Genomic DNA, 115,343 nt, shown 5'->3' on the forward strand with positions numbered 1-115,343 from the left:
TCGTCCTCGGTGAGCCGCACGGCCGGGGTGGTGCGGTCGTCCGGCACCCAGTAGACGCGGCTGTCGCCGACCCAGCCGACGATCAGCAGGCCGTCGGCGACGACGGAGCCGACGATGGTGCAGGCCGGAGAGTTGCGGTGCGGGTCGTGCTCGGCGCCGTCCTGGCCGGGCTCCTCCGCGAGGGAGTTGACGGCCTCGGCGGCGGCGACGATCGCCTCGTGCATGGCCTGCTGCGGGTGGATGCCGCGGGGCAGCGCGGCGAGCAGCGCGGCGCCGGCCGCCTGCGCGGCGGCGGCGGAGGCCTCGTCGGGGCGGGTCGCCGAGGAGACGCCGTCGCAGACGATCGCGAGGGAGGCGGGGGAGCCGTCGGGGAGGGTGGTCGCCGAGACGGCGAACGCGTCCTCGTTGCGGTGGTGGCGCAGTCCCCGGTCGCTGACGGCGGCGACGGTGCCGAGCTCCTGCTCCATGTGGTCCCGCTCGCGCGGCTGCGCGTGCCCGCAGTTCTCGCAGTAGCCGTCGGTGTCCACCCGCCCGGCCCGGCAGGCCACGCACAGGGCGGCGGCAGCCGGTGCCTGGGCCGGGGCCGGGGCCTGAGGCGGTTCCTGGTCCGGTGCCTGGGCAGGCGCCTGGGGCGGATCCACCTGGACCGCCGTACGAGGGTCGGGGGCGGCGAGCTCGAAGTCGCCCCCGGACGCCGGCGCCGGTGTCGATGCAGGTGGGGACACGGGCGGGCCGTCCGTACGGACCGCCATCGTGGGCAGGTCACGGCCGCCGGAGTCGGTGCCCGGCAGGTCGCCCGGGTGCTGGGTCGCCGTCGAGAGCGAACCGGCCTCCCGGGGCGGGGCGGCCGGCCAGACCACGGGCGCGACGATCGCCACGGTCGGGCGGTCCGGCTCCGTCTCGGCCGCCGGGACGGCCGACAGGTCGTGGCCGCACGCCCCGCAGAACCGGTCACCCGAGTCCAGCGGCTCCGCGCAGCCCGGGCAGGCGGCGAGTCCGTGCGACGGCTTCGGCTCAGGCTTCGGCTTCTGGGACATCCTCACACCCACGTCCGGGGGCGGAAGCGGTTGGCCCGCTCCACCAGTTCGATCCTCTCCTCGCCCCGCTGGGCGAGCCGGGCCAGCACCCGGTACGAGCGTTCGAGGCCGAAGCGCAGTCCGCGCTCGTCCAGTTCACTTCCGAGCAGCAGCGTGCCGCCGCCCGGTGCCGCACCGGGACTCCCGGAGAGTACCCAGTCGAGGGCCGTCCCGAGGACCTCCGTCGACAACTGCTCCCGGCGCACCGCGTCGAGACCGAAGCCCTGGAGCGCGGAGACCTGCGCCGCGGCGGCCGTCAGTTCGGCGCCGAGCGGCTCGTGCGCCGGGCGCCGCCGCAGCCGCGCCCGTACGGCCGCGACCCGGGCCGCCGTGTAGTGGATCGAGGCCTCGGGCACGGACTCCAGGGTCTTCACGGCTCCGGCGCGGTCGCCCGCCGCGAGCTGCACCCGGGCGAGGCCGAAGGCCGCGCTGACGAAGCTCGGGTCGGTCGCCCACACCAGGCGGTAGTACTCGGCGGCGTTGTCCAGTTGGCCGAGCACCTCGGCGCAGATCCCGAGGGCCAGCTTCGGCGACGGCTCCCCGGGGAAGGCGTCGTAGACCGCGTCGAAGGCGAGCGCCGCGTGCTCGTGGTCCCCGGTCACCAGGGAGGTCACACCCCGGTACCAGACCACCCGCCAGTCGTCCGGGTCCCGCTCCTCCAGCGAGGCGAGGGTCCGTACGGCGGTGGGCGCGTCGCTCAGCTCCAGGTGGGCCCGGAGGGTGCGCAGCCGCAGCTCGGTGGAGGGCGCGGGAGCGGCCTGGAGCGCGCCGAGCAGCTCGGCGGGGGCGGCGGCCGCCAGTCCGGCGAGGAATCCGGCGTTGGGGTCGCCCGAGTCGACGCGCGGCACGGGCAGCGCGAGCGCGGTGGCGGGTGCGTCGAGCGCGGCGAGCAGCCACCCGAGCCCGGGCGCCCTGGGGCCGGCCGCGACGGGAGCCGCCCCAGGCCCGGACGGAGCCAGGGCCGACTGGCTCCCGCCCTGAGTCCCGGCCCGCTTTCCGCCCCGCCTCCCGGCGCCCTTCCGGGCCCCGAGCAGCGACACGTCCTCCGTCAGCTCGGCGAACAGCGCCGTGTCCGTGACCCGGACCTCCGTGCCGAACAGCGTCGAAAGGGCGGGACGCGGACGCCCCGACTGGAGCGCCACCACCTCCCGCAGGACGCCGGTCAGCTGCTCCGCCATCTCCTGCGCGGACGAGAACCGCCGCGCCGGGTCCGGGTCCGTGGCGCGGACCAGGAAGCGGTAGAACGACTCGTACGTCCGGAAGACCGTGATGTGCTCCGGATCGGGCAGCGAGTCCACGAACACGTTCGTGTAGCCCTGGAAGTCGAACGTCATCACGGCCAGCGTCCGCGCCACCGTGTACAGGTCGCTGGCGACCGACGGGCCGACCTCGGCCACCTCCGGGGCCTGGTAGCCGACCGTGCCGTAGATCGCCGACTCGTCGTCGTCCATCCGCCGGACCGCGCCCATGTCGATGAGCTTCAGCTGGTCCTCGGTCTGGATGGCGTTGTCGACCTTGAAGTCGCAGTACAGCAGGTTCCGGCTGTGCAGATGACCGAGCGCCTCCAGGGCCTCGATCCCGTACGCGCAGGCCTGCTCCACGGGCAGCGGGTCGCGCCGGCCGTCCGGGGTGCGCCGGTCGTTGGCGATCTCCTTGAGCGACTTGCCGCCGACGTACTCCATGACGATGTAGCCGTCCAGGGAGCCGGTGCGCTGGTCGAGGTGCTCGACGAAGTTGTAGATCCGGACGATGTTGGAGTGCTCGATCTCGGCGAGGAAGCGGCGCTCCGAGATGGCCGCGGCCATCGCGTCCTGGTCGCCGGTGTCCAGCAGGCCCTTCAGCACCACCCAGCGGTCGGAGACCGCCCGGTCGACGGCGAGGTAGACCCAGCCGAGTCCGCCGTGGGCGAGGCAGCCCGCGACCTCGTACTGGCCGTGGACGATGTCCCCGCCGCGCAGCTTCGGCACGAAGGAGTACGGGTGCCCGCACTTGGTGCAGAAGCCCTCCGTACGCCCCGGCCGGTCACCGCGCGAACGGCCCACCGGGGCGCCGCAGTCGGAGCGGGAGCAGAAACGCTTCCGCTCGGGGACTTCCGGGTTCTCCATCACCGCGCCCCGCGGGTCGGGACGCGGCACCTCCGGGATCGTCACCAGGCCCGCGCCCAGCCGGTTCCGGGCGGACTGCCCGGTCGACGTGCCCGAGCTGCGCACCGACACCGAACGGCCCCCGGACGTCCCGGAGACCGAACGCGAGAGACGGCCGGAGACCGAACGGCGAGACGTCGACGAGCGAGACGAGCGGGACGAGGCACGCGAGGACGCCCGCGAACTCCGCGAGGAGCTCGAATCGGTCCCGCCGATGCCACCCGTTCCCGTACCCGTACCCGTTCCCGTTCCCGTGTTCTTGCCGGGTACGGCGATGCCGGTCGGCGTCGAACCGATCAGCCCGCCGGGTGCGACGACCGGGGCGAGCCCGCAGGTGTCGCAGTACAGCTCGCCGCCTCCCATGTCCTCGTACGAGCCCTCGCACGAGGGACGCTGACAGCTCCCCACACCCGTCTCCCCGCTCACCACTGTCGTCCTCCGGCATCTCTCGGGCCGGACAGTACGTCCGCCGCGGCCTGCTGGTAGCGCAGCACGGCCTGTTCCGCGACCCGCAGGTCGCAGGGCGCGCTCCACAGCATCCGGCGTGCCGTGTCGTACCGCTCGATGAGCAGCGGGTCCTCCGCCGCTCCCAGCCGTGCCACCTTCGCCTTGTACGCGTCGAGCCGGCCGCGCAGCTCCGCCCGGACCGCGAGCGGCGCCGTGACCGCGGTCAGCGACTCCCGCGCCCGCATCAACTCGTCCTCCGCCTCCCGCTCCAGGGACTCCAGGAGCGGGGACAGCCGGTGCCACTGCTGGTGCCGTCGGTACTCGGAGGCGGCAGCGAGCCGCTCCTGGAGCGCCGTCGGCGGCCCGCTGACGGCCGGCACCTCGGAGGCGGCGATCTTCGCGAGGACCTCGCCGCGCGCGGACCGCGCCTCGGTGAGCGTCCGGTCCGCGCGGGACAGCACGTCCCGCAGGCGCAGCAGCCGGTCCTCGGAGTCCTGCCGGACCGCGAGGACCGCCTCGATCTCGCGCCGGATGTCCTCCAGGGCCAGCGCCGCCCGGTCGTACCGCGCGGTGTCGGGCCGCCCTCCGCCGGGCGCCGAACTGCCCGCGGCGGGACGCCAGAAGGCGAGCGGATCGGTCACGACCTGCGAGCGCAGCGCGGTCAGCTCGGCCGTGATGTCCTCCAGCTCGTCGCCGGCCGGGTGCTCACCGGGCCGCACGCCGACCGAGTGCGCGAGCGAGCGCGTCCGGCCGAGCTCCGCGGCGAGGAGGTCTATCCGGGCCGGCAGCGCCGACCAGACGGCGTCGGCGGTGACGACCAGGTCGAGCGAGGAGGCGTACAGCTCGTTCATCCGGCGGACGAGCCCTTCGAGCGTGAACCGCTCGGAGAGCAGGCCCTGTTCTCCCGCCCCGCCCGCGACGAGGACGCTCTCGCCGCGCAGCCGGTCGGTCAGCTCCACGAGCTCGTCCCGGCCGGGCCAGCGGCGCCGCGTCCGGACCTCACGGGCGTCGCGCAGGGCGCCCGTGTACACGTCGAAGCAGGTCCAGAGCAGGGAGATGGTCCGCTCGGCGGCGGCCCAGCGGTCCCGGGTCGTGCCGGTCAGCTCCGCCCCTTCGAGCAGTCTGCGGCCCGCGTGGTCCTGGAGGGCGAGGAGCGAGTCCTCGATCGCCTTGTGCTCGGCGCCGAGCCGCGCCAGCGCACGGTCCACCTCGTCCCGGTCCATCACCGGCCCAGGAGGTCCCGTGACGCCCATCGATCACCTCTTCCGCCGCGTGTACAGGGGCTGCTTGCCGGGGCTGCCGGCCGGGTCACTTGTACCGGGGGACGGGCGGCCCGGGTATCCCGGGCAGGTCCGCCTCGAGCCAGCGCTCGTACGCCTGCTTCCAGGGGCCCTTCCGGTAGTCCACGAGGACCTTGTTGACCCGGCGGACCAGGTCGTCGTTCCCGAGCTTGGCGGCCACCCCGTAGTACTCCGTGGTGAACGGTCTGCCCTTGAGCTCGACCGCCGGGTCCTGGGCGGCCTGGCCGGCCGCGAGGGCGTTGTCCGTGACGACCGCGTCGACCTCGCCGAGCTGGAGCCGGGCCAGACAGTCCAGCTGGTTGGGGACGGTCAGCAGGTCCTTGTCGTCCTTGGTGGCGTCGGCCTCGTCCTTGAAGACCGCGCCGAAGGACTTCTCCTCCAGCGCCTCGTAGGCCGTCGACCCCTCGGCGGTGCAGACGCGCTTGCCGCGCAGCGAGGAGTCGTAGCCGGTGATGGTCTTCGCGAGCTTGGGCGCGAGGACCTGCTGTCCGGCCTGGAAGTAGGCGGTGGAGAAGGCGACCTGCTGGATCCGCTTGCAGTTGATCGTCATCGTGCGCACGACGAGGTCGACCTTGCCGCTGTCCAGCGCGGCGATCCGCTGGTTCGTCGGGATAGCCCGGAAGATCACGGCGTTCTCGTCGCCGAGGACGTCCCGCGCGATGGCCCGGGCCAGATCGATGTCGAACCCCTCCAGCGTGCGGGTCTCCGGGTTCCGGTAGCCCCAGCGGTAGCTGGACTGGTCGACGCCGACGACGAGCTTGCCCCGCTCCTTGATCGCCTGGATCGAGGGGCCGTCCGCCCCGTCGGGCCGGAGCGAGGCGTCCGGGTTCACGCAGGTGTCGGCCTTCGCCTGGACGCCGACCTGCACGCCGGTGCCCACCCCCGGGCCGGAACCGGCCGTCCCGGGCGCGCCCTCGGCGCCGGTCCCGTCGTGTGCCAGCGGCAGCAGTGTGAGCGAGGCGGTGAGCCCGCAGGCCACGGCCATGGCGGCGACCCCGCCCCAGCCCCGCAGTCGCCCCGCGGCCCGCCGCACCAGCGGGTCCGTGCCGTTCGGCATCCCGCCCCCTCTCACCGGTACTCCGACAGTCTGCGGTTGATGCCGAGCACGGCGCCCGCCGCTCCCAGGATCCCGAGCGCGGCCGCGCCCAGCGGCAGCGCCGCCAGCGCGTCCCTGGCGTCCGCGGCGGCGCGGGTGAACTCGGCCTGCTCGTGGGCGAGGGCCCGCTCCAGGGCCGCGTCGACCTGGTCGAAGGACTGGCCCGTCGTCTCCTTGGGGCCGACGATCAGCCCGAGCGCGGCGTCGAAGTTGCCGGCCTCGTCCTCGGCGCGGGCGGCCTTGTGGCGCTTCTGCCAGTCGCCCGTACGCTGCGCCGCCTCGTTCACCGGGTCGCGCCCGGCGTCGTCGTCGGCGAGCTCCAGCGCCGAGGCGAGCGCGGTCGTCAGGGCGGTCATGCTCGCCGTGTAGTCCGCCTCGTACTTGTCGTTCTTCCCGTCCTCGGTGAGGACGGCGCCCCGGGCGACCACCGCGAGGTTCTCGTTGGCGCGGGCCGTGAGCGAGCTGATCCGGGCCTGGTTGAGCAGCAGGAGGGACTCCTGCCCGTGGGCCCGGGCGGAGCTCAGCTCGGCCCGCGCGACCGTGTGCGCGGCGAGGAGCCAGACCAGCACGGCCAGCGAGGCGGCGGTGGCGGCGAGGAGACCCTGGTTGAACACCCGGTGGGTGCGGGTGTAGTTGCGGCGCTGCGCCCAGGCCAGCACGGCGAGGGTGAGCAGGCCGAGGGCGAGCGACAGGAAGGGCCAGGTGCGGGCGGAGTCGTCGTCCTCGTGGAGCCGCCGGGTCTCCGCCGCGTACAGCCGCTCGGCGGCGGGCAGCAGCTCGCTGGTCATCTGCTGGTTCGCGTACCGCAGATAGGCCCCGCCGAGCGGCAGGCCCTGCCGGTTGGCGGCCCGGGCGCGCTCGATCAGGCCCGTGTAGCGCGGCAGCTGTTCGTTGAGCGTGGCGATCTCGCGGGCCGACTCGCTCGCACCCTCGGTGTTCGCCGCGGCCTTGACCAACAGCCGGGCCGCGGTGGCGATGTCCTTGTCGTACCGCTTGCGGGACTCCTCGGGCTCCAGGGTGCCCGCGAGGAAGCCGCTGGCGGCGGTCGAGTCCGCGTCGGCGAGGGAGCGGTAGACGGCGGCGGCGTCGGCGCTCAGCGGCTGGCTGCGGCTGACCACGTCGTCGGCGGCGGAGCCCCGGTCGGCGACTTCGAGGGCGGTGACGGCCCCGAACGCGACGACGAGCAGCGCGAGTACGGCCCCGAGGATCCGGAGCCGGCCGGGCTCGGTCGTCGCGGCCTCGCGGAGCCGCTCCCGGCCCACGGCCCAGGCCCCGCGTCCCGCGGGCGGGCCCCCGGCGGGCGCGGCCGACGGCTGCGCCGGCACCGTGCCCGGGCGCGCCGGTGCGGGTGCCGTGCCCTGCGCCGTCGCCGAGGCGGCGGGCGCGTTCGGCGGGTGTGTCACGTGACCTCCCCCTGGGTCGCTGACGTCGGTCCGCGTCGCGGATGTCGGGCCGTCCGGCCAGCAGTATGGCCGCAGGGGCCCGACCGCACACCGGGATTGACTCGATCTTGTTCCTATCGTGCCCCATGCCCCCGGCACATCCGCAGGCGAACCCCCTCACCTTGAATACGTCTCCCGGCGGGGATCGGTTCCGTATCGGGTGTCGCTCGAACAGGTGAACATGCGTGCGGGGCGTCTCTTCCGTACGAAGAAACGCCCCGGGTCCACGCCCGCACCCTCACACCCCGTAGTGCTCCCGCAGCCGGGTCGCCGCCGCCGGAGCCGCCGCCACCGCGTCCAGGGCGAGGAGCCCGGCCCCGAGGACCGGCGGCGCGGTGACGAAGCCGATCGTCGCCTTGGGCGCCCGGGCGCCGAGGAGTTCGGCGATCCGGTCCTCCAACTGCGGGTGGCGCGCGGCGAGGACGCTGCCGCCCAGCATCACCGGAGCCTCCTCGTCGAGCAGTCCGAGCCGCCCGAGCGCCACCGTCGACAGGGTGACGACCTCCTCGGCCAGCCGGTGCACCAGCGCCAGCGCGACCGGGTCGCCCGCCGCACTCACCCGGAACAGCACGGGCGTCAGCTCGTGCCGCCGCGCGAACGGGATCCGGCCCAGGTGCACGGCCTCGATCAGCTCGTACATCGTCTCCAGGCCGAAGTGCGCGGGCAGCGCGCGCGCCAGCTCGGTCGGCTCGCCGCGCCCGTCCTCGGCGCGCGCCGCGAACCAGAGTGCCTCGTCGGCCATGCCGGCGCCGCCGCCCCAGTCCCCGGAGATCTTCCCGATCGCGGGGAACCGCGCGGTCCGCCCGTCCGGGGCCATCCCGACGCAGTTGATCCCGGCCCCGCACACCACCGCCACGCCCCGCGGCTCGTCCAGACCGGCGCGCAGTATGGCGAAGGTGTCGTTGCGCACCCGTACCGAGAGGCTCCAGCCCCGCGCCACCAGCGCGGCGTGCAGCCCGTCCTCCTCGACGGGCAGGTCCGCGTTGGCGAGACAGGCCGCGACGTGCGCGAACCCGGCCGGAGCACCGGTGCCCCCGGCCGCTTCCCAGGCCCGGCCGACGATCTCCGCGAGCGCGTCGACCGCCGTCTCCACCCCCACCAGCGGGGGCTGGAAGCCGCCGCCGCGCGCCGCGCCGAGGACCGTACCGTCCTCGGCGACGACGGCGACGTCGGTCTTGCTGTTGCCGGCGTCGACGGCCAGCAGTGTTCCGGTCAGGCCCACGCGAGGTGCTCCCGGTTGTGCGCGATCAGGCGGTCCGTCAGGCCCTCGGCGTACGCGTACTGCCCGACCAGCGGGTGCGCGAGCAGCGCCTTGAACACCCGGTCGCGGCCACCGCGCAGCGCCGCCTCCAGGGCCAGGTCCTCGTAGGCCGTGACGTTCGCGATCAGCCCGGCGTACAGCGGGTCCACCGGCGCGACCGGCAGCGGCACCGCGCCGTCCTTGCCCACCGCGGCCTGCGTCTCGATCACGGCGTCGTCCGGCAGGAACGGCAGCGTGCCCTTGTTGTACGTGTTCACCACCTGGTACGGCGAGCCGCCGCCGCCCAGCAGGGACGCGGCCAGGTCCACGGCCGCCTCCGAGTAGAAGGCGCCGCCGCGCTTGCCGAGCAGCGCCGGCTTCTCGTCGAGCGCCGGGTCCCCGTACATCTCCAGGAGTTCCTTCTCCATCGCCGCGACCTCGGCGGCCCGCGAGGGCTTCGTGCCGAGCTCCCGCACCACCTCGTCGTGCGCGTAGAAGTACCGCAGGTAGTACGAGGGGACGACGCCGAGCCGGTCCATGACCGGGCGCGGCAGGTGCAGTTCCCCGGCGAGCGCGTCGCCGTGCTCGGCGAGCAGCCGCGGAAGGACGTTCTCGCCGTCCGGCCCGCCGAGCCGTACGCCCGTCTCCCAGGTCAGGTGGTTGAGCCCGACGTGGTCGAGGTGGATCGAGGACGGGGCCACGTCGAGGAGCTTCGCGAACTTCCGCTGGAAGCCGATGGCCACGTTGCACAGGCCGACGGCCTTGTGCCCGGCCTGGAGCAGCGCGCGCGTGACGATGCCGACGGGGTTGGTGAAGTCGATGATCCAGGCGTCCGGGTTGGTGCGCCGGACGCGCTCGGCGATGTCCAGGACGATCGGGACGGTGCGCAGCGCCTTGGCGAGGCCGCCGGCGCCGGTGGTCTCCTGGCCGACGCAGCCGCACTCCAGCGGCCAGGTCTCGTCCTGGTTCCGGGCGGCCTGGCCGCCGACGCGGAGCTGGAGCAGGACCGCGTCGGCGCCCTCGACCCCGGCGTCCAGGTCGGAGGTGGTGACGATCTTCCCGGGGTGGCCCTGCTTGGCGAAGATGCGCCGGGCGAGCCCGCCGACGAGTTCGAGCCGCTCGGCGGCCGGGTCGACGAGGACGAGTTCGGTGATGGGCAGGGTGTCGCGCAGCCGCGCGAATCCGTCGATCAGTTCGGGGGTGTAGGTGGAGCCGCCCCCCACGACAGCGAGCTTCATGATGTGATTCAGCCCTTCACTCCGGTCAGTGTGACTCCCTCGACGAACGCCCTCTGGGCGAAGAAGAAGACGAGGATCACAGGGGCCATGACCAGGACGGTCGCGGCCATGGTCAGATTCCAGTCGGTGTGGTGCGCGCCCTTGAAGGACTCCAGGCCGTAACTGAGCGTCCAGGCCCCCGGGTTCTCGGAGGCGTAGATCTGCGGCCCGAAGTAGTCGTTCCAGCAGTAGAAGAACTGGAACAGGGCGACGGCGGCGATGCCGGGCTTGGCCATCGGCAGCACGACGCGTATCAGGGTGCGGAATTCGCCGCAGCCGTCGATCCTCGCGGCCTCGATGTACTCGTTCGGGATCGTCAGCAGGAACTGGCGCAGCAGGAAGATGGCGAAGGCGTCGCCGAAGGCCATCGGGATGATCAGCGGCCACAGCGTGCCGGAGAGGTCCATCTGCTTGGCCCAGAACAGGTACATGGGGATGATCACGACCTGCGGCGGCAGCATCATCATCGAGATGACGAGCAGCAGCGACAGGTGCCGGCCGCGGAAGCGGAACTTGGCGAGCGCGTACGCCACGGGGACCGAGGACACCACGACGAGGACGGTGCCGAGGCCCGCGTAGAGCAGGGAGTTCTTCCACCAGGTGAGGAAGCCCTCCGTCTCGAAGATCTTGACGTAGTTGTCCCAGTGCCAGGAGTTCGGCGTCAGGTCCCGGGTGAGCGCCTGCTGGTCGCTCATCAGGGAGGTCAGGAAGACGAAGACGAACGGCAGGACGAAGAACAGGGCCGCGGCGAGGCCGAGCGAGTGCACGGCGATCCAGTGCAGCAGCGCCTTGCGGCGGGCGGTCTTCTCGGCGGGACTCGCCTTCGCGGGGCGGTCGGGACGGCTGGGGCGGTCGGAGCTGTCCGAGCCATCGGGGCGGTCGGAGAGGGTCGCGGTCGTCATGGTTCAGTCACCCGAGCCGATCAGGCCGCCGCGCCGGCGCATGAGGAGCGCGGTGAAGGCCATGGAGAGGGCGAAGAGTACGAGTGCCACCACGCACGCCGCGCCGTAGTTGAACTGGCTGAAGCCGAGGCTGTAGACGAGCTGCGGGAGCGTGAGCGTGGAGTCGTCCGGGTAGCCGGGCTGGAAGGTCGCGCCGGAGCCGCCCATCACCCCCGAGGCGACCTTGGAGGCCACGATCGGCTGGGTGTAGTACTGCATCGCGCCGATGATCCCGGTGACGACCGCGAAGAGCACGATCGGCGAGATGTTCGGCAGGGTGATGTAGCGGAACCGCTGCCACGGCGACGCGCCGTCCAGCTCGGCCGCCTCGTACTGCTCCTTCGGTACGTCGAGCAGCGCGGCCATGAAGATGACCATGAGGTCGCCGACGCCCCACACGGCGAGGACGGTCAGGGCCGGCTTGGCCCAGTCGGCGTCGTTGAACCAGGAGGGGGCGGGGATGCCGATCGCCTCCAGGAGCGAGTTGACCGGCCCGGTCCCGGGGTTGAGCAGGAAGACGAAGGCCAGGGTGGCGGCCACCGGCGGGGCCAGGTACGGCAGGTAGAAGAGGGTGCGGAAGATCCCCGCACCCGTCTTGATCTTGGTGATGAGCATGCCGATGCCGAGGCCGAAGAGCACCCGGCAGGAGACCATCACGACGGCCAGCCAGAGGGTGTTCTGCATCGCCGGCCAGAACTTCGGCATGTCGGAGAAGACGTACGTCCAGTTCTCCACGCCCCGCCAGGTCGGCGGGTTGAGGCCGTCGTACCGCATGAACGAGAAGTACAGCGTGGAGAGGAGCGGATAGGCGAAGAAGAAGCCGAATCCGATCAGCCAGGGCGACATGAACAGGGCGGTGCGCAGCGCGTTGCGCCGGCGCTTCGACCGCAGGGTGTTCCGTCCCCCCGGGGCGGCGGCGGCCGGGGCCGCCGCCTCCTTCGCGGGCAGGGTGTCCGTGCTCATGGGCGTGTCGTCCCGGCCGTCACTTGGCCGCGGCGATGTCGCGGTCGATCTGGGCCGCGGTGTCGGCGAGGCCCTTCTTCAGGTCGGTGACCTGGCCCTTCTCGTACTTGTGGGCGAGGTCGGAGAGGGTCTCCTGGTAGCTGGGGCCGTTCACCGCGCCGGTCATGGTGGAGGACTCGGGGTGCTGGGCGATGTCCAGGAAGACCTTGAAGCGGTCGTCGAGCTTCAGGTTCGGGGACTTCAGGGCGTCCAGGGTGGAGGGGACGTTGCCGATGCCGTTGGCGAAGCTCACGACCGCGTCGGTGTCCGTGGTCATGTACTTGACCAGCTCCCAGGCCGCGTTCTGCTTCTTGCTCTGCGGCGCGATGCCCATGATCGTGCCGGACAGGTAGCCCTTGCCGTACTCGGCCAGCTCGTCGTCGGCGACGGGCATCGGCGCGACGCCGACCTCGAAGTCCACCTTGGCGTTCTTGACGAAGTTCAGCCGCCACTCGCCGTCCAGCTGCATGGCGACCTGGCCGGTGTGGAAGGGGTGCTTGGCGCCCCACTCGTCACCGAAGGTGGTGCGGTACTTGTCGAGCTTCTGGAAGCCGCCCAGGGCGTCCACCAGCGACTTCTGGTACGTCATCATCTCGGCGAACGCCGGGTCCTTGGCGACGTTCGACTTGCCGTCCTTGTCGAAGTACGTGTGGTCCCACTGCGACATGTAGTGCTCGACGACGGTCTCGTAGCCGAGGTAGTTCGGCATGAAGCCGAGCCGCTCGTACGAGTCGCCCTTGGGCTTGGTGAGCTTCTTGGCGACCTCGGTGAACTCGGACCAGGTCTTCGGCGCTTCCTTGATGCCGGCCTTCTCGAAGGCGTCCTTGTTGTAGTAGAGGCCGTACGCGTCGGAGAGCAGCGGCAGGGAGCAGCGCTTGCCCTCGAACTGGGTGTAATCCTGGAGGACCTTCGGGAAGAGCTTGTCGAGGTCCAGCTTGTCCTTCTCGATGAAGGGCTTGAGGTCCGCGAGCGCGCCCGAGGAGCAGAACTTGCCGACGTTGGAGGTCGTGAAGGAGGAGACGACGTCCGGCCCGTTCGAGCCGCCCGCGCGCAGCGCCTGGCCCAGCTTGTCGTCGTTGATGCCGCCGACGACCTTCACCTTGATGTTCGGGTGGGCCTTCTCGAAGCGGGCGATGTTGTCCTCGATCGCCTTGACCTCGGAGGGCGCCGCCCAGCCGTGCCAGAAGGTGATCGTGGTCTTGGCGTTCGGGTCGTCGGCCGCCTTGTTCTCGGCGGAGCCGGTACAGGCGGAGGCGAGGAGGGCGATCGAGGCGGTGGCGGCGAGCGCGAGGGCTGCGCTGCGCGGGCGTGCGGGCATGACGGTGTCTCCCTGTGGCGAGGGCTGTGGAGGTCTGCGGAGTTCTTACGGGGGTAGGGCCGGGGCGGGTTCGGTGGGTCAGCGCGAGGTGTCGAAGACCTCGTCGCGGGTGGTGGCGAGGGCGCTTTCGAGGGCGCCGCGCAGCACCGGACGCCGGGGTACGGCGGTGAGGACGAGCCGCGGACGGGAGGCCGCGAGCTCGGCGAGCTCGGACTGGACGCGGGCGCGGAGGGGTTCGCCGCCGGCGACGAGGACGTCACCGGAGAGCACGATCAGTTCCGGGTCGAGGACGGCGACGAGCGAGGCCAGACCGATGGCGACGCGCTCGGCGTACCGGTCGAGCAGCTCCGCGTACCGGGGGTCGTCCTCGTGGATCTCGGCGGCCCGGGACAGCAGGCCGCTCGCCACCGGTACGTACGGCTGGTCGGGGGTGTCGATCCCCGCGGCGCGGGCGATCCGGGGGACGGACTGGACGCCGGCGAGCTCCTGGTAGCCGCCGGAGTTGGCCTTGGCGACCTGCCGGACCAGCGGGGTGCCGGGGACGGGCAGGAAGCCGAGCTCGCCGGCGCCGCCGGTGAAGCCGCGGTGCAGGCGCCCGCCGAGGACGAGGGCGGCTCCCATGCCCGCCTCGTTCCACAGCAGGGCGAAGTCGGTGTGGCCGCGGGCGGCGCCCACGCGCTGTTCGGCGATGGCGACGAGGTTGACGTCGTTCTCGTACTCGAAGGGCATGGGCAGGGCGGCGGCCAGCTCCTCCAGGAGGGTGGGGGAGTGCCAGCCGGGCAGGTGGGAGGCGTACCGCAGCCGTCCGGTGGCCGGGTCGAAGGCGCCGGGGGTGCCGATGACGAGGCGCCGGACCTCGCCGGGGGCGATCCCGGCGGCCTTGACGGCCCCGTCGAGGGCGTCGGTGACCTGGTGGACGACGCCGGTGGCGGTGCGGCCGGGGGTGCGGAGCTCGTACTCGCCGACGATCTCGCCGGTGATGTCGGCGACGGCGGCGTGGATGCGGTGCTGGTTGACGTCGAGCCCGGCGGCGTACGCGGCCCGCGCGTTCACCGAGTACAGCTGGGCGTTCGGTCCTGGCCGGCCTTCGGTGGTGCCGGTGGCGACGACGAGGCCGGCGGCTTCGAGCCGGCCGAGCAGCTGGGAGGCGGTCGGCTTGGACAGGCCGGTGAGCTTGCCGATCCGGGTCCGCGAGAGCGGGCCGTGCTCCAGGAGCAGGTCCAGTGCGGCGCGGTCGTTCATGGCTCGCAGCACGCGCGGTGTGCCGGGGGTTCCCGGGGTCGTACCGGCCATGAGGGTGCACCTGCCCTTCGGAGCTGATCGGTTCCGGCCATTCTGCTGCCTGCCGGGGGCCGCTTCGTTCGTCACACTGTTAGGAAAGTTTCCTATTCGGTGGGAGGAAAATAAGGCGAGCGTCACCGGGGCGTCAATACCCGGGAACGACAGACGCCCCCGAAGGCAACCGAAGCGTTACCTGCGGGGGCGTCCGCCCCGATCCGTTCCTGCGCGCCGCTACTTGGTGAGGTCCGTCTTCGGCAGCGGGGTCGCCGCCGCCGACTGCGGCGAGGTCGCCGAGGAGAAGGCCGAAGGGGCCGCCATGCCGGCCGTCGGATCGGCCGCGGACTCCTCGGCCTGGGCCGGAACTCCGCCCACGATCCGGATGCCGGCCTCGTCGAGGCCCCGCTTGATGCGCCAGCGCAGCTCGCGCTCCACGCCCAGCGCCTTGCCCGGCATCGTCTTCGCCGAGACCCGCACGGTCATCGAGTCGAGCAGCACCTCGTTCAGACCGAGCACCTCGACCGGGCCCCACAGGCGCTCGTTCCACGGCTCCTCCTTGGCCATGGACTCCGCCGCCTCGGTGATCACCGACCGCACCCGCTCCAGGTCCTCCGTCGGCCGGACGGTCACGTCCACGCCCGCCGTCGCCCAGCCCTGGCTGAGGTTGCCTATCCGCTTGATCTCGCCGTTGCGCACGTACCAGATCTCGCCGTCCACCCCGCGCAGCTTGGTGACCCGCAGGCCCACCTCGACGACCTCGCCGGAGGCCACGCCCGCGTCGACCGAGTCACCGACGCCGTACTGGTCCTCCAGGATCATGAAGACGCCGGACAGGAAGTCCGTCACCAGGTTCCGCGCGCCGAAGCCGATCGCCACACCGGCCACACCGGCCGAGGCGAGCAGCGGCGCCAGGTCGATCTTGAAGGCGCCGAGGATCATCAGCCCCGCCGTGCCCAGGATCAGGAACGACGCCACCGAGCGCAGCACCGAGCCGATCGCCTCCGAGCGCTGCCGCCGCCGCTCGGTGTTGACGAGGAGGCCGCCGAGGGCCGTCCCCTCCACGGCCTGCGCCGAACGGTTCATCCGGTCGATCAGCTTCGTCAGGGCGCGGCGGACGGCCATCCGCAGCAGGAGCGCGACGACCAGGATCAGCAGGATGCGCAGCCCGGTGTTCAGCCAGGTGGACCAGTTCTCCTCCACCCAGCTCGCCGCGTTCGTGGCCCTCTCCGCCGCCTCGTCCAGGGTCACCGGAATGGGCTCGGGTTCGGTGGCAGCCGCTAGGGCGGACCAGGACACGGGGCAACCTCCAGGCATCGCGTACGCAGTCCATCCACACTAACGGGGCATCGGACGTGCTCTTGTTGCCGTGTTCGAGGGAGAGACGGACCTCACCTGGGCAAGTACTCGGAGAGATGCCTATGTGGTCGAGAACACCCCGGGCCCGTCATCCCGATTCCGGTACGTGGTGGCGTTCCGACCAGGCATGAGGAGAGACTGAGAGCAGTTCGTCCCGGCGCGAGCCACGCGCCGCCGGCGCCATTGGAGGCATCCGTGCCGCATGTCCTGGTCCTCAACGCGTCGTACGAGCCGCTCGGCGTCGTACCGCTCCGTCGCGCACTCGTCCTCGTACTGGAGAACAAGGCTCTCTGCCTCGAGGAGTCCGGCGCCTTCCTGCACAGCGAGACCCAAGTCCTCCCCGCTCCCAGCGTGGTGCGACTGAAGCGCTTCGTGCGGGTCCCCTACCGGGGGCCCGTTCCCTTGACCCGCAGGGCCCTCTTCGCCCGCGACGGCGGGCGCTGCGTGTACTGCGGGGGTGTCGCGACCAGCGTCGACCACGTCGTCCCGCGCAGCAGAGGCGGCACGCACGCCTGGGAGAACGTGGTGGCGGCCTGCCGCCGCTGCAACCACGTCAAGGCCGACCGGCACCTGCGCGAGATCGGCTGGCGGCTGCGGCACCAACCGGCCCCGCCGACCGGTCTGGCCTGGCGGATCATCGGGACCGGACACCGGGACCCCCGCTGGCTGCCCTACCTCCAGCCGTACGGTGCCGAGGACGTGATGGCCCGGATCGACTCCGTCGCGGACGCCCCGGTGAGGGCGCTGACGACGGGTTGAACCGGGCCTTTCGCGTACCCGGGGCTTTCGCCTACGGGGGACGGGGCACCCCTCAGGGGGTGTCCCGTCCCGCGGGCTGCTCCGGTTGTTCCGGCCCTTCCGGCTGTTCCGGCTTCTCCGGATTCTGCGGCTGTGTCGGCTCCTGCGGTTGCTCCGGCTTCGTCGGCTTCTTCGGCGGGTCCTGCGGGGCCACCGCATAGGTCTCCACCGACCAGAGCGAGTAGCCGTACGGGGTCGCCCGGGTCTCCCCCTGCACCCGCAGGAAGCGCGTGTCCGCCGCGTCCATCCGGACCGACTCCCGGCCGCCCCGCCCGTCCGAGACGGTCGCCGCCGTGCGCCAGACGCGGCCGTCGGCCGAGACCTGGACGCGGTAGCGGGAGGCGTACGCGTCCTGCCAGTGCAGCACCACCCGGCCTATCCGCGCGGGCTCGGCCAGCTCCAGCTGCCACCAGGCGCCGTCCTCCGCCGGGGAGGACCAGCGGGTCGCCGCGTCGCCGTCCACCGCCGAGGAGGCGGGGAAGTCCGGGGTCTCGTCGCCCGAGGAGGAGGCGGTTGCGGCGCGGGCCAGGTCCGGGCCCGCCGTGCGCGGGAAGGCCCGCACGGTCAGGACCCGCTCCTCGCCCGCGAACGACACCGGCACCCGGTACGAACCGGCCGGCACGTCCGCGCCCACCGACACCTCCAGGGGGACGGTCGTCCGCGCGCCCCGCTCCACCACGGCCTGCTTCGGGAGCCGGACCGCGATCCCCTTCGGGGCCTTCGCCGTCATCGGCGCGCGCACCTCGCCCGCGCGCAGCCCCGTCAGCTCGACGTCCACCCGCCGCGCGGGGCCGCCGATCTCCGCGTCCGTCTCCGTGCGGGCCAGTTCGATCCCGGCGCGCGGCCCGTCCGCGAACCACGGCACCAGCGAGCGCACCTCGGGCGCCGGTCCGTCGCCGCTCCAGACGACCCGCAGCGCGTCCGCGCGCAGGCCCTTCAGGTCGGTCTGCGTCCAGCCGGAGGGAGACAGCGGGCCGAGCACCCGCCAGCCCTCCCCGGGGACGTACGCCTCCACGCGCGCGTCCGTGCGCGTGCGTGCATCCGGGTCCGTGCCCGGGTCCGTGCCCGGGTCCGTGTTCGTGCCCGCGGCTGTGCCGGTACGCGCGGTCATCACCGTCAGGGCCTCCACGGGCCGCGCCCGGTCGAGCCGCACGGTGTACGAGTCGGGGGCGCGGTCGGCCTGCCGCGCCGGGGTCCGGTCGGCGCCGGTCCAGGCCGCCGACTCCGTCACCGCGCGGGTGAGGAACGGGTCGAGGACCCCCGCACCGACCGTCACCCGGCTCGCCTTCAGGGCCTCCCGGAGCGGTTCGAGGCGCAGCTGCGCCTGCCAGGCCGCCGCACCGTCGCCGCGCGCCTGGGCGAGCAGCATGTCGACCGCCGTCTCGCCCGCCAGGCCGTACCGCGAGAGCTGCTCCAGCCAGGGCCCCGTCTCGTCGTCCAGGGCGCCGTCGGCGGTCGCGGCGAGCCGCTCGGGGGCCCGGCGCATCACGGTGAACGCGGCCCGCAGTTCGCGCGCCGCGCTCTCCTCCGTACGGGCGCCGGTGCTCGTACGAGAGGCCCAGAAGGCGGCCATGAGCGGCTTCAGGTACGCCGATTCGCCCTTCGGGTCGAGGATCGAGGAGGCGTCGTTCCCGGCGAGCGCCCGCAGCGCCTCGCGGGCGGCCGGGTCCGGTCCTGCGAGGTCGTCGACGGCGGCGCGCCAGGACTCCTGCGGCCGGTAGCCCTTCGGGTTCCAGGCGTAGTCGGCGGCGGTGAAGAGCGGGACGCGGGAGGCGGCGGGCTGCTCCATGGCGTGGGCGAGGAAGGCGGCGGAACCGGCGGCCACGGCCGGGTCCCGGCCCGTGGAGGGGCCGAGGAAGAGCCGGTCCTGCGCGTAGTCGTTGACCGGGTAGTTGTCCATGGTGACCAGCGGGTGGCCCAGCGCCTCGCGGGCCCCGGCCAGTTCGCCGCCGGTGATCGTGCGCGGGACGACCCCGACGCCCGTCCACGCGACCCGCACGTCCGTGTCGAGGGCCCCGGCGAGCTCCGTGCGGTAGTCGGTCGCACCGTCCTGGTAGTACTCCGTCGGCAGCACCGTCAGCGGCTCGCCGTCCGGGTGCCGGTCGGCGAGGTGACGGGCGACGGCGTTCGCCACGCGCGCGTGGGCGGCGGCCGCGCCCTCGGCGTCCCGCCCGAAGGCGTCGGCGTCCTTCGAGCAGTGCCATTCGCCGTACCCGGCGTCCGGGAACTGGAGCTGGAAGGAGCGCACCCCGAGCTCCCACATCGCGTCGATCTTCCGCGTCAGGGCCGCCACGTCGGCGCCGGAGGCCAGGCACATGGACTGGGCGGGCGCCACGGCCCAGCCGAGCGTCACGTGGTTGGCCCGGGCCCGCTCGGCGAGCGCGCGGAACTCCTTCTGCTGCGCCGCCGGGTAGGGCTCGCGCCACTGCGCCTGGCGGTACGGGTCGTCGCCGGGCGCGTACAGATAGCGGTTCTGCTTGGTGCGGCCGAGGAAGTCGACCTGGGCGAGGCGCTGCTCCAGGCTCCACGGGCTGCCGTAGAAGCCCTCGGTGAGGCCCCGCTCGGCCGTGCCCGGCCAGTCGCGCACGACGACCCCGGGGAGCTCCCCGCCGGCGCCGAGGAGCTGACGCAGCGTCTGGACGGCGTGGAAGAGGCCGTCCTCGCCGACGCCGTCCAGGACGACGGTGTCCCGCCCCTGGAAGCGGCCCGTCGCGAGCCGGTAGCCGCCGCGCGGCAGATCGAGCCGCTCGGGCACGCGCAGGGCGCCCATCGCCTCCTCGGCGGCCTCGCCGGAGGGCCCCGCGACCCGGAGGACCGGGCCCCGGCCGGGGAGGCCGGTGTGGACGGTCCGCACCCCGGCGGCCGTCAGCAGGTCCCGCAGGGCGGTGAGGGCGTACGGATCGGCGTCGGCGTCCGCGAGCAGCGTGACCTCGGCCCCGAGGCGTACGGAGGGCCCGCGACCGGTCAGCGACTGCGGCCGGGGCCAGACGGCGGGAGTCCCGGTCGTGGTGGCGCCGCCGGTGGCATCACCGGTCGCGGAGGGCGCGGTCGGTGCGGGGGCCTTCGGCGCGGGTGCGGGGGCTTTCGGGGACGCGGCGGGGGCGTCGGCCGAGGGAGGGAGGGGGGCCGCGTGCACCGCGCCCGGGGCCGCGCCCCCGAGGAGTCCGCCGATGACGGCGGCGGCGACCGCCGTCGCCGTGCGCTTCCTGCGCGCGAGATGCACGGGAACTCCCTTCGACCCGGTCGGCGTCCCTGCCGGTCGGTCACGAGTGGGTCACGAGCCCACCACCCGTCGCACGGAGGTGTCAATGCAGGTGGCCGATGTGTCGGCTTTGCCCGGCGAGCCGTCACGGAGATGACGCCACTTCGCCACTTTCCGCCGGTAAAACGAGGTGCGGTGGGTAGGGCTTCATCTGTTACCCCCAGCTCCACCTGTCGAGACGAAACCGGGAGACCCCCGTGACCACGACCGCCCGCCACCTCGGACGGATAGCCATTCCCGAGCAGTCGGCAGGTCCCGGCGCGCCGCCCACCAGCGCGCCGCCGACCGACATGCCGCCGACCGACTCGCTGTCGACCGGCTCCCCGCTGACCAGCGAGCCGCCGCTCCCCGACACCACGCCCCTCACCAGCGAGCCGCCCCTGACCGAGGCGGCGCCCCTCACCAGCGAACCCACCGTCCGCGGCAGCGCGGGCGGCACGGAGTCCCCCGGAGTGTGAAGTGACCCTGGCCCGTCTCGCCGCCCGTCACGGCGTCGCCACCGAGTACAGCCCCTCCGCGGGCGTCACCGTCTCCGTGTCCGACGCCGCCGTGGTCGCCGTCCTCGGCGCCCTGGGCGTGGACGCGACCACGCCGGAGGCGGTCGCCGCCGCCCTCGACGCGGCGGAACGGGCCGAGCGGGACCGTCTGTTGCCCCCCACCCTGGTCCGGCGGCGGGGCGAGCCCGTGCGCCCGCCGGAGGACCTGCCGCCCGACACCCGGCTGCGGGTCACCACCGAGGAGGGCGAGGTCCTCACCGGCCGGGACTGGGAGCGGCTGCCCCTCGGCGTCCACACGGTCGAGGCGCAGGCCCCCGACGGGCGCGCCGCCACCGGCACCCTGATCGTGAGCCCCGCGCGCGTGCCCGGGCCCGAGCGGCGTACGTACGGGCTGCTCGTCCAGCTCTACTCGCTGCTCTCCGGCCGTTCCTGGGGCATGGGCGACCTCGGGGACCTGCGGGAGCTCGCCACCTGGGCGGGCCGGACGTACGGCGCCGGGTTCGTCCAGGTCAACCCGCTGCACGCGGGCGTGCCCGGGGCGCCGAGCGACCCCTCCCCGTACCGCCCCTCCTCGCGCCGCTTCCCGGACCCGGTCCATCTGCGGATCGAGTCCGTGCCCGAGTACGCGTACGTGGACCCCGGCCGCCGCGAGGAGCTGGACCGGATCCTCGCCGAGGCGGCCGAACTGCGTGAACGGGTCCTCGGCAAGGGCGCCCTGATCGACCGTGACGCGGTGTGGGACGTCAAGCGGCGGGCCCTGGAGCTCGTGGTCGGGAGCGTGGAGCTCGGGCCCGGGCGGCGCGCCGACTACCACGACTTCCTCGCCGAGCGGGGCCGCGCCCTGGAGGACCACGCCACCTACCAGGCCCTCGCCGAGCGGCACGGGCCCCACTGGCGCGGCTGGCCCGAGGAGCTGCGCGAGCCGCGTGCGGCGGAGCGCGCCGTGCGCGCCGACCCCGCCCTCGCCGCCCGGGTCGACTTCCACTGCCGGCTGGCCTGGCTGACGGACCGGCAGCTGGCCGAGGCCGCCGAGGCGGCCCGCGCGGCCGGGATGGAGGTCGGGATCGTCCACGACCTGGCCGTCGGCGTCCACCCGGAGGGCTCGGACGCCTGGGCCCAGCAGGAGGCCTTCGCGGCCGGCATGTCGGTCGGCGCCCCGCCGGACGCCTTCAACGCCCGCGGCCAGGACTGGGGCCTGCCGCCCTGGCGGCCCGACGCCCTCGCCGCCGCGGGCTACGCCCCGTACCGCGGCCTCCTCCGGGAACTCCTGCGCCACGCGGGCGCCCTGCGCATCGACCACGTGATGGGCCTGTTCCGGCTCTGGTGGGTGCCGGAGGGCAGCGAGCCCACCGGAGGGACGTACGTCCGGTACGACGCCGAGGCGATGCTCGCCGTCCTCGCCCTGGAGGCGCACCGCGCGGGGGCCCTCGTCATCGGCGAGGACCTCGGCACGGTCGAGCCGGGCGTACGCGAGGAGCTGTCCCGGCGCGGGGTGTTCGGGACCTCCGTGCTCTGGTTCGAGCGGGACTGGGCGGGCACCGGCCGTCCGGTGCCGGCGGGGGAGTGGCGCGCGGAGTGCGTGGCCACCGCCACCACCCACGACCTGCCCCCGACGGCCGCCCGGCTCTCCGGCGACCACGTCGCCCTGCGGCACCGGCTCGGGCTCGTCGACGGCGACCCGGAGCGCGACCGGGCGGCGGACGCGGCCGAGACCGGCGAATGGCTGGGCCTGTTCCAGCGGCTCGGGCTGCTCCCGGAGGGGCCGGGGGCCGAGGAGGCCGAGATCCTGGCCGTCCACCGGTTCCTGCTGAGCACCCCGGCCCGGATGGTGGGGGTGTGGCTGCCGGACGCGGTGGGCGACCGCCGGCCGCAGAACCTGCCGGGCACGTGGGACGAGTACCCCAACTGGCGGCTGCCGGTCGCGGGTCCGGACGGCCAGCCGCTCACCCTGGAGCGCCTCACGGCCTCGCCCCGCGCCCACGCGCTGTTCCGCGAACTGCACGCCCGTACGGAGCGGGGAAGAGGGTCCGGAAACGCCCGTACGGACCCGGGGGAGAGGGCTCGGTGACGCCCCGTACGGGACCCCGGGAGGAAGGCGCGGTGACGCCCGCACGGACCCCGGGAACGCCCGTACGGTACCCCCGGGCGCGCGGTCCGTTTAGGTGTTCGCTACGTTTGCACCGTGGACAAGAAGAACGCCCTGCGCGCCGGCGCCGTCGCGGCCGGTACGACGCTGATGATGCTGCTCATGTCGTCCCCCGCGCTCGCGCTGACCCGCGACGACGGTGACGACCCGGCCCCCAAGCTGGAGGTCGTCGAGACCCTCGGCCTGTTCGTGGTCACCCCGCTGGTGCTGTTCCTGGTCATCTGCGGCCTGGTGATGGTGCTCGACAAGTCCAAGAAGGCCTGACCCGCCACTCCGTCTCTCCGAGGGCGCCGCACGGTACCGACGTACCGTGCGGCGCCCTCGCGTGCGTCCGGGCCCGGCCCGCGCCTCACACGGTGGCCGCGAGCAGCTTCCGGAGCAGTCCGGCCAGCTGCTCCGACTCCTCCTCGGTGAGCGCCGCTTCGAGGGCCGCCCGCTGCTGTCCGAGCCCGGCCCCGACGGCCTGGTCCACCAGCTCCTTGCCGTGCTCGGTGAGCGTCACCCGCAGCCCGCGCCGGTCGTGCGGGTCGGGGCTGCGGGTGAGCAGCCCGGCCTTCTCCAGCTTGTCCAGCCGGCCGGTCATCCCGCCGGTGGTGATCATCAGCGTGGCGGTCAGCTCGCGCGGTGAGAGCGTGTACGGCTCCCCGGACCGGCGCAGGGTCGCGAGCACGTCGAACTCCCCGAGCGCCATGCCGTAGGGCGCGTACGCCTTGTCCACCCTGCCGCGCATGGCGTTGGCCAGCCGGTAGATCCGCCCGAAGACGGCCATCGGCGCGGTGTCCAGGTCGGGGCGGACGGCCGCCCACTGGTCGGTGATGGCGTCGACGGCGTCGTGGGCGGGGCTCTGCGTGTCCATGGATCCAGTGTTCCCTTCTCTCCTCCTTGATGGCAACCAAGCCACTTGCAAGTAAGTAGCTTAGTGGTAAGTTAATTACCGCCAAGCCAGCCCGGCTCCGCAGCAAGGTCCGCAGCAAGGGGGAAACCGTCATGTCCCGCAAGGCCGCCGTCGTCGCCCTGACCGCCCTCGCCCCGATCTCCTGGGGCTCCACCTACTTCGTCACCACCGAGTTCCTGCCGCCCGACCGGCCCCTCTTCACCGGCCTGATGCGCGCCCTGCCCGCCGGACTCCTGCTCCTGGCGCTCACCCGCAAGCTCCCGCAGGGCGCCTGGTGGTGGAAGTCCGCCGTCCTCGGAGCCCTCAACATCGGCGCCTTCTTCCCGCTCCTCTTCCTCGCGGCCTACCGACTCCCGGGCGGCGTCGCCGCCGTCGTCGGCTCCGTCGGCCCGCTCTTCGTCGTCGGCCTCGCCGCGCTCTTCCTGGGCGACAGGCCCACGCCGAAGACGCTGATCACCGCCGTCGCCGCCGCCTTCGGCGTCAGTCTCGTGGTCCTCAAGGCCGGGGCCGCGCTCGACCTCGTCGGCGTGATCGCCGGACTGCTCTCCTCCCTCTCGATGTCGGCGGGCGTCGTCTTCACCAAGCGCTGGGGCCGCCCCGAGGGCGTCGGCGCCCTCGCGCTCACCGGCTGGCAGCTCACCGCGGGCGGCCTGATCATCCTGCCGATCGCCTTCCTGATCGAGGGCGCCCCGCCGGCCCTGACCGGCACCAACCTGGCCGGCTACGCCTACCTCGCCTTCGGCAACACCGCGATCTCCTACTTCCTCTGGTTCCGCGGCATCGAGCGGCTCAGCGCCTCCTCGGCCACCCTCCTCGGGCCCCTCTCGCCGATCACCGCGGCGATCATCGGCTGGGCGGCGCTCGGTCAGGCGCTCGGCCCGGTGCAGGTGGTCGGCATGGTCATCGCCTTCGGCGCGACCCTGGCCGGGCAGATGGGGCCCCGTACCCCGAAGGGCGGGAAGAAGACCGAATCGTTCAGCTCAGCTGAAAAGAACGGTCAGGAAGTTTCGATGGACCTGGAGGTTTCGGGGGTGCGACGGTAAGCGGCATGACCCTGATCGCAGCCCGCCACCCGACCACCACCTCAGCCGCCACCACCGCCCCCGACACTCCCGCCCCAGCCGCCACCACCGCCCCCGACAGCCCCGCCCCAGTCACCACCACCGCAGCCACCGAGAGGCCGGCGCCCGCGAGGAAGCTCGCGCGGGGCGCCGGCCTCGGCGTGCTCCTCGCCCTGCTCGCCACCGTCGTCTGGTCCGGCAGCTTCGTCGCCACCCGCGACATGGCCGACACCGTCCCGCCCGTCCAGGCCGTCTTCTGGCGCTGGATCATCGCGCTGATCGCCGTCGCCCCCTTCGCCGCCCGCCCGTTCCTGCGCCAGTGGCGGACGATCCGCCGTCACCTCGGCTTCGTCGCCCTCGCCTCCCTGTTCGGCGTCGCCCTCTACAACACCCTCGTGCACCAGGCCGGACTGACCACCTCCGCCTCCAACATGGGCATGATCATGGCCGCCTCGCCGGTGATCATGGCGGTCTACGCCCGGCTCGGCGGCGAACGCCTCGGCGCCCGCCGCGTCCTCGGCATGCTGGCCGCCGCCCTCGGCGTGCTCCTGCTCGTCGGAAAGGGCTCGCTCGCCGTCGACCTCGCCGCCGGCGACCTGTGGATGTTCGCCGCGGCCCTGTCCTTCGCCACGTACAGCGCCCTGCTCAAGCGCAAGCCCGCCGAGATCGACGGACTCGCCTTCCTCTTCACCACCTTCCTGCTCGGCGCCCTGATGCTCGCCCCCGCGTACGCCGTGTCCCTCGCCGTCCAGGGCGGGTTCACCGTCGGCGTCGCGACCGTCGGCCCCCTGCTGTACGTCGGCGTCTTCTCCTCCGCCGTCGCCTTCTTCGCCTGGAACAAGGCGATCGCCCTCGTCGGCGCGGCCCGCGCGGGCGTCGTCTACTACCTCCAGCCCGTCTGCGTCGCCCTCCTGTCGTACGCGCTCCTCGGCGAACGCCTCGGCGCCCTCGGGGCCGCCTGCATGGCGCTCATCCTCGGCGGCGTGGCGCTGGCCGCCGCCACCGGGGCGCGAAAGGCCGGATAGGTTGCGCCCCATGACCGAGTGGGACATCAAGAAGCTCCAGATCCTCCGCACCCTCCGTGACCGCGGCACCGTCACCGCGACCGCCGAGGCCCTGCTCATGACCCCCTCGGCCGTGTCGCAGCAACTCACCAACCTCGCCAAACAGCTCGGGGTGCGGCTCCTGGAGGCCCAGGGCCGCCGGGTCCGGCTCACCGACGCCGCCCATCTGGTGCTGCGGCACGCGGAAGTGGTCTTCGCCCAGCTGGAGCGCGCCGACGCCGAACTCGACGGGTACCTGCGGGGCGAGGCGGGGCAACTGCGGGTGGCGGCCTTCTCGACGGCCGTGCCCGCGCTCGTCGTCCCCGCCGTCCGGCAGCTGCGCACCGCCCACCCCGGGCTCGACCTCCGCGTCCGGGAGGCCGAGGCGGCGGAGGCGTACGAGCTGCTGACCGCGGGCGAGGTCGACCTGGCGCTCTCGCTCGCCGCCCACGCGCCCTCGGTCCGCGACCCCAAGTTCAGCCGGGTGCCGCTCCTCGCCGACCCCCTCGACGTCGCCCTGCCCGCCGGGCACCCGCTCGCCGACGCGCCCGGCCTCCGCCTCGCCGACCTCGCCGCCGAGCCGTGGATCTTCGGCGGCTCCGGCCCCTGGTCCGAGATCACCACCGCCGCCTGCGAGGCCGCCGGCTTCGTCCCCGAACAGGCCCACAGCGCCTCCGGCTGGACCACGATCCTCGCCATGGTCGAGGCCGGGATGGGGATCGCGCTCGTGCCCCGGATGGCCTCCGCCGAGTGCCGGAGCGGTGCCGGGGTCGTCATGCGCGTCCTCTCCGCCGACCAGCCGCGCCGCCACGTCGTCGCGGCGGTACGGCGCGGCGCGGAGGACGGCCCGGCGACGGCCCGGGTGCTCGCCGCGCTCCGGCAGGCCGCCGCGGCCCGCGAAACCGTTCAGCAGAACTGAACGACACCATCGAAAACATTCGATGGACCGTGGAGAACGGGCGCGGGAGAGTCGGGTCATGAGCAGCTTCGACGCGAACGACGCGAACGCCGAGACCACGGACCCGCACGCCAACGACGCCGCCCCGTACTCCGGCGGCGACCCGTACGCCGACTACCGCTCCGGTGACTTCCCCTTCACCGAGCTCGTCGACCTCGCCGACCGCCGTCTCGGCGCCGGGGTCGTGGCCGCCAACGACGAGTTCTTCGCCGAGCGCGAGAACCTCCTCGTCCGCGAGCGGGCCGTCTTCGACCCGGAGCACTTCGGCCACAAGGGCAAGATCATGGACGGCTGGGAGACCCGCCGCCGCCGCGGCGCCGACGCCGACCACGTCTTCCCCGCCCCCGAGGACCACGACTGGGCGATCGTCCGCCTCGGCGCCCCCGGCGTGATCCGCGGCATCGTCGTCGACACCGCCCACTTCCGCGGCAACTACCCGCAGAAGGTCTCGATCCAGGCCACCGCCGTCGAGGGCACCCCGAGCCCCGCCGAGCTCGCCGACGCGAAGTGGGAGGAGCTCGTCCCGCCGACCCCCGTGCGCGGCCACGCCGCCAACGGCTTCGCGATCGACGCCGAGCGCCGCTACACCCACCTGCGCCTCTGCCAGCACCCCGACGGCGGCATCGCCCGCCTCCGCGTCCACGGCGAGGTCGTGCCCGACCCCGAGTGGCTGGACCTCCTCGGCACCCTCGACCTGATCTCCGTACTCAACGGAGGCTCGTACGAGGACGCCTCGGACAAGTTCTACTCCTCGCCGACCCAGATCATCCTGCCCGGCACCTCCCGCAAGATGGACGACGGCTGGGAGAACCGCCGCCGCCGGGTCCGCGGCACCAACGACTGGGTCCGCTTCCGGCTCGCCGCCCAGGGCGCCGTCCGCGCCGTCGAGATCGACACCGCCTACCTCAAGGGCAACTCGGCCGGCTGGATCGCCCTCCAGGGCCGCAACGGCGAGACGGGCGAGTGGTTCGAGATCATCCCCCGGACCCGCCTCCAGCCCGACACCCTGCACCGCTTCAAGCTCCCGGCGCAGGCCGTCGTCACCCACGTCCGCCTCGACGCCTTCCCCGACGGCGGCGTCGCCCGGATGCGGCTCCACGGCACGCTGACGGAGCAGGGCGCGGCCGACCTGCGCGCCCGGTACGCGGCACTCGGCGGCTGACCCGCGGGTCCCCTCCAGAGCTTCCGCCCGGCGGCGCGGCCGCGCGCCGACGCCCGCCCGCCGGGCGGATTCCAGACGCGGCGAAGGGGCACCTCCGTGGGGGAGGGTGCCCCTTCGTCGTCGCTCCGCACGCCTGCGAAGATCATCCGGCTGTGCGCGACCGTCGAGCACCTGGGGGACCCATGAAACGATTCCGATCGACAGCGAGCAGGGGCGCGGCCCGGCTCGCGGCCGCGCTCGCCCTCGCGGCGGCACTGCTCTCCGGACTCACCGCCCCGGCCTTCGCCGAGGACGTCGTCGACCCGGCCACCGCGCCGCCGGTGCGCACGATCACGTACAACGTCTGCGGCGGGTGGGAGGAGTGCCAGAGCGACCTCGACCTGCCCACCTGGACCGCCGAACTCCGCGACCAGACCCTGGCCTGGGACACGGACGCCCTCATGCTCCAGGAGCTGTGCTTCGGCCAGTGGGCCGCCCTGCGCGACGCCCTCCCCGGCTACAGCGCCGTGTGGACGTCCGCCAGGACGTACTCGGGCTGCGACAAGTGGTCCACCGACAACCGGTTGGGCCTCGGCATCTTCGTCAAGGCTCCCGCCGTGGAGCGGTACGCGGCGGGCCTCACGGTCCCGGCCGGCCAGTCACCGCGCTCGGTCCTCTGCGCCCGGGGCCCCGTCGACGGGCGCACCACCCTGGTGTGCAACACCCACCTCGCCCAGTACATCGAGCCGGACAACGGCTCCTCGCAGGTGATGGCACGCATCGACACCTGGGCCGCCGGAGTCCCGGTGATCCTGGGCACCGACCTCAACGCGGGCACGGAGCCGGGGTACGACCCCGCTCTGAACCCGATACGCCAGGGCACGCCCGGCACCGGCCCCTTCGCCGAGGCCGACGAGAACGACCGGGACTTCTTCACCGAGGAGTGCGCCACGAGCGGCGCCGGCTCCTGCCACTCCGGCGAACCCACCGTCGCGAGCGGCAAGAAGTTCGACCACGTCTTCCTCAGCGCCCGCGACTTCCACACCGTGCGGGCCGACGCGTTCACACCCGAGTCGCCCGGAACGAAGCCCCTCTCCGACCACAAGCTGCTCCGCGCCGCCGCCCACCCGGAGACCCGTCCCGGCTCCGGCGTCGACACCGATCTGACCGGCGACGGCCGTCCCGACCTCCTCGCGGTCAAGGACGACGGCAATCTGCGGCTCTACCCCGGCACGGGCCAGGGCACCTTCGGCACGCCGCGGCTCATCGGCACCGGCGGCTGGGCCGGCGCCGTCGTCAGCCACCGCGGCGACTGGACCGGCGACGGCCGTCCCGACGTACTCGCCCGCATCGGCGCCGACCTGTGGGTCTACCCCAACACCGGCAGCGGCGAGCTCGGCCCGCGCCTCGCCATGGGCGGCCGGCCCACCGGCTGGACCGGGATCACCACGCTCGCGGCGGGCGACATCGACGGCGACGGCCTGCCCGACGTCCTCGCCCGCAGCGTCACCGGCCTGTGGCTGCACCGCGGTGGCGCGCCCACGGCGGGACAGCCCGCCTTCGCCCCCAGGGCCGCCCTCTCGATCGGGGACAAGGAGTGGGCCGGGTACGACGTGCTGACGCCCGGCGACACCGACGGTGACGGACGGGCCGACGTGTGGGCCCGGGACCGCGCGACCGGGGCCGTCAAGCAGTACCGCAGCCAGGGAACCCAGCACCTCGGCACCGACCCGACCACCCTCGACGGCGCCCCGGCGGCCGTCGCCGACCGCCGCCTCCTGCTGTCGGCCGGCGACGCGAACGGCGACGGCGCCCCCGACCTGTGGTCCACCCGCACCGCGGGCACCGCCGAGAACCTGGAGTTCCTGCCGGGCACGCCCACCGGCTTCGGCCAGGCCGTGACCATCGGCACCGGTGGCTGGCAGTGGATCGACTCCCTGGGCTGAGCCCACCGAGCACACAGGAAGGGCCCCCGGACCGACATCGGTCCGGGGGCCCTTCCTCACCTCACCACCGCCGTCAGACGGCGGCCGCCGCGTCCGCCGCCTGCGCCTTCAGCGCACGCTCGACACCCGCGCGGCACTCCGTCACCAGACGCCGCAGCGCCGGGGCCGGGTCGTGCTCCGCGATCCAGGCGTCCGTCGCGTCCAGCGTCGCCTGCGACACCTGGAGCGTCGGGTAGAGGCCCACCACGATCTGCTGGATCATCTCGTGGCTGCGGGTCTCCGAGACGCCCTTGATCGACGCGAAGTACTTCGCCGTGTACGGGGCGAGCAGCTCGCGCTGGTCGGACTGGACGAAGCCGGCGATGACCGACTCCTGCACGGCGTTGGCCAGCTTGTCGTCCTCGACGACCGACGCCCACGCCTCGGCCTTCGCGGCCTCCGTCGGACGCGCCGCGCGCGCGGTCGCCGCGTGCCGCTCGCCCGCCGCCGTACGGTCGCGCTCCAGCTCGGCGGCGATCTCCGCCTCGTCGAAGCGGCCGGTGGCCGCGAGCCGCTGCACGAACGCCCAGCGCAGCTCGGTGTCGACGGCCAGGCCCTCGATCACCACGGAGCCGTCGAGCAGCCCCGCGAGCACGTCGAGCTCGGCGTCCGTACGGGCGGTCGCCGCGAAGGCCCGCGCCCACGCCAGCTGGTGGTCGCTGCCGCCCTCGGCGGCGCGCAACTGCTCCTGGGCGAAGGCGCCCCAGCGCGCCAGGCCCTCGGCCCGCCACGCCGGCGCCGCGTACAGCTCGAGGGCGGCCTTGACCTGGCCCTGGAGCGACTGGACCACGCCGATGTCGGACTCCTTGGCGACACCCGAGAGCACGAGCTCCAGGTAGTCGCGGGTGGCCAGCTCGCCGTCGCGGGTCATGTCCCAGGCGGAGGCCCAGCACAGGGCGCGCGGCAGCGAGTCGGCGAAGTCGCCGAGGTGCGCGGTGACGTTGGTGAGGGACACCTCGTCGAGGCGGACCTTCGCGTACGACAGGTCGTCGTCGTTGAGGAGGACGACCGCCGGGCGGACCTTGCCCACCAGCTGCGGCACGGCGGTCAGCCCGGCCGCCTCGATGTCGAGCTCCAGACGCTCGGTGCGGACCAGCTTGCCGCTCGCGTCGAGGTCGTAGAAGCCGATGGCGATCCGGTGCGGACGCAGGACGGCCTGGCCCTTGGCGCCTGCGGGCAGCGCCGGGGCCTCCTGCTTGACGGCGAAGGCGGTGATGGCGCCGTTCTCGTCGGTCTCGATCTCCGGGCGCAGGATGTTGATGCCGGCCGTCTCCAGCCACGCCTTCGACCAGGTCTTGAGGTCACGGCCGGAGGTCTCCTCCAGCGCGCCGAGCAGGTCGGAGAGGCGCGTGTTCCCGAAGGCGTGCGCCTGGAAGTAGGCCTGCACGCCCTTGAAGAACTCGTCCTGGCCGACGTAGGCGACGAGCTGCTTCAGGACGCTCGCGCCCTTGGCGTACGTGATCCCGTCGAAGTTGACGAGCACGTCCTCCAGGTCGTTGATCTCCGCCATGATCGGGTGGGTCGACGGGAGCTGGTCCTGGCGGTAGGCCCAGGTCTTCTCCGCGTTGGCGAAGGTCGTCCAGGCGTTGGGCCAGCGGGTGCCCGCCACGGATGCCTGGCAGGCGACCGAGGTGTACGTCGCGAACGACTCGTTCAGCCAGAGGTCGTTCCACCACTCCATGGTCACGAGGTCGCCGAACCACATGTGGGCGAGCTCGTGCAGGATCGTCTCGGCACGGCGCTCGTACGCCGCGTCCGTCACCTTCGAGCGGAAGACGTACTGGTCGCGGATGGTCACCGCGCCCGCGTTCTCCATCGCGCCCGCGTTGAACTCCGGCACGAAGAGCTGGTCGTACTTCGCGAACGGGTAGTCGTACGCGAACTTCTCCTGGAACCAGTCGAAGCCCTGGCGCGTGACGTCGAAGATGTGGTCGGCGTCGAGGAACTCGGCGAGCGACGGACGGCAGTAGATGCCGAGCGGGACGCTCTGCCCGTCCTTCTCGTACGAGGAGTGCACCGAGTGGTACGGGCCGACGATCAGCGCCGTGATGTACGTGGAGATGCGGGGGGTGGGCTCGAAGACCCAGATGTCGTCCTTCGGCGTCTCCGGCGTCGGAGAGTTGGAGATCACCGTCCAGCCGGTCGGCGCCTTCACGGTGAACTGGAAGGTCGCCTTGAGGTCGGGCTGCTCGAACGAGGCGAAGACGCGACGCGCGTCCGGCACCTCGAACTGGGTGTACAGATAGGCCTGGTCGTCGACCGGGTCGACGAAGCGGTGCAGGCCCTCACCGGTGTTGGTGTACGCGCAGTCGGCGACGACCTTGAGCTCGTTGCGGCCGGCCGACAGGTGGCGCAGGGCGATCCGGGAGTCCCGGAAGACGGCGCCGACCTCCAGCGCGTGTCCGTTGAGCACGACCTCGTGGACGGCGGGGGCGACGAGGTCGATGAAGGTCTCGGCGCCGTCCTCGGCGGAATCGAAGTGGACGGTGGTGACGGACCGGTAGGTGCCGCCCTCCTGCGCACCGGTGAGGTCGAGTTCGACCTCGTACGCGTCCACGGTCAGCAGCGCCGCCCGCTGCTTGGCCTCTTCACGGGTCAGGTTTGTGCCAGGCACCCGGTCAACTCCTCGGTTTCGTGACGTTTGGCCCATCCTTCCACGGGGTGGCTCAGCGGCGCACGGCACATTTCCACGGCCCGTCTCCGCTGATCCGCAACAGCCCGGGCCCCGGCACGGGAACGCTCACCCGCACGTCGCCCGCCGCGTTGACCAGCAGCTCCTGCTCCTCGTCGTCGTAGAGCGGGTCCTGCGGCGGAGTGTGCCGGTGCACGGTGAAGCGGGACGCGCCGCGGTGCAGGAAGTCGAGGACCCCGGGCGGCCCGTCGTAGACGACCAGATCGTGCGCGTGCCCCTCGACGTGGCTGTCGAAGCGGCGCGCGTGGGAGAGGGGCAGCACCCGCAGCGTCCAGGGGGCGTCGGCGTCCACCCGCAGCGCCAGCGGCCGGGCCCGCGGGACGAGGGCGACCGTACGGGCGCGGACGTCGTCCTCGTACGCCGCGAGCAGGTAGTCCTCGGCGCGGCCGTGCGCGTCGCAGGTCTCGATGGTGGTGGAGAGCGAGTGGTACGACTCGATCTCCAGGAGCACCCAGCGGCCCGACGGCAGCCCCGGGCCGCAGCGCACGGTCTCCTTGCCGCGCCCCTGGTAGGTGACGGGCCGGAAGTCCCCGCCGTACGACTCGACCGACGGCACGGGCAGGGACACGGGTAGCGGCAGGGGGCGCGGGACGGGCGGGGCGGCGGCGGGCGCCGGCGCGGGCCGCGGCGGTACGTAGCCGGGGCCCGGGATCGGGGGCGGCGGGGGTTCGACCACGATGCCGAAGTCCGTCGCGAGCCCGGCGAGCCCGGAACCGTACCCCTGGCCGGTCGCGCGGAAGCGCCAGCCGCCGGCCTGCCGCCGGAACTCCCCGCAGACGAAGGCGGTCTCCGTCGTCGCGCCCTCCATCGGGCAGTACGCCACGGAGGTCCCGGCCGCGTCCGTGACCCGCACGTCGAGCCCGGGGACCCGCCCGAAGGCGCCCCCGTCGACGGAGGCCGCGATCACGAGCCGCCCCACGTCGGGCTCCACCCGCGCGAGGTCCAGCCAGAGCCAGTCCGCGGCCGGGCTGCCGGGCACCCCGGGCGCCGACTTCCCCAGGTGCCGCACCGCCCCCGACGGATGCGCGGCGTGGTTGCAGAAGACCAGATCGGCGTCCCCGCGGACCCGCCCCCCGGGCCCCAGGAGCAGCGCGGAGACGTCCACGTCGGGCACCCCGTACCCGGTCCGCCAGCTGACCGCGACGTGCAGGGCCTGCGGGGGCACGGCGAGGTCGGCACCCCGGGGTATCTGGGTCATGGACGAACTGTGGCACGGCCGGACATGCCGGAGGGGCGGCTCCCCGCAACGGGAAGCCGCCCCTCCGAAGTGTGTCGGGGTCAGCCCTTGAGCTCGGCCACGACGAGCTCCGCGATCTGCACCGCGTTCAGCGCGGCGCCCTTGCGCAGGTTGTCGTTGGAGAGGAACAGCGCGAGGCCGTTCTCGACCGTCTCGTCGACGCGGATGCGGCCGACGTACGAGGCGTCCTTGCCGGCCGCCTGGAGCGGGGTCGGGATCTCGGAGAGCACGACGCCCTCGGCGTCCTTGAGCAGCTCGTAGGCGCGCTCGACGCTGATCGGGCGCTCGAAGCGCACGTTCACCTGGAGCGAGTGGCCGGAGAAGACGGGGACGCGCACGCAGGTGCCGGAGACCTTGAGCTCGGGGATCTCCAGGATCTTGCGGGACTCGTTGCGGAGCTTCTGCTCCTCGTCGGTCTCGAAGGAGCCGTCGTCGACGATCGAACCGGCCAGCGGGACCACGTTGAACGCGATCGGGCGCTTGTAGACGGTGGGCTCGGGGAACGCGACGGCCTCGCCGTCGAACGCCAGCTGGTCGGCGGTCTCGGCCACGGCACACGCCTGGGTGCGCAGCTCGGCGACACCGGCCACGCCCGAGCCGGAGACGGCCTGGTAGGTGGTGGCGATCAGCGCGGTCAGGCCGGCCTCCTGGTGGAGGGGCTTGAGGACCGGCATGGCGGCCATCGTTGTGCAGTTCGGGTTGGCGATGATGCCCTTGGGACGGTCCTTGATCGCGTGCGCGTTGACCTCGGAGACGACCAGCGGGACCTCGGGGTCGCGGCGCCAGGCGGAGGAGTTGTCGATCACGACGGCGCCCTGGGAGGCGACCTTCTCGGCGAGGGCCTTGGAGGTGGCGCCACCGGCGGAGAAGAGGACGATGTCCAGGCCGGTGTAGTCGGCGGTGGAGGCGTCCTCGACCGTGACGCCGTCGACGACGGTCCCGGCGGAACGGGCGGAGGCGAAGAGCCGCAGCTCGTCGAGGGGGAACTTCCGCTCGGCCAGGATGCTGCGCATGACTGTGCCGACCTGACCGGTGGCTCCGACGATTCCGACCTTCACGGGGACTCCTCCGTACGTTTGTGCAGGGTGCTGCCGGTCCATGATGCGTATGTCCCCGGCCACCTTGTCCAATCCATTGTCCACAGGTCGGGACGTGAAAAGGGCGGGCGCCGGTTTCGGCGCCCGCCCCTTCACGTACGGGGTACTACGGGGTGACGGAGCCGATCAGGACGCTGCCGGTGCCCGCGACGGTGCCGCGGCCGTTGACCAGCTGGACCTCGCCGAAGAACTGGCGACCCTCGGGGGCTGCGCCGCCGACCAGGACCTCGGCCGCCACGGGGGCGGACGCGCCGTTGGCCAGGCTGACCGACTTCGACTCGTCGACCTTCACGGTGCCGAGCGCGGACGAGAAGAACACGTCCTTGTAGTCGTACGTGGTGCCGCCCGCGGCGTGGACCGCGTAGCCGTCGACGACGACGGTGTACGTGCCCGCGGCCGGCTTCACGAGGGAGACGGCCTCCTCGGAGTCGCCGTCCGCCGACTGGCCGACCTGCTTGCCGTTCAGGAGAACGGTGAGGTCGAGGTCGGCGGCCTTGTCCGAGGTGTTGCCGATGGCGATGTCGAGCCGCTCCACACCCTCACCGATGGTGACGGTCTTGGTCTGCTGCTCGTGGTGCTGGATGGTCGGCGTCTCGCTCTTCTGCGAGCCGAGCGAGCCGCCCTTCAGCTTGCCCTCGATGCCGGCGAAGCGGTTCGTGACCGTCCACTGGACCGCGGCCGGGGTGCCGATCTTCGCCTCCGCGACCGTCTGCACGGCCGGGTCGAAGTCGACGCCGAGGGCGGAGACGCCCAGGGTGTACGGGTTGTCCAGGTCCGGCGACGTACGGCGGGACTCGACCTCGATCTCCCAGACGCCCGGCGTCGGGTCCGCGTAGGAGCGGAGGTCCGGGCGGCACTGGTTGGCCGGGTTGTAGTGCGGGTAGCACTGCGTGGTCGCGCTGTCCTCGATGCCCACGCCGACCGGGTGGATCGAGATGAACCGGGTCTGGCTCTTCTCCTTCAGACCGGCCAGCGAGACCTCCAGCGTCTTGGCGCCCTCGGGCACGGTGACGAAGTAGGACTTGCTGCTGTTGCGCTGCACCGAGCCGGAGGCGGTGAAGCCGTAGCCCGGGGCGACCAGGTCGCTCGCGACGATCGAGGTGGCGAGGATCTGCTTGTCGACGCCCTCGGTGCGCTCGTCGTCGGCCTCCAGGATGACGCTGTGCGCACCGGCGGTGGCGGCGCGCGCCTGGAGCTTGACGGTGACCGGCTTGTTCAGCGGCAGGTCGATCTCGTCGTCGCCGAGGATGCGGAAGGTGCCGTCGTTGTACTTGAGGTCGAGCTCGTGCTCGATCGACCGGTTCGGGCCGCTCGTGCGCGTGATCGTGACGTCGTAGACGCGCTTCTGGCCGACCTTGAGGCCGCCCTCGCGGTCGTACACACCGGTGCCGGTGTGCGGGGCCGGGAAGATCACGGTGTCGACCGGGGCCTCGACCTTGTAGTCGTGCGCCGTGGCGCCGTCCTTGATCGACTCCCAGGCCTCCTCGATGTCCATGAGGCCCGAGCCCTGCTCGTGGGCCGCGACACCGGGGATGCGCTGCGCGGTGGACGTCAGCGCGGTCCGCAGGGTGAGCGGGGAGAGCGCGATGCCCTTCTGCTTCGCGGCCGAGATCAGCAGCGCGCTCGCGCCCGCCGCCTGCGGCGAGGACATCGAGGTGCCGTTGAGCATGCCGTAGCCGGCGGGCAGCGTGTAGCCCGCCTCGGCGACGCCGGCGCCCGCCTGCCAGGTCGGGATGGTGTTCACGGCCGAGCCGGGGGCGGTGATGGTCGGGGTGAAGCCGCCGTCCTCACGCGGGCCGCGCGAGGAGAAGGGGAACATGGCGTACTTCTTCTCGACGGCCGAGCCGTAGTTGGCGGCCCAGGTCTCCTTGGAGACGGCCGCGCCGACCGAGATGACCTTGTCGGCCAGGCCGGGGTCGCCGATCGTGTTGATGCCGGGGCCCTCGTTGCCGGCCGAGATGACCAGCTGGACGCCGTACTGGTCGATCAGGCGGGTGTAGAGGCGCGAACGGACGTTGTCGCCGTCGTTCTGCTGCGGCAGGCCGCCGATCGACATGTTGACGATGTCGACGCCGCGGTTGACGACGAGGTCCGTCATGCCCTCGGTGAGGGCGGTGTTGGTGCAGCCGCCGCTCCAGGTGCACGCGCGTGAGGAGACGATCTTCGCGCCGGGGGCGGCGCCGTTCATCTTCCCGCCGAAGAGGCCGTGGGCGGCGGTGATGCCGGCGACGTGCGTGCCGTGGGAGGACTCGACGAGGCCGACGTTGACGAAGTCGCGCTTCTGGCCGACCCAGGTCCCGCCGAGCGGGTCCATCGGGACGTCCTTGCGGATCTCGACGACGAACGGGGTCTTCTCGACGACCTCGGTGGCCGGGTCGTCGGTACCGAAGTAGCCGACCTGGTACCCGTCCTTGTACGGCTTCAGCGGCGCGTTGTCCGTGAAGTCGTTGTTCTGGTCGGTGTCCACGCGGACGGTTCCGGCGGCCGGGTCGTACAGCATGCCGAAGACGTCGGTGGTGTCGCCGTCCCGGTTGATGTCGCCCTTGGGGTCGCCGCCCGCGGTGACCGACTCGGTGAAGCGGCTGAACTGGAACGAGCCCGCCGGGGCCGTCCAGCTCTGCGTGGAGGCGGTGAAGACCGGGCCGGTGACCGGGGTGACCTGGGCGCGCCAGGTGGCGTCGCCCTCGGTCAGCGGGTCGGTGGCGGTGACCCAGTCGACGATCTTGCGCTCGCCGGTGGTGGTCTTCGCGAGGGCCGGGTGACCGAGGTCGACGCCGGAGTCCAGGATGCCGATGGTCACGCCCCGGCCGTCGGCCTTGGGGTGCTCCTTGACGAAGTCGACCGCGCCCGTCTCGTGCGACGGGTTGTACGGGTTCTTCGCCGGGGTGTACTTGCCCGGGGCCGGGTACGTCGTCGTGACGGTGGTGCCGTCGACGGCGCCCGTGGCCGCGCCCGCGTCCGGGGTCGGGTCGTCCAGGGCGATCTCGGCCTGGAGGTCGATCGACTGCACGGAGGCGAGCTGCGTGGCGGCCTTGATGGCGGCCTCGGCCTTCGCGGTCGGCAGGGTCGCGCGGACGTAGCCGAGCGCGTCCTGCCGCTTGCCCACGGAGGCGCCGGCGACGGCGTCGAGCTGGCCCGCGACCTGCTCGGTGGCGCCGGGGGCGGTGGCGACGAGGACGGTGACGTTCTTCTCGCCGCTCGCCTCCGCCTCGGTGAGCCGCTGGGCGTCGATGGCGCCGAGCTTGTCGGCCGGGTTCGAGGACTTCACCGGGGGAGTGGTCACCGGGGCCTCGGTGGCGAGCACGGGCGCGGCGCCGGTCGCGACGAGCGCGGCGACGAGGCCGGCAGCGGCGGCGATGCGGGCCGCGCGTCTGTGCCCGTGCGTCGAGCTTCCGGGTATGGAGCTCCGAGTTTCGGGGGTGGTCATTTACATCCCTGTTTGTGAAAGGAGAGAGTCCGGATTTCGGTGCCGGATGACCGCTCAGCCTTTCGTAAAAGACAGGGGTTTGTGGAGAGTTACCCGGGGCCGGGTTGCCGCCGCGGCGGGAACCCGCCAGCGCCAGGGATGCGCCATCGGGAAGAAAACGGTGTGAACCGGGGTGAGTTAGCGGCCCTGGAGGGCAGGGCAGGGCAGGGCGGGGCAGGGTCGGGGCAGGGCCGGGCCGGGTCAGCTCTCCTTCGTGCGGGCGTAGTGGCGCGAGGCCTTCGCCCGGTTGCCGCAGATCGCCATCGAGCACCAGCGGCGGGTGCCGTTCCGCGAGGTGTCGAAGAAGTGCAGGATGCACGCCTCGTGGGCGCAGGCCCGGATGCGGTCGGGCGCGGTGCGCAGCAGGTCGAGGTAGTCGCGGGCGGCGGTCCAGCCGGGCCCCCAGGCGGGGTCCGCGAACTCGGCCTCCTCGCCGGGGCCTTCGGGGGTGAGGGTGGCCCGGATGCGGCCGTGGTCGAGGACGGCGTCGACGCGGGCGGTGGCGGCGGGGTCGCCGGGGGCGTCGACGAGCGCGGCGAGCGCGTCCCGGGCGGCGAGGGTGTGGAGCAGGGTGCCGGCATCGGCGGTGAACCGGCCCTCCAGGCCGTTGGCGGCGAGCCAGACGGCGAGCCCCTCGACGCCGGTGAGCAGGTCCTGGCGGACGCCCTCCTCGTTCCAGCGGGTGTTGAGCAGGTCGAGGGAGACGGGCTCGCCGGTGAGCGGTCGCGGGTCGGTGGCGGTCATGGCGGGCACCCTCCTCGGTGAACTAACCCCTCAAGAGTACGTGAGCGGTTGACGCTGCTCGCATCTAACCACTAATCTCGAAGTGAGAGGTTAGCCCGAGGGGGGCCGGCCACTGCGACGAAGGGACAGTCATGTCCGTGATCGGCACGCTCGCCACCCACCACGTCGGCATCAACGTCACCGACCTGGAGCGCTCGCTCGCCTTCTACCGGGACGTCCTCGGCTTCGACGTCCTCGGCGAGGGCAAGGAGGAGGGCAGCCGCTTCGCCTTCCTCGGCCAGGACGGCCGCCTGGTCCTCACCCTCTGGCAGCAGGCCGAGGGCACGTACGACTCCGGCCGCCCGGGCCTGCACCACCTCGCCTTCGAGGTCGAGTCCGTCCAGCAGGTCCGCGCCGCCGAGGCCGCGCTCACCGCGAGCGGCGCCACCTTCGCGTACGAGGGCGTCGTCGCCCACCACGAGGGCGCGGCCTCCGGCGGCATCTTCTTCCACGACCCGGACGGCACCCGCCTGGAGATCTCCACCCCGAAGCTCCCGGAAGAGGCCGAGGCCCCGTCGGGCACGGCCCCCACCTGCGGCTTCTTCTAGCCGGACCTAGTTGTGGGCATGCGTTCCGCCGGGGCGGAACGGGTGGGCACAACCCGAACGCGCCACCCGCGCCCAGGCCCCGTACATCCCGCGACCCGCACCTCTGGAGGACCCGTCATGGGCGTCGCCTATCACTCCGGCTCCCTCGCCCTGCAGTCCCGCTTCGGCGTCCGCGACCTCGCCGAACACGTGGGCCGCTCCATCACGCCCGGCATCCGCCCCGTCGCCGCCGCCTTTCTCCAGGCCCAGCCGATGCTGGTGATCGGCGCCGCCGACCCCGAGGGACGGGTCTGGTCGACCCTGCTCACCGGCGCCCCCGGCTTCACCCGGGCCACCGGCCCGCACACCGTCTCCGTCGCCGGCGGCGTCCCCGCCCACGACCCGCTCGCCGCCGCCGTCACCACCGGGGGCACCCCCGTCGGCACCCTCGCCCTCGACCCCCGCACCCGCCGCCGCATGCGCCTCAACGGCATCGCGCGGCCCAGTGCGCGCGGGTTCACGATCGAGGCCGAGCAGGTCTTCTCCAACTGCCCGAAGTACCTGCAGAAGCGGGAGCTGTACGGCTCCGGGGCCGCCGCCCTCCCCGAGTCCGGTGCCGTGCGGCACGGCGAGGTGCTCACCCCCGACCAGGTGCGCCGCGTCCGTGCCGCCGACACCTTCTTCGTCGCCACCGCCGCGCCCGACGGCGTCGACGCGAGCCACCGCGGCGGCAACCCGGGCTTCGTCCGGGTCGACGCGCCCCGGGAGATCAGCTGGCGGGACTACCCCGGCAACGCGATGTTCCTGACCCTGGGCAACCTGGAGGAGGACGGCCGCGCCGGCCTGCTCTTCCTCGACTGGGAGACGGGGACGACCCTCCAGCTCAGCGGCCTCGCGCACACCGAGTACGGCCCCGAGGGGCGGGTCACCCGCTTCCGGATCGACCGCACGGTCGAGACCCCGGCCGGCAGCCCCCTGCGCTGGTCCGCACCGGAGTACTCCCCGGCCAACCCGACCACGCCCTGACCGGACCACGCCCCGACCCGGCCGCGTCCGGACTCGATCGCGCCCCGACCCGACCACCCCTGACCCGAGGACCGCCCGTGCCCACCACCCCGGCCCCCGCGACGACCACGCCCACGCCCACGCCCGCGACCACGGCTCCGGACCTCGCGACCACGGCGCCCGAAGTACCCGCGGCGGCAGCCCCCGAAGCCCCCGTCGCCCCCACGCGCCCCCGGCCCGGACCCCCCGCCCGCCCCCGCCCCCGCGTCCTCCTCGCCGGCACCGCCGCCGCCGTCACCGGGCTCCTCCTCCTGGTCGCCGTCGGCACGCTCCTCCACCAGCCCCTGCTCATCCCGCCGCTCGCGGCGAGCATGGCGCTGGTCGCGGGCGCCCCCGACCTGCCGCTCTCCCAGCCGCGCTCCGTCATCGGCGGTCAACTGCTCTCCGCCCTCACCGGTTTCGCGGTCCTCGCCGTCGCCGGCCCCGGCCTCTGGGGCGCCGCCGTCGCGGGCGGCCTCGCCCTCGGCGTGATGCAGTGCGCCCGCACCCCGCACTCGCCGGCCGCGGCCACCGCCGTGATCGTCGCCCTCCAGTCCCCGCCGTTCTGGTCGTTTCTCGGCCTTCTCGCCCTCGCCTCCCTCCTCCTGGTCGCGGTCGGCCTCGGCGGCGCCCGTGCCGCGGGACGGACGTACCCGGCGTACTGGTTCTAACCTCGGTGCATGAAGCAGGACTTGAGGGTGGCGGCCTACGCCGTGTGCGTCCGTGACGACGAGGTCCTCCTCGCCCGCTGGGTGTCGAGCGACGGCACCAAGCGGTGGACCCTGCCGGGCGGCGGAATGGACCACGGCGAGGAGCCCGTCGACGCCGTCGTCCGCGAGGTCGAGGAGGAGACCGGGTACCTCACCGAACCCACGGCCCTCCTCGGCATCGACTCGATCCGCCGGAGCTGGATCCGCCGCCTCGGCGTTCCCGGTGACTTCCAGGGCCTGCGGATCATCTACGAGGCGCAGGTCACCGGGGGTGCGCTGCGCAACGAGACCGGCGGCTCCACGGACCTCGCCGCCTGGCATCCGCTCGACACCGTCCCCGGTCTGCCCCGCGTCGACCTCGTCGACATCGGCCTCGACCTGTGGCGCGAGCGGCCCCCGGTCGGCCGCTCCCGTCTCGCCGATCCGTCGAACGACTGACTTCTCCGCCGAACGGCTGAAAGAGGCTCAACCACCGCGCTCCCGCTCAACCGTCGTGGCAACCCCCGCGGTCCTCCCCGCCGACCGCAGCACAGCGTTCGCAGGACAGCGTTCGCAGCACAGCGTTCGCAGGACCAGAACAGCAACAGGGGAGCCCGCATGTCAGCCGTACGCACCGCCCGCACCGTCGTCGCCGCCACCCTGGTGGCCGGCCTCGCCGCCACCGCCCTCGCCGCACCCGCCCTGGCGGCACCCGCGCCCGCGCCGGTGAAGCAGGACCACGCGGCCACCCAGCAGGCGCTCCAGGCGGCGGTCGACGCCGGAGTGCCCGGCGCCGTCGCCCAGGCCCGCGACGGGCGGACCGCCTGGACCGGCACCGCCGGCGAGCGCAAGGGCGACGACCGCTACCGCGTCGGTTCCATCACCAAGACCTTCGTCGCCACCGTCCTCCTCCAGCTCCAGGCCGAGGGCCGCATCGACCTCGACGACCCGGTCGAGAAGTGGCTGCCCGGAGTCGTCCAGGGCAACGGCCACGACGGCCGGAAGATCACCGTCCGCCAGCTGCTCAACCACACCAGCGGCGTCTACAGCGTCACCGCCGACCCCGGCTTCCAGGAGAAGGTCTTCGGCCCCGGCTTCCTGGAGCACCGCTACGACCGCTGGACCCCGAAGCAGCTCGTCGACATCGCGATGACCCACGCACCGGACTTCGCCCCCGGCACCGCTTGGAACTACTCCAACACCAACTACGTCCTGGCCGGCATGGTGATCGAGAAGGTCACGGGCCGCCCGTACGGCAAGGCGGTCGAGAACCGGATCATCAAGCCGCTCAAGCTCCGCGCCACCAGCGTCCCCGGCACCGACGTGCGGATGCCGAAGCCGAGTTCACCGGCCTGGTCCACGCTCAACTCCGACGCCGGCCCGAACGCGCCGGTCCACGACGTCAGCCGGCTCAGCCCCACCATCGCCTACGCGGCCGGCGAGATGATCTCCGACTCGAACGACCTCCAGACCTTCTACCGCGCCCTGCTCAAGGGCCGGCTCCTCCCGAAGGCCGAACTGAAGGAGATGACCACCACGGTTCCGATCTCTCCCGAACTTCCCGGAACGGAGTACGGACTCGGGCTCATGAAGCAGAAGCTGAGCTGCGGCCAGGAGATCTGGGGCCACGGCGGCGGCATCCACGGCTCCTCCTCCGACGCCCAGGCCACCCGGGACGGCAACCACTCGATCGCCCTGAACTTCAACGCCGACTGGACGGGCGACACCCAGGCCGTCGTGGAAGGCGAGTTCTGCGGCTGACGCGGCCGACCCCTCAGCGCGGCAGGACGACGACATACGCACCGGGCTTCCGGTCCGCCGCGGCCATCAGGGCCGTACGGACCACGGTGGCCTGCTGGTCGAGGGCCTCGCGCAGCTTGCGCGGGGTCAGATGGACGACCGTGATGCCGAGCCGCTCCAGGTGCTCGCGCTTGCGGGTGTACTCGGACCACAGCGCGTCGTCGTCCTGCCGCGGCGCCCGGGTGTCCAGCTCGACGGCGACCGCCTGGTCCGGCCAGTAGGCGTCCACCCCGCCCAGGTGCGGGCCGCCCGGCAGCCGCAGGTCCACGTTCCACAGCGGGTCCGGCAGGGCGAACTCCCGCACCATCTCGTACAGCCGCTCCTCGGAGAGCGAGCGCCCCTCCGCGAGGAGCGTGTCCACCGCGTCCACCACGTGCGGCCGGGTCAGCAGCCGGGCCCGGCTCAACTCCCGCACGATCGCGGCCGGTTCGCAGTGGCCGCCGCGGACCGCCTCGGTGAGCAGCCGGCGGACGGTCTCGGCGTCCGAGAGGCCCGCGACCGCGTCGGCGACGGCACGGGCGGCGGGGGCGACGGGGACGCCGGTGAGCTCCACGGGCTCGGGGTGCTCGACGGCGCGCACCACCCGCACCCAGCCGGTGGAGCGCAGCCGCCGGGTGCGCGGGACCAGCACGTCGATCCGGTCCAGGGCGGTGAGCGGGGGAGCGGACGAGAAGCGGTGCAGGGTCAGCGCGGCGAGTCCGGTGATCATCGCCTCGGGGCCCTGGAGGGGGACGGTCCCGGCCCGACGGGCGTACAGGAGCGCGGCGTTGAGCCGGTCCTCGCTGGTCGGGGGGCCGGGCTGGAGGAGGAAGACGCCCGGGAGGAGCTGCTGCCAGCCGCCGCCGGGCCGGCAGCGCGCGGCGACCTCGCCGGCGGGAACGCCCTGGGTCCTCAACTGGGCGGCGGACGCGAGCCGTTGGGTGCGTCCCGTGCGGGAGGCGAGGGGGAGGGGGCGGGGGGTGATGGGGGTGTTGTGGTTCATGCCGGGGGTCTTCCGCTCCCGAAGGCTCCCCTAACCCCTGTTACACACTCGTCGACATTTAGGGACAACCTCGCCCTAAAGTACGCGCGTTCGAGTGCCGATGAGGGTCCGCCCGCCGAAGCGCACGACGGCGGGGGTCGCACGCCGAAGCGTGCGACCCCCGCCGTCCGAGGTGTTCCGAGGTGCTACGCCGCGAGCCCGTCGCAGGCCTGCGCCCGCAGCGCCCGCGCCAGGTCGTCCCGCGCCTCCAGGACGAGGCGGCGCAGCGCCGGCGCAGCCGACTCGTGCGCCGTCAGCCAGGCGTCCGCCGCGGCCAGCGTCTCGTCACTGTCCTGGAGCCCCGGGAAGAGGCCCTTGACCACGTCCATGCCGATCTGGATCGACCGGTCGGCCCACAGCCGCTCGATCGCCGCGAAGTACTTCTCCGCGTACGGGGCGATCAGCTCGCGCTGCGAGGGCTGGACGAAGCCCGCGATCGTCGCCTCCACCAGCGCGTTCGACAGGGTGTCCGACTCGACGACCTGCGCCCACGCCTGTGCCTTGACGGCCGCCGAGGGCCGCGAGGCCAGCAGGCGCACCTGGTGCCGCTTGCCCGTCGCCGTGTCGTCGCGGGACAGCTCCTCGCCGATCCGCCCCTCGTCCGCCCGGCCGTGCACGGCCAGCGGGGAGAGCAGCGCCCAGCGCAGCTCCTGGTCGACGTCGAGCCCGTCGATCTTCGCGGTGCCGTCGAGCAGCCCCTCCAGGAGCTGGAAGTCGGCGTCCGTGCCGGCCGTGGCCGCGAAGAACCGCGCCCAGGTCAGCTGGTGCTCGCTGCCCGGCTCGGCCACCCGCAGCTCGCGCAGACCGCCCTCGGCGAGCAGGCGCCCGCCCTCTTCGCGCCACGCGGGCGTCGCGTAGAGGGTGACGGCCGACTTCGCCCAGGCGTGCACCATCTGGAGCACGCCGATGTCGGTCTCGCGGCCCGCGAAGGCGAGCGCGACGGAGACGAAGTCCCGGGCGGGCATCAGGCCGTCGCGGGTCAGGTTCCACAGCGCCGACCAGCACAGGGCGCGGGCCAGCGGGTCGGTGATGTCGCCGAGGTGCGCGCGCAGGGTGGCGAGCGAGCCCTCGTCGAAGCGGATCTTGCAGTAGGTCAGGTCGTCGTCGTTGACGAGCACCAGGTCGGGCTTCTCCTCGCCCGCCAGCTCCGCGACGACCGTCCGGGCGCCGGTGATGTCGGCCTCGGCGCGCGCGAAGCGCACGAGGTCGCCGTCGGCCGACAGCCGGTAGAGACCGACCGCCGCCCGGTGCGGACGGAGCTCGTCGCCCTCCTGGAGGACGGCGAGCTCGGTGATCCGGCCCTCCGCGTCGTAGGTGACGGCCGGCGTCAGGCTGTTCACGCCGGAGGTCTGGAGCCAGGACTTCGCCCAGGCCTTCATGTCGCGGCCCGAGGTCTCCTCCAGGATCGAGAGGAGGTCGGCGAGGCGCGTGTTCCCGTAGGCGTGGCGCTTGAAGTAGCGGCGCGCGCCCTCCAGGAACGCGTCCCGGCCCGCGTACGCCACGAGCTGCTTCAGCACCGACGCGCCCTTGGCGTACGTGATGCCGTCGAAGTTGAGCTTGGCGTCCTCCAGGTCACGGATGTCGGCCGTGATCGGGTGCGTGGACGGCAGCTGGTCGGCGCGGTACGCCCAGGCCTTGCGGTTGTTGGCGAAGGTGACCCAGCTGTTGGTGAAGCGGGTCGCCTCGGCGTTCACGAAGGAGCCCATGAAGTCCGCGAAGGACTCCTTCAGCCACAGGTCGTCCCACCACACCATGGTGACCAGGTCGCCGAACCACATGTGCGCCATCTCGTGGAGGATGACGTTGGCCCGGCTCTCGTACGCGGCCTGCGTGACCTTGCCCCGGTAGATGTACTCCTCGCGGAAGGTCACCATGCCCGGGTTCTCCATCGCGCCGAGGTTGTACTCGGGGACGAAGGCCTGGTCGTACTTCCCGAAGGGGTACGGGTAGTCGAAGTTGTCGTGGAAGAAGTCGAAGCCCTGCTTGGTGATCAGGAAGACGTCGTCCGCGTCGAAGTGCTTCGCGAGGCTCTTGCGGCACATCGCGCCGAGCGGGATCGTCAGGTCGCCGCGCTCGTAGCTGTCGGTCACGTAGTGGTACGGGCCCGCCACGACGCAGGTGATGTACGTGGAGATCGGCGCCGTCTCGGCGAACCGCCACACACCCTCGGCGTCCTGCTCCCCGGCGCCGTTCGACCAGACCGTCCACCCCTCGGGCGCGGTCACCGCGAAGCGGTACGGGGCCTTGAGGTCGGGCTGCTCGAAGTTCGCGTACACGCGGCGGGCGTCGGCCGGCTCGTACTGCGTGTAGAGGTAGACCTCGCCGTCCTCCGGGTCGACGAAGCGGTGCATGCCCTCGCCGGTCCGGCTGTAGGCGCACTGCGCGTCCACCACCAGCACGTTCTCGTCGGCGAGACCGTCGACGGCGATCCGCGAGCCGTCGAAGACGACGGCCGGGTCCAGGGCGCGGCCGTTGAGGGTGACCGCGTTCACGGACGGGGCGATCAGGTCGACGAACGTGCTCGTGCCCTCGCCGGTGCGCCGGAAGCGAATCGTCGTCTCCGAGCGGAAGGTGCGCACCGCCTCGGCGGAGTCGCCGACCGCCGAACGCAGGTCGAGGACGACCTCGTACCCGTCGACGGACAGCAGCGCGGCCCGCTCGTGGGCCTCGTCGCGGGACAGATTCTCACCGGGCACGGTCACTCCTTCGTGGCACGTTCGAAACAGCAGCGATTCTCCCATGTGCCACTGTCACGCGGCACACGGGAATGCCTTCGCTCGCCCGTGGCGTTTGCTCCTTTCGGCGCACCGCCTTCATCACGGCAGTACCGAGGAGTGACATGTCCGAGAGCAGGACCACCGCAGAGTTCTACTTCGACCCGATGTGCCCGTGGGCCTGGATGACCTCCCGCTGGATGCTGGAGGTGGAGCAGGTGCGCCCGGTCGACGTGCGCTGGAAGGTCATGAGCCTGGCCGTGCTCAACGAGAACCGGCTCGACGAGCTCCCGGCCGAGTACCGCGAGCTGCTGACCCAGGCCTGGGGCCCGGTCCGCGTCGTCGTCGCCGCCCAGCAGCTGCACGGCGACGAGGTCGTCGGCAAGCTCTACACGGCGCTCGGCACCCGCTTCCACAACAACGGCGAGGGCCCGACGCGTGAGGCGATCGTCGGCGCGCTGACGGACGTCGGCCTGCCGGAGGACCTCGCGGACTTCGCGGAGAAGGACACGTACGACACCGAGCTGCGCGCCTCGCACAGCGAGGGCATCGACAAGGTCGGCCAGGACGTCGGCACCCCGGTCATCGCGGTGCCGGGCCCGACGGGCGACGAGGTCGCCTTCTTCGGCCCGGTCGTCACCCCGACCCCGCGCGGCGAGGCGGCGGCCCGGCTGTGGGACGGCACGCTGCTCGTGGCGTCGACGCCGGGCTTCTACGAGATCAAGCGCACCCGGACGGCGGCGCCCAGCTTCGAGTAGGACCCCGTGAACGGAAGGACCCCCGCGATTCCTGTCATCGCGGGGGTCCTTCTTTCATCCGCCTGCGACGTGAAGGTTGAGAAGACGATCACGAGCAGGACGACGGGTGCCTTCTCAGGCTCTGATCAGAACGAGATCAGCGGGATCGAGGCCTTGGCCGCCTGGTAGCGCTTGTGCACGTCCTGCCAGTTGACGACCTGCCACATCGCCTCGATGAAGTCCACCTTCTGGTTCTTGTACTGCAGGTAGAAGGCGTGCTCCCAGGCGTCGAAGACGAGGACCGGGACCGAGCCCTGGCCGACGTTGCCCTGGTGGTCGTAGACCTGCTCGACGATCAGCCGGCCGCTGATCGGCTCGTACGCGAGGACACCCCAGCCGGAGCCCTGGGTGGTCGCGGAGGCCTTCGTCAGCTGGGCCTTGAACTTGGCGAAGGAGCCGAAGGACTCGGTGATCGCGTCCGCGAGCTCACCGACGCCGTCGGCGGCCAGCGGCTCGCCGCCGCCCCCGTCCTTCGGGCTGTTCATGTTGTTCCAGTAGATGGAGTGGAGGATGTGGCCGGAGAGGTGGAACGCGAGGTTCTTCTCCAGGCCGTTGATCGCGCCCCACTGGTCCTTGTCGCGGGCCTCCTCCAGCTGCTCCAGGGTGTCGTTCGCGCCCTTGACGTACGCGGCGTGGTGCTTGTCGTGGTGCAGCTCGATGATCTGCGGATTGATCACCGGCTCCAGCGCCGCGTAGTCGTACGGCAGCTCAGGAAGTGTGTAGATCGCCATGTGCCCGGCCCCTTCGACTGCTCCTGCTTATTGCAACCTATATGCAAGTGCAGGCTAACAGTAGGTGCGGGAGTTGTTGATCAGTCCTTCGCCCTAGGTCCGGGGGCCCGGACATGGCGAAACCCCCGAACCCAGGAGGCGGTTCGGGGGTTTCGCGCCGAGGCGGTACGGATCAGGAAGGACGGCCCGCCGCCGCCTTCTGGCGTACGAAGCCGACGGCGGCGAGCAGCAGCGTCAGGCCGCCCGTCCAGTACAGCTGCACGCGCGTGCCCTCCTCGCGGGCCATCAGGAAGAAGATCGCCGCCATGCCGGCCAGCGCCACCCAGGTCAGCACCGGGAAGGCCCACATCCGCACGACCAGCTTCTCCGGCGCCTCGCGCTCGGTGCGGCGGCGCAGCACCAGCTGGGAGGCGGCGATGAAGAACCAGACGACGAGGATGATCGCGCCGATGGTGTTGAGCAGCCAGATGAAGATGTCGTCCGGCCGCCAGTAGCTCAGCAGCACGCAGCCGAAGCCGAAGACGGAGGAGACGAGCACGGCCGCGCGCGGGACCCCGCCGGAGAGCCGGCCGAGCGCCTTCGGACCCTGGCCGCGCGCGACGAGCGAACCGGCCATGCGGGAGGCGCCGTAGATGTTGGCGTTCATCGCGGAGAGCAGGGCGACGAGCACGACCACGTTCATGATCTGGCCGGCGGCCGGGATGCCCAGGTGGTCCAGGGTCGCGACGTACGGGCCCTTCTCGACGACCGCCTTGTCGTCCCACGGGACGAGGGTGACGATGACCGCCATCGAGCCGATGTAGAAGAGCGCGATCCGCCACATCGCCGTACGGACGGCCTTGGCGACGCCCTGCACCGGGTGCTCGGACTCGGCGGCCGCGATGGTGACCGTCTCCAGGCCTCCGTACGCGAAGACGGAGGCGAGCAGGCCGACGATCAGACCCTCGGAGCCGTGCGGGAAGAAGCCGCCGTCGCCGGTGAGGTTCGTCGTGCCGGGCGCGGGGGCGTCCGTGCCCGGCAGGAGACCGGTGATGGCGAGGACGCCGATGCCGAGGAAGAGGACGATCGCGCCGACCTTGAGGGCGGCGAACCAGAACTCGAACTCGCCGAAGTTCTTCACGGCCGCCAGGTTGGTGACGGTGAAGACCACCATGAAGAGCGCGACCCAGGCCCACTCGGGGCTGCCGGGGAACCAGCCGGTCATGATGTTCGCCGCGCCGATGCCCTCCAGGCCGACGGCGACACAGAGCAGGAACCAGAAGGCCCAGCCCGAGGTGAAGCCCGCCCAGGAGCCGAAGGCGCGCTCGGCGTGGACGGAGAAGGAGCCGGAGGCCGGGTTCGCCGCCGACATCTCGCCGAGCATGCGCATCACGAGCATGACGAGCACACCCGAGATCGCGTAGGCGATGACGATCGAGGGACCGGCGGCGGCGATGCCGGCGCCGGAGCCGACGAAGAGGCCGGCACCGATGACGCCACCGAGGGCGATCATCGAGAGGTGGCGCTGCTTGAGGCCGTGCGTGAGGCCCTCGGCGGGTGCGGTCGCGCCGTCCTTGCGGTCGGCCGGCGCGGGCGCGGTGGTCCGAGACATGGGCGAACCCTGTTCACTAGCTGAGACGGGGAGGGAGCCCACAGTCTGGGCGGGCGCACCGCTCAGAGGGAACCGATGTCCGCTATACGGGCACGACCTTCACACAAAGTGAAGGTTCATGACCGGTTCGTACGCAGCTCCCGCACCCACGCGACCAGTAGGACCGCCCCGGTCGCCGCCCCCGACCACAGCACCTGCGGCCGCGCCGCGTCGTCCGTCAGCATCAGGACGAGCACCGCCGCCATCGCGGCGAGCGCCACCCAGGTCAGCCACGGGAAACCCCACATCCTCAGCGTCAGCGTCTCCGGTGCCTCGCGCTCGATCCGGCGCCGCAGCTTCAGCTGCGAGACCGCGATCAGAGCCCAGACGAAGAGCAGCACCGCGCCGACCGCGTTGAGCATGTAGAGGAAGACGGAATCCGGCCACTTTAGATTGAGGAGTACGGAGACGAAGCCGAAGGCCACCGAGGCGAGGACCGCCCGGCGCGGCACCCCGCCGGGCGAGACCCGGAGCAGCCCCTTCGGCGCCTCCCCGCGCTCCGCGAGCGAGAACACCATCCGGGACGAGCCGTACAGGTTGGCGTTGAGCGCCGAGAGCAGCGCCACGAACACCACCACGTTCATGATCTGGCCCGCCGCCGGCACCCCGATCGCGTCCAGGACCGCCACGTACGGCGACTGGCCCGGCTCCATCGACGTCCACGGCAGCAGCGTCACGATGACCAGCATCGAGCCCACGTAGAAGAGGAGGATCCGCCACACCGCGCTGCGCACCGCCCGCGCCACGTTCCTCGCCGGGTCGTCCGACTCGGCCGCCGCGATCGTCACGACCTCCAGGCCGCCGAAGGCGAAGACGACGGCGAGGACACCGGAGACGACCCCCGCCCAGCCGTTCGGCAGGAAACCGCCCTGACCGGTCAGGTTCGCGAGCCCCACCGGGTCCGTGTCGGGCAGCCGGCCGACGATCGCCAGCGTGCCGAGGATCAGGAAGAGGACGATCGCGCCGACCTTGAGCGCGGCGAACCAGAACTCGAACTCGCCGAAGTTCTTCACCGCCGCCAGGTTGGCGAGGGTGAAGACGACCATGAAGATCAGCACCCAGCCCCACTGCGGGACCCCCGGCGCCCAGCCGTTCGCGATCCGCGCCGCGCCCGTCGCCTCCACGGCGAGGACGACGACCAGCAGGAACCAGTACAGCCAGCCAACCGAGAAGCCCGCCCAGCGGCCGAGCGCCCGCTCGGCGTGGACCGAGAACGCCCCGGAGGCGGGCATCGCCGCCGACATCTCGCCCAGCATCCGCATGACGAGCATCGCGAGCGCGCCCGCTATCAGGTACGAGACGACGATGCCGGGACCGGCGACCGCGATGCCCGCGCCCGAACCGACGAAGAGCCCGGCGCCGATCACCCCGCCGAGCCCCAGCATCGTCAGATGACGCTGTTTCAGACCGTGGGAGAGGGGCTCCGGTTCGGGGGTGAGGGAGTCGTGCATGTGGGGGGCTCGTGCTCTCTGACGGTTTATGGAGACCCCACAGTCTCTCCAGTGAAGGTCCTCTGGCGCAAAAGGGACCTCCATGCACGAGTTCCCAGTGACAAGCGTCACGTGGCGCGAGGCGTGATCGGCCGGCTTTGTTCGGTCTCCACGAAGCGCTCGACCGCCGCTTTGTGGGCGGCTGACGGTGATCGGGCGGTCACTCCTGGCATAGCGTCAACCTGTCCCACTCACCCTCACCCCGCGGAGTACCGATGAGCACCGCCGCCGCCCCCGTCCGTCCCCTCCGTGCGGGCGCCGTCCTCGCCGACCTGCTCCCCGCGAGCCGCGCCCGCGACATCGCCCTGGTCGTCGGCGGCGCCGCCTTGACCGGCCTCGCCGCGCAGATCTCCGTCCCGGTCCCCGGCTCCCCGGTCCCGGTCTCCGGCCAGACCTTCGCCGCCCTGCTCGTCGGCACCGCGCTCGGCGCCCGCCGCGGCTTCCTGGCCCTCGCCGCGTACGCCGTGGCGGGCATGGCGGGCGTGCCGTGGTTCGCGCAGGCCACCTCGGGCTACGGGATGCCGTCCTTCGGCTACATCCTCGGCATGATGCTCGCCGCGACCGTCGTCGGCGCCCTCGCCCGCCGCGGCGCCGACCGCTCGGTGCTCCGCACGGCCGGCGCGATGGCCCTCGGCTCCGCGATCATCTACGCGGTCGGCGTGCCCTACCTGGCGCTCGCCACCGGCATGACCTTCGGCCAGGCCGTCGCCGCGGGCCTCACCCCGTTCCTGATCGGCGACGCGCTCAAGGCCGCGCTCGCCATGGGCGTCCTGCCGGCCGCCTGGAAGCTCGTCGGCCGCAAGGGCTGAGCACGTCGCGGTACGCGAGAGGGCCCGTCGTTCCGGGGGAACGACGGGCCCTCTCGTACGTGCGGGGACTACGGGCGCTCGGCCGACGCCTTCGCCATCCGCTGCCGGACCAGCGCGATCGCGATGACCAGCGCGGCGACGAGCAGGGACAGCACGACCTGGTCGCGGTTGCTGCCGCCGTCGTAGACCATGTAGCCGAGGACGCCGACGATCATGACGATCGTCGCCCAGGTCAGGTACGGGAAGAGCCACATCTTCACGACCAGCTTCTCCGGCGTCTCGCGCAGGATGATGCCGCGCATCTTCAGCTGGGTCACGCAGATGACCAGCCAGACGAAGAGCGCGACCGCGCCGGAGGAGTTCAGCAGGAAGGCGAAGACGGTGTCCGGCCACTTGTAGTTGAAGAAGACCGCGACGAAGCCGAAGACGACGGAGCCGAGGATCGCGGCCGTCGGCACGCCCCGCTTGTTGACCTTGGCGAAGGCCTTCGGCGCGTCGCCGCGCTGCCCGAGCGAGAACGCCATGCGGGAAGCGGTGTAGAGGCCCGAGTTCAGGCAGGACAGGACGGCCGTCAGGACGATCACGTTCATGATCTGGCCGGCGTGCGCGATGCCGATGGAGTCGAGGGCGGCGACGTACGAGCCCTTCTCGACGATCGACTTGTCGTTCCACGGCAGCAGCGTCAGGACGACGAAGATCGAGCCCAGGTAGAAGACGCCGATCCGCCAGATCACGCTGTTGGTGGCCTTGGTGACCGCCTTCTGCGGGTCCTCCGACTCACCGGCGGCCAGGGTGACGATCTCGCTGCCCATGAAGGAGAAGACGACCATCAGCACACCGGTGAGGACCGCGCCCGCGCCCATCGGGAAGAAGCCCCCGGCGTCGGTGAGGTGCGCGAAGCCCGTGCCCGGGTTGTCCGAGCCCGGCAGGACGCCGAAGACCGCGAGCAGGCCGATGACGACGAAGGCGCCGATGGCCACGACCTTGATGCCGGCGAACCAGAACTCGAACTCGCCGTACGAGGCGACCGAGCCGAGGTTGGTGAGGGTGAGCACCACCATCACGATGAGCGCCCAGCCCCACTGCGGTACGGCCGGGATCCAGCCCTCCAGGATCTTGGCGCCCGCGGTCGCCTCGACGGCGAGGACGACGACCCAGAAGAACCAGTACAGCCAGCCGATGCTGAAGCCGGCCCAGCGGCCGAGGGCCCGGTCGGCGTAGGCGGAGAAGGAGCCGGAGGACGGCCGGGCGGCGGCCATCTCGCCGAGCATCCGCATCACGAAGACGACCATGGCGCCGACGAGCGCGTAGGAGAGCAGGATCGCGGGGCCGGCCGCGGCGATGCCGGATCCCGAGCCGACGAAGAGGCCGGCGCCGATCACGCCGCCGATGGCGATCATCGACAGATGACGGTTCTTGAGCCCGGCCTTGAGACCGTCGGAGGACTGCGGAGTATCGGCCGTACCGGCCGTTCCGCCTTCCTTCTCCAGGGTCGGCTGCGTGTTCATGAACGCTTCCTAACGTGTGGGGGACGCTCGGGTCGCGAGCCCGAGCATTGAACCCTGTGAGAGGGGGTGATCGGAAGACCTCATTCCGGATAGTTGTGAGGACCACTCCGCGAGAGGCGAAGGTCCATACCAGGCCGGGTGAACGTCCCGACCCCGCTGACCGCTACCCGCGCCCTGACATGCCACACTCGGCACCATGCGCGTCTACATCGGTTCCGACCACGCCGGCTACGAACTCAAGAACCACCTCGTCGAGTGGCTCACGGCACACGGCCACGAGCCCGTCGACTGTGGTCCGCACATCTACGACGCCCTCGACGACTACCCGCCGTTCTGCCTCCGCGCCGCCGAGAAGACGGCCGCGGACCCGGACGGCCTGGGCATCGTCATCGGCGGCTCCGGCAACGGCGAGCAGATCGCCGCGAACAAGGTGAAGGGGGTGCGCGCCGCCCTCGCCTGGAGCGAGCAGACCGCCGCCCTCGGCCGCGAGCACAACAACGCCAACGTGATCTCCGTCGGTGGCCGCATGCACACCCAGGAAGAGGCGACGAAGTTCGTCGAGATCTTCCTGAACACGCCGTACTCGGGTGACGAGCGCCACACCCGCCGGATCGACATGCTCAGCCACTACGAGAACACCGGCGAGCTCCCCCCGATCCCGGCCCACCACCCGCAGTAGTCCGCCGCCCGATGCCCGAAGGTCACACCATCCACCGGCTGGCCGCCGACCACCGTGAGCGGTTCGGCGGCCGACCCGTGCGCGTCTCCAGCCCGCAGGGCAAGTTCGCCGACTCGGCGGCCCTGCTCGACGGCGGCGTCCTGGAGACCACCGAGGCCCACGGCAAGCACCTCTTCCTCGGCTTCCGCGGCGAGGAGTGGATCCACATCCACCTCGGCCTCTTCGGCAAGGTGACCTTCGGGGACACCACCGGCGCCCCGGCCCCGCCGCCCACCGACACCGTCCGGCTGCGGCTCGCCAACCCCGAGGCGTACGTCGACCTCCGCGGCCCCACGACGTGCGCGCTCGTCACGGACGCCGAGAAGCAGGCGATACACGACCGCCTCGGACCCGACCCGCTCCGGCCCGGCGACGACCCCGGCAAGGCCTGGCGCCGGATCTCGAAGTCCCGCACCACCGTCGCCGCCCTGCTCATGGACCAGAAGGTCATCGCCGGCGTCGGCAACGTCTACCGCGCCGAGGTCCTCTTCCGGCACGGCATCGACCCCTACCGCGCGGGCAAGGACCTGACACCGGGGGAGTGGGACGCGATCTGGACCGACCTCGCCGCGCTGATGCGCGAGGGCGTCCGCCTCAACCGCATCGACACCGTCCGCCCCGAGCACACGCCCGAGGCGATGGGCCGCCCGCCGCGCGTCGACGACCACGGCGGCGAGGTGTACGTCTACCGCAGGACCCACCAGCCCTGCCACATCTGCGGCGACGAGATCCGCACCGCCGACCTCGCCGCCCGCAACCTCTTCTGGTGCCCCGGCTGCCAGACCCCCTAGAACCCGTGCGGCAGCCACGGCGCCACCGGGGACCCCAAGGCGACCGACGCCTCCACGAGCGCACCTTCCCGCAGCTCCCGCACGCGCCCCGCCGCCGCCAGCGACACCAGCGACACCCCGCCCAGGTACGCCGCGCCCAGCTCCCGCACGGACAGTTCGAGGTCCGCCGGATCCGAGGTCCGGACGCACGTCGCGCCCTTCGTGTCACCCGTCAGCCGCCAACGTCCCTCGTTCCAGGGACAGAACGCGTCCTCGACCTCGAACACCACGTCCACCGGCGCCTGGTACGTCCGCGCCTCCAGCGCCGCACCCACCTCCACCAGACGCACGTGCAGACCGTCCCGCAGCATCGGCGAGCAGCGCCGTACATCGCTCACCAGGTGCTGCCAGCCGTCGTCCACCGGCCGGCTGAGGAGCCGTACCTCCCGGGTCAGGTCCACCGAGCAGAGGAACCGCCACAGCGCCGCCTCCGCCACCGCGTCGAGCCCCATCAGCTGATGGACCGTGACGACACCGTCGGCGCCCGAGAACGACCACTCCGGCTTGATCGCGTAGTGCGTGAACCCCACGACCTCCCCGCCCCGTTCCGCGAGCACGCACAGCTTCGGCGAGGCACCCTCCCGGTCGGCAGGCGCGTCGAGCAGCGCCAGCCGCTCCCACCCGGGCTGCCGGGCCAGCATCCCCGGCCGTCCGGGCACCAGCTTCGCGTAGACCGCCTCGCACACCGCGTTGGACTCCGTCAGATCGGCCTGGCGCAAAGTGACCCCGTCCGTGCCCTCCGGCACAGAGAGCCGTACCCGGGTCGTGTCGATCGTGGTCCGCGCCGAGTACGCGGCGATGCCGTAGCCGAACCGCCCGTAGATCTCCGGCTCCGAGGCCGTGAGCACCGCGACCGACTCGCCGGCGGCCCGCAGGTCGTCCAGCTGCCGCCGCATCATCGAGGTCAGGATCCCGCGCCGGCGGTGCGTCCCCGCCACGCTCACCATCGTCACCCCGCCGGCCGGCACCGAAGCCCCGCCCGGCACCGTGAGCCGGAACGAGAAGGCACCCGCCGTGCCCACGCACAGGTCGCCGTCCCACACCCCCAGGGAGCGGTCGAACTCGGTCAGGTCGCGCCACAGCGCCCGCTCCTCCGGAGCCTCCGCCACGCCCCCGAACGCCAGCTCCAGAACCTCGTACCAGCGGTCCCAGTCCGTCGGTTCGAGTACGCGCAGTTCAGTCGTCATATGCCATCGATATCAGCGGCGCGCGTCCGGGGCGACCCGATTTCGCGCACATTGTCACCGGGGTACCCCTGCACGATGTCGGACGAGGTGGATAGGGTCCAGGCCAATGGGACACCGCGCGGGAGTGAACACGTACGCGGCCCGGATGCGCAGGCGCGCCCGCCGGGCCCGCATCGCGCTGCGCAAGTCCGGCGTCGACTACTTCCGCGGGGACGGCTCCGACTGGCTCGCCTTCGCCGGACTCCTGCTGATGATTCCGGCCATCGCCTGCGGCACCCTGCTCGACCCCGTCTGGTGCGCGCCGGCCGCGCTCGTCCTGCCCATCGTGGCCGGCGGGCTGCTGCTGCGCCCCGCCAGCCTCCTCGGCCTGTACGCGGCCGCCGCCGGCGCCCTCATCGTCGAGTCCGTCGTCCTCGGCCCGTACACCCAGGGCCCCGCCCGGGTCACCCCCGGCACCGTCCTCACCGTCGCCGCCTGCGGACTCTTCGGACTCCTCATCGCCCAGTTCCGCGCCCGGGTCGGCGTGCCCTGGCGACGCGGCGGCACCATGCTCTTCGACCTGCGCGAACGCATCCGCGTCCAGAGCGCCCTGCCCCGGCTCCCGCAGGGCTGGCACCGCGAGATGGCGCTCCGCCCGGCCGGCGGCCAGTCCTTCTCCGGCGACTTCGTCGTCGCCGCCCGCACCCACGGCGGCCGCACCCTGGAGGTCGTCCTCACCGACGTCTCCGGCAAGGGCATGGACGCGGCCTCCCGCTCCCTGCTGCTCTCCGGAGCCTTCGGCGGCCTCCTCGGCTCGCTCCCGCCGCACGGCTTCCTGCCCGCCGCCAACGGCTACCTGCTCCGCCAGAACTGGGATGAGGGCTTCGCCACCTCCATCCACCTCGTCCTCGACCTGGATTCCGGCGACTACGAACTCTTCTCCGCCGGCCATCTCCCCGCGCTCCAGCTCCACGCGGGCAGCGGCCGCTGGGAGGAGAAGGCCGCCGACGGTCCCCTCCTCGGCGTCTACGACGGGGCCGAGTTCCACCCGGTCAAGGGCGCGCTGCGGCCCGGCGACGTCCTCATGCTCTTCACCGACGGCCTCGTCGAGGCCGCCGACCGGGACATCGCCGAGGGGATCGACCGCCTCACCGGCGAGGCCGACCGCTGCGTCGCCGAGGGCTTCGACGGCGTCACCTGGCACCTGATCGAGGCCGTCGCCAAGGACGTCAACGACGACCGGGCGCTGCTGCTCATCTCCCGTCGCGCCTGACCGGACGTCCCCGTGTGACGTGATCTTCTCCACGACGATTCGTCACGAGGCGGCGGGGGCATGGGAGTTGATGGCACCATGGAGGCAGCGGGGGGTGGTGTGCGACGTGCGTCGCTCCCCGGCGGGCAAGGCGGGACCGACCGAGGGTGTGATCAGTTGTGGCCATTTCACTGTCTGTGGTGTTGCTGTTGGCAATCATCCTGGTGGTGCTGATCCGCGGGGGGAACCTCAAGGGCGGACCGGCCGTGATCGCCGTGCTCTTCGGCTTCTTCCTCGCCTCCACCGGCATGGCCGACGACATCCAGCGCTTCCTGGACTCGATAACGCAGACGGTCGGCTCCATCAAGTTCTGACGAGCCCCGGACTACTTCGCGGGCTTGACCGTCTTGGTGGCCTTGGCTGTCTTGGTCGTCTTGGTCGACGGCTTGGCCGCCTTGGCCGAGGGCTTGGCAGCCTTGGCCGGCTTGGAGTCCTTGGGGCCGTTCGCCGGCCTGGCGGCCGTCGTGGCCGTCCTCGCCGTCCCGGTCGGCCGCGGGGCGGATCGTTTCGCCCCCATGTCACTGCCCGAGACCGCGGTACTCGGCGGTGCCGCCTCCCGGGGGCCGTGCGTCGACCACTTGAGCTCGATCTCCAGCTCGATCTCCCCGTCGCCGACCTCGAACTCCACCTCGCTGCGGAGCCTGTCCGGGATGTGCAGGCTCAGCGTCCCGGACCCCAGCTCCAGTTCGGCCTCGCCGCCCTCCCGCAGGGCGGCGGCGAGCGCGGCCAGCTGATCGGCCGCCTCATGGCGGGACAGCGAGCGCTTCTGCTCGAACTTCAGGTCCTTCATCGCTACCTCCGGTGCGGCGGGAGACGGGCTGAGCCCAGTCTGCGCGACCCCGCGGGACCCGGCATCTCGCGAGCCTCCGGAAGGAGCTGCCGGAAACGCCTCAGGGCCGGTCCGGAGAGGCTTCTCCGGACCGGCCCTGAGACCGTGGAGCGGGTGACGGGAATCGAACCCGCGTAGCTAGTTTGGAAGACTAGTGCTCTACCATTGAGCTACACCCGCACAGCATCGCGCCGCAGGTCACCAGGACCGCGGCACGAAGAGCATGTTAGCCGGTCGGGGGACCTTCGTGCACACCCCTTGAAACGGGGGGCGCCGCACTGTCCCCGTCCATGTACCCTACGTGTCGCACCGACGGGGTGTGGCGCAGCTTGGTAGCGCGTCCGCTTTGGGAGCGGAAGGCCGTGGGTTCAAATCCCGCCACCCCGACCATGACGATCACGCGCCCACCGGTCGCGTTCTTGATCACGTTGTGGCTGCCTCCCCGCTTGCGGTTACTATGCAAGCTGCGTGCCCGTGTGTCTTTCTGACCGGGCCGACCCACCGGAACCGCCGAGACGCGGAACCGGTGGTTTCCAGGAATCAGCCACAAGGAGACCTAACCGTGAAGAGCGCCGTGGAGACCCTGAACCCGACTCGGGTTCGGCTCACTGTCGAGGTGCCCTTCGAGGAGCTCAAGGACAGCCTCGACGCGGCGTACAAGAAGATCAACCAGCAGGTCACGGTCAAGGGCTTCCGTAAGGGCAAGATCCCGGCTCGCGTGATCGACCAGCGGTTCGGCCGCGGCGCCGTGCTGGAAGAGGCCGTCAACGACGCGCTCCCGAAGTTCTACACCGAGGCCGTCAACGAGGCCGAGGTCAACCCGCTGGGTCAGCCCGAGGTCGACATCACGGAGCTGAAGGACGGCGAACTGCTGGCCTTCACCGCCGAGGTCGACATCCGCCCGACGATCGAGATCCCGGACTACTCCGGCATCGAGGTCACCGTCGACCCGATCGAGGTCACGGACGAGGACATCGAGAAGTCGGTGGAGCAGCTCCGTGAGCGCTTCGCCTCGACGTCCACGGTCGAGCGGGCCGCCCAGGACGGCGACGTCGTCACCATCGACCTCGAGGCCAAGGTCGACGGCGAGGTCCTGCCCGACGGTGTCGCCGACGGTGTCTCGTACACCATCGGTTCCGGCGAGCTGCTCGACGGCATCGACGAGGCCGTCAAGGGCCTGGAGGCCGGTGGCGAGGCCACCTTCACCTCGCAGCTGAAGGGCGGCTCCGCCGAGGGCAAGGACGCGGAGGTCACCGTCAAGGTCACCACCGTCGCCGCCCGTGAGCTTCCCGAGCTGGACGACGAGTTCGCGCAGATGGCGTCGGAGTTCGACACCCTCGACGAGCTCAAGGCCGACAGCCGCAAGCGCCTCGAGAACATGAAGCAGTTCGACCAGGCCACCCAGGCCCAGGAGCGCGTCCTCGACGAGCTCCTCAAGCTGGTCGAGGTCCCGATGCCCGAGAAGCTTCTCGAGGACGAGATCAACACCCGCAAGCACAACCTGGAGCACCACCAGCTCGGCCAGATGGGCATCGACCTCGCGAAGTACCTGGAGCTCCAGGGCAAGACCGAGGAAGAGTTCCTGGCCGAGACCAAGGAGCAGGCCGAGAAGGGCATCAAGACGCAGTTCATCCTCGATGAGCTCGTCAACAAGGAGAAGCTCGAGGTCTCCCGCGAGGAGCTCACCGAGCACCTCTTCCGTCGTGCCGCCTCCTCCGGCATGAGCCCCGACCAGTTCGCCCAGGCCGTGGCCCAGGGCGGCCAGGTGCCGATGCTCGTCGGCGAGGTCGCCCGCGGCAAGGCCCTCGCGGTTGTCGTCGAGGCCGCCAAGGTCCTCGACACCAACGGTGAGGTCGTCGACCTCTCCGACGACGAGGACGAGGTCGAGACCGCCGCTGAGGCCGTCGAGGCCGTCACCGGCGAGGCCGAGGTCTCCGAGGACAAGTAAGCGGCTTCGCGCCCCGGCGCGGAACGCCGCTCCACGGGCCCGTGCGCACTGCTGTGCGTACGGGCCCGTGGACGTACCCGGCCCGGTTACGCGCGGCCGCCGACCTTGCGCTCCCAGCGAACAGTTCGGGAACCGGGATGGCGTTGTCCTACCTGCGCGTTAGGGTCCATGAATACGAGGGCAATGCCCTCGGAACGAGACGCTGAGACGGCCTTCGCCGTCGGAGACGAGCAGGTGGATACGTGACGAATCTGAAGCCTTACGCCGCGGGTGAGCCGTCCATCGGTGGCGGCCTCGGCGACCATGTCTACAACCGGCTGCTCGGCGAGCGGATCATCTTCCTCGGCCAGCAGGTCGACGACGAGATCGCCAACAAGATCACCGCTCAGATGCTCCTCCTGGCCGCCGAGCCGGAGAAGGACATCTTCCTGTACATCAACAGCCCCGGCGGCTCGGTGACGGCCGGCATGGCCGTCTACGACACCATGCAGTTCATTCCGAACGACGTCGTCACCATCGGTATGGGCATGGCGGCCTCCATGGGCCAGTTCCTGCTGACCGCCGGCGCCCCCGGCAAGCGCTTCGCGCTGCCGAACACCGACATCCTGATGCACCAGGGCTCCGCCGGCATCGGCGGCACCGCCTCCGACATCAAGATCCAGGCCGAGTACCTCCTTCGCACGAAGAAGCGCATGGCCGAGATCACCGCGCAGCACTCCGGTCAGACCGTCGAGGCGATCATCCGCGACGGTGACCGCGACCGCTGGTTCACCGCGGACGAGGCCAAGAACTACGGCCTCATCGACGACATCATCACGCACGCCGCGGGCGTTCCGGGCGGTGGCGGCACGGGCGCCTGAGCGCCGGTAGCCAGCCCCAGAGCCCCAGCCCACCGAACGCCACCAGGACGGTGAACACCCAGATGCAGAACAACCTCTCCGCGAGCGGCCTCTACACCGGCGCGCCGATGGACAACCGCTACGTCGTTCCGCGCTTCGTCGAGCGCACCTCGCAGGGCGTCCGCGAGTACGACCCGTACGCGAAGCTCTTCGAGGAGCGCGTGATCTTCCTCGGCGTGCAGATCGACGACGCCTCCGCCAACGACGTCATGGCGCAGCTCCTGTGCCTGGAGTCGATGGACCCGGACCGCGACATCTCCATCTACATCAACAGCCCCGGTGGCTCCTTCACCGCGCTGACGGCGATCTACGACACGATGCAGTTCGTGAAGCCGGACATCCAGACGGTCTGCATGGGCCAGGCGGCCTCCGCCGCGGCCGTGCTGCTCGCCGCCGGTACGCCCGGCAAGCGGATGGCCCTGCCGAACGCGCGCGTGCTGATCCACCAGCCCTCCGGCGGCACCGGCCGCGAGCAGCTCTCCGACCTGGAGATCGCGGCCCGCGAGATCCTGCGGATGCGCAGCCAGCTGGAAGAGATGCTGGCGAAGCACTCCTCGACGCCGATCGAGAAGATCCGCGAGGACATCGAGCGTGACAAGATCCTGACCGCCGAGGACGCTCTCGCGTACGGCCTGGTCGACCAGATCGTCTCGACCCGCAAGAGCACGGCCTCCTCGGAGCGCTGACGCCCGACCTTCCCTCGGCACGGAGCACATGACGCATTCCCGTCCATGTGAACCGTGCCAAGGGGGGCCCGAACGGGGGGCCCGGCAAGGTACCGTCGAATATGAGGCACCAGGAGTAGCTGAACCAAGCACTCCCAGGCGAAGGGGAAGCACCTCGTGGCACGCATCGGTGATGGCGGCGACCTGCTCAAGTGCTCGTTCTGCGGAAAGAGCCAGAAGCAGGTGAAGAAGCTCATCGCAGGACCCGGTGTGTACATCTGCGACGAGTGCATCGACCTCTGCAACGAGATCATCGAGGAAGAACTCGCGGAGACGAGCGAGGTGCGGTGGGAGGAACTCCCCAAGCCCCGCGAGATCTACGAGTTCCTCGAGGGATACGTCGTCGGGCAGGAGCCCGCGAAGAAGGCCCTCTCGGTCGCGGTGTACAACCACTACAAGCGCGTCCAGGCCGGCGAGAACGGCGGCGGGGCGGGGCGGGACGACGCCATCGAACTGGCGAAGTCCAACATTCTGCTGCTGGGCCCCACGGGCTCCGGCAAGACGCTCCTGGCCCAGACGCTGGCGCGCATGCTCAACGTCCCGTTCGCCATCGCCGACGCGACGGCGCTGACGGAGGCCGGCTATGTCGGCGAGGACGTCGAGAACATTCTGCTCAAGCTGATCCAGGCGGCCGACTACGACGTCAAGAAGGCCGAGACCGGGATCATCTACATCGACGAGATCGACAAGGTCGCCCGTAAGAGCGAAAACCCGTCGATCACGCGTGACGTGAGCGGTGAGGGCGTCCAGCAGGCCCTCCTCAAGATCCTGGAGGGCACCACCGCCTCCGTACCGCCGCAGGGCGGCCGGAAGCACCCGCACCAGGAGTTCATCCAGATCGACACGACGAACGTGCTCTTCATCGTGGGCGGCGCCTTCGCCGGCCTGGAGAAGATCATCGAGTCGAGGGCGGGCGCCAAGGGCATCGGCTTCGGGGCGACCATCCGCTCCAAGCGCGAGATCGAGGCGAGCGACCAGTTCCAGGAGGTCATGCCGGAGGACCTGGTGAAGTTCGGGATGATCCCGGAGTTCATCGGCCGTCTCCCCGTCCTCACCTCGGTCCACAACCTGGACCGCGAGGCGCTCCTCCAGATCCTCGTCGAGCCGCGCAACGCGCTCGTGAAGCAGTACCAGCGTCTCTTCGAACTCGACGGCGTGGAGCTGGACTTCGACCGCCCGGCCCTGGAGGCCATCGCCGACCAGGCGATCCTGCGCGGCACCGGCGCGCGCGGCCTGCGCGCCATCATGGAGGAGGTCCTCCAGTCGGTGATGTACGAGGTCCCGTCCCGCAAGGACGTGGCCCGGGTCGTCATCACGGCGGACGTCGTCCGGAACAACGTCAACCCGACGCTGGTCCCCCGGATCGTGAAGAACGACGGCAGGCACGAGAAGAGCGCGTAGTCGCTCGCCTTCCTGTACGGGCCGGTAGAACCTTCGACGAAGGTTCTACCGGCCCGTACTTTCAGCACTCGCCCGTCATTTAGCGAACCGTTCAAGCCGGAACTCGCATCACGTGCCTACGCCGTTGATCAACTCGTGGTTGCCTGTGTGTGCAACGTATTCAGAGTTGAGCGAGGGGTTGTCGATGAGATCCATGAAGGTCACCCGGGCACTGGCCGCGGCAGGCATCGCAGCGGCCGCTGTCATCACGCCGATCACGATGGCCTCGCCGGCGTCGGCATCGGCCTCCATGTATTCCGGTTGTCTGAACTACGTCAAGAACAGCGGCTACCTTGTGGGACCCAAGGTGTACGCGGCTTGCTCACATGAGGCGTGGTCCACAGTCGTCGGCTGGGTGTACAACCCGAACTGTTTCCGCGGGCTTGTGAACATCAGCGTGGATGGGGCGGTCGCGGCCGAGGCCTGTAAGCGCGCCCACTGACGTGTTGGAGGCGTAGAAGAAGCCTCCCGTCCTGGCCCGACAGAACCGTATTGGCGTCCCTGTCGGGCCGGATGGAAGGCATGGGCCTGGTGGGGCGGGCTATCCCTTGCTGCGGGATGCCTTGTACTGCTGGGCCGTCAGCTCGGCGACCTGGTCCAGGGTGGCTCCCTGGCCGCCGGTCATCATGGTGGACAGGTCCATGACGTTGACGACGCCCAGGGTGCTGTAGTCCGCCCAGATGCACGTGGGCACCGTGAACGACTTCGGGCCGGGGGTGGTCTCCGTCTTGGTGCTTTCGAGCGTGAGGTTCTGGCACTTCATCAGAGCGCCCTCGAAACCGGCCGGCGTCTTGCTCTCCGGGCTGCCGACCGGGGTCACCTTCAGGCCTTCGGCCTCGCCGGCCTGGTCCTTCTGGTAGTTCGCGAACGCGGTGTCGAGCGCCTTCTCAGGGTCGGCGATCTCGCCCCACATGCCGTTCAGGCCCATGCTCTTGCCCTTGAGCGGGTCGGTGGAGCCGCCGGACTTGTAGGAAGCCTGGACCGCCTTCGGGTTCTTGATCCCCATGGCGTCGGCGCTGGCCTTCTGCTTGTCGGTCAGGTCGCCGCTCTTGTCGGCGCCCTCCTTCTTGTAATCGCCGATGGCGGACGCGGGAGTGATCTTGTAGCCCTTGGTGTCGTCGGCAACGGCACCGTTTCCACCGCCGCCGAGCAGGAAGTACGCGCCGACGCCGATCGCAGCGACGACCGCGACCGCGCCGATGATCAGGCCCGTCTTCGACTTCTTCGGGGCCGGCGGGTGCGGGACGTAGCCGCCGGGGCCCTGGGGGGCGCCGTACTGGGGCTGCTGGCCGTAGGGGGCGGGCTGCTGGGGCTGCGGGTAGCCGTACGGCGGCTGCTGCGGGGGGACGCCCTGCGGGGCCTGCTGGGGGTACCCGTAACCCGGCTGCGGAGCCTGCGGCTGGCCGTACGGGCCCGGCTGCTGCGGCTGCTGGCCGTACGGGCCCGGCTGGCCGTAGGGCCCGGGCTGCTGGGGCGGCTGGCCGCCGTACGGGCCGGGCTGGTTGTAGCTCATCGACAGGTTCCCCTCACAGGATGTTTATGCCTAGCGAACATCCTGGCGGAACCGCCGGAGCGGAAGTGCGGCGGGGGCCACACCGTTACCGAACCAAAGCGTTTCGGGACGGGGCGGCGACACCCCTAAACTGGGCCCGTGACCGAGAACACTCAGCAGCAGACAGCGCCCACCACCGAACTGCCGACCCAGTACGCGCCGGCCGAGGTAGAGGGGCCGCTGTACGAGCGCTGGGTAGAGCGCGGGTACTTCGAGGCCGACGCGAAGAGCGAGAAGCCCGCGTACACCATCGTCATCCCGCCGCCGAACGTCACCGGATCGCTCCACCTGGGCCACGCCTTCGAGCACACGCTGATCGACGCCCTCACCCGCCGCAAGCGCATGCAGGGCTTCGAGACGCTGTGGCAGCCCGGCATGGACCACGCCGGCATCGCCACCCAGAACGTCGTCGAGCGCGAGCTCGCCAAGGAGGGCAAGTCCCGCCACGACCTGGGCCGCGAGGCCTTCGTCGAGCGCGTCTGGGAGTGGAAGGCCGAGTCCGGCGGTCAGATCGCCGGCCAGATGCGCCGCCTCGGCGAGGGCCTGGCGTGGAGCCGGGACCGCTTCACCATGGACGAGGGCCTGTCCCGTGCCGTCCAGACCGTCTTCAAGAAGATGTTCGACGACGGCCTGATCTACCGCGCCGAGCGCATCATCAACTGGTGCCCGCGCTGTCTGACGGCCATCTCCGACATCGAGGTCGACTACCAGGACGACGACGGTGAGCTCGTCTCCATGCAGTACGGCGAGGGTGACGACACCATCGTCGTCGCCACGACCCGCGCGGAGACGATGCTCGGTGACACCGCCGTCGCCGTCCACCCCGACGACGAGCGCTACGCCCACCTGATCGGCAAGCAGATCAAGCTGCCGCTGACCGACCGTACGATCCCGGTCGTCGCCGACACGCACGTCGACCCGGAGTTCGGCACGGGCGCCGTCAAGGTGACCCCCGCGCACGACCCGAACGACTTCGCCATCGGCCAGCGCCACGACCTCGAATCCATCGAGGTCCTCGACGAGCGCGGCATCATCACCGTCCACGGCCCCTTCCAGGGCCTGGACCGTTTCGAGGCGCGCTCCGCGATCGTCGCCGCCCTGCGCGCCGAGGGCCGGATCGTCGCCGAGAAGCGTCCGTACTCCCACTCCGTCGGGCACTGCTCGCGCTGCAAGACGACGCTGGAGCCGCGTCTGTCGCTGCAGTGGTGGGTCAAGGTCGAGACGCTGGCCAAGGCCGCCGGCGACGCGGTCCGCGACGGTCAGGTGAACATCCACCCGGCCGACATGTCGCAGCGGTACTTCGACTGGGTCGACAACCTCAACGACTGGTGCATCTCGCGCCAGCTGTGGTGGGGCCACCGCATCCCCGTCTGGCACGGCCCGAACGGCGAGCTGGTCTGCGTCGGCCCCGACGACGAGGCGCCCACGGGCGAGGGCTGGACGCAGGACACCGACGTCCTCGACACGTGGTTCTCGTCCGGCCTGTGGCCGTTCTCGACGATGGGCTGGCCGGAGCAGACGCCGGATCTGGAGAAGTTCTACCCGAACTCCGTCCTGGTCACCGGCTACGACCTCATGTTCTTCTGGGTCGCCCGGATGATGATGTTCGGTCTGTACGCGATGGACGGTCAGCCGCCGTTCCGCACGATCGCGTTCCACGGCATGGTCCGCGACGAGTTCGGCAAGAAGATGTCGAAGTCGTTCGGGAACACGGTCAACCCGCTGGACTGGATGGACAAGTACGGCTCCGACGCCCTGCGGTTCACCCTGGCCAAGGGCGCCAACCCGGGTGTCGACGTCCCGATCGGCGAGGACTGGGTCCAGGCGTCCCGGAACTTCGCCAACAAGATCTGGAACGCGACCCGTTTCGCCATGATGAACGGCGCCACGGTCGAGGGCCCGCTGCCGGACGTCGCGGACATGTCGGCGACCGACCGCTGGATCCTCTCGCGACTGAACAAGGTCGTCTCCGAGGCGGACGCCTTCTACGACGACTACCAGTTCGCGAAGCTCGCCGACGCCCTCTACCACTTCGCGTGGGACGAGGTCTTCGACTGGTACGTCGAGCTGTCCAAGACGACCTTCTTCGACGGCGGCGAGCAGGCCAAGGTCTCGGCCCGTGTCCTCGGTGAGGTCCTCGACGTCACCCTGCGCCTGCTGCACCCGATCGTCCCGTTCGTCACGGACACCCTGTGGACCACCCTCACCGGCGGTGAGTCGCTGGTCGTCGCCGACTGGCCGAAGGACAGTGGCTTCCGGGACGAGGCCGCCGAGAAGGAGATCGAGCTGGTCCAGCAGGTCGTCACCGAGGTCCGCCGCTTCCGTTCCGACCAGGGTCTCCAGCCCGGTCAGAAGGTTCCGGCCAGGCTGGACGTGACCGGTACCGCGCTGGCCCCGCACGAGGCGGCCATCCGTCAGCTGCTGCGCCTCCAGCCGGAGGGCGAGGGCTTCTCCGCCACCGCCTCCCTGCCGGTCGCCGGGGCGACGGTCGCGCTCGACCTGTCGGGCACGATCGACGTGGCCGCCGAGCGCAAGCGTCTCGCGAAGGACCTCGCGGCCGCCGAGAAGGAGAAGGCCCAGGCGAACGGGAAGCTCGGCAACGAGGCCTTCCTCGCCAAGGCCCCGGACAACGTGGTCGACAAGATCCGTACCCGCCTCGCCAAGGCGGACGAGGACATCGCCCGTATCCAGACGCAGCTGGCGAACCTGCCGCAGGCGTAGCAAGGCACAGGGAAGGGGCCCGGAACCGGTACACGGTTCCGGGCCCCTTCCGCGTACCCGTCAGGACTCCGTGGCGACCGGGCCGACGCCCGCCGTCTCGGAGTTGCGGCGGGTCTTGGCCCAGCCGGTGCGGCCGCGGACGAGGCGGACGAAGCCGCGGGCCGAGACGACGAACAGGTGGTACGCGTACAGCCAGAGCGCGAACCCCCACAGCAGGCCCTTGATCCGGGAGCGGTCCGGGGCGAACTCGCGGCGGTAGACCGGGCCCCAGAGCAGGAACGGGACGATCGAGACGACCGCGAGGGCGAGCGCGAGGGGCCAGGCGGCGAGGATCACGTCGGACGCGGCGCCGCCGAGGACGAGGGCGAACAGCATGACGGCCGTGAGGACGAGCGTCCCGAGGTGGGCGAGGGGCTGGAAGAAGGTGTAGAGCGATTCCAGGACGCCGCGGGCCTTGTAGTGGCGGGAGCCGACGATGCGGCTCGCGTACCGCACGCAGGTGATGTTGCCCTGGGCCCAGCGGGTGCGCTGGGTGAGGAAGCGGCGGGTGTACGGGAGCGCTTCCTGGGTCACCCACGTGTCGGCGAGGTGGGTGACCTGGTAGCCGGCGAGGCGCATGTGGAGGCCGAGCTCGTAGTCCTCCAGGAGCGCGTCCTGCTGCCAGGGGCGGCGCTCGGCGGCGGCGATGCGGTCGAGGGCGGTGAGGCGGGTGAACTGGCCGTTGCCGCCGAGGCCCACGGAGCCGGTGCGGCGGCGCAGGAGCTGCATGCCGGTGTTGGAGACGGCGAACTCGACGTCCTGCATGCGGACGAGGAGGCGGGCGTAGGCGTTGGCGAGGCGTCCCCGGTCGGCGAGCGGGTGCTCGTCGTCGATGTTGCGCATCCGTACGCCGATCTGCACGCCGCCCATGTCGGGGTCGGCGAAGGCGTCCGGTCCTGCGGCGTGCGCGAGGGCGTCGGGCGAGACCTGGCCGTCGGCGTCGACGACGCAGACGATCACGCGGGCGCGGTCGGCGTCGTCGCCGAGGTGGGCGTTCAGCTCCGTGTAGGCGGCGTTGAGGGCCGCGCCCTTGCCGATCCGCGCGTCGGGGCGCCGCCGGGAGACCAGGTGGACGTGGGGGTCCCGGTCGGCGAGGGCGGTGACGATCGGGGCGGTGAGGTCGTCGCTCGCGTCGTCGATGACCCAGACGTGGGCGGTGGGGAAGTCGCCGCGCAACCGGGTGGCCGTGGTCGCGATGACGGCTTCCTCGTCGCGGCAGGGGACGAAGAAGTGCCAGTCGTACGCGGTCGGGTCGCCGAGCTCGGAGGGGCGGCGGCGCGCGTAGGCGTACCGGGCGCCGGCCCAGTAGGCGAGGAAGCAGACGAGGAGGAGGAACGGGAAGACGTACAGCAGGAGGTGGAAACTCATGGGGGTCTCCGGTGGGGGTCGGGGGCGGCGGATGCGGGCCGGGGGCGGGTACGGCCGGGGGATGGGTGTGGGCCGGGGACGGGTGCGGGCCGGGTGGCTCAGGCGGCCGTGGCGTGGGGCGCGGGCGTGCGCGGGGCCGGGACGGCCGGGTCCGCGCCGCGCTCGGTGATCAGGTCCCTGAGCAGCCCGGCGATCCGGTCCGACGCGGTGCCGTCGCCGTACGGGCTGGGGAGCGTGCCCAGGCGGCGCAGGCCGAGCCCGCCCTCCGCGAGACGGCGGCGGGCCGCCTCGCCGATCCCGGGGCCCGGCTCGACGAGGTCGGCGAAGTCGGCGAGGGACTCGGGGCGTTCGGTGGAGCGGCGGACGACGACCAGCGGGCGGCCGAGGACCGTCGTCTCCTCCTGGATGCCGCCGGAGTCCGAGACGATCAGCGCCGCGTGCCGGGCGAGCGCGAGGAAGGTGCCGTAGCCGGCCGGGGGCAGCACCGTCAGCCCGTCGAGGAGCGGCAGCAGGCCCGCCGCCTCGATCCGGGCGCGGGTGCGGGGGTGGAGGGGGAGGACGACCGGCAGCTCGCGGGCGAGTGCGGCGAGCTCCTCCAGGACGGCGGCGAGCGCGGCGGGCTCGTCGGTGTTCTCCGGGCGGTGGACGGTCGCCAGGACGTAGCCGTCGGGTGCGAGACCGCTGACGGCGAGCAGGCGCGCCCGCTCCTCCGGCGGCGGGAGGTGGTCGTGGACGGCCTCGACGACGGTGTTCCCGGTGACGGCGATCCGCTCCTCGGGCACGCCCTCGGCGAGGAGCAGGTCGCGGTTGTCGGGGGTGGCCGCGCACAGGACGTCGGCGAGCCGGTCGATGAGGACCCGGTTGTGCTCCTCGGGCATGGCCCGGTCGTGGCTGCGCAGCCCCGCCTCGACGTGGACGAGCGGGACGGAGCGGGCGTTGGCGGCGAGGGCGCCGGAGAGCGCGGCGTTCGTGTCGCCCTGGACGACGACGGCGAGCGGCGGCTCGGCGGCGAAGCGCTCGTCGAGGCCGCTGAGCGCGGCGGCGACCTGGACGGCCCGGGGCTGCCCGCCGACCCCGGTGAGGTACTCCGGCTCCGGCAGCCCCAGCTCGTCGAGGAAGCTGCCGGAGAGCGCGTCGTCGTAGTGCTGGCCGGTGTGGACGACCCGGGCGGCGGGACCGAGGGCCCGGATGAGCTCGGCGAGCTTGACGAGTTCCGGGCGGGTACCGAGGACGACGGCGACACTGCGGGCGGGAAGAGTCTTCATGCCGTAGACGCTGACCGGTGACGGTCGCGCGCTCCGGTGGCGTTCGGTTGCGGAACGGTTGCCATGCGGCGGGGCGGGGAGATCGGGACGTCCGGTCGGGACTTCCGGCCCTGCTCCGGGGTGAGTCGGGTCACCCCGCGCCCGCGCCCGAAGCGGGTCACCCCGCGCCCGGGCCGCCCGCCGCCGAGCCCCGGGACCGTACCGCCGGGCGGTCCGCGCTCTCGTAGCGGTAGCCCAGGCCCCGTACCGCTTCCAGGGGGTCGCGGGAGTGGGGGCCGCCGGCGGTGCGGAGCTTGCGGCGGAGGCGGAGCACCGCGAACTTCACCCGGTCGCGGCCGATGGCCAGCGCGTCGTCCCAGACCTGGTCGAGGAGCTGCTCGGTGGTGACGACCCGGCCGCGGTTGCGGACCAGGACCTGGAGCAGGCGGTACTCGATGTCGCTGAGCCGGATCTCGCTGCCCTGCCAGAGCGCCGCGCGCCGCTCCGGCACGAGGCGCAGGTCCTCCTCGACGTGTGCGCCCGCCCAGTGCTGGGGCCCCGACCTGCGCAGGAGGGCCTCGACGCGGGCCAGCAGCTCCGTCCGGTCGAAGGGCTTGACCAGGTAGTCGTCGGCACCCGAGCGCAGCCCGCGGACCCGGTCGTCGACGTCGCCGAGGCCGGAGAGGACGAGGACCGGCAGGTCGCTCATGTCCCGGGTGCGGTCGAGGACCTCCCAGCCGTCGAGTTCGGGGAGGACGAGGTCCAGGACCATCAGGGACGGGCGTTCCGCGAAGAGGAGACGGAGGCCTTCGCGGCCGTCGCCAGCCACCGAGACCTCGTACCCGCGCCGGGTGAGGAGGACCCGCAGGGCCAGGGCGAGGTCCGGGTCGTCCTCCACGATCAGCAGTCTGGTCACGGGCGGCTCCCGGTCGGCGGCGCGGTGACGATCGGCGGCGTGGTCACGGTCGGCGGCGTGGTCACGGGCGGGCCGTTCCGGCTGCGCCGCGGCCGGTGAGCGGCAGCCGTACGGTGAAGACGGCGCCCGGCTGCCCCTCGCGGTCGCGGACCGCGATCGTCCCGCCGTGCAGCCGTACGGCGTCCAGGGCGCCCGCCAGGCCGAGCCCGGTGCCGGGGAAGCCCTCGCGGCGGGCGTTGGGCGCGCGGACGAACGGGGTGAAGATCTCCTCGTGGTACTCCAGGGGGATTCCGATGCCGGTGTCCTTGACCTGGATCGTCCAGTGGTCGCCGGCGGGCCGGCCGACGACCTCGACCCGGCCGTCCTCCGGGGTGAAGCGCAGCGCGTTGCCGAGGAGCTCCTCCAGGGCCCCCGTCAGCATCCCGCCGTCGGCGACGAGCGCCGGGCCGCCGGGCGGGCAGTCGGCCGCGATGTACGGGCCGTCGCCCTCGGCCCGCTGGAGCGCTTCGAGGACCACCCGCTCGATCAGCTCGTCGACGAGGACCTCGCCGAGCCTCGGCTCCGCGCGGGGCACGCCGGCGGCCGCCCTCGGCAGGTCCTCGGACACCGACCGCATCCGCAGCGCGTTGCGCCGGATGGCGTCCACGTACGAGGTCTGCTCCGGGTTCAGCGGCCCGGAGACCGGGTCGAGGAGCAGTTCGGCGAAGCTCAGGACGGTGGCGAGCGGGGTCCGCAGCTCGTGGAGGGCCCGCCCGGCGAAGGCGGCCCGGTCGTCGGCGAGCGCCACCAGCTTCCGTACCTGCTCGTACAGACCGTCTTCCGCCTCGCGCTGCCGCGTCACGTCCTCCACGAGCCACAGGTGCCCGAGCGGCCGGTCGCCGTCGCCGACCGGGGCCCGGCGGCGGCGCAGCACCCGGCCGTCCCGCAGGTGGTAGTCGGTGACGCGGGTGACGGGCCCGCGCGTCTCGCTCTCCTCCAGGAGACGGTCCCGCTCCTCCGGCCGGTCCAGCATCCCGGCCAGATGGCCGATGATCCGCTCCCGCGGCGTACCGGGGGAGAGGTCGATTCCTTCGGGCAGCCGGAGGAGGGTGGTGAGGCGGCGGTTCACCCGGACGACGCGCAGGTCGCGGTCGAGGAAGAGGGCCGCCTGGGGGAGGGCGTCGAGGAGCGAGGCGGCGAAGGACAGCTGCTCCTGGGATGCTTCGTGCACATTTCTGAGTCAAACAGCAATGTGGGCGAAGTGCCCGATCTCACATCAGAAGGGACTTCGGGTCCACGGCTTCGGGACGAAAGACCTTGGATGATGGACGGCATGCCCCGCCTCCCCACCGTCCCCGCACTGCGCCGTTGCGTGGACCGGTGGGCCGTCTCGCCCCGCGCCCTCGACGTCATCGCCGCGCTGAGCGCCTTCGGCCTGATGGTCCTCGACGTGCCGGGCCTCGCCCGCGCCGACAACTCGCTGACCGGGGTCACCGCGACCCTCGTCCTGGCGGCCGGGGCGGCCACGCTGGTGCTCAGGCGCCGGCTGCCGTGGGTCCCGTACCTCGTGGCGCTCGGCCTGATGGGGTGGCTCCACGAGCTCACCATGATCCAGTTCGCGCTGTACTCGATCGGCCGGTTCCGGGGGCGGCGGGCCGCCGTCGTCGCCACCGTGCTCTACATCGGCGTGGCCTACGCCCTCTTCCAGACGCCCGGCTGGCCCGCCCGGCACGGCGACACCCTCAGCGACTTCCTCAGCATCGTCGTCCCGATCGGCGTACTCGCGGCGGGCGTCGGCATCGCCGCGTACCGCCAGGACCTCGTGCGCGCCCTGGAGGTCCAGCGCCGCGAGGCCGCCGCCCGGCAGGCCGTGCAGGAGGAGCGGATCTCCGTCGGCCGGGACGTCCACGACCTGGTCGGCCGGGAGCTCACGGTCCTCGCCGTACGGGCCGAGGTCCTCGCCGTACGGGCCCGGGGCGACGCGCACCAGAAGGACTTCGAGGAGCTCGCGGACACCGCCCGCCGCGCCCACCTCATGCTGAACGAGACGATCGTGCGCCGCGCCGAGCGGGACGCGGCCACCCCCGGCCTCGAAGGGCTCGCCGCGCTCGCCGAGGAGAGCGAGCGGATGGGCAGCCCCGTGGACCTGGCGGTCGCGGACGCGGCCCAGGCGCTGTCGCCGCTGCGGCAGGCGGCCGTCCACCGGGTCGTCCGGGAGTGCCTGACGAACGCCGCCAAGCACGCGCCGGGCCTGCCGGTGACGGTCGCGATCACGGTGGAGGGGCCCGACCTGCGGATCGAGGTGCGCAACCCGCTGCCGAAGACCCCGCCGGACCCGGCGCCCGTCTCGACGGGGACCGGGCTGTTCTCCATGGAGGAACGGGTCGTCAGCATGGGCGGCACGCTGAAGGCCCGCGCGGAGGACGGCGCCTACGCGGTGACGGCACTGCTCCCGGCGGGCCTGAACCGCTAGGGGGTGTCCGGCGGATCGGCCGGGGTCGCGACCGGCGACCGGACAGGCCTGATCCGCCGGACCGACCGACCGGACGGGCCCGGACCGCCGGACCGGCTAGCGGACCCTTTCCGCCTTCCCCATGACCCGCTGGAGGCTGTCGAAGTCCTCCACGCACCGGCCCGAGCCCAGCGCCACGCAGTCCAGTGGCCGGTCCGCGACGAAGACCGGGATCTCCGTCGCCGACGCCAGCCGCAGATCGAGGCCCGGCAGCAGCGCCCCGCCGCCGGTCAGGACGATGCCGTGCTCCATCACGTCGCCGGACAGCTCCGGCGGGCACTCCTCCAGGGTCGCCCGCACCGCCGCGATGATCGCCTCCACCGGCTCGTCGAGCGCCTCCCGCACCTCCGGCACCGTCAGCTCCACCGTCCGGGGCAGCCCGCTGACCTTCTCCCGCCCCCGCACGGTGAAGGTCCGCCGCTCCCGCTCCTCCTCGCCGGGCACCGGCCACGCCGAGCCGATCGCGACCTTGACGTCCTCGGCCGTGCGCTCGCCGATGAGGAGCGAGTGCTCCTTGCGGACGAAGTCGGTGACGGCCGCGTCGAGGCGGTCGCCGCCGACCCGCAGCGACTGGGCCGTGACGATCCCGCCCAGGGAGATCACCGCCACCTCGGTCGTCCCGCCGCCGATGTCGACGACCATCGAGCCGCGCGGGTCGGAGACCGGGAGCCCCGCCCCGATCGCCGCCGCCATCGGCTCCTCGATGAGGTGCACCGCCCGCGCCCCCGCCGACAGCGAGGCGTGCACGATCGCCCGCCGTTCGACCTGGGTCACGCCGCTCGGCACGCAGACCACCATCCGGGTGCGGGGCCGGCGGCGGCCCGGGACCGCCTTGCGCACGAAGTGCCGGATCATCTCCTCGGCCGCCTCGTAGTCGCTGATCACGCCGTCCTTCAGGGGGCGGATCGCGCTGATCGAGCCGGGTGTCCGGCCGATCGTCTCCTTCGCCTCGGTGCCGACCGCGAGCGCCTGCCGCGAGCCCTCCTGGACCGCCACCACGGACGGCTCGTTGAGCACGATGCCCTGGCCCCGGGCGTAGAGGAGCGTGTTGGCCGTGCCGAGGTCGATCCCTATGTCCATGATCGCCAAGTTTGCCCGGCGGCTCCGGCGGACGGGGGACCGAAAGTCCCGAAAGGGGTGGGTCCATGGTCCTGTCGGTACCCCTCCGTAGACTGGGCCCGTGAGCGAGCCGAGCGACCCGAGTGACCAGTTCGACGACACCGTCGACAACGAGACAACGCGCGACCCAGACCTGGCGGTGATCGAGGCCGGCAGCCGCACCCTGCGTGCGCAGGGGGGCCCGGTCCAGGGTGACCCCGTGCCGAGCCGTCCCGAGGACCCGGAGCTCGACAAGGCGCTGCGCGAGGTCGAGACCGAGCTGTCCACCCGCTGGGGCGAGACCAAGCTGGAGCCGTCGGTCACGCGGATCGCGGCCCTGATGGACGTGCTCGGCGAGCCGCAGCGCGCGTACCCCTCGATCCACATCACCGGCACCAACGGCAAGACGTCGACGGCCCGCATGATCGAGGCGCTGCTCGGCGCCTTCGAGCTGCGCACCGGGCGGTACACCTCGCCGCACGTGCAGACGATCACCGAGCGGATCAGCCTGGACGGCGCCCCGATCTCCGCCGAGCGGTTCGTCGAGACGTACCAGGACGTCAAGCCGTACGTGGAGCTGGTCGACGCCCGCGAGGAGTACCGCCTCTCCTTCTTCGAGGTCCTCACCGGCATGGCGTACGCGGCCTTCGCCGACGCCCCGGTCGACGTGGCCGTCGTCGAGGTCGGCATGGGCGGCACCTGGGACGCGACGAACGTCATCGACGGGTCCGTCGCCGTCGTCACCCCGATCGACCTCGACCACACCGACCGGCTCGGCGGCACCACCGCCGAGATCGCCGGCGAGAAGTCCGGGATCATCAAGCAGGGCGCGACCGTCATCCTGGCCCAGCAGCCGGTGGACGCGGCCCAGGTCCTGCTGAAGAAGGCCGTCGAGGCGGACGCCACCGTCGCCCGCGAGGGCATGGAGTTCGGCATCGTCTCCCGCGAGGTCGCGGTCGGCGGCCAGCTCCTCACCCTGCGCGGCCTCGGCGGCGAGTACGACGGCGTCTTCCTGCCGCTGCACGGCGCCTACCAGGCGCGCAACGCGGCCGTGGCGCTCGCGGCGGTCGAGGCCTTCTTCGGGATCGGCGCGGACCACGCGCGGACCCTGGACGCGGACACGGTCCGACGGGCCTTCGCCCAGGTCGCCTCGCCCGGCCGCCTGGAGATCGTCCGCACCTCGCCGACGGTGATCCTGGACGCCGCGCACAATCCGCACGGCGCGCGGGCGACGGCGGAGGGCGTCAGTGAGTCCTTCGGCTTCTCGCGGCTCGTCGGCGTGGTCTCCACGAGCGCCGACAAGGACGCCCGGGGTCTCCTGGAGGCCTTCGAGCCGATCTTCGCGGAGGTCGTCATCACGGCGAACTCCAACCCGCGGGCCACGGACGTCGACGCGCTCGCCGCGATCGCGGTCGAGGTCTTCGGCGAGGACCGGGTCGTCGTCGAGCCGCGGCTGCCCGACGCGCTCGAAGCGGCCATCACCCTCGCGGAGGAAGAGGCCGAGTACGGCGGTGCGGGAGTCCTCGTGACCGGTTCGATCTTCACGGTCGGCGACGCCCGGCTGCTGCTGCGAAGGGGCTGAATCCGATGCGCATGCTCTGTTCCTCGACGCTCATCGGCGAGTTCTTCGTGATCGGGTTCGCCGGTCTCGTCGCCATGAAGGACGACAGCCTGGCGATGTCCACCGTCTGGACGGTCTGCGGCGTCGCGATGGTCCTGTCGGTGCTGCTGTGCGGGATGGTCACCCGCCCCGGCGGCGTACAGCTCGGCTGGGCCCTCCAGATCGGCCTGATCGCCAGCGGTTTCTTCGTGCCGGTCATGTTCGTCCTCGGGGCGGCCTTCGCCGTCCTGTGGTGGGCTTCGGTGCACTACGGCCGGAAGGTCGACGACATCAAGGCGCGCTGGGCCGAGTCGCAGGCCGGGCAGGCCGCGCAGGCCACGGCAGGGCCTGACGCTGCGTAATCGAGGGGCGTGCGGGCCCTGTAGCCTCGGAGGTCCCGCACACCGCATTTCCGAAGGAGTTCCCCCGTGAGCCAGCGCACGCTCGTCCTGCTCAAGCCCGACGCCGTCCGCCGTGGCCTGATCGGCGAGATCATCGGTCGTATCGAGCGCAAGGCCGGCTGGACCCTCGCGGCCCTGGAGCTGCGCGAGCTGGACCAGGACACGCTGGAGCAGCACTACGGCGAGCACAAGGGCAAGCCCTTCTACGAGCCGCTGATGGGCTTCATGTCCTCCGGTCCTGTCGTCGCGCTCGTCGTCGAGGGCGAGCGGGTCATCGAGGGCGTCCGCCAGCTCGCGGGCCCGACCGACCCGATCGCCGCCGCGCCCGGCTCCATCCGCGGCGACTTCGGCACCATCGTCCGCGAGAACCTGATCCACGCCTCGGACTCCGAGGACTCGGCGCTCCGCGAGCTGAAGATCTTCTTCCCGGGTCTCGTCTGATCCGCTCGGCTGATCCGAAGGACCGCGCCGATCCGCACGATCGCGCGATCGGCGCTGACCCGGCGTCAGTCGATCAGCACAACCCTGTGGGGCGACCGAAGGAATTTCGGTCGCCCCCAGGCATATGAACGCCAATCCCGGGAACGGATCGCCGCGTCCTGCCGTCACCAGTACTGAGGTGGACCAACGCGCGGCATCCGCACGGGCGGCACTACGATGGAAAACTCCACGCCGCACCACTCTCAGCCATGGGAAATCAAGGGGAACTCAATGTCGTTCATCGGCCGTGACATGGCTGTCGACCTCGGGACCGCCAACACGCTGGTGTACGTCAGGGGGCGGGGCATCGTTCTGAACGAGCCGTCCGTCGTCGCGATCAACACCAACACCGGCGGCATCCTGGCGGTCGGTGCCGAGGCGAAGAAGATGATCGGCCGGACGCCCGGCAACATCGTCGCCGTCCGCCCGCTCAGGGACGGCGTGATCGCCGACTTCGAGATCACGGAGCGGATGCTCCGTTACTTCATCCTCAAGATCCACAAGCGCCGTTACCTGGCCCGCCCCCGCGTCGTCGTCTGCGTGCCCTCGGGCATCACCGGCGTGGAGCGCCGCGCCGTCATCGAGGCCTCGACGCAGGCCGGTGCCCGCCAGGTGCACATCATCGAGGAGCCCATGGCGGCGGCCATCGGCTCGGGCCTCCCCGTCCACGAGGCCACCGGCAACATGGTCGTGGACATCGGCGGCGGCACCACCGAGGTCGCCGTCATCTCCCTCGGCGGAATCGTCACGGCACAGTCGATCCGGGTCGCCGGCGACGAGCTGGACAACGCGATCATCCAGCACATCAAGAAGGAGTACTCGCTCCTCCTCGGTGAGCGGACCGCCGAGCAGATCAAGATCACCATCGGCTCGGCCTACGACCTCGACAAGGACGAGCACACCGAGATCCGGGGCCGCGACCTCGTCTCCGGCCTGCCCAAGACGGTCGTCATCTCCGCCGCCGAGGTCCGCAAGGCCATCGAGGAGCCGGTCAACGCGATCGTCGACGCGGTGAAGACCACCCTCGACAAGTGCCCGCCGGAGCTCTCCGGTGACGTCATGGACCGCGGCATCGTTCTCACCGGTGGAGGCGCCCTGCTGCGCGGCCTCGACGAGCGGCTCCGCCGAGAGACCGGCATGCCGATCCACATCGCCGAGGACCCGCTGGACTCGGTGGTGCTGGGCTCCGGCAAGTGCGTGGAGGAGTTCGAGGCCCTCCAGCAGGTCCTCGACGCCCAGCCGCGCCGCTAGCACCACCGGACGGACGCACCCGTACGGACGCACCACGCGGAAGCACCCGTACGGACGCACCGCACGAACGCACCACGCGGAAGCACCCGTACGGACGCACCGCACGAACGCACCACGCGGAAGCACCCGTACGGACGCACCACGCGGAACCCCCACAAGAGAACAAGCACAGCCGAAGAACGAACCACGAGGAAAGGCACGGCCGCCGCACGTGAGGGACACACGAGAGAGCCGGCTGCTCCTGGTGCTGCTGATCGCCATCGCGTTCGCACTGATCACGGTGGACATCCGCGGAGGCCAGGAGTCACCCGTCGACGGTGCCCGACAGGCCGCCGCCGCGGTCTTCGGGCCCGTCGAGAACGGTGTGGCGGCGGCCGTCGACCCCATCGGGAACGCCATAGGCGCGGTCCGCGACTCCGGTGAGCGGCACACCCGGATCGCCGCCCTGGAGAAGGAGAACGCCGAGCTCAAGGCCGAGCTCGGCAGCGACGACCGCAACCGCAACCGGCTGCGCGAGCTCGACGCCATGCTCAAGACGGCCGGCGCCGGGCAGTACGGCATCAAGGGCGCGCAGGTCATCGCCATAGGAGCGGCCCAGGGCTTCTCCTGGACCGTCACCGTCGACGTCGGCGCCCGCGACGGCATCAAGCGGGACATGACCGTGCTCAACGGCTCCGGACTCGTCGGCCGCGTCACCACGGTCGGCCCGTCCACCTCCACGGTCCTCCTCGCCAACGACCCCGACTTCACCGTCGGCACGCGCATGGAGAAGAGCGACGAGCTCGGCTTCGCCACGGGCCAGGGCGACGGCCCCCTGCTCGTCCAGCTCCTCAACGGCAAGGCCAAGGTGAAGAACGGCGACCGGCTCGTCACCTTCGGCTCGCGCGCGGACAAGCCCTTCGTGCCCGGCGTCCCGGTCGGCGAGGTCGTCCGCGTCGACCCGGCGGGCGGCGGCCTGACCCGCAACATCTACGTCCGCCCGTACGTCGGCTTCACCAAGCTCGACATCGTCGGCGTCGTCGTCCAGGCCCCGGTCTCCGACCCCCGCGACACGGTCCTGCCGCAGAAGCCCAAGCCCGCGCCGACCGTGACCGTCACGGTCAGCCCGCCGCCACCGGACGGACAGCAGCCGAACGCCGACCAGCAGGGCCAGAACACGCAGGGCCAGGACCAGGGGGACGCGACACCGTGAAGTTCAACCGCATCCTCCTCTCCGCGACCCTGATCGTGGTCGCCCTGGTCGTGCAGGTCTCCGTCCTGGCCCGCCTGCAACTCCCCGGCGCCGTCCCCGACCTGGTGCTCCTCACCGTCGTCGCGCTCGCCCTGGTCTACGGCCCCGTCGGCGGCTCCCTCATCGGGTTCACCGCCGGTCTCCTCGCCGACCTCGCCCCGCCCGCCGACCACGCCGCCGGCCGCTACGCCCTCGTGCTCTGCGTCATCGGCTACCTGGTCGGCCTCGCCAAGCCCGAGAACGGCCGGCTGACCTCCGCGACCGGCCCCATGGCCGTCGTCGTCGCCGCGGCCGTCGGCTCCACCCTGCTGTACGCGGGCGTGGGCGCCCTCGTCGGCGACACCGCCGCCCGCCATGTCGGCCTCGGCTTCCTGCTGTTCACCGCGGCGGTCTACGACCTGCTCCTCGCGCCGTTCACCGTGCCGCTCATCATGGCCCTGGCCCGCCGGGCCGAGAACGATCCGCTCGCCGACGCCGGCGGGGGCAACGGCGCCGACGTCGCGTCCGGCTGGCTCTCCTCCGGCACAGGCCTGCGGATCGGCACCCAGCGCGGTGGCCTGCGCGTGAAGTCCGCCCGGAGCCGCGCCGCACGGGCCGGACGCATCAAGGGAGTCAAGCGACTGTGACCGAGGGGGTCCCGGCAGTATGACCAACATTCCCGAGACCGGGCGGACCCCGCGGGTCCAGATCCGGCTCGTCGTCATCCAGATCCTCGTCTTCTCGCTGCTCCTGACGCTGGGGGGCCGCCTCTGGTACCTCCAGATCCGCAACGGCAAGGAGTACACGGACGAGGCGAAGAACAACCACGTCCAGCAGGTCGTCCAGCCCGCCGTCCGCGGCTCGCTCCTCGACGCCCGGGGCGTCCCGCTCGCCGACAACGAGACCCGGCTCGTGGTCTCCGCGTCCCGCACCGAGCTCATGAAGATGAAGGACCGGGGCGAGGCCGTCCTGACCCGGCTCGCCGCCGTCCTCGACATGAAGCCCGAGGACGTCATCAACAAGATCCGGCTCTGCGACTCCAAGACGCCCAAGCCCTGCTGGAACGGTTCGCCGTACCAGCCGATCCCCGTCACCGACGAGGCCACCACCCAGCAGGCCCTCCAGATCCGCGAGCGCGCCGAGGACTTCCCCGGCATCACCGCCGAACCGACCGCCGTCCGCCGCTACCCGGCCCCCGGCAAGTCCCGCACCTCCCAGGTCCTCGGCTACCTCTCGCCCGTGACCGACGGCGAGATCGAGAAGGCCAAGAACAGCGACTCGCCGTTCCTCCGCTCCGACCAGATCGGCCGCTCCGGCCTGGAGCGCACGTACGACAAGGAGCTGCGCGGCAAGGCCGGCGTCACCCGCTACGAGGTCGACAACCTCGGCCGGGTCATCGGCCAGGCGAAGAACGACCCCGCCGTCCCCGGCTCCAACGTCGTCACCTCCATCGACGCCCGCGTGCAGGCGGTCGCCGAGTGGGAGCTGCACAACGCGATGGTCGAGGCCCGCAAGGTCTTCGACAAGAACACCAGCGAGAACTACAAGGCCGACTCCGGCGCCGTCGTCGTCATGGAGAACAAGACCGGCCGGATCGTCGCCATGGCCTCGCAGCCCGACTACGACCCCAACGCCTGGGTCGGCGGCATCTCCGCCAAGGACTACGCCGCCCTCACCGGCAAGGACTCCAACTTCCCGCTCCTCAACCGGGCCATCCAGGGCCAGGCCGCCCCCGGCTCGATCTTCAAGGTCATCCCGACGACCGCCGCCGTCAACGCCGGATACGAGTTCAACGGGCGCTACCCGTGCCCCTCCTCGTACGCCATCGGCGGCCAGGTCTTCAAGAACTTCGAGTCCCAGGGCCACGGCTCCATCACCCTCGGCCAGGCCCTCGAGGTCTCCTGCGACACCGTCTACTACGCCCTCTCCCACCAGCAGTGGCTGAACGACGGCGGCATGAAGCCGAAGAAGGACGCCAAGGACTGGTTCTACAAGACGGCCCACCAGTTCGGCCTCGGCGCCGAGACCGGCATCGACCTCCCCAACGAGGTCAGCGGCCGCGTCCCCGACCGGAAGTGGAAGCAGGACTTCTGGGCGGCCAACAAGGACTACTGGTGCAAGATCGGCAAGCGCGGCGGCACCTACGTCCAGCAGCTCTCCTACGAGAACTGCCTCGAAGGCAACCTCATGCGCGCCGGTGACTCCGTCAACTACTCCATCGGCCAGGGCGACACCCTCGTCACCCCCATCCAGATGGCCACCATCTACGCCGCCATCGCCAACGGCGGCACCCTCTGGAACCCCACCGTCGGCAAGGCGATCGTCAGCCCCGACGGCAAGAAGGTCACCGAGATCAAGCCCAAGTCCCACGGGAAGCTCCCCATGGACACCAAGACGCAGGCGTTGATAGAGGAAGCCCTCGCGGGAGTCGCCACCCGCGGTACGGCCGCCTGGAGGTTCGGCGGCTGGCCGCAGGACAAGATCCCGATGCACGCCAAGACGGGTACCGCCGAGGTCTACGGCAAGCAGACGACCTCGTGGTTCGCCACGTACACCAAGGACTACTCGATCATCATGACGATCGCCCAGGGTGGTACGGGCTCCGGCGCCTCCGGCCCCGCCGTGCGCAACATCTACGACGCGCTCTACGGACTCGACGACGCCGGCAACCAGGACCTGAAGCGGGCCCTGCTGCCGCAGCCGCAGCAGACCCTGCCGAAGATCGAGGCCGACGGCTCCATCGACGCCCCGAAGACCAAGCCGTACGACCCCGAGGCCCAGAAGGTGGACCCGCTGAAGGAGCAGGACGGCACGGCCACGGCAGCCGACCCCGCCGCCGACCCGGCAGCCGATCCGGCCGACCCGGACGACCAAGCACTCGCGGGCCCGCCCGCCACCGGGCGGAGGGACTGAACCGATGACCGCACCCCACGGCTTCTCCGTCTCCCGGTACGCCCCCGAGCGCGGCACGCTCGCCAGGCTGACCGCCCGCGACTCGGTGTTCCGCCGCCTCGACTGGCCGATCCTGCTGTCGGCGCTCGCGCTCTCCTTCATCGGGGCGCTCCTCGTGTGGTCCGCCACCCGGGGCCGCACCGAGCTGAACAACGGCGACCCGTACTACTTCCTCTTCCGGCACGCGCTCAACACCGGCATCGGGGTCGCCCTGATGATCGGCACGATCTGGCTCGGCCACCGCACGCTGCGCGGCGCGGTCCCGATCCTCTACACCCTGTCGATCGTGCTGATCCTCGCCGTCCTCACCCCGCTCGGCGCCACCATCAACGGCGCCCACGCGTGGATCGTCGTCGGCGGCGGATTCTCCCTCCAGCCCAGCGAGTTCGTGAAGATCACGATCATCCTGGTCATGGCGATGCTGCTGGCCGCCAAGGTCGACGCGGGCGACCAGCTCCACCCCGACCACCGCACCGTCGCCAAGGCCCTCACACTGGCCGCCCTCCCCATGGGCATCGTCATGCTGATGCCCGACCTCGGCTCGGTCATGGTCATGGCCGTCATCGTCCTCGGCGTGCTGCTCGCCTCCGGCGCCTCCAACCGCTGGGTCCTCGGCCTGATCGGCGCGGGCGTCGGCGGTGCGGTCCTCGTCACCGCGCTCGGCATGCTGGACGAGTACCAGATCAACCGCTTCGCGGCCTTCGCCAACCCCGACCTCGACCCCTCGGGCGTCGGCTACAACACCAACCAGGCCCGCATCGCGATCGGCTCCGGCGGCCTCCTCGGCGCGGGCCTCTTCAAGGGCTCGCAGACGACGGGCCAGTTCGTCCCGGAACAGCAGACCGACTTCGTCTTCACGGTCGCGGGGGAGGAGCTGGGCTTCGTCGGCGCCGGCCTGATCCTCGTCCTCCTCGGGATCGTGCTCTGGCGGGCCTGCCGGATCGCCCGCGAGACCACCGAGCTCTACGGCACGATCGTCGCGGCCGGCATCATCGCCTGGTTCGCCTTCCAGGCCTTCGAGAACATCGGCATGACGCTCGGCATCATGCCGGTCGCGGGCCTGCCGCTGCCGTTCGTGTCGTACGGCGGCTCGTCGATGTTCGCGGTCTGGGTGGCGATCGGGCTGTTGCAGTCGATCCGCGTACAGCGCCCGATGACGGCGTAGGACTAGATTCGTCTCATGGCGGAGACGAAGCGCGAGGTCGAGCGGAAGTACGAGGCCACGGGGGAGACCCGGGTACCGGACCTCACCCGGGTCCCCGGCGTCTCGGCGGTCGTGGACCGGGGCGTCATGGAACTCGACGCGGTCTACTACGACACGCCCGACCTGCGGCTCGCCGCCGACGCGCTCACCCTGCGGCGGCGCACGGGCGGGAGCGACGAGGGCTGGCACCTCAAGTTCCCCGTCGCCTCCGGCATCCGCGACGAGATCAGGGCCCCGCTGGCCGACACCCTCCCGGGTGAGCTGGCGGGGCTTCTGCGTTCCCGGGTCCGCGGCGGCGAGGTCGTCCCCGTCGTCCGCCTCCGCTCCGCACGGGACGTCCGCCACCTCGTCGACGCGACCGGCCGGCTCCTCGCCGAGCTGTCCGTCGACACGGTGCGCGCCGAGCGGCTGCCCGGGGGAGCGGAGGCCGGCTGGACGGAGATCGAGGTCGAACTCGCCGACGAAGCGGACGAGGCCGAGGGCACCGCCCTTCTCGACGCGATCGGGAAGCGACTCGGGAAGGCGGGCATCCACGCCTCGGCGTCCGCCTCGAAACTGGCGAGGGCCCTGACGGAGACGGCACCGCGGACCGGGTCCGGAACCCCGGGGACGCCGCCGCGGACCGGGTCCGGAACCCCGGGGACGCCGCCGCGGACCGGGTCCGGAACCCCGGGGACGCCGGCACCGGCTTCCGGCTCCGCGCGCGCCGGGAAGCGGGCGCGCCGAGCGGACGAGGCCGGAACCCCGGGGACGCCGCCGCCGGCACCGGCTTCCGGGACCGCCGGGTATGCCGTGCTCGGCTACGTGCGGGAGCAGGTCGACGCGATCGTGGCGCTCGACCCGGCCGTCCGGCGGGACCTGCCCGATGCCCTGCACCAGCTGCGGGTCGCCTGCCGGCGGCTGCGCAGCGCGTTCCGGACGTACCGGAAGGTCCTCGACCGGGACGTCACCGAGCCCGTCGGCGCGGAGCTGCGGTGGCTGGCGGGCGAGCTCGGTGCCGCCCGCGACCAGGAGGTCCTGACCGAGCGGCTGCGCGGCCGGATCGACGCGCTGCCCCGGACCCTGCGCCTCGGTCCCGTCCGCGGCCGGCTGCGGAGCTGGAACGCCGTCCGCTCCCGGGGCGGCCGGCGCCGTACCCTCGCCGCGCTGGACTCGGCCCGCTACCTCGCCCTCCTCGACACCCTCGACGAGCTGCTCGCCGATCCGCCCCTGCGGAAGGCCGCGGCCCGCGACGCCCGTACGGTCCTCGCCCGCGCCGTCCTCAAGGACCACGCCCGCCTCGGCGCCCGTGTCGACCGCGCCCTCGCCCTCGCGCCCGGAGAGGACCGCGACCTCGCGCTCCACGCGGCCCGCAAGGCCGCCAAGCGCGCCCGGTACGCCGCCGAGGCAGCCGCCCCCACCCTCGGGAAGCCCGCGCGGAAGGTCGCCCGGTGTGTGAAGTCCGTCCAGTCCCTCCTGGGCGAACACCAGGACGGCGTCGTCGCCCGCGAGGCCCTGCGGGAGCTCGCGACCCAGGCCCACGCGGCCGGGGAATCCGCTTTCACCTGGGGACTTCTCCACGGCCGCGAGGAAGCGGCGGCGGCCGAAGGGGAGCGCGACCTCCCCGGCGTCTGGGCCCGGGCCTCGGCCCCGGGGATCCGGGCGGCGCTGACCCGCTGAGCACCGGGGTACGCTTGAGAGTCGCCCCCCTGCCAGCTCACGAAGGTTCGAGATGTCTGCTGCCGAGTCTGTCTTCCCGCAGCTCGAAGCTCTGCTCCCGCACGTGCAGAAGCCGATTCAGTACGTCGGTGGAGAGCTGAACTCCACGGTGAAGCCGTGGGAGTCCGCCGACGTCCGCTGGGCGCTGATGTACCCGGACGCGTACGAGGTCGGTCTGCCCAACCAGGGCGTCATGATCCTGTACGAGGTGCTCAACGAGCGCGAGGGCGTCCTCGCCGAGCGCACGTACAGCGTGTGGCCGGACCTCGAGGAGCTCATGCGTGAGCACAAGGTCCCGCAGTTCACGGTCGACTCGCACCGTCCCGTCGGCGCCTTCGACGTCTTCGGCCTGAGCTTCTCGACGGAGCTCGGCTACACGAACATGCTGACCGCCCTCGACCTCGCCGGCATTCCGCTGGAGTCGAAGGACCGGACCGTCGACCACCCGATCGTGCTCGCCGGCGGCCACGCGGCCTTCAACCCCGAGCCGATCGCGGACTTCATCGACGCGGCGATCGTCGGCGACGGCGAGCAGGCCGTCCTCGACATGACCGAGATCATCCGCACCTGGAAGGCCGAGGGCAGGCCGGGCGGCCGCGAGGAGGTCCTCCTCCGTCTCGCGAAGACCGGCTCGGTCTACATCCCGGCGTTCTACGACGTCGAGTACCTGCCGGACGGCCGCATCGGCCGTGTCGTGCCCAACAGGTCGGGCGTGCCGTGGCGCGTCTCGAAGCACACCGTCATGGACCTCGACGAGTGGCCGTACCCCAAGCAGCCGCTCGTCCCGCTCGCGGAGACCGTCCACGAGCGCATGTCCGTCGAGATCTTCCGCGGCTGCACCCGCGGCTGCCGTTTCTGCCAGGCCGGCATGATCACGCGCCCCGTGCGGGAGCGAAGCATCACCGGCATCGGCGAGATGGTCGAGAAGGGCCTCAAGGCGACCGGCTTCGAGGAGGTCGGCCTCCTGTCGCTGTCCTCCGCCGACCACACCGAGATCGGTGACATCGCGAAGGGCCTGGCCGACCGGTACACGGAGGACAAGGTGGGCCTGTCCCTCCCGTCCACCCGTGTCGACGCGTTCAACGTGGACCTGGCCAACGAGCTGACGAGGAACGGGCGCCGCTCCGGCCTCACCTTCGCCCCCGAGGGCGGCTCCGAGCGCATGCGCAAGGTCATCAACAAGATGGTCTCGGAGGAGGACCTCATCCGGACCGTCTCCACCGCGTACGGCAACGGCTGGCGCCAGGTGAAGCTGTACTTCATGTGCGGCCTGCCGACGGAGACCGACGAGGACGTCCTCCAGATCGCCGACATGGCGATGAACGTGATCGCCGAGGGCCGCAAGGTCTCCGGCCAGAACGACATCCGCTGCACCGTCTCCATCGGCGGTTTCGTCCCCAAGCCGCACACCCCCTTCCAGTGGGCCCCGCAGCTGTCGGCCGAGGAGACGGACGAGCGGCTGCGCAAGCTCCGCGACAAGATCCGCGGCGACAAGAAGTACGGCCGCTCGATCGGCTTCCGCTACCACGACGGCAAGCCCGGCATCGTCGAGGGCCTCCTCTCGCGCGGCGACCGTCGCATCGGCTCGGTCATCCGCGCGGTGTACGAGGACGGCGGCCGCTTCGACGGCTGGCGCGAGCACTTCTCGTACGACCGCTGGATGGCGTGCGCCGAGAAGACGCTCCCCGACTTCGGTGTGGACGTCGCCTGGTACACGACCCGCGAGCGCACCTACGAGGAGGTCCTGCCCTGGGACCACCTGGACTCCGGTCTCGACAAGGACTGGCTCTGGGAGGACTGGCAGGACTCGCTCGACGAGACCGAGGTCGAGGACTGCCGCTGGACGCCGTGCTTCGACTGCGGTGTCTGCCCCGCGATGCAGACCGAGATCCAGGTCGGCCCGACGGGCAAGAAGCTGCTGCCGCTGTCGGTCGTGAAGTAGCGGTCGTGAAGTAGCGGTCGTGAGGTAGCGGTCGTGAAGTAGCGGGACAACGAAGAGGCGCCCGGAGGGAAATCCCTCCGGGCGCCTCTTTTCCGTGTCCTAGTGGTCGGACCCGGCCGAGGTCAGCTCGTCCTGGTCCTCCTGCCGGGGGCGGCGCGGTCCGGTGCCCTCGGCCAGGCGCGGCGACGGGGCCGGGGTGCGCTCGGCGACGGGCACGACGGCCGGTCGCAGGGCCTCCTCGCCGAGGAAGACCCGGCGGACGACCCGCTCGGCGGCGAAGCCGTCGTCCCAGGTGCAGAACCGCTCCCGGAAGGCCTGCCGCAGCGCGGCCGCCGGCTCGCCCTCCCAGGCGCCGCTGCGGAACGCCTCGATGAGCTGGTCCTCGGTGGTCGTGAGCACGCCGGGGCTGTCGCCGGGCTCGCCGGAGAGCAGGTCGAAGGTGACGCCGCGGCAGGTCCGGTACGCCTCCCAGTCGTCGGCGTACGTGACGATCGGCCGGTCGAGGTTGGCGTAGTCGAACATGATCGACGAGTAGTCCGTGACCAGTGCGTCCGCCGCCAGGCAGAGCTCCTCGACGGACGGGTGCCGCGACACGTCGACGAGCGCGCCCCGCTCGGCGAGGGAGTTCAACTCCGGGTCGCCGCCGTAGAAGTAGTGGGCGCGGACCAACAGGACGAAGTCCGGTCCGAGTTCGCGGGCGAAGCGGGCGAGGTCCAGCCGGGAGACGAAGGCGTCCTTCTGGTGGTCGCGCACGGTGGGGGCGTACAGGATCGCCGTCTTGTCGTGCGCGATGCCGAGTTCGCCGCGGATCCGGCGGACGTCCGCCGCGGTGGCGCGGTAGTAGACGTCGTTGCGCGGGTAGCCGGTGTTGAGGGTCTGGAAGGCGGCCGGGTAGACGCGCTCCCAGTTCTCGGTGGAGTGCCCGTTGGACGAGACGCTGTAGTCCCAGCGGTCGACGCGCTCCAGCAGCTTGTCGAAGTCCATGCTGCGGGCGACGGCCGGGTACTGCTGCTGGTCCAGGCCCATCCGCTTGAGCGGGGTGCCGTGGTGGGTCTGGAGGTGGATCTGGCCGGGGCGCTTGATCACGGCGTCCGGGAAGTTGACGTTGTTGACCAGGTACTTGGCCCGGGCCAGCGCCTTCCAGTAGCCGAAGGTGGCCGGGGCGATCCGCTTCAGGCCGGGCTGGAGGCTCGCGGCGTACTCCTGGTTGACGACCCACACCCCGCGGACGGAGGGCGCGAGCCGCCTGGCCGCCTCGTGCACGGCGAGCGGGTTGCAGCTGGGGGTGCGGCCCCAGTACGCCGAGTACACGGCGAGGTTCTCGTCCACGGGGAGACGGCGCTGCACGGCGTAGTAGGCGCGCAGGGCCTTGCGGCCGCCCCAGCGCTTGGACCGGCCGAGGGAGCGCATGCCCGCCTCGCGGGTGCCGTTGACCACCTTGAGGCCTTCGAACCCGGTGTACGAGCCGCTCTTCAGCACCTTGAACTTCAGGCCGAGGACGCCGGGCGGCGGCGTGAAGCCCTTGGGTTCGAGGCTGCGGTAGACCTTGGACGCCTGCTTCAGGTACGCGCGGCGGTGGCCCTTGGGTATACGGAAGTCACGGGCGAAGGTGAACAGGAAGTGGGAGATCATCCGCCCGAAGACGGTCTTGCGGTACTCGTCGAGGCCGGGGCGGCCGTCGAGGTACTCGAAGACCCTTCGGTACTGGTCGAAGATCACGAAGTGCTTGCGCGGGGAGCTGCTGCGCATGGAGCTGCCGACCCGGCGCTGCCGGTACTCGACGACCACGTACTCCAGGCTCGCGACGCGCTGGGCGACGGCCATGGACGTGTAGACCATGAGCGCGTCCTCGTACAGCCCGTCGGTGAAGGCGTAGCCCTCGCCGGTGAAGAAGTCGCGGCGGTAGAGGCGGTTCCACACCACGGCGAACATCCGCAGCAGTTCGAGGTGGTCGGTGGAGCGGACGACCTGGTCGCGGATGCCGGCCAGGAACGGGCCGGAGTTGCTGGTCTCGACGGTGCCGTCCGCGTAGGTGCGGACGTGGTCGAGGAGCAGGACCTCGGGGTCCTCGGCCGCGGTGAGCCGCTCCGCCATGGCCTCGAAGGAGCCGGGGCGGATGGAGTCGTCGCCGTCGAGGAAGAGCAGGTAGTCGCCGCGGGCGTGCTCGACGCCGGTGTTGCGGGCGGCGCCGATGCCGCCGTTCTCGGCGCGGTGGACGGCGCGCACCCGCGGGTCGCGCGCGGCGAACTCGTCGATGATGGCGCCGCTGCCGTCGAGGGAGCAGTCGTCGACCGCGATGACCTCGAAATTCCGGTAACTCTGCGTAGTCACCGATTCGAGGCACTCGCGGATGTAGCCCTCGACCCCGTACACCGGGATGATCACGCTGAATCGGGGGGTAGCTGCAGCCGGCATGCGTCGTGTCTCCTCAGTCGAACCGCTCAAGCGCAGTATGCCGGAGGCTTTCCGCACCCCGGAAACCGCGTGCGCCCGCCTGTGCGGTAAACGGCCCCCTCCCTGCGGGTGAGGGAGGGCCCAACGACAGGAGAACGCCCGAATTGCGGATCGTCTATCCTGGAGTGCTGCGGCGGTCGGGGACCGCCGCACAGTCATGCAGGCCGATGGACCGGTGAGGAATGTCCCGAGCGACCCTGGTGGTCCCCATACGTCACGCGCGTTCCCGCATGCCGGGGCGCGCGGAAACGGTCCTGCGTTCTTCTGTGTCCCTGGTCACCCCCCGGTTCCCGGGGCGGGGCCAGGCCCTCGTCCGTCCAGGTCGGGCCGGAACCCGGCGGCTAAGCTGCGAACCGGGTACCGGGACAAGTACTGCAGTTCGACGGCGGGCGTGCGGCCCAGCACGTCGCCCGGAGGATCCGTCCCGGAGGGCGACGACGCCCCCCGGCCGGCCGCCGGAAATCCCCTGGCACGCCCCGTCACCCCCTCAGGCGCTCGAGCTCGTCGAGCGGGTCTGAACCAGAAAGGAACGCAGAACTCCATGGCACCCCGGCTCAGCGTCATCGTCCCGATCTACAACGTGGCGGAGTACCTCCCCGCCTGCCTCAACTCGTTGGCCGTGCAGACCTTCCAGGACCTGGAAGTTCTCATGATCGACGACGGGTCCACCGACGACTCCAACGCCATCGCGCAGGAGTTCGCCGACAAGGACGCCCGGTTCCGGCTGATCCGCAAGGAGAACGCCGGCCTGGGTGCCGCCCGCAACACGGGACTCGACAGCCTGGCGCCGGAGTGCGAGTTCGTGACGTTCGTCGACAGTGACGACATGATCCCGCCGGACGCCTTCCGGCTCATGATCAGCAGCCTGGACGAGACCGGCTCCTCCTTCGCCACGGGCAACGTGGAGCACATCAACTCCACCCGCGTGTGGCAGTCGCCGATGCACCGGTTCCTTTCCCGGGGCGCCGTGCAGCGCACGCACGTCCGCGAGAACCGGAACCTCCTCACGGACCGCCTCGCCTGCAACAAGCTCTTCCGGCGCGACTTCTGGGAGCAGCACGGCCTGCGCTTCCCCGAGGGCGTGCTGTACGAGGACACCCCGGTCATCGTGCCCGCCCAGTACCTCGCCGAGTCCGTCGACATCATCAGCGACGCCACGTACTACTGGCGGCTGCGCGAGGGCGAGTCGAACCCGTCGATCACCCAGCGCCGCAACGAGCCCAAGGCGGCCCGGGACCGGGCCTCCGGTTGCGAGCACGTCAGCCGGTTCCTCGCCGAGCAGAACGACCCCGCCGCCGACGCGCTGAAGCTCGCGTACGACAAGACCGTCCTCACCGGCGACCTGCGCATCTTCCTCAACGTGATGCCCGACGGCGACGAGGAGTACCGCACCGAGTTCATGCGGGTCGCGAACAGGTTCCTCGACCAGATCGACGTCAAGCTGATCGGCACGCTGCCCACGGCGCTGCGCGTCAAGTGGCTGCTCGTCCGCAAGCACGCCGCGACCGAGCTGATCGACTTCATCGAGGCGGAGCGGCTCGGCGAGCCGGTCGGGCTCGACGGCGTCGTCCGCAAGTACGCCCGCTACTCGGCGCTGGAAGCCCGCGGCGACCTGGTGCCCAAGAAGCTCCTGCGCGTCGACAAGGACCTCCAGCTGCGGTCTCCGCTGGACGACCTGACGTGGGAGGACGGCAAGCTGAAGCTGTCCGGCCACGCCTGGATCGACCGCGTCGACCAGAACGGCAAGCGCAGCGTCGTCAAGCTGCTCCAGCTGAAGAAGGACGGCACCCAGCGCCGCGTCCTCGTCCCGCTCGGCAACATCTTCGCCCCCGAGGCCACCACCGCCTCCGGGCACAAGGGCCGGGGCCACAGCTTCGACTGGGCCGGCTGGGAGACGGTCATCGACCCCGCCCGGTTCCGCAAGGGCGGCAAGTGGCAGGAGGGCCTCTGGCACGTGGGCATGCGCGTCATGTCCGGCGGCCTCGTGCGCTCCCGCTCCGTGCACTCGTACGGCACGGACCGCCTGACCTACCCGCCCTACCAGTGGCTCGACGACGACTTCCGGATCGTCCCGGAGGTCCGTCGCGCGGCGCTCAAGCTCCGCATCGAGAAGGTGCCGGTCGTCGTCAGCGGCTTCAAGGCCGAAGGCGACGAGATCGTCGTCGACGGCGTGTTCCGCGAGACCTTCCCCATGGGCACCGAGATCGTCCTCCGCGTCGCCAACCAGAACAGCGGCGAGGCGCTCACCTACCCGGTGGAGGTCCTCGGCGTCACCGGCGGGCGCACCCAGCTGCGGATCCGCGTGCCCCTGCGCGACGTGGCCCTGCTGCCGGAGCACCAGGACAGCGCCGAGGCCGCCTCCGGCGGCGGCGCCGACGCCGCGAAGACGATGCGCCGCAACTGGAGCACCCAGATACGGGTCACGGAGCCGGGCCAGGAGCAGCGCTCCGCCAAGGTCGTCGTCCAGGACGGCATAGCCGACCTCCAGATTCCCCTGCCCGCCGAGTTCGGCGAGGAAGCCATGCAGAACGAGGTGGCCGTCCTCTCCGGAGCCAACGGTTACCTGAAGTTCTCCGGCCGCCCGCTGCGCGCCAGGATCACCGGCGTCGCCTTCGCCGACGGGACCTTCCTCGTCCGCGGCGCCGCGCCCGTGGACCTGTCGGACCACCGCCTCGTCATCAGCGCCAAGGGCCGCTTCGACGAGCGCACCGTCCCGCTGAACGTCCTGCCGGACGGCACCTTCGAGGCCTCCTTCCGCCCCTCCGCGATGACGGGCACCAACGGCCGGCTGCCGCTCAAGGCGGGCCGCTGGGTGCTCCGCCTGGAGACCTCCGACGCGGAGCAGCCCCTGCCGCTCGTCGTGGACCGGCTCGCGGTCTCCCAGTTCCCGCTGGAGGGCTCGCACAGCGGCCGCGACTACCGCATGGAGGTCCACTGGCAGGACCACCCCCAGCTCAACTGCCTGCCCGACCTCACCGACCTGGAGCGGGGCGCCAACCGCCAGTACCAGCTGCGTACCGACGTCTACGAGCGCGGCCGCGAGCTGCCGCTGCGCGACGAGGTCCTGTACATCAGCTACAACGGCAAGCAGTTCTCGGACAGCCCGCGCGCGGTCCACGAGGAGCTGCTGCGCCGCGGCTCCGACCTGAAGCACCGGTGGCTGGTCCGCGACGGCCAGGTCGAGCTCCCCGACACGCTCGAAGCGGTCCGCTTCCAGGGCACCGACTGGTACGACGCCCTGGCGCGCTCGCGCTACATCATCACCAACGCCCACCTCCCGCACTGGATCAAGCGGCGGCCGGGACAGGTGATCGTGCAGGCCTGGCACGGCACGATGCTGAAGAAGATCGGCCTGGACATCGAGGCGCCCAAGTTCGACCCGAACTACCACGAGCGCCTGGTCCAGGAGGCGGCGAACTGGAACATCCTCGTCTCCTCCAACCGCTTCAGCACGCCGATCCTGAAGCGCGCCATGGGCTACAACGGCCTGATCGCCGAGACGGGCTACCCGCGCAACGACTACCTGTACGCCGAGGACCGCGACGAGCGGGCCCGGGAGGTCAAGGCGCGCCTCGGACTGCCCGAGGGCAAGAAGGTCGTGCTGTACGCGCCGACCTGGCGCGACGACCTCTCGCACGCCCGCGGCCAGTTCAAGTTCGACCTCCGGGTCGACCTGGACGAGGCCCGCCGCCGCCTCGGGGACGACTACGTCTTCCTGATCCGGCGCCACTCCAACATCGTGGACAGCATCCCGGGCGCCGGTAACGGCTTCGTCTTCGACGTCTCCGAGTACCCGGACATCGCGGACCTCTACCTGGCCGCCGACATCATGATCACGGACTACTCCTCGGTCATGTTCGACTACGCCCACCTGCGTCGTCCGATGCTGTTCTTCACGTACGACCTGGAGCACTACCGCGACCGGCTCCGCGGCTTCTACTTCGACTTCGAGCAGGACGCCCCGGGCCCGCTGGTCGAGACCTCGGACGACCTGCTCCAGGCCATCGAGGAGATCGACGAGGTGGCGGTCGCGTACCAGGAGAAGTACGACGAGTTCCACCACCAGTTCTGCGACCTCGACGACGGTCACGCGGCGGAGCGCCTCGCCGACCTGATGTTCAAGACGGCCCAGGACGGCGCGCCGCTGTAGGCGGTGCCCCGGGCGCACGGAAGAGCCCCGGGCGTACGGAGAAGCCCCGGTCCGCAGGTCTCCCTGCGGGCCGGGGCTTCGTCGTGCGGGCCGGGACCGGCTACCGCCCGCCGGTCACTTCTTGTCGATGATCTTCAGCGAGAGCTGACCGTTGCTGGAGAAGTACGGGCGCAGTTCGTGCCGTGCGCCGGCGACGGCGGTGGGGACGGCGGACAGCCGGTTGCGCCAGCCGCCGCTCTTCGCCTTGGTGTCCTCGGCGGCCGCGACCGGGGCGCCGGAGCTCTTCACCACCGGGTACGGGTAGGTGAAGACGTCCATCGGGGTGAGCACGTCGGTGGCCAGCTTGCAGACGCGGATCCGGGCGGAGTTCTTGTCCGGCAGCAGCCAGAGGTCCCAGACGTCCTCGGCGCCGGCCTGGTGGAGGCGGGCCGCGGCGGCGTTGTCCAGGGTGGCCGTGAAGTGTCCGTCGGCGCCGGCCTTCACCGGGAAGGTGAAGTTCTTGTCGGCCTCCTTGCGGTGCACGGCCTCGATCAGGCTGCCGGCGCGGGGCTCGACGCCCCAGGCCGCCGCGTCGATGACGATCGAGGCGGCGCCGGCGTGCAGGGCGGCGACCTCGACGTGCTGGGCGCGCACGCGGCTCTGCACCCGCAGGGTGCCGTCCGTGTGGGTGTGCGGCAGCAGCAGCGACAGGGCGGGGCCCTCGGTGCGCGGAAGCTTCAGCGACAGGATCTGGAGGGTGTCGCAGCCGGACGACCGCAGCGGCAGGTCGAAGCCGGCGGAGCGGATCGCCAGCTCCCAGTCGCCCTCGACGAGCTTGCCGAGGGAGGGGACCAGCGCCTCCTCGCCGACGAAGGGGAAGACGACCTCGTCGGCCTTCTTGCGGATGTCCTTGCAGACCAGCTCGGCGTCGCTGTCGGCGGGCAGTCCGTCGATCCGCACCCGGAGGTCGCCCTGCGGGGTGACCACGGTGGCGGCCGAGCGCGGGACGGCCCGGCGGGCCCGCATGGTCTCCACGAGCCGCTCGAAGCGGGCGACGGTCTCGGCCTCCTGGAAGCGGACCACGTTGGCCACCGCGGCGGCCGCCATCTTCCGGCGCAGGTCCTCGTCGGAGATCAGCTTCTCGATGTGCTCGGCGAGCGCCACCTTGTCGCCGAGCGGCACGACGTAGCCGTCCTCGCCCTGCTTGATGATGTTGCGCGGGCCGTGCGGGGCGTCGTAGCAGATCGCCGGCAGACCGGCCGCCATCGCCTCGACGGTGACGTTGCCGAAGGCCTCCAGGTGGGAGGGGAGGACGAACACGGAGGCCTTGGCGAACTCCGGGGTGACCGGCGTGGCCGGGCCCATCAGGAAGATCTGGTTGTTGCTGTCCGTGTCGTTGATCTTCTTGCGCAGGTTGGCGCGCTCGGGGCCGGAGCCGTAGATCCGCAGGCTCCAGTCCGGGTGGCGCGGCGCCACGGTGGAGAAGGCCTCGATGAGGTCGCCGAAGCCCTTGTGGGTCTTCAGCAGACCGGCGGTGACGACGATCTTGTTGTCGCCGGTGGACATCTGGCCCTCGTGGGCCGGGATGCAGTTGGGCATCGGGGAGAGCAGGTGGGTCACGGCCGGGACGACCCCGGCGATGGTCTTGCACTCGTCCGGCGTCGGCGCCGTGATCGCGTCCATCTTCGGGTACGCGTCCCGGAAGAGGGCGTCACGGATGTGCGGGCCGTACCGCGCGGGCCGCGAGTGCTCCATCGCGACCTTCAGGAAGTCGCGGTCCGAGTAGGCCAGCATGATCGTGATCTTGGGGTTGTTGCTGACCACGATGTCGGCGTCGGTCGTGGCCAGGTACTCCATCAGCCGCTTCTCGGCCAGACGGCTGACCCACGGCTTCTTGTCCGTCGGCTCGTTCGGGTAGATGTGCGGGAAGACCTCGATCATCGGGTCGTCGCCGTCGTACGTGTGGGAGTGCTTCCGCATGTCCGTGAGGGCGAGGGTCTTCACCCGGGGATCAAGCGGGAAGAACGCCTGGTCGAGGTTGCGGCGGAGCGAGACCAGCTCGACCTCGTGGTGGTCCGCCAGCGCCTTGGCCAGGTTGTGGATGGCACTGACCACGCCGCCGATATGACAGCGGTCGACCAGAAGGAAGGATATTTTCATACCGAGCCTCAACGTGTCCTGGAGTAGGTGGGGGGATGCGCAAGAGGTGTGTGGGGGGACGGGCGTAGGGACCTAGGCTACGGGCCCACTCCTGGAGGCGGTGCCGAACCGTCCGCATCCGGCCGCGGAGGTGAACCGCGAACGGACCTTTCGCGTCTCCCGTGACATGTACCCGGAGAAAGAGGCCCCGCGGCCGGAACCCGAAGGCTGTCTGACGGCGGCCATCAGGATTCCCGTACGGATCGTGGTGCTGGTCGTCGTCGTGCCCCTGCGCCTCGTCTGGGACGCGCTCGCCCTGTGCGGCGCCCTTCTGAGCCGGATACTGCTGCGCCCGCTGGGCCGCGCGTACGACTGGCTCCACGAGCACCTCCTCGCACCCCTGGGGCGCGCCGTCGCCCGGATGGCCCAAGCCCTCGCCGCGGCGACGTGGTGGCTGTGCAAAGCGGTCCTCTACTGGCCCTGGCTGGGGCTGTGGCGCTACGTCGTCGTACCGCTCGCCGTCCACCTGATCGCCGCCCCGGCGGCCTGGCTGTACCGGACCGTCCTGGCGCCGCTCGGACGCGGCCTGGCCCGGGCGGCGGCCTGGGCGTACACCCGGCTGCTCGCACCGCTCGGGCGCGGCGCCGGCCTGGCCCTGTGGGCGGTACTGGTCTGGCCGTGGACGGCCCTCTGGAGGTACGTGGCCGTACCCCTCGCCTCGGGGACGTACCGCTACCTCCTCACCCCGCTCGGCCATGCCCTCGCCTGGCTCGGCAGGGGCGCGGCCACGGGCCTCGCCTGGCTCGGCAGGGGCCTCGCCGCCGCCCTGACGTGGCTGGCGAAGATCTTCGTCGTCGTTCCCGCCGTGTTCCTCTACCGCTGGGTCCTCACCCCCGTCGGACGGGTCCTCGCGGTGATCGCCCGCGAGATCGCCGACGCCTTCGCGGTCGCCTGGCGCGTCGCCGGGTACGTCTCCCTCGCCGTCGGCCGCGCCCTGAAGTGGCTCGCCCGGCACCTGATCGGCCGCCCCGCGAGCTGGTTCTACCGCAACGTGTGCACCCCGGTCGGGCACGTCGTCCGCGACGCCCTGTGGCGTCCGGCGAAGAGGGCCGCCGTGGAGACCGGCCGGGCGGTCCGCGCCGCCCTCGCCTCGGCACGGGACACCGTGCGCCGGGCGCGCCGCGACGCGTGGCACGCACTGGTCGGCGGGGAGCGGCAGCCGGAGCCTGTGAACGCCATACGGGGTCAGGCGCGTAACCTGGGAGGTGCTGCACCACAACAGACCGTTCCCGGCATGGTGGCCGAGGCCGAGATCTCCCCGCACCAGCGGGGGTGAGCCGGCCGGCCCCGAGGGAGCCCCCCGTACACCTGAGGGCGGCGCGCTCCCCGCGTCCGCCCCGCACCGAGGAGAAGAACCACTGGGCAAGCGACAGCCCGAAGGCCCGCCGCCCGCACCGGCGGTGCAGCGCATCCGACTGCGCTACACCAAGCGCGGCCGCCTCCGGTTCACCAGCCACCGTGACTTCCAGCGCGCCTTCGAGCGGGCGCTGCGCCGCGCCGAGGTGCCCATGGCGTACTCGGCCGGCTTCACCCCGCACCCCAAGGTGTCGTACGCCAACGCCGCCCCGACCGGTACGGGCTCCGAGGCCGAGTACCTGGAGATCGCGCTCACCCAGACGCGCGACCCCGAGATGCTGCGGGCCCTGCTCGACGAGTCCCTTCCCGCGGGCCTCGACATCACCGACGCCGTCGAGGCCCGGACCTCGGGTCTCGCCGAGCGGCTCACCGCATCCGTGTGGGAGCTGCGGCTCGAAGGCGTCACCGTCGAGGAAGCGCAGAAGGCCGCCGAGGCGTTTCTCGCGGCCGAGACCGTGGAAGTACAGCGCAAGACCAAGAACGGCATCCGCACCTTCGACGCCCGCTCCGCGGTCACCGAGCTGACGGTGTCCCGTCCCCAGGGCGATCCCCAGGGTGATAGGCCGCTGGACAGCGCCTGTGCGATACTGCGGCTGGTTGTTCGGCACGTGACACCTGCCGTACGACCCGACGACGTCCTGTCCGGTCTCCGAGCTGTGGCCGACCTGGCGCCGCCGGTCCCCGCTGCGGTGACCAGGCTGGCGCAGGGGCTCTTCGACGAGGAGTCCGGCACGGTGACCGACCCGCTCGCGCCCGACCGCGAGGCAGTCACGGCCGCTTCATCCACGGCCGCCGCGACCGCCTCAGCGACGGCGCCGGGTGCAGGTACCGCGTAGGGAGCGGTCGTTGTAGCGCCGCCCTGGTACTCGGGAGCCACCTGGGTCGGGCAGCGCACTGACCAGGAGACTTTCGCCAGGCCGTCCGCACAGGGCGTACGGAACCGGCGAGCCAGACATCAGCTCCCGTGCGGCGCCCGCGCCCCGGACGGCGGCACCGCGCCACAGGCGTGATCGTGCCGCCGGACCGGAACCAGGCGCGGCGCCCGGGAGCGTGACGGGAGAACCCCGCATGCTCGAGTCCAACGAAGACACCAACGCCCCCGGTGACAAGCTGCCGCCGCGCCGTCGGCGCCGCGCCGCTTCCCGCCCCGCCGGTCCGCCGGTGACAGCCGGAGCCGAGGCCACCGACACCCAGGCGACCGCCGAGACCCCGGCCGTGGAGGCCGCCCCGGTCGAGGCAGAGGCCGCCCCCGCGCCGCGCACCCGCCGCCGCGCCACCCGCAAGGCCACCGCCCCTGCGGTGGAGACCGTCGAGGTCGGCGCCCCCCTTGCGGAGGTCCCCGCCGAGACCGCGCCGGTCGCCGAGACCGCCGCCGCTCCGGCCGACGACGCCGCCGAGGCCGCTCCGACGCGTCCGACGCGTCGCCGTGCCACCCGTAAGGCCACCTCGCCGGTGACCTCCACGGCCGCCGCCGAGGCCCCCGCCGCACAGGTCGAGGAGACCGCCACCGCTCCGGTCGAGGAGACCGCCGAGGCCGCTCCTGCGCGTCCTGCGCGTCGCCGTGCCACCCGTAAGGCCACCTCGCCGGTGACCTCCACGGCCGCCGCCGAGGTTCCCGTCGAGGCCGCGCCGGTCGCCGAGGCCGCCGCCGCTCCGGTCGAGGAGGCCGCCGCGCCCGCCGCGCCCGCCGCGCGCACCCGCCGCCGCGCCACCCGCAGGGTCACCTCGCCCGAGGCCACCCCCGAGACGGCCGCCGAGACCGCCGCCACCGGCGAGTCGCTGCCGCAGGCCGCCGTCGCGCAGATCGCCGCCGACGAGGCCGAGGTCGCCGCCGCCGAGACCGCCGCCACCCGCGGCCGCGGCCGCCGCCGCGCCACCTCGCCGCAGTTCACCTCCGAGCCGGTCACGAAGCCGGAGACGTCCCGCGCCCGCCGCGCCGAGCGTCCCGCCGTCGCCGTCTTCCAGGCCCCGGTCTTCTCCGAGCCGATGTTCCAGACCCCCGAGACGGCCGCCATGGCCGCCGCCGAGGTCGTGGAGCCGGAGGAGCTGGAGGAGGAGGAGCTCGACGAGACCGTCGAGGCCGTCGAGGCCGAGGTCGTCGAGACGGCCGGGCCCATCGAGATCCCGGAGGCCACGGAGCGGGCCGAGGCCGGCTCCCGCCGTCGCCGTCGCCGCCGCGGCGAGCCCGTCGCCGTCGAGCCCGTCCCCGCCACCGTCGCCGACGAGCCCGAGGTCGAGGCCGCCGCCGACGAGCTCGACGAGGCCGAGGAGACCGAGGAGACGGACGAGTACGGGGACCGCCCGTCCCGCCGTCGCCGCCGTGGCGGCCGTCGCCGTCGCCGCGGTGAGCTCACCGAGGTCGACGAGGCCGAGGAGACCGACGAGCTCCAGGCCGAGGAGGACACCGAGGAGGGCGAGGACGAGCAGGACGAGTCCGAGGCGTACGCCGGCGGCTCCAGCAGCTCCCGTCGCCGTCGCCGTCGCCGCCGTCGCAGCGGGGACGCCTCCGCCGACGTCGAGGGCGCCGACGAGGAAGGCGTCCGTACGGTCGTCAAGGTCCGCGAGCCGCGCCCGGCCCGCGAGAAGGCCGAGCCCGGCACGGGCGCCGACGAGGTCCAGTCCATCAAGGGCTCGACCCGTCTGGAGGCCAAGAAGCAGCGCCGCCGCGAGGGCCGCGAGCAGGGCCGCCGCCGCGTCCCGATCATCACCGAGGCCGAGTTCCTGGCCCGCCGCGAGGCCGTCGAGCGCGTCATGGTCGTCCGCCAGAGCGGCGAGCGCACCCAGATCGGCGTCCTCGAAGACAACGTGCTCGTCGAGCACTACGTCAACAAGGAGCAGGCCACCTCGTACGTCGGCAACGTCTACCTGGGCAAGGTCCAGAACGTCCTGCCGTCGATGGAGGCCGCCTTCGTCGACATCGGCAAGGGCCGCAACGCCGTCCTCTACGCCGGTGAGGTCAACTTCGAGGCGCTCGGCATGGGCCACGGCCCGCGCCGCATCGAGACCGCCCTCAAGTCCGGCCAGTCGGTCCTCGTCCAGGTGACGAAGGACCCGATCGGCCACAAGGGTGCCCGTCTGACCAGCCAGGTCTCGCTGCCCGGCCGCTACCTCGTGTACGTGCCCGAGGGCTCGATGACCGGCATCAGCCGCAAGCTCCCGGACACCGAGCGCGCCCGCCTGAAGACCATCCTCAAGAAGATCGTCCCCGAGGACGCGGGCGTCATCGTGCGCACCGCCGCCGAGGGCGCGAGCGAGGACGAGCTGCGCCGCGACGTCGAGCGACTGCAGGCGCAGTGGGAGGACATCCAGAAGAAGGCGAAGCAGATCTCGACGAGCGCGCCGAGCCTGCTGTACGGCGAGCCGGACATGACCGTCCGGGTCGTCCGCGACATCTTCAACGAGGACTTCTCCAAGGTCATCGTCAGCGGCGACGAGGCGTGGGAGACCATCCACGGATACGTCTCGCACGTCGCCCCGGACCTGGCCGACCGCCTGTCCAAGTGGACGAGCGAGGTCGACGTCTTCGCGACGTACCGGATCGACGAGCAGCTCATGAAGGCGCTGGACCGCAAGGTCTGGCTGCCGTCCGGCGGCTCGCTGGTGATCGACAAGACCGAGGCGATGATCGTCGTCGACGTCAACACCGGCAAGTTCACCGGCCAGGGCGGCAACCTCGAAGAGACCGTGACGAGGAACAACCTCGAAGCGGCCGAGGAGATCGTGCGCCAGCTGCGCCTGCGCGACCTCGGCGGCATCGTCGTCATCGACTTCATCGACATGGTCCTGGAGTCCAACCGCGACCTGGTGCTGCGCCGCCTCCTGGAGTGCCTGGGCCGGGACCGGACCAAGCACCAGGTGGCCGAGGTCACCTCGCTCGGCCTGGTCCAGATGACCCGCAAGCGGGTCGGCCAGGGCCTCCTGGAGTCCTTCTCCGAGACCTGCGTCCACTGCAACGGCCGCGGTGTCATCGTCCACATGGAGCAGCCGACCGCTGTCGGCGGCGGTGGCGGCAAGCGGGCGAAGAAGCGCGGCCGCGGCGGCGCCGAGCACGTCCACGAGCACGACACCGTCGAGTCCGGCGACGCCACCGAGGCCGAGACCGAGGCCGAGGTCGCGGCGGAGCTGGCCGCGCCGGTGGCCCTCCCCGAGCCCATCGCCCCGGACGAGGAGCTGTACGGCAGCATCGCCGAGGCCGAGGCCGCCGCCACGCGCGGTCGTGGCCGTCGCCGCGCCACCCGCAGGGTGTCCGCGCCGGCCGCCCCGGCCCGCGTCGTGGAGACCGAGACCTACGAGGTGGAGCCGGAGCCCGTCGCGGCGCCCGCCCCCGCCGTCGAGGTCGAAGCGGTCGTCGAGCCGGTGGCGGAGCCCGTCGCCGAGCCGGTGGCCGAGCCGGTGGTCGAGGAGACCGCCGCCCCGGCACCGCGCGGTCGCCGTCGCGCCACGCGCCGCGTGACGTCCCCGGTCGTGTCGACGACGGAGGCCGCCGCGCCGGTCGCCGAGGTGGTCGTCGAGGCCGCCCCGGAGCCGGAGCCCGTCGTGGAGACCGCGCCCGAGCCCGTCGTCGAGGAGGCCCCCGTGGCCGCCCCGCCGCGCGCCCGCCGCCGGGTCGTCCGCAAGGCCACCGCTCCCGCCGGAGCGCCCGCGGGCGCCGAGGAAGCGGCCGTCCTCGTGGTCGCCACGGCCCCCGCCGAGGCCGAGCCGGCCGCGGCGGAGCCCGAGACCGAGGCCGCGCCGGCCAAGAAGACGGCCGCGCGCAAGACCGCGAAGAAGGCCACCACCACCGCCAAGAAGGCCGCCACCAAGAAGACGGCGGCGACCAAGAAGACGGCGGCGAAGAAGACCACCGCCAAGAAGGCCCCGGCCAAGAAGGCGGCGGAGAAGACCGCGGCTCCGGCCCAGGACTGATCCACCGGGCGCGGGCCGTCCCCTTCAGGACGGCCCGCACCCGCTCGGGCGAATTTGACCCTCTGTGGCAAGCGCCCGTAACCTAGACCGTCGGCGTGTCTGACTGGACGCGTCGCGCCTCTGAGCAACTCCCTCCCGCTCGTCGGGAGAGGCCGCTCGTCCGATTCCGGAACGCCGCGGGCCCCTGGGCCCGTGTGAGCGGCTGGCTTCAGAGGTTTTCGATCCCGAGTGAGAGAGAGATCCGCGTGTACGCCATCGTGCGCAGCGGTGGTCGCCAGCACAAGGTTGCTGTCGGCGACATCGTTGAGGTTGACAAGATTTCCACTGCCAAGGTTGGCGACACGGTCGAGCTCTCGACCCTGCTCGTTGTCGACGGCGACGCCGTGACCAGCGACCCGTGGGTCCTGGCCGGCATCAAGGTCACGGCCGAGGTCGTGGACCACCACAAGGGCGCCAAGATCGACATCCTGCGCTACAAGAACAAGACCGGCTACCGCCGTCGCCAGGGTCACCGCCAGCAGTACACGGCGATCAAGGTCACCGGTATCCCCGCGGCTGCGAAGTAAGAGGGACTGAGACATGGCACACAAGAAGGGCGCATCGTCCACCCGGAACGGGCGCGATTCCAACGCTCAGCGGCTCGGCGTGAAGCGCTTCGGCGGTCAGGTCGTTTCCGCTGGTGAGATCCTCGTCCGCCAGCGCGGCACCCACTTCCACCCGGGCTCCGGCGTCGGCCGTGGCGGCGACGACACGCTGTTCGCTCTGCTGCCCGGTTCGGTGCAGTTCGGCACCCACCGTGGCCGCAAGGTCGTGAACATCGTTCCGGTCGCCTGATCGGATCTTTGCGGAGGCGGACCTCACTTCCCGTACGGGAAGCGGGTCCGCCTTTCGCGTGTTACTAGATAGACATTCCGTACTCCCCCGCCCTTCGGCCGGGGGTACCCCCAAACTGGAGGCACAACCATGACCACCTTCGTGGACCGCGTCGAGCTGCATGTCGCCGCGGGTAACGGAGGCCACGGCTGCGCCTCCGTTCACCGGGAGAAGTTCAAGCCGCTCGGCGGACCCGACGGCGGCAACGGTGGCCGCGGCGGCGACGTGACCCTGGTCGTCGACCAGTCGGTCACCACGCTCCTCGAGTACCACCACTCGCCGCACCGCAAGGCCACCAACGGTCAGCCCGGCGCCGGCGACAACCGCTCCGGCAAGGAGGGCCAGGACCTCGTCCTGACCGTCCCCGACGGCACCGTCGTCCTCGACAAGCAGGGCAACGTGCTCGCCGACCTCGTCGGCGAGGGCACCACCTTCGTCGCGGGCCAGGGCGGCCGCGGCGGCCTCGGCAACGCCGCGCTGGCCTCCGCCCGCCGCAAGGCCCCCGGCTTCGCCCTCCTCGGCGAGCCCGGCGAGTCGCGGGACATCGTCCTGGAGCTCAAGACCGTCGCCGACGTGGCCCTCGTCGGCTACCCGAGCGCGGGCAAGTCCTCGCTCATCTCCGTCCTGTCGGCCGCCAAGCCGAAGATCGCGGACTACCCCTTCACGACGCTCGTCCCGAACCTGGGCGTGGTCACGGCCGGCTCGACCGTCTACACGATCGCCGACGTGCCGGGCCTGATCCCGGGTGCGAGCCAGGGCCGCGGCCTGGGCCTGGAGTTCCTGCGGCACGTGGAGCGCTGCTCCGTCCTCGTGCACGTCCTGGACACGGCGACGCTGGAGTCCGACCGCGACCCGGTCTCCGACCTCGACATCATCGAGGAGGAGCTGCGGCAGTACGGCGGCCTGGAGGACCGGCCCCGGATCGTCGTCCTCAACAAGATCGACATCCCGGACGGCCAGGACCTCGCGGACATGATCCGCCCGGACCTGGAGGCCCGCGGCTACCAGGTGTACGAGGCCTCCGCCGTGGCCCGTACGGGTCTGAAGGAGCTCTCCTTCGCCCTCGCCGGCATCGTCGCGGAATCGCGCGCGGCCAAGCCGAAGGAGGAGGCGACCCGGATCGTCATCACCCCGAAGGCCGTCGACGACGCGGGCTTCACCGTCGTGTACGACGAGGCCGAGGACGTGTACCGGGTGCGCGGCGACAAGCCGGAGCGCTGGGTCCGCCAGACCGACTTCAACAACGACGAGGCCGTCGGCTACCTCGCCGACCGCCTCAACCGCCTCGGCGTCGAGGACCGTCTGATGAAGGCGGGCGCCCGCGCGGGCGACGGTGTCGCGATCGGCGCCGACGACAACTCGGTCGTCTTCGACTGGGAGCCGTCGATGATGGCGGGCGCCGAGATGCTCGGCCGCCGTGGCGAGGACCACCGCCTGGAGGCCCCGCGCCCGGCGGCGCAGCGCCGCCGCGACCGCGACGCCCAGCGGGACGACGCACAGCGCGAGTACGACGACTTCGACCCCTTCTAGCGGGGCCGAGCCTGTTCCGGATCGGGTCTGACCCCTTCGGGAACGGGTCTGTCGAGGAGAGGGTCGCCGATGCGTTCGGCGGCCCTCTCTTTTCCGCTTCCCGTCTTACGCTCCGTGTGCGTCCCGCTACGATGCGCGGATGATTCAGCCCACCGAGTCACAGGACGCGGCACGGGTCAGTGTCGTCGTCATCGCGTACAACGACGCCGAGCGCGTCGGCGACGCGATCCGTTCCGCGCTCGCGCAGGGCGAGGGCGTCGGGGAGGTCCTCGTCGTCGACGACGCCTCCGAGGACGCGACGCCCGACGTGCTCGCCGGATTCGCCGACGAGCCGCGCGTACGGCCGCTGCGCCGCGAGGTCAACAGCGGCGGCTGCGGCACCCCCCGCAACGACGGCATCGCCGCCGCCGTCCACCCGTACGTCGTGTTCCTCGACAGCGACGACGTGCTGATCCCCGGCGCCGTCGACGCGCTCCTCGCCGTCGCGGTCCGGGAGCGCGCGGACGTCGTCACCGGCCTCTGCGTGCGGCGCGAGCTCCCCGGGGGCCGCGAGACCGTCTGGGCGGCCCGGCTGTACGACGTCTCCCGGGGCGCCACCCTCCCCGGCACCGTCCTCGACGGCGTCGAAGGACACCCCGAGCTGGTCCTCGACACCCTCTCCGTCAACAAGCTGTACCGCCGCGCCTTCCTGAACGGGCATGCGATCCGCTTCCCCGAAGGCGCCTTCCACTACGAGGACTTCGTCTTCGGCGCCCGCGTCCAGGCCGCCGCCCCCCGGCTCGCCGTCACCGACGTGCCCCTGTACGTCTGGCACGTGCGGCGCCAGGCCGCGAACCTGTCGATCTCGCTGCGCCAGGCCTCCCTCGCGAACTGGGAGCACCGGGTCGCCGCGCACCGCGCCGTCGTCGAGGTGTTCCGCAAGGCCGGGAGCCCCGTGCTCGCCGCCGCCGCGCAGACGAAGTTCCTCGACTACGACCTCCCCATGTACCTCCGCGAGCTGCCGCGACGGACCGCCGCCTACCGCGCCGACTGGTGGACCGTCACCCGCGACCACCTCGCCAGCTTCGACGCCGACGCGGTCGCCGCCGCCCCGGCGCCGAACCGCTGGCTGTACTCCGGGCTCATGGCCCTCGCCGCCGTACCCGAGGGGCGCGGGCTCACCCGGTTCGTCGAGCTCGCCGCCGGCCGGCCGCGGCTCGCCCCTCCGTACCCCCGGGCCGAGGACGGCGCCCCGGTGCTGGCCGCCGCCCCCTGCGACGTACCGCTGGACGGTCTCGCCGAGCTGGCCCCGGCCGGGCTGCCGGTCGCCGTGGACGGCGCCGTCTCCGTCGGCGGGACCACCCGGGTGACCCTCACCGTGCACGAGCTGTACGGGCGGGTCGGCGCGCTGCACCCCGTCTCCGTCCGGGTCGGGTTCGCCGAACGCGCGTCGGTCGCGGACCTCTCCGCCGAGGCCCCGCTGCTCCCCGCCGACGCGGGCTGGACCGCCACCGTGCGGGTCCCCACCGCGCAGCTGCTCCGCTCCGGCCGGCTCGCCTCCTGGTCGTTCCGCGCCGAGCTGCGGTACGCGGACGGCTCGACCGGATGCGCCGAGGTCAGGGCACCGGACGGGTTCGGCGGCCGGCGCGGCGTGGTCCTCGGCCGGCTCGGCCGCGTCCTCCTCGTCCAGGTCATGGCCACGGCGCGCCGCGGCCTGGTCCTCCGGCTCACGGGGGGTGGGGCGGGCGCCCGCCAGGTGGTGTCCGGACGGATGAGGAGGCTGCTGGCGAGGCGGTGAACACCACCCGATGCGCGGGGGAGGAGTTTCGGAACAATTTCCCGCCGGGTCGTGACTTGGCGGTCGCCGGGGGCGTTCATCAATCAACTGTGAGCGCGCCCGTACCACCGCATGCCTGTGTGAGAGGACTTGGATGCCGACTAGCGACGTCCCCGATGTGAGCGTCGTCGTCATCGTCTACAACGATGAGGAACGGCTCCCACGAGCGGTTCGGTCCGTACTCGACCAGACCCTGAACAACCTCGAAGTGATCATCGCCGACGACTGTTCGACCGATGGCACCGAGCGCGTCGCGCGGGCCCTGGAGGCCTCCGACCCGCGCGTGCGCTACGCGCGCCTGGAGCAGAACAGCGGCGGCTGCAGCGCCCCCCGCAACCGCGGCATCGCGGTCGCGCGCGCCCCGTACGTCATGTTCCTCGACAGCGACGACGAACTGCCCCGGCACGCCTGCAAGAGCATGCTGCTGGTCGCCGAGGAGACCGGCGTCGACTTCGTGACCGGTGAGGTGACCCGGCTCTACGAGGCGTCCGATTCCACGGGCCTGTGGTACCCGCACCTCTTCACCGAACAGCGGGTCGTGGAGGGCATCGCCGAGCGGCCCGAGTACTTCTTCGACCACCTGTCGACGAACAAGCTCTACCGCACCGCCTTCATCCGGGACAACGGGCTCGCCTTCCCCGAGGGCATCCACTACGAGGACCAGCTGTTCTCCGCGCAGGCGTACACGCTCGCGGAGACCTTCGCCGTCGTCCCGTGGCCGGTCTACACCTGGCGTCTCGCGCCGGAGAGCGTCTCCATCTCGTCGAGCCGCCACAAGATCCAGAACGTCCGCGACCGCATCGGCGTGGCGCGGCTGATCGACGCCTGGCTGGAGGAGCGCGGCGACACCGGGCTCCGCGCGGAGAAGGACCACAAGTTCCTCCGCCACGACTTCCGCCTGTACCTGGGCGACCTGCCGTTCCGCGACGCCGACTGGATCGCGGAGTTCGCCGCCGAGGTCACCCCCTACCTCGACGAGATTGCCGACGAGACCTACGAGCGGCTCTCGCGCGAGGAGCGCGTCTGCGTCCATCTGCTGCGCACCGGCAGACTGGAGGAGGCCGCCGTGGCCGCCCGCCAGTTCGGCCGGCCGCAGCTCGCGCCCCGCGCCGTGACCGAGGTGGACGGGATCCCCTACTGGGGCGACGTCGCCCCCGCCGACGACGCGAGCCGCGGCGAGCTGGACCTCGGCGAGTGGCACCTGCGCGACCAGGTCCTCGGCAGCGGGCGCCTGCGGCACGAGCTGACCTCCGTGTCGATGCTCGGCCCGGTCCTGCGCCTGGAGATCCGTACGTACGATCCGGTCGGCCTGATCACCGAGGACACGAAGGCCTCGGCCAAGCTCGCCGCCCACAAGACGCCGCTGACGGTGCCGCTCACGCTCGTCCCGGACGGCGCGGGGCAGTACGTCTCCCGGGCCGAACTGGACCTGCGGAAGGTCCCGGTCGGCAAGGTCGGCGTGGCGACCCGCCGCCACCCGGTGATCGCCCTGGAACAGGACGGCGCGCGGCGTACGGACATCCTGCTGGCCCAGCACGACCAGCCCGACTTCCGCGCCACCCTCAGGTACCACACGTTCGGCATCCACCATGTGCGCGTCCAGGCCGAGCAGAAGGGCGCGGGGCGGCTCGAGGTGACCTGGCAGCGCTCCGGCGTCCTGAAGTCCCTCGAACCCCTCGGCCCCTACGCCCGCAAGACCAAGGCCAAGGTCGGCAAGGTCAAGAAGATCCTCGTCGGCAACGAGGGCAAGGCGACGGCCTACGACGCCGTCGCCAAGTTCCCGCGCAAGCGCGGCCTGGCCGTCTTCGAGGCGGTGGAGGGCCGCGGCTACGCGGACAACCCCCGCTACGTCTACGAGGAGCTCAAGCGCCGCAACCTCCCGATCGACGTGGTCTGGGCGTACTCCGGCAGCCGGGACTCCTTCCCCGACGACGTCACGCTCGTGAAGCGCGGCAGCTTCGCCTACGGCCGCGCGCTGGCCCGGGCCACGTACTGGGTCGACTCGCACAACCTGCCGTACCTCTACGCGAAGCCCAAGGGCACCCGGTACCTGCAGACCTGGCACGGCCAGACCTTCAAGGCGATGGGCTTCGACGTCCCGTCGCTGCGCGGCGCCTCGGAGATCGAGAAGGGACGGTTCCGCGCCGCCGTGGGCCGCTGGGACGCGCTCGTCTGCCCGAGCGCCGAGTTCGAGCGGACCTTCGTCCCGGCCTTCGAGGTCCAGGCCGATCTCATCCGCTCCGGCTACCCGCGCAACGACGTGCTCGTGCGCTGGGCCGAGCCGGAGCAGCGGGCCAGGGCGGCCGCCACCCGCGAGGCCCTGGACATCCCGGCCGACCGCAAGGTGCTGCTCTACGCCCCGACCTTCCGCGACGCGGCCCGCCGCACCGGACAGTCGATCCGGGTGGACTTCGGGGAGCTGGCCCCGTACCTCTCCGACGAGTGGATCGTCGTCGTGCGGGCCCACCCGTACGACCGGTTCACGATCGATCCCGAGCTCGGTCACTTCCTCCGCGACGGCTCCGCGTTCGCCGACGTCAACGACCTGATGCTGGCCTCGGACGCGGTCCTCACGGACTACTCGTCCCTGATGTTCGACTACGCCAACACCGGCCGCCCGATACTGCTGTACACGGACGACTACGAGGACTACAAGGGCGGCGACCGGGGCACGTACTACGACCTCGAGGACATCGCCCCGGGGCCGATGCTGACGACCACCGAGGACCTCGCCGCCGCCGTGCGGGACCTGGAGGGCGTGCGGGAGCGGCACGCCCGGCGCTACGCGCGCTTCCAGGAGATGTTCTGCTCGTACGAGACCGGCCACGCGAGCAAGCTGGTGGTCGACGCTTTTTTCGAAGGCGGCACCCATGACTGAGGCCTCCCGCGCCCGCAACGTGTTCTTCGTCGGTGTCGACGTCGACTCGATGGGCGGATCCCAGCGGGTGTTGCACACCCTCGCCCAGGGCATGGGCGAGCGGGGTCACCGCGTCGAGCTGATCGGCATCCGGCCGAGCCCCGAGCCCTTCCCGTACAACGCCACGCGCGCGTACCGCCACGCGACGCTCTACCCGCCGGCCGCGGACCCCAAGCCGCCGGTGCGGACGGTCGGCGACCGGCTCAGCCTGGCGCGGCGCGCCGACGCCCGGCGGGCGCGGGCCGCCCGCGAGCACGCGCGGGCGGAGATGCAGCGGAGGCTGTCGGCGGTCGAGGACGGCTACATCGTCTTCGGTTCGCCGTGGGCGGTGGACTGGGTCATGCCGCTGGACTGGCATCACCTCAAGGGCGTCGGGCAGTACCACGAGTCCTTCGCGCAGGCCAGGCGCAGCGCCAACCTGGGGCTGATCCGGCGTCACTACCCGGCTCTGGAGCAGACCCTGGTCCTCTCCGAGGGGGACGCGGTCGAGTTCGTCAACCAGCGCGTGCCCAACGTACGGGTGATGCCGAACCCGCTGCCGTTCTACCCGGACGAGCGGGCCCCGCTCGACACCCACAGGATCGGCGCGGTCGGCCGGCTGGACCCGATCAAGCGGTACGACCGCATGATCGAGGCCTTCGCGCGGGCGCGCGCGGGCGAGGGGCATGAGGGCGCGGGCCACGGACGCGCGGGGCGCGGAGGCGAGGGTCGCGCGGGCGCGGGGCGCGGAGGCGCGGGTCGCGAGGGCTGGGAACTGCATCTCTTCGGCGACGGACCGCTGGAGAACGAGCTGCGGATGAAGGCCGAGGACCTCGGCGTCGCCGACCAGGTCGTCTTCCGCGGCACGGTCGAGGACATGGCGGCCGCCTACCGCGAGCTGTCCGTCGTCGCGATCAGCAGCGAGCGCGAGGGCCGTCCGATGGCGCTGGCGGAGGCCGCCGCGTGCGGGGTGCCGTGCGTGAGCTTCGACGTCTCGGGCGGTGTCCGGGAGCTCGTCGAGGACGGCGTCACGGGCACCCTCGTCCCGCCGGCCGACGTGCCCGGGCTCGCCGCCGCGTTCGGCGAGCTCATGGACGACGCCGCGCTGCGGAAGCGGTACGGCGCGGCGGGACGGGAGCACGTCGCGCGCCTGGCGCTGCCGAGCGTCCTCGACCGGTGGGACGCCGCCTTCGCGGAGATCGAGCGCTAGGGGGTGTCTTGGGAGGGGCCCGCGGGGCCGCCTTCGGACCCCTGTGCGAGTCCGCCGGGCGGCCCCGGGCCTGTGGCTAAACTGTCGGAATGACCTGGCTCATCACCGGCGGCGCCGGATACATCGGTTCCCATGTCGTCAAAGCAATGACCGAGGCCGGCGAGCGTGTCGTCGTGGTCGACGACCTCAGCACGGGCAACCCGGCGCGCGTCCCCGAGGGCGTCGTGATCGAGAAGGGCTCGGTCCTGGACCGCGACTTCCTCGACGGGGTGCTGCGCGAGCACGCGGTCAAGGGCATCGTCCACCTGGCCGCCAAGAAGCAGGTCGGCGAGTCGGTCGAGCAGCCGCTGTTCTACTACCGCGAGAACGTGACGGGTCTGCAGACCGTCCTGGAGGCCGCCGCCGGCGCCGGGGTGAAGAGCTTCCTCTTCTCCTCCTCCGCCTCCGTCTACGGCATGCCCGACGTGGACCTCGTCACCGAGGACACCGAGTGCCTGCCGCTCAGCCCGTACGGCGAGACCAAGCTCGTCGGCGAGTGGATGGCGCGTGCGGTCGGCCAGGCCCACGGCATCTCCACCGCCTGCCTGCGGTACTTCAACGTGGCGGGCGCCGCGGCCCCCGAGCTCGCCGACACCGGTGTGTTCAACCTGGTGCCGATGGTCTTCGAGCGGCTCGACGCCGGTGAGTCCCCGCGCATCTTCGGTGACGACTACCCGACCCCGGACGGCACCTGCATCCGCGACTACATCCACGTCGCCGACATCGCGGACGCCCACCTCGCGGCGGCCCGCGCGCTCGCCGCGGCGGGCGAGGCCGGCGAGACGGCCGCGCTGACCCTGAACATCGGGCGCGGCGAGGGCGTGTCGGTGCGCGAGATGGTCGACCTGATCAACGAGATCACCGGTCACAGCGTCGAGCCCCTGGTCACCCCGCGCCGCCCGGGCGACCCGGCCCGCGTCGTCGCCTCCGCGGAGCGCATCGAGTCGGAGCTCGGCTGGAAGGCGCGTCACGACGTTCGCGCCATGATCAGCTCCGCCTGGGAGGGCTGGGGCGCGAACCGCGCGTCCCGCACGACCGGCTGACGTCCGAGGACGTGAGGGAGTGGGGTGCCCCGGCTTCGGCCAGGGGCGCCCCACTCCGTCGTTTCGCGGGGAGTACGGGAGTACGGGGACTACGGAGAGTACGGAGGGCGTGCTTCAGGGGCGGTGGATGCGGTCCACGCCGTAGTACGTGGCCGTGCACTGCGCGGCCCAGTCCCGCTCGTACGTGCGGGCGAACAGCGGCTCGGTCAGCCCGCCGATGAGGAGCGGTCGGTACGCGACCTCCCGGGCGCCCGCCGCGACCTCCGCCTTGATCCGCGCGTTCTGCCGGTCCCAGGCGGTCGCGCGTACCACGGTGCTCGTGGTCAGCTCGTACACCGGCCGCACCAGGGCGGCCGTGCTCCCGACGGCGATCGCCCCCACCGCGACCAGCGCCGCGGCGCGGGCGGCGGGCCGGCCGGCCCGCCGGAGCAGCAGCCCCAGCCGGTACCCGCCCCACGTCCCGTACGCGCAGAGGGCGAGCAGCAGCGGGAAGAGGAAGCTCGTCCAGGTGCGCCCGTACGTCCAGCCCACGGCTCCGTAGCCGGTGCGCAGCCCGTACGTGACGGCCAGGCTCGCGAGGGCGATCAGCGGCAGCGGCAGGAGCACCGCGATCCGGAACAGCCGGCGCGGGGGGAGCCCGGCGGTGGAGGTCCGGCCGCCGGTCGAGGGTGCCTGGCCGGGCGTGCTGCCCGGGGCGTGGGCGGTGCTGCCGGGGGTGTGGGCGGTGCTGCCGGCCGGGGCGAGGGTCAGGCCCAGGGCGAGGCCCAGGAGCGCGCCGACGGCGGCGGCGCCCGCGTACGCCCCCTGGCCCGCGATCGTCTCCCACACGCGCCACCAGTCACGGAACGTTTCTCCCACCAGCGCGGCCGACAGCGGCTCCTGCGGGTGCTGGGCGCGCCGCCACCGGGCACCGGGTGACGTGGTGAGCAGGACGAGGCCCGCGACGAGCCCGAGGCACAGGGACGCGCACCAGGTCGGCACGTACCGGTCCTTCGTCCAGCCGAGCCGGGGCAGGCAGAGGAGCGCGGCGGTGCCCGCGAGCAGCCCGGCCACCATGGCGAAGGGTTCGCTGAGCATGCCGAGGGCCATCCCCGTCGGGAACGCCGAGACCACCGCCACCGTCCGGGCCCACCGGTGGCCGCCGCGCGCGGCCCGGACGGCGCCGAGCACCGCCCAGAGGCCGATCACGCTCGGCAGGGTGTGGGAGACGGTCGCCGGTGCCCAGAGCAGCACCTGGTACGAGCGGGTGCCGGCGAAGAACAGCAGCGCCGACAGGAGCGCCGCGGCCGCGGCGAGCAGGACGGGCGGAGGCGCGGGCAGGCGCAGGGCGCGCAGCGCCGCGCGGGCGAGGAGGAAGAGCCCGGCGCCGAGCGTGACGACGAGGAGGGCGGGCAGCAGTTTCGGCCCCCGCATGTCGTCGGAGTAGATGATCCCGGTGAGGAAGGCGTTCGTGACGCGCCCGTTCTGGGTGCGGTAGAAGTCCGCGGTGATGCCCAGGACGCCCATGTCGCGGGCCTTCCACAGGGCGCACCAGTCGTCCGACGTGGGGCGTACGTAGAGCCCGAGGAAGGCGCCGACCGAGAGGAGCGCCCCGGCTCCGGCGGAGACGACCAGCGCGATCCAGGACAGCGCCCGCCGGAGGCCGGCCGTGTCCTTGTCCCCGTCGCTGTCCTTCTCCTTGCCGCTCTCCCTGTGCTGACGGCTGTCCCCGTCGGCTTCTCCGGCCGCGAGCCCCGCATCACCGTGCTCCGGGGTGGTCGTCCTACTCACCGGTCATCGCTCCAGGTGGTCAAGGTCCGTGGCACGGCATCCCTACGGGTGATAAATGGGCAGGAATGCCCTGTATATGAATATCTTCCCCGCATGCTTTGCTGCATGGACGACATGCCGACCGGGAGAGGTCACCCGGGCGATGCCCGGCGGTCACCGCCCCTCAGTACCGTGGCCGCGCTGCTCGAAGGAGAGTTCGGTGGCGGTCCCTCAGGACGTACTCTCGCTCATCCCTCTGGAGTGACCGTTCCATGACCAGGCTTTCCGTCGTCGTTCCCTGCTTCAACGAAGAGGACGTCGTCGAACGGTTCGACGCGCGCATGCGCCAGGTGCTCGACGGACTCCCGGTCGGCTACGAGATCGTTTACGTGGACGACGGCAGCTCCGACGGCACCCTCGGCAAACTGCGCGCCATCGCCGCCCGGCACCCGCACCGTACCCAGTACGCCTCCTTCAGCCGCAACTTCGGCAAGGAGGCCGCCATGCTCGCCGGCCTGCGCAAGTCCACCGGCGACGCCGTGGTGATCATGGACGCCGACCTCCAGCACCCGCCCGAGCTCCTCGCGCGCATGCTGGACCTCTTCCACCAGGGCCACGACCAGGTCATGGCGCGGCGGACCCGCGAGGGGGACAAGAAGCTCCGCTCGGCGCTCAGCCGCTTCTACTACCGGGCCGTCAACCGCTGGGTCGACGTGGAACTCACCGACGGCGTCGGGGACTTCCGCCTGCTGTCCCGCCCCGCCGTCGACGCCCTGCTCTCGCTGCCCGAGTACAACCGCTTCTCCAAGGGGCTGTTCTCCTGGATCGGCTTCGACACCGTCACCTTCGACTACCAGAACGCCGCGCGCGAAGGCGGTGAGACGAAGTGGAAGTTCAGCTCCCTGCTCAACTACGGCATGGACGGGCTGATCTCCTTCAACAACCGCCCGCTGCGCATCGCGCTGTGGCTGGGAATGATGCTCAGCGGCCTCGCCGTCCTGTACGCGGTCTGGGTGGCCGTCGCGGCGATCACCCAGGGCGTCACCGCACCCGGATACGTCACCCTCGTCGCGATCATCGTGGGGCTCGGGGGAGTGCAGATGGTGATGCTGGGGCTGATCGGCGAGTACATCGGCCGGATCTACTACGAGACGAAACGGCGGCCGCACTTCCTCGTGAAGGAGACCCACCGTTCCTTCGGGCGCGGGGCGGCCGAGCGTGCCGCCGCCGAGCGCATCCGTGTCGTGGCCACCGACCGGGAGAGCTGATGACGACCGGCGAGGGCAGCACGCAGGGCACACAGAGCACACAGGGCACGCGGAGCGCACAGAGCACGCGGCGGGCGCGACTGGCCGAGATCTTTCGGTTCGC

The 115,343-nt window shown here is 71.9% G+C and carries 87 protein-coding genes and 2 tRNA genes (2 of these 89 cut by a window edge); 51 read left to right on the top strand and 38 right to left on the bottom strand.

Annotated elements, in window-relative coordinates; translation table 11 throughout:
• Both ACZ6K0_RS14705 and ACZ6K0_RS14710 read right to left on the bottom strand, forming a co-directional pair.
• A protein-coding gene (locus ACZ6K0_RS14705) for a PP2C family serine/threonine-protein phosphatase (RefSeq protein WP_469233616.1) crosses the window boundary here: on the bottom strand, positions 1-1,037 show its 5' portion. Its footprint begins 358 nt before the window's first position; 1,037 of the gene's 1,395 nt are visible here — the first part of the coding sequence; it begins with the start codon at positions 1,035-1,037; its stop codon lies beyond the left edge, outside the window.
• Positions 1,038-1,039: 2 nt separating this feature from the next.
• On the bottom strand, positions 1,040-3,292 hold the full coding sequence (locus ACZ6K0_RS14710) for a serine/threonine-protein kinase (RefSeq protein WP_469233614.1): 2,253 nt from the start codon (positions 3,290-3,292) through the stop codon (positions 1,040-1,042).
• Between ACZ6K0_RS14710 and ACZ6K0_RS14715 the strand changes: the two genes are divergently transcribed.
• Entirely contained in the window at positions 3,270-3,617 is a 348-nt protein-coding gene (locus tag ACZ6K0_RS14715) for a hypothetical protein (protein ID WP_469233612.1), read from the top strand. The genes ACZ6K0_RS14710 and ACZ6K0_RS14715 overlap by 23 nt on opposite strands.
• 25 nt (positions 3,618-3,642) lie before the next feature.
• Here ACZ6K0_RS14715 and ACZ6K0_RS14720 read toward each other — a convergent pair whose 3' ends face one another.
• From ACZ6K0_RS14720 to ACZ6K0_RS14765, 10 genes are all read right to left on the bottom strand, one after another.
• On the bottom strand, positions 3,643-4,920 hold the full coding sequence (locus ACZ6K0_RS14720) for a coiled-coil domain-containing protein (protein WP_376405787.1): 1,278 nt from the start codon (positions 4,918-4,920) through the stop codon (positions 3,643-3,645).
• A 55-nt stretch (positions 4,921-4,975) separates the two neighbouring features.
• Positions 4,976-6,025: a glutamate ABC transporter substrate-binding protein gene (locus ACZ6K0_RS14725; protein ID WP_469233610.1), complete on the bottom strand. Its 1,050-nt coding sequence runs from the start codon at positions 6,023-6,025 to the stop codon at positions 4,976-4,978.
• Positions 6,026-6,036: 11 nt separating this feature from the next.
• Positions 6,037-7,467: a hypothetical protein gene (locus ACZ6K0_RS14730; protein WP_469233608.1), complete on the bottom strand. Its 1,431-nt coding sequence runs from the start codon at positions 7,465-7,467 to the stop codon at positions 6,037-6,039.
• Positions 7,468-7,744: 277 nt separating this feature from the next.
• Entirely contained in the window at positions 7,745-8,728 is a 984-nt protein-coding gene (locus ACZ6K0_RS14735) for an N-acetylglucosamine kinase (RefSeq protein ID WP_469233606.1), read from the bottom strand.
• Complete coding sequence (locus ACZ6K0_RS14740; RefSeq protein ID WP_376405795.1) at positions 8,719-9,984, bottom strand: 6-phospho-beta-glucosidase; 1,266 nt, start codon at positions 9,982-9,984, stop codon at positions 8,719-8,721. Before ACZ6K0_RS14740 ends, ACZ6K0_RS14735 begins: the two co-directional genes overlap by 10 nt.
• A gap of 8 nt (positions 9,985-9,992) precedes the next feature.
• On the bottom strand, positions 9,993-10,925 hold the full coding sequence (locus tag ACZ6K0_RS14745) for a carbohydrate ABC transporter permease (protein WP_376405797.1): 933 nt from the start codon (positions 10,923-10,925) through the stop codon (positions 9,993-9,995).
• Positions 10,926-10,928: 3 nt separating this feature from the next.
• Positions 10,929-11,927: a carbohydrate ABC transporter permease gene (locus ACZ6K0_RS14750; protein WP_376405800.1), complete on the bottom strand. Its 999-nt coding sequence runs from the start codon at positions 11,925-11,927 to the stop codon at positions 10,929-10,931.
• 19 nt (positions 11,928-11,946) lie between these two features.
• Positions 11,947-13,284: an ABC transporter substrate-binding protein gene (locus tag ACZ6K0_RS14755; RefSeq protein WP_469233603.1), complete on the bottom strand. Its 1,338-nt coding sequence runs from the start codon at positions 13,282-13,284 to the stop codon at positions 11,947-11,949.
• 78 nt (positions 13,285-13,362) lie between these two features.
• On the bottom strand, positions 13,363-14,577 hold the full coding sequence (locus ACZ6K0_RS14760; protein WP_376405804.1) for an ROK family transcriptional regulator: 1,215 nt from the start codon (positions 14,575-14,577) through the stop codon (positions 13,363-13,365).
• A 219-nt stretch (positions 14,578-14,796) separates the two neighbouring features.
• Positions 14,797-15,876 carry a mechanosensitive ion channel family protein gene (locus ACZ6K0_RS14765; protein ID WP_469233600.1) on the bottom strand — a complete coding sequence of 360 codons (1,080 nt, stop codon included), beginning with the start codon at positions 15,874-15,876 and terminating at the stop codon, positions 14,797-14,799.
• 237 nt (positions 15,877-16,113) lie between these two features.
• On the opposite strand from ACZ6K0_RS14765, the gene ACZ6K0_RS14770 reads away from it, so the two are divergent.
• Positions 16,114-16,677 carry an HNH endonuclease gene (locus ACZ6K0_RS14770; RefSeq protein WP_376405808.1) on the top strand — a complete coding sequence of 188 codons (564 nt, stop codon included), beginning with the start codon at positions 16,114-16,116 and terminating at the stop codon, positions 16,675-16,677.
• A gap of 52 nt (positions 16,678-16,729) precedes the next feature.
• Here ACZ6K0_RS14770 and ACZ6K0_RS14775 read toward each other — a convergent pair whose 3' ends face one another.
• Positions 16,730-19,939: a beta-N-acetylglucosaminidase domain-containing protein gene (locus tag ACZ6K0_RS14775; protein WP_469233598.1), complete on the bottom strand. Its 3,210-nt coding sequence runs from the start codon at positions 19,937-19,939 to the stop codon at positions 16,730-16,732.
• A 236-nt stretch (positions 19,940-20,175) separates the two neighbouring features.
• Here ACZ6K0_RS14775 and ACZ6K0_RS14780 point away from each other — a divergent pair, with 236 nt between their 5' ends.
• The 3 genes from ACZ6K0_RS14780 (at position 20,176) to ACZ6K0_RS14790 (ending at position 22,885) form a co-directional block, all read left to right on the top strand.
• Positions 20,176-20,436 (top strand): hypothetical protein, encoded by a 261-nt coding sequence (locus ACZ6K0_RS14780; protein ID WP_376405812.1) that lies wholly within the window; start codon positions 20,176-20,178, stop codon positions 20,434-20,436.
• Position 20,437: 1 nt separating this feature from the next.
• Positions 20,438-22,543 carry a 4-alpha-glucanotransferase gene (malQ, locus tag ACZ6K0_RS14785; RefSeq protein ID WP_469233597.1) on the top strand — a complete coding sequence of 702 codons (2,106 nt, stop codon included), beginning with the start codon at positions 20,438-20,440 and terminating at the stop codon, positions 22,541-22,543.
• Between the two features lie 114 nt (positions 22,544-22,657).
• Positions 22,658-22,885 (top strand): hypothetical protein, encoded by a 228-nt coding sequence (locus ACZ6K0_RS14790; protein ID WP_376405816.1) that lies wholly within the window; start codon positions 22,658-22,660, stop codon positions 22,883-22,885.
• Between the two features lie 85 nt (positions 22,886-22,970).
• On the opposite strand, the gene ACZ6K0_RS14795 is transcribed toward ACZ6K0_RS14790, so the two are convergent.
• The gene (locus ACZ6K0_RS14795) at positions 22,971-23,477 is read right to left on the bottom strand and encodes a MarR family winged helix-turn-helix transcriptional regulator (protein WP_469233594.1); all 507 of its coding nucleotides are present in this window, start codon (positions 23,475-23,477) and stop codon (positions 22,971-22,973) included.
• Positions 23,478-23,608: 131 nt separating this feature from the next.
• On the opposite strand from ACZ6K0_RS14795, the gene ACZ6K0_RS14800 reads away from it, so the two are divergent.
• The 5 genes from ACZ6K0_RS14800 to ACZ6K0_RS14820 all read left to right on the top strand — a co-directional run bounded on the left by ACZ6K0_RS14800 (position 23,609) and on the right by ACZ6K0_RS14820 (position 29,665).
• Positions 23,609-24,559 carry an EamA family transporter gene (locus ACZ6K0_RS14800; RefSeq protein WP_376405820.1) on the top strand — a complete coding sequence of 317 codons (951 nt, stop codon included), beginning with the start codon at positions 23,609-23,611 and terminating at the stop codon, positions 24,557-24,559.
• A gap of 5 nt (positions 24,560-24,564) precedes the next feature.
• On the top strand, positions 24,565-25,602 hold the full coding sequence (locus ACZ6K0_RS14805) for a DMT family transporter (protein WP_469233592.1): 1,038 nt from the start codon (positions 24,565-24,567) through the stop codon (positions 25,600-25,602).
• Between the two features lie 10 nt (positions 25,603-25,612).
• Entirely contained in the window at positions 25,613-26,539 is a 927-nt protein-coding gene (locus tag ACZ6K0_RS14810) for a LysR family transcriptional regulator (protein ID WP_469233590.1), read from the top strand.
• 58 nt (positions 26,540-26,597) lie between these two features.
• Positions 26,598-27,740: an allantoicase gene (gene alc / locus ACZ6K0_RS14815; RefSeq protein ID WP_469233588.1), complete on the top strand. Its 1,143-nt coding sequence runs from the start codon at positions 26,598-26,600 to the stop codon at positions 27,738-27,740.
• A gap of 182 nt (positions 27,741-27,922) precedes the next feature.
• Positions 27,923-29,665 (top strand): FG-GAP-like repeat-containing protein, encoded by a 1,743-nt coding sequence (locus tag ACZ6K0_RS14820; protein ID WP_469233586.1) that lies wholly within the window; start codon positions 27,923-27,925, stop codon positions 29,663-29,665.
• Between the two features lie 73 nt (positions 29,666-29,738).
• On the opposite strand, the gene pepN (ACZ6K0_RS14825) is transcribed toward ACZ6K0_RS14820, so the two are convergent.
• The 5 genes from pepN (ACZ6K0_RS14825) to ACZ6K0_RS14845 form a co-directional block, all read right to left on the bottom strand.
• Positions 29,739-32,318 carry an aminopeptidase N gene (pepN, locus tag ACZ6K0_RS14825; protein WP_376405830.1) on the bottom strand — a complete coding sequence of 860 codons (2,580 nt, stop codon included), beginning with the start codon at positions 32,316-32,318 and terminating at the stop codon, positions 29,739-29,741.
• 52 nt (positions 32,319-32,370) lie between these two features.
• On the bottom strand, positions 32,371-33,594 hold the full coding sequence (locus ACZ6K0_RS14830; protein ID WP_376405832.1) for a TerD family protein: 1,224 nt from the start codon (positions 33,592-33,594) through the stop codon (positions 32,371-32,373).
• 80 nt (positions 33,595-33,674) lie between these two features.
• Positions 33,675-34,691, bottom strand: a complete 1,017-nt coding sequence (locus ACZ6K0_RS14835) for an aspartate-semialdehyde dehydrogenase (RefSeq protein ID WP_469233583.1) — start codon at positions 34,689-34,691, stop codon at positions 33,675-33,677.
• A 145-nt stretch (positions 34,692-34,836) separates the two neighbouring features.
• A complete protein-coding gene (locus ACZ6K0_RS14840) occupies positions 34,837-38,157 on the bottom strand; it encodes a S8 family serine peptidase (protein WP_469233581.1) in 3,321 nt (1,106 codons plus the stop codon).
• Between the two features lie 240 nt (positions 38,158-38,397).
• Positions 38,398-38,940 (bottom strand): CGNR zinc finger domain-containing protein, encoded by a 543-nt coding sequence (locus ACZ6K0_RS14845; RefSeq protein ID WP_376405838.1) that lies wholly within the window; start codon positions 38,938-38,940, stop codon positions 38,398-38,400.
• Between the two features lie 131 nt (positions 38,941-39,071).
• On the opposite strand from ACZ6K0_RS14845, the gene ACZ6K0_RS14850 reads away from it, so the two are divergent.
• The 5 genes from ACZ6K0_RS14850 to ACZ6K0_RS14870 all read left to right on the top strand — a co-directional run bounded on the left by ACZ6K0_RS14850 (position 39,072) and on the right by ACZ6K0_RS14870 (position 43,000).
• Positions 39,072-39,527 (top strand): VOC family protein, encoded by a 456-nt coding sequence (locus tag ACZ6K0_RS14850; protein ID WP_469233579.1) that lies wholly within the window; start codon positions 39,072-39,074, stop codon positions 39,525-39,527.
• 117 nt (positions 39,528-39,644) lie between these two features.
• Positions 39,645-40,532, top strand: coding sequence for a pyridoxamine 5'-phosphate oxidase family protein (locus ACZ6K0_RS14855; protein ID WP_469233577.1), 888 nt, complete (start codon positions 39,645-39,647; stop codon positions 40,530-40,532).
• Between the two features lie 77 nt (positions 40,533-40,609).
• Complete coding sequence (locus ACZ6K0_RS14860; protein ID WP_469233574.1) at positions 40,610-41,221, top strand: HPP family protein; 612 nt, start codon at positions 40,610-40,612, stop codon at positions 41,219-41,221.
• Between the two features lie 9 nt (positions 41,222-41,230).
• Positions 41,231-41,698 (top strand): NUDIX hydrolase, encoded by a 468-nt coding sequence (locus ACZ6K0_RS14865; protein ID WP_376405846.1) that lies wholly within the window; start codon positions 41,231-41,233, stop codon positions 41,696-41,698.
• Positions 41,699-41,857: 159 nt separating this feature from the next.
• Positions 41,858-43,000 carry a serine hydrolase domain-containing protein gene (locus ACZ6K0_RS14870; RefSeq protein ID WP_376405848.1) on the top strand — a complete coding sequence of 381 codons (1,143 nt, stop codon included), beginning with the start codon at positions 41,858-41,860 and terminating at the stop codon, positions 42,998-43,000.
• Between the two features lie 13 nt (positions 43,001-43,013).
• On the opposite strand, the gene ACZ6K0_RS14875 is transcribed toward ACZ6K0_RS14870, so the two are convergent.
• Together ACZ6K0_RS14875 and pepN (ACZ6K0_RS14880) are read right to left on the bottom strand one after the other, a co-directional pair.
• Positions 43,014-44,021 carry a hypothetical protein gene (locus ACZ6K0_RS14875; protein ID WP_376405850.1) on the bottom strand — a complete coding sequence of 336 codons (1,008 nt, stop codon included), beginning with the start codon at positions 44,019-44,021 and terminating at the stop codon, positions 43,014-43,016.
• Between the two features lie 185 nt (positions 44,022-44,206).
• Positions 44,207-46,756, bottom strand: coding sequence for an aminopeptidase N (gene pepN / locus ACZ6K0_RS14880; protein ID WP_469233571.1), 2,550 nt, complete (start codon positions 46,754-46,756; stop codon positions 44,207-44,209).
• A 143-nt stretch (positions 46,757-46,899) separates the two neighbouring features.
• Here pepN (ACZ6K0_RS14880) and ACZ6K0_RS14885 point away from each other — a divergent pair, with 143 nt between their 5' ends.
• Positions 46,900-47,532 carry a mycothiol-dependent nitroreductase Rv2466c family protein gene (locus tag ACZ6K0_RS14885; RefSeq protein ID WP_376405854.1) on the top strand — a complete coding sequence of 211 codons (633 nt, stop codon included), beginning with the start codon at positions 46,900-46,902 and terminating at the stop codon, positions 47,530-47,532.
• Between the two features lie 125 nt (positions 47,533-47,657).
• Here ACZ6K0_RS14885 and ACZ6K0_RS14890 read toward each other — a convergent pair whose 3' ends face one another.
• From ACZ6K0_RS14890 to ACZ6K0_RS14900, 3 genes are all read right to left on the bottom strand, one after another.
• Positions 47,658-48,302 (bottom strand): superoxide dismutase, encoded by a 645-nt coding sequence (locus tag ACZ6K0_RS14890; protein WP_376405856.1) that lies wholly within the window; start codon positions 48,300-48,302, stop codon positions 47,658-47,660.
• 172 nt (positions 48,303-48,474) lie between these two features.
• Complete coding sequence (locus ACZ6K0_RS14895) at positions 48,475-49,893, bottom strand: amino acid permease (protein WP_376405858.1); 1,419 nt, start codon at positions 49,891-49,893, stop codon at positions 48,475-48,477.
• A 116-nt stretch (positions 49,894-50,009) separates the two neighbouring features.
• Complete coding sequence (locus tag ACZ6K0_RS14900) at positions 50,010-51,383, bottom strand: amino acid permease (protein ID WP_376405861.1); 1,374 nt, start codon at positions 51,381-51,383, stop codon at positions 50,010-50,012.
• A gap of 254 nt (positions 51,384-51,637) precedes the next feature.
• Between ACZ6K0_RS14900 and ACZ6K0_RS14905 the strand changes: the two genes are divergently transcribed.
• Positions 51,638-52,231, top strand: a complete 594-nt coding sequence (locus ACZ6K0_RS14905) for a biotin transporter BioY (RefSeq protein ID WP_376405863.1) — start codon at positions 51,638-51,640, stop codon at positions 52,229-52,231.
• A 68-nt stretch (positions 52,232-52,299) separates the two neighbouring features.
• On the opposite strand, the gene ACZ6K0_RS14910 is transcribed toward ACZ6K0_RS14905, so the two are convergent.
• Positions 52,300-53,739 (bottom strand): amino acid permease, encoded by a 1,440-nt coding sequence (locus tag ACZ6K0_RS14910; protein ID WP_376405865.1) that lies wholly within the window; start codon positions 53,737-53,739, stop codon positions 52,300-52,302.
• Positions 53,740-53,935: 196 nt separating this feature from the next.
• Between ACZ6K0_RS14910 and ACZ6K0_RS14915 the strand changes: the two genes are divergently transcribed.
• Together ACZ6K0_RS14915 and ACZ6K0_RS14920 are read left to right on the top strand one after the other, a co-directional pair.
• The gene (locus ACZ6K0_RS14915) at positions 53,936-54,418 is read left to right on the top strand and encodes a ribose-5-phosphate isomerase (RefSeq protein ID WP_376405867.1); all 483 of its coding nucleotides are present in this window, start codon (positions 53,936-53,938) and stop codon (positions 54,416-54,418) included.
• An 11-nt stretch (positions 54,419-54,429) separates the two neighbouring features.
• The gene (locus tag ACZ6K0_RS14920) at positions 54,430-55,248 is read left to right on the top strand and encodes an Fpg/Nei family DNA glycosylase (RefSeq protein WP_376405869.1); all 819 of its coding nucleotides are present in this window, start codon (positions 54,430-54,432) and stop codon (positions 55,246-55,248) included.
• Here the strand turns inward: ACZ6K0_RS14920 and ACZ6K0_RS14925 are convergent.
• Complete coding sequence (locus ACZ6K0_RS14925; protein ID WP_376405871.1) at positions 55,245-56,474, bottom strand: GNAT family N-acetyltransferase; 1,230 nt, start codon at positions 56,472-56,474, stop codon at positions 55,245-55,247. The two genes, ACZ6K0_RS14920 and ACZ6K0_RS14925, sit on opposite strands and share 4 nt — an antisense overlap.
• Positions 56,475-56,580: 106 nt before the next feature.
• Here ACZ6K0_RS14925 and ACZ6K0_RS14930 point away from each other — a divergent pair, with 106 nt between their 5' ends.
• Together ACZ6K0_RS14930 and ACZ6K0_RS14935 are read left to right on the top strand one after the other, a co-directional pair.
• Positions 56,581-57,726, top strand: coding sequence for a PP2C family protein-serine/threonine phosphatase (locus ACZ6K0_RS14930; RefSeq protein ID WP_376405873.1), 1,146 nt, complete (start codon positions 56,581-56,583; stop codon positions 57,724-57,726).
• A gap of 158 nt (positions 57,727-57,884) precedes the next feature.
• Entirely contained in the window at positions 57,885-58,079 is a 195-nt protein-coding gene (locus tag ACZ6K0_RS14935; RefSeq protein WP_024755527.1) for a hypothetical protein, read from the top strand.
• A gap of 11 nt (positions 58,080-58,090) precedes the next feature.
• Here the strand turns inward: ACZ6K0_RS14935 and ACZ6K0_RS14940 are convergent, their stop codons facing one another.
• Together ACZ6K0_RS14940 and ACZ6K0_RS14945 are read right to left on the bottom strand one after the other, a co-directional pair.
• Positions 58,091-58,555 (bottom strand): amphi-Trp domain-containing protein, encoded by a 465-nt coding sequence (locus ACZ6K0_RS14940; RefSeq protein ID WP_469233567.1) that lies wholly within the window; start codon positions 58,553-58,555, stop codon positions 58,091-58,093.
• 145 nt (positions 58,556-58,700) lie between these two features.
• Positions 58,701-58,774 (bottom strand) — tRNA-Gly (locus ACZ6K0_RS14945).
• Between the two features lie 133 nt (positions 58,775-58,907).
• Between ACZ6K0_RS14945 and ACZ6K0_RS14950 the strand changes: the two genes are divergently transcribed.
• From ACZ6K0_RS14950 to clpX, 5 genes are all read left to right on the top strand, one after another.
• Positions 58,908-58,984 (top strand) — tRNA-Pro (locus tag ACZ6K0_RS14950).
• A 172-nt stretch (positions 58,985-59,156) separates the two neighbouring features.
• Entirely contained in the window at positions 59,157-60,542 is a 1,386-nt protein-coding gene (tig, locus tag ACZ6K0_RS14955; protein WP_376405877.1) for a trigger factor, read from the top strand.
• A gap of 242 nt (positions 60,543-60,784) precedes the next feature.
• Positions 60,785-61,402 carry an ATP-dependent Clp protease proteolytic subunit gene (locus ACZ6K0_RS14960; RefSeq protein ID WP_365217508.1) on the top strand — a complete coding sequence of 206 codons (618 nt, stop codon included), beginning with the start codon at positions 60,785-60,787 and terminating at the stop codon, positions 61,400-61,402.
• 62 nt (positions 61,403-61,464) lie between these two features.
• The gene (locus ACZ6K0_RS14965; RefSeq protein ID WP_376405880.1) at positions 61,465-62,127 is read left to right on the top strand and encodes an ATP-dependent Clp protease proteolytic subunit; all 663 of its coding nucleotides are present in this window, start codon (positions 61,465-61,467) and stop codon (positions 62,125-62,127) included.
• Positions 62,128-62,283: 156 nt separating this feature from the next.
• Entirely contained in the window at positions 62,284-63,567 is a 1,284-nt protein-coding gene (clpX, locus tag ACZ6K0_RS14970) for an ATP-dependent Clp protease ATP-binding subunit ClpX (RefSeq protein WP_024755522.1), read from the top strand.
• A 108-nt stretch (positions 63,568-63,675) separates the two neighbouring features.
• On the opposite strand, the gene ACZ6K0_RS14975 is transcribed toward clpX, so the two are convergent.
• Both ACZ6K0_RS14975 and ACZ6K0_RS14980 read right to left on the bottom strand, forming a co-directional pair.
• Entirely contained in the window at positions 63,676-63,858 is a 183-nt protein-coding gene (locus tag ACZ6K0_RS14975; protein WP_376405882.1) for a hypothetical protein, read from the bottom strand.
• Between the two features lie 289 nt (positions 63,859-64,147).
• Positions 64,148-65,119 (bottom strand): hypothetical protein, encoded by a 972-nt coding sequence (locus ACZ6K0_RS14980; RefSeq protein ID WP_376405885.1) that lies wholly within the window; start codon positions 65,117-65,119, stop codon positions 64,148-64,150.
• A gap of 138 nt (positions 65,120-65,257) precedes the next feature.
• Between ACZ6K0_RS14980 and ACZ6K0_RS14985 the strand changes: the two genes are divergently transcribed.
• On the top strand, positions 65,258-67,879 hold the full coding sequence (locus tag ACZ6K0_RS14985; protein WP_376405887.1) for a valine--tRNA ligase: 2,622 nt from the start codon (positions 65,258-65,260) through the stop codon (positions 67,877-67,879).
• Positions 67,880-67,939: 60 nt separating this feature from the next.
• On the opposite strand, the gene ACZ6K0_RS14990 is transcribed toward ACZ6K0_RS14985, so the two are convergent.
• The 4 genes from ACZ6K0_RS14990 to ACZ6K0_RS15005 all read right to left on the bottom strand — a co-directional run bounded on the left by ACZ6K0_RS14990 (position 67,940) and on the right by ACZ6K0_RS15005 (position 72,656).
• On the bottom strand, positions 67,940-69,286 hold the full coding sequence (locus ACZ6K0_RS14990; protein WP_469233563.1) for a glycosyltransferase family 2 protein: 1,347 nt from the start codon (positions 69,284-69,286) through the stop codon (positions 67,940-67,942).
• 98 nt (positions 69,287-69,384) lie between these two features.
• Entirely contained in the window at positions 69,385-70,551 is a 1,167-nt protein-coding gene (gene wecB, locus ACZ6K0_RS14995; protein WP_469233561.1) for a non-hydrolyzing UDP-N-acetylglucosamine 2-epimerase, read from the bottom strand.
• A gap of 157 nt (positions 70,552-70,708) precedes the next feature.
• Entirely contained in the window at positions 70,709-71,446 is a 738-nt protein-coding gene (locus ACZ6K0_RS15000) for a response regulator transcription factor (protein WP_469233559.1), read from the bottom strand.
• 61 nt (positions 71,447-71,507) lie between these two features.
• On the bottom strand, positions 71,508-72,656 hold the full coding sequence (locus ACZ6K0_RS15005; RefSeq protein ID WP_376405895.1) for a PAS domain-containing sensor histidine kinase: 1,149 nt from the start codon (positions 72,654-72,656) through the stop codon (positions 71,508-71,510).
• A gap of 102 nt (positions 72,657-72,758) precedes the next feature.
• On the opposite strand from ACZ6K0_RS15005, the gene ACZ6K0_RS15010 reads away from it, so the two are divergent.
• Positions 72,759-73,898 (top strand): sensor histidine kinase, encoded by a 1,140-nt coding sequence (locus ACZ6K0_RS15010; RefSeq protein WP_376405897.1) that lies wholly within the window; start codon positions 72,759-72,761, stop codon positions 73,896-73,898.
• Between the two features lie 96 nt (positions 73,899-73,994).
• Here the strand turns inward: ACZ6K0_RS15010 and ACZ6K0_RS15015 are convergent, their stop codons facing one another.
• On the bottom strand, positions 73,995-75,017 hold the full coding sequence (locus tag ACZ6K0_RS15015) for a rod shape-determining protein (protein WP_469233556.1): 1,023 nt from the start codon (positions 75,015-75,017) through the stop codon (positions 73,995-73,997).
• A gap of 100 nt (positions 75,018-75,117) precedes the next feature.
• Between ACZ6K0_RS15015 and folC the strand changes: the two genes are divergently transcribed.
• The 10 genes from folC to ACZ6K0_RS15065 all read left to right on the top strand — a co-directional run bounded on the left by folC (position 75,118) and on the right by ACZ6K0_RS15065 (position 87,773).
• Complete coding sequence (gene folC / locus ACZ6K0_RS15020) at positions 75,118-76,617, top strand: bifunctional tetrahydrofolate synthase/dihydrofolate synthase (RefSeq protein ID WP_376405901.1); 1,500 nt, start codon at positions 75,118-75,120, stop codon at positions 76,615-76,617.
• Between the two features lie 5 nt (positions 76,618-76,622).
• Entirely contained in the window at positions 76,623-76,997 is a 375-nt protein-coding gene (locus ACZ6K0_RS15025; protein ID WP_469233555.1) for a DUF4233 domain-containing protein, read from the top strand.
• Between the two features lie 66 nt (positions 76,998-77,063).
• Entirely contained in the window at positions 77,064-77,477 is a 414-nt protein-coding gene (gene ndk, locus ACZ6K0_RS15030; protein ID WP_376405905.1) for a nucleoside-diphosphate kinase, read from the top strand.
• A 270-nt stretch (positions 77,478-77,747) separates the two neighbouring features.
• A complete protein-coding gene (locus tag ACZ6K0_RS15035) occupies positions 77,748-78,767 on the top strand; it encodes a rod shape-determining protein (RefSeq protein ID WP_376405907.1) in 1,020 nt (339 codons plus the stop codon).
• A gap of 211 nt (positions 78,768-78,978) precedes the next feature.
• Positions 78,979-79,959 (top strand): rod shape-determining protein MreC, encoded by a 981-nt coding sequence (gene mreC, locus ACZ6K0_RS15040; RefSeq protein ID WP_469233553.1) that lies wholly within the window; start codon positions 78,979-78,981, stop codon positions 79,957-79,959.
• Positions 79,956-80,624 (top strand): rod shape-determining protein MreD, encoded by a 669-nt coding sequence (mreD, locus tag ACZ6K0_RS15045; protein ID WP_376405911.1) that lies wholly within the window; start codon positions 79,956-79,958, stop codon positions 80,622-80,624. The genes mreC and mreD overlap by 4 nt, the downstream gene beginning before the upstream one ends.
• Before the next feature lie 19 nt (positions 80,625-80,643).
• On the top strand, positions 80,644-82,890 hold the full coding sequence (gene mrdA / locus ACZ6K0_RS15050; RefSeq protein WP_376405913.1) for a penicillin-binding protein 2: 2,247 nt from the start codon (positions 80,644-80,646) through the stop codon (positions 82,888-82,890).
• Positions 82,891-82,894: 4 nt separating this feature from the next.
• Positions 82,895-84,094: a rod shape-determining protein RodA gene (gene rodA, locus ACZ6K0_RS15055; RefSeq protein ID WP_376405915.1), complete on the top strand. Its 1,200-nt coding sequence runs from the start codon at positions 82,895-82,897 to the stop codon at positions 84,092-84,094.
• Between the two features lie 15 nt (positions 84,095-84,109).
• Positions 84,110-85,792 (top strand): CYTH and CHAD domain-containing protein, encoded by a 1,683-nt coding sequence (locus ACZ6K0_RS15060; RefSeq protein ID WP_469233550.1) that lies wholly within the window; start codon positions 84,110-84,112, stop codon positions 85,790-85,792.
• 52 nt (positions 85,793-85,844) lie between these two features.
• Entirely contained in the window at positions 85,845-87,773 is a 1,929-nt protein-coding gene (locus ACZ6K0_RS15065; RefSeq protein ID WP_376405919.1) for a TIGR03960 family B12-binding radical SAM protein, read from the top strand.
• Between the two features lie 99 nt (positions 87,774-87,872).
• On the opposite strand, the gene ACZ6K0_RS15070 is transcribed toward ACZ6K0_RS15065, so the two are convergent.
• Entirely contained in the window at positions 87,873-90,188 is a 2,316-nt protein-coding gene (locus ACZ6K0_RS15070) for a bifunctional glycosyltransferase/CDP-glycerol:glycerophosphate glycerophosphotransferase (protein ID WP_469233548.1), read from the bottom strand.
• A 580-nt stretch (positions 90,189-90,768) separates the two neighbouring features.
• Here ACZ6K0_RS15070 and ACZ6K0_RS15075 point away from each other — a divergent pair.
• Positions 90,769-94,377, top strand: a complete 3,609-nt coding sequence (locus ACZ6K0_RS15075; protein WP_469233546.1) for a bifunctional glycosyltransferase/CDP-glycerol:glycerophosphate glycerophosphotransferase — start codon at positions 90,769-90,771, stop codon at positions 94,375-94,377.
• Between the two features lie 114 nt (positions 94,378-94,491).
• Here ACZ6K0_RS15075 and ACZ6K0_RS15080 read toward each other — a convergent pair whose 3' ends face one another.
• On the bottom strand, positions 94,492-96,471 hold the full coding sequence (locus ACZ6K0_RS15080) for a glycosyltransferase (protein ID WP_376405925.1): 1,980 nt from the start codon (positions 96,469-96,471) through the stop codon (positions 94,492-94,494).
• 211 nt (positions 96,472-96,682) lie between these two features.
• Here ACZ6K0_RS15080 and ACZ6K0_RS15085 point away from each other — a divergent pair, with 211 nt between their 5' ends.
• The 10 genes from ACZ6K0_RS15085 to galE all read left to right on the top strand — a co-directional run bounded on the left by ACZ6K0_RS15085 (position 96,683) and on the right by galE (position 112,223).
• On the top strand, positions 96,683-97,831 hold the full coding sequence (locus tag ACZ6K0_RS15085; RefSeq protein ID WP_469233545.1) for a hypothetical protein: 1,149 nt from the start codon (positions 96,683-96,685) through the stop codon (positions 97,829-97,831).
• 124 nt (positions 97,832-97,955) lie between these two features.
• Positions 97,956-98,747, top strand: coding sequence for a TIGR03936 family radical SAM-associated protein (locus ACZ6K0_RS15090; RefSeq protein ID WP_376405929.1), 792 nt, complete (start codon positions 97,956-97,958; stop codon positions 98,745-98,747).
• Between the two features lie 232 nt (positions 98,748-98,979).
• Entirely contained in the window at positions 98,980-102,816 is a 3,837-nt protein-coding gene (locus tag ACZ6K0_RS15095) for an Rne/Rng family ribonuclease (protein ID WP_469233543.1), read from the top strand.
• A gap of 245 nt (positions 102,817-103,061) precedes the next feature.
• The gene (gene rplU / locus ACZ6K0_RS15100) at positions 103,062-103,382 is read left to right on the top strand and encodes a 50S ribosomal protein L21 (protein ID WP_015033583.1); all 321 of its coding nucleotides are present in this window, start codon (positions 103,062-103,064) and stop codon (positions 103,380-103,382) included.
• A 13-nt stretch (positions 103,383-103,395) separates the two neighbouring features.
• A complete protein-coding gene (rpmA, locus tag ACZ6K0_RS15105; RefSeq protein ID WP_056640498.1) occupies positions 103,396-103,650 on the top strand; it encodes a 50S ribosomal protein L27 in 255 nt (84 codons plus the stop codon).
• Between the two features lie 129 nt (positions 103,651-103,779).
• Positions 103,780-105,219: a GTPase ObgE gene (obgE, locus tag ACZ6K0_RS15110; protein ID WP_376405933.1), complete on the top strand. Its 1,440-nt coding sequence runs from the start codon at positions 103,780-103,782 to the stop codon at positions 105,217-105,219.
• A gap of 139 nt (positions 105,220-105,358) precedes the next feature.
• Positions 105,359-106,996, top strand: a complete 1,638-nt coding sequence (locus ACZ6K0_RS15115; protein ID WP_469233541.1) for a glycosyltransferase family 2 protein — start codon at positions 105,359-105,361, stop codon at positions 106,994-106,996.
• Between the two features lie 133 nt (positions 106,997-107,129).
• Positions 107,130-109,913, top strand: coding sequence for a CDP-glycerol glycerophosphotransferase family protein (locus tag ACZ6K0_RS15120; protein ID WP_469233539.1), 2,784 nt, complete (start codon positions 107,130-107,132; stop codon positions 109,911-109,913).
• Positions 109,906-111,141, top strand: a complete 1,236-nt coding sequence (locus ACZ6K0_RS15125) for a glycosyltransferase (RefSeq protein WP_469233537.1) — start codon at positions 109,906-109,908, stop codon at positions 111,139-111,141. Before ACZ6K0_RS15120 ends, ACZ6K0_RS15125 begins: the two co-directional genes overlap by 8 nt.
• Before the next feature lie 89 nt (positions 111,142-111,230).
• On the top strand, positions 111,231-112,223 hold the full coding sequence (galE, locus tag ACZ6K0_RS15130; protein WP_376405941.1) for a UDP-glucose 4-epimerase GalE: 993 nt from the start codon (positions 111,231-111,233) through the stop codon (positions 112,221-112,223).
• 114 nt (positions 112,224-112,337) lie between these two features.
• On the opposite strand, the gene ACZ6K0_RS15135 is transcribed toward galE, so the two are convergent.
• Positions 112,338-113,993 carry a hypothetical protein gene (locus ACZ6K0_RS15135; protein WP_469233536.1) on the bottom strand — a complete coding sequence of 552 codons (1,656 nt, stop codon included), beginning with the start codon at positions 113,991-113,993 and terminating at the stop codon, positions 112,338-112,340.
• 251 nt (positions 113,994-114,244) lie between these two features.
• Here ACZ6K0_RS15135 and ACZ6K0_RS15140 point away from each other — a divergent pair, with 251 nt between their 5' ends.
• Positions 114,245-115,240: a glycosyltransferase family 2 protein gene (locus ACZ6K0_RS15140; protein WP_376405945.1), complete on the top strand. Its 996-nt coding sequence runs from the start codon at positions 114,245-114,247 to the stop codon at positions 115,238-115,240.
• Positions 115,240-115,343: the 5' end (the start) of a GtrA family protein gene (locus ACZ6K0_RS15145; protein WP_469233534.1), read on the top strand. Its footprint extends 436 nt past the window's final position; only the first 104 of its 540 coding nucleotides appear in the window; it begins with the start codon at positions 115,240-115,242; its stop codon lies beyond the right edge, outside the window. The genes ACZ6K0_RS15140 and ACZ6K0_RS15145 overlap by 1 nt, the downstream gene beginning before the upstream one ends.

Source organism: Streptomyces sp. NPDC042346, from assembly GCF_055581845.1.

Coding starts and splice junctions, on each gene's coding strand:
- ACZ6K0_RS14720 (WP_376405787.1), bottom strand. CDS start 4,920: ATGGGCGTCACGGGACCTCCTGGGCCGGTGATGGACCGGGACGAGGTG.
- ACZ6K0_RS14725 (WP_469233610.1), bottom strand. CDS start 6,025: ATGCCGAACGGCACGGACCCGCTGGTGCGGCGGGCCGCGGGGCGACTG.
- ACZ6K0_RS14740 (WP_376405795.1), bottom strand. CDS start 9,984: ATGAAGCTCGCTGTCGTGGGGGGCGGCTCCACCTACACCCCCGAACTG.
- ACZ6K0_RS14745 (WP_376405797.1), bottom strand. CDS start 10,925: ATGACGACCGCGACCCTCTCCGACCGCCCCGATGGCTCGGACAGCTCC.
- ACZ6K0_RS14750 (WP_376405800.1), bottom strand. CDS start 11,927: ATGAGCACGGACACCCTGCCCGCGAAGGAGGCGGCGGCCCCGGCCGCC.
- ACZ6K0_RS14755 (WP_469233603.1), bottom strand. CDS start 13,284: ATGCCCGCACGCCCGCGCAGCGCAGCCCTCGCGCTCGCCGCCACCGCC.
- ACZ6K0_RS14760 (WP_376405804.1), bottom strand. CDS start 14,577: ATGGCCGGTACGACCCCGGGAACCCCCGGCACACCGCGCGTGCTGCGA.
- ACZ6K0_RS14765 (WP_469233600.1), bottom strand. CDS start 15,876: ATGCCTGGAGGTTGCCCCGTGTCCTGGTCCGCCCTAGCGGCTGCCACC.
- ACZ6K0_RS14795 (WP_469233594.1), bottom strand. CDS start 23,477: ATGGACACGCAGAGCCCCGCCCACGACGCCGTCGACGCCATCACCGAC.
- ACZ6K0_RS14800 (WP_376405820.1), top strand. CDS start 23,609: ATGTCCCGCAAGGCCGCCGTCGTCGCCCTGACCGCCCTCGCCCCGATC.
- ACZ6K0_RS14805 (WP_469233592.1), top strand. CDS start 24,565: ATGACCCTGATCGCAGCCCGCCACCCGACCACCACCTCAGCCGCCACC.
- ACZ6K0_RS14810 (WP_469233590.1), top strand. CDS start 25,613: ATGACCGAGTGGGACATCAAGAAGCTCCAGATCCTCCGCACCCTCCGT.
- alc (WP_469233588.1), top strand. CDS start 26,598: ATGAGCAGCTTCGACGCGAACGACGCGAACGCCGAGACCACGGACCCG.
- ACZ6K0_RS14820 (WP_469233586.1), top strand. CDS start 27,923: ATGAAACGATTCCGATCGACAGCGAGCAGGGGCGCGGCCCGGCTCGCG.
- ACZ6K0_RS14830 (WP_376405832.1), bottom strand. CDS start 33,594: ATGACCCAGATACCCCGGGGTGCCGACCTCGCCGTGCCCCCGCAGGCC.
- ACZ6K0_RS14840 (WP_469233581.1), bottom strand. CDS start 38,157: ATGACCACCCCCGAAACTCGGAGCTCCATACCCGGAAGCTCGACGCAC.
- ACZ6K0_RS14845 (WP_376405838.1), bottom strand. CDS start 38,940: ATGACCGCCACCGACCCGCGACCGCTCACCGGCGAGCCCGTCTCCCTC.
- ACZ6K0_RS14850 (WP_469233579.1), top strand. CDS start 39,072: ATGTCCGTGATCGGCACGCTCGCCACCCACCACGTCGGCATCAACGTC.
- ACZ6K0_RS14855 (WP_469233577.1), top strand. CDS start 39,645: ATGGGCGTCGCCTATCACTCCGGCTCCCTCGCCCTGCAGTCCCGCTTC.
- ACZ6K0_RS14865 (WP_376405846.1), top strand. CDS start 41,231: ATGAAGCAGGACTTGAGGGTGGCGGCCTACGCCGTGTGCGTCCGTGAC.
- ACZ6K0_RS14870 (WP_376405848.1), top strand. CDS start 41,858: ATGTCAGCCGTACGCACCGCCCGCACCGTCGTCGCCGCCACCCTGGTG.
- ACZ6K0_RS14875 (WP_376405850.1), bottom strand. CDS start 44,021: ATGAACCACAACACCCCCATCACCCCCCGCCCCCTCCCCCTCGCCTCC.
- ACZ6K0_RS14885 (WP_376405854.1), top strand. CDS start 46,900: ATGTCCGAGAGCAGGACCACCGCAGAGTTCTACTTCGACCCGATGTGC.
- ACZ6K0_RS14890 (WP_376405856.1), bottom strand. CDS start 48,302: ATGGCGATCTACACACTTCCTGAGCTGCCGTACGACTACGCGGCGCTG.
- ACZ6K0_RS14895 (WP_376405858.1), bottom strand. CDS start 49,893: ATGTCTCGGACCACCGCGCCCGCGCCGGCCGACCGCAAGGACGGCGCG.
- ACZ6K0_RS14900 (WP_376405861.1), bottom strand. CDS start 51,383: ATGCACGACTCCCTCACCCCCGAACCGGAGCCCCTCTCCCACGGTCTG.
- ACZ6K0_RS14905 (WP_376405863.1), top strand. CDS start 51,638: ATGAGCACCGCCGCCGCCCCCGTCCGTCCCCTCCGTGCGGGCGCCGTC.
- ACZ6K0_RS14910 (WP_376405865.1), bottom strand. CDS start 53,739: ATGAACACGCAGCCGACCCTGGAGAAGGAAGGCGGAACGGCCGGTACG.
- ACZ6K0_RS14915 (WP_376405867.1), top strand. CDS start 53,936: ATGCGCGTCTACATCGGTTCCGACCACGCCGGCTACGAACTCAAGAAC.
- ACZ6K0_RS14920 (WP_376405869.1), top strand. CDS start 54,430: ATGCCCGAAGGTCACACCATCCACCGGCTGGCCGCCGACCACCGTGAG.
- ACZ6K0_RS14925 (WP_376405871.1), bottom strand. CDS start 56,474: ATGACGACTGAACTGCGCGTACTCGAACCGACGGACTGGGACCGCTGG.
- ACZ6K0_RS14930 (WP_376405873.1), top strand. CDS start 56,581: ATGGGACACCGCGCGGGAGTGAACACGTACGCGGCCCGGATGCGCAGG.
- ACZ6K0_RS14940 (WP_469233567.1), bottom strand. CDS start 58,555: ATGAAGGACCTGAAGTTCGAGCAGAAGCGCTCGCTGTCCCGCCATGAG.
- ACZ6K0_RS14965 (WP_376405880.1), top strand. CDS start 61,465: ATGCAGAACAACCTCTCCGCGAGCGGCCTCTACACCGGCGCGCCGATG.
- ACZ6K0_RS14975 (WP_376405882.1), bottom strand. CDS start 63,858: ATGGAGGCCGATGCCGACGCCGGCGAGGCCATCGTGATCGGCGTGATG.
- ACZ6K0_RS14980 (WP_376405885.1), bottom strand. CDS start 65,119: ATGAGCTACAACCAGCCCGGCCCGTACGGCGGCCAGCCGCCCCAGCAG.
- ACZ6K0_RS14990 (WP_469233563.1), bottom strand. CDS start 69,286: ATGAGTTTCCACCTCCTGCTGTACGTCTTCCCGTTCCTCCTCCTCGTC.
- wecB (WP_469233561.1), bottom strand. CDS start 70,551: ATGAAGACTCTTCCCGCCCGCAGTGTCGCCGTCGTCCTCGGTACCCGC.
- ACZ6K0_RS15010 (WP_376405897.1), top strand. CDS start 72,759: ATGCCCCGCCTCCCCACCGTCCCCGCACTGCGCCGTTGCGTGGACCGG.
- ACZ6K0_RS15015 (WP_469233556.1), bottom strand. CDS start 75,017: ATGGACATAGGGATCGACCTCGGCACGGCCAACACGCTCCTCTACGCC.
- ACZ6K0_RS15025 (WP_469233555.1), top strand. CDS start 76,623: ATGCGCATGCTCTGTTCCTCGACGCTCATCGGCGAGTTCTTCGTGATC.
- ACZ6K0_RS15035 (WP_376405907.1), top strand. CDS start 77,748: ATGTCGTTCATCGGCCGTGACATGGCTGTCGACCTCGGGACCGCCAAC.
- mrdA (WP_376405913.1), top strand. CDS start 80,644: ATGACCAACATTCCCGAGACCGGGCGGACCCCGCGGGTCCAGATCCGG.
- rodA (WP_376405915.1), top strand. CDS start 82,895: ATGACCGCACCCCACGGCTTCTCCGTCTCCCGGTACGCCCCCGAGCGC.
- ACZ6K0_RS15060 (WP_469233550.1), top strand. CDS start 84,110: ATGGCGGAGACGAAGCGCGAGGTCGAGCGGAAGTACGAGGCCACGGGG.
- ACZ6K0_RS15065 (WP_376405919.1), top strand. CDS start 85,845: ATGTCTGCTGCCGAGTCTGTCTTCCCGCAGCTCGAAGCTCTGCTCCCG.
- ACZ6K0_RS15070 (WP_469233548.1), bottom strand. CDS start 90,188: ATGCCGGCTGCAGCTACCCCCCGATTCAGCGTGATCATCCCGGTGTAC.
- ACZ6K0_RS15075 (WP_469233546.1), top strand. CDS start 90,769: ATGGCACCCCGGCTCAGCGTCATCGTCCCGATCTACAACGTGGCGGAG.
- ACZ6K0_RS15085 (WP_469233545.1), top strand. CDS start 96,683: ATGTACCCGGAGAAAGAGGCCCCGCGGCCGGAACCCGAAGGCTGTCTG.
- ACZ6K0_RS15095 (WP_469233543.1), top strand. CDS start 98,980: ATGCTCGAGTCCAACGAAGACACCAACGCCCCCGGTGACAAGCTGCCG.
- rpmA (WP_056640498.1), top strand. CDS start 103,396: ATGGCACACAAGAAGGGCGCATCGTCCACCCGGAACGGGCGCGATTCC.
- obgE (WP_376405933.1), top strand. CDS start 103,780: ATGACCACCTTCGTGGACCGCGTCGAGCTGCATGTCGCCGCGGGTAAC.
- ACZ6K0_RS15115 (WP_469233541.1), top strand. CDS start 105,359: ATGATTCAGCCCACCGAGTCACAGGACGCGGCACGGGTCAGTGTCGTC.
- ACZ6K0_RS15120 (WP_469233539.1), top strand. CDS start 107,130: ATGCCGACTAGCGACGTCCCCGATGTGAGCGTCGTCGTCATCGTCTAC.
- ACZ6K0_RS15125 (WP_469233537.1), top strand. CDS start 109,906: ATGACTGAGGCCTCCCGCGCCCGCAACGTGTTCTTCGTCGGTGTCGAC.
- galE (WP_376405941.1), top strand. CDS start 111,231: ATGACCTGGCTCATCACCGGCGGCGCCGGATACATCGGTTCCCATGTC.
- ACZ6K0_RS15140 (WP_376405945.1), top strand. CDS start 114,245: ATGACCAGGCTTTCCGTCGTCGTTCCCTGCTTCAACGAAGAGGACGTC.